Raw genomic sequence first — 115,343 nt, forward strand, 5'->3', positions numbered from 1 at the left:
CCGAACTCAGAAGTGAAACGCCGTAGTGCCGATGGTAGTGTGGGTATTACCCATGTGAGAGTAGGGTGCCGCCAGACTTTTAAATATACGAGCCCAGCAGCGATGCTGGGCTTTTTTGCATTCTAAGAATAGTTAAAAATTCTTCTGAGGGTGAGATGAGTTCATTAATCGCTTTTAATAAACCGTTTAATGTTGTGACGCAATTTTCTGCACATGAGAAATATCAAACATTAAAAGATTATATATCTTTACCTGGTTTTTACCCTGCTGGTCGTTTAGACACCGATAGTGAAGGTTTGTTGCTGCTTACTAATGACGGTAAACTACAAGCAAAAATTAGCTCACCAAAATTTAAATTACCTAAAACTTATTGGGTGCAGGTAGAAGGATTAATTGATCGACAAGCCATAGATAGATTAACTCGTGGTGTGCAATTAAAAGAGTTTCATACCGCTCCGGCAATCGTGGCATCACTTGCAGAGCCAACTAATTTATGGCAACGAATACCCCCTATCAGAGAACGCAAAACTATTCCTACTTCATGGATAAGTATTACCATAACAGAAGGAAAAAATCGGCAGGTTAGAAGAATGTGTGCTGCGGTTGGATTCCCGTGTTTACGCTTAGTTCGTGTTCAGATTGGCAAATATAATTTATTCACTCATCAGTTACCGTTAGGCGAATGGCGTTCGGTTGCTATTGGTGATCTTTATCTCCGCTAACCTCATTTAACAGACAATTCTAAAAGAATTATATTTTTTGAAAGATCAAAAGGATCAATTATATGATTCTCTTTGATCGAATCCTTTGGGCTTTATTGTAAAATAAGATAAAATGATCATTAATATTGATCGTGGGATAGATTATTTATGGTTGAACAAAAGAAAGAAGGTTTTTTTTCTCGTTTAAAGAAAGGGCTTTTTAAAACTAAACAAAATATTGGATCTGGTTTTCTAAGCTTATTTAAAGGCAAAAAGATCGATGATGAGCTATTTGAAGAATTAGAAGAACAGTTGATCATTGCTGATGTCGGTTTCGACACCACGCAAAGATTAATTAGCTCGTTAACGCAACAAGCCTCAAGAAAAGAATTAAAAGATGCGGATGCATTACATGATCTATTAAAAAATGAAATGAAATCTATTTTAGATGGTGCTCAGCAACCACTTAATATAGAAAACCATAAACCTTTTGTTATTTTGATGGTTGGTGTCAATGGTGTTGGGAAAACGACAACCATTGGTAAATTAGCCCGTCAATTTCAACAACAGGGCAAATCAGTAATGCTTGCCGCTGGTGATACCTTTCGTGCTGCCGCGGTTGAACAATTGCAAGTCTGGGGTGAACGTAATAACATCCCTGTCATTGCTCAGCATATTAATGCTGACTCAGCATCGGTAATTTTCGATGCTATTCAGGCTGCAAAAGCAAAAAATATCGATGTTTTAATTGCCGATACTGCTGGCCGTTTGCAAAATAAATCTCATTTAATGGACGAATTGAAAAAAATAGTCAGAGTAATTAAAAAGCAAGATGAAACAGCACCGCATGAAATTATGTTAACTATAGATGCTGGGACAGGACAAAATGCAATTAGCCAAACAAAGTTGTTTAATGAAGCGGTTGGCGTAACAGGGATGACATTAACCAAGTTAGATGGTACCGCAAAAGGTGGCATTATATTTAGCATAGCTGATCAATTTAATATTCCAATCCGCTATATTGGCGTAGGTGAAAAAATTGAAGATTTAAGACCTTTTGTTGCTGATGATTTTATTAATGCCCTATTTGACGAAACGGAAGAATAGAGATAAATCATGATCCAATTTCAACGCGTTAGTAAAGTTTATTCGGGCGGTAAACCAGCTTTACAAAATATAACATTTACTTTAGCGCAAGGAGAAATGGCCTTTTTAACTGGTCACTCTGGCGCGGGTAAAAGTACATTAATGCGTTTAATTTGTGGATTAGAAAAAGCTAATGACGGCAAGGTATTACTGAATGGCGTTGATGTTTCCAGCTTGAAAAAAAATCAAATGCCTTTTCTGCGTCGTACCATTGGTATGATTTTCCAAGATCATCAACTATTACTCGATCATACTGTTTATGATAATGTTGCTTTTCCATTAATTATCTTAGGTAAACCTGTTGAAGAAATTAAAAGACGAGTTTCTGCGGCATTAGATAAAGTTGGTTTGATTGATAAAATGAAATTTTACCCAATACAGCTATCTGGCGGTGAACAGCAACGAGTAGGGATAGCTCGAGCAATCGTCAATCGACCTACGGTTTTACTTGCTGATGAACCAACTGGTAATTTAGATGACAAACTCTCAAAAGATATTTTGAAATTATTTGAAGAGTTTAACCAAGCTGGTGTAACTGTGTTAATGGCGACCCATAACATGGGATTGATACGTCGAAAACATCATCGAATACTAAATTTAAATCAAGGACGTTTAGAGGTTAAAAGTTGATGATAAATGCGAAGGTTAAACCATCTAAACAAAAAAACAAAACCAACAACAATAGCTTTTTGGGCCGCTGGCAAAGGCAGATCAGCTACGCATGGCATAATGTGTTTAATTATTTTTACCAAAATATATTTGCTTCTTTGCTGACAATTTTGGTTATTGCTATATCAATTACTTTGCCGACGATAGGCTATTTATTATTGAAAAATGCCAATCAAGCGGCGGAACAGTGGTATCCGACTCCTAATTTAACAGTTTATATTAATAAAACTTTAGATTCGGAACAAACTAATGATTTAATTGATAAATTTAAGACTATTGCTGAAGTTGAAAATGTGACTTATCTTTCTCGTGAAGATACACGAGAAGAGTTTAAAACTTGGTCTGGATTTGATGATGCTCTTGACCTACTCGATGAAAATCCATTACCAGCTGTTGCTATTGTTTTTCCAATAGAAGAAGCCAAATCTACCGATAAATTACATTATCTGCAAACACAGTTAAAAAAAATAGCGGGTGTTGATGATGTGCAACTTGATGATAGCTGGTTTACTCGATTAACCGCATTAACCAATATGGTAAAATCGATAGTGTGGACAATCTCAATTTTTATGGTTATTGCAGTATCACTGGTTATAGGTAATAGTATTCGGTTAAATATATTTGCCCGTAGGCAAACAATTATTGTTATGCAATTGATTGGTGCGACTGAAGGCTTTATTTTACGACCATTTTTATATAATGGTATTTTTACTGGATTGATTAGTGCGGTTTTGGCGTTGATTCTATCGAAAGTATTTATTCTTCAAATAGATTCAACCATGTTGCATGTATCAGATGTTTTTGGAACAATGATTAATATAAATGGACTTTCATGGGAAGAAAGTTTGTTAATTGTTTTATTTTCGATGATTATTGGCTGGTTTTCAGCATTTATTGCCACTAAAAAGTATTTGAATAAAACGGTAATAGCTTCATAATTGTAGGTTAATTATTTACGATTTTTATCAGATGCTTTAGTGCAAATATAATGATAAAAATGTGAACTAAATCACATTTTGATGGTCTAAGTTTATAGAAAGATTTTAAATTGTTACTGATGTAAAATGTAGCAAAATTAGTTTAATTTAAGGGGGAATTAAATGAGTACTGATTTAAAAATGCAAGCAGGTGCTTTAATCCCACAAGGAAATATTGAATCATATCTTCGTATGATAAATACTTATCCGATGCTAACTGCAGAGGAAGAGAAGTCTTTAGGTGAACGTCTTTATTATCATGATGATGTGGATGCAGCAAGACAATTGATTTTGTCCCATTTGCGTTTTGTTGCGCATATTGCGCGTGGTTATTCTGGTTATGGTCTACCACAAGCCGATTTGATTCAAGAAGGTAATATTGGTTTAATGAAAGCCGTACGTCGTTTCAATCCTGAAATGGGTGTTCGTTTAGTATCATTTGCAGTACATTGGATAAAAGCTGAAATTCATGAATATGTACTAAAAAATTGGCGTATTGTTAAAGTTGCTACAACCAAAGCACAAAGAAAATTATTCTTTAATTTAAGAAAGAATAAACAACGCTTAGGTTGGTTTAATAGCGCTGAAGTCGATATGGTTGCTGATGAACTAGGTGTAAGTCGTAAAGACGTCTTGGAGATGGAATCACGTATGTCAGCGCAAGATATGTCATTTGATATTGATAATGATGACGATGATAATTCAATTGTCGCTCCAGCGCTTTATTTAGAAGATGGTAATTCTGATTTTTCAAAATCGATCGAAAACGATAACTGGGAAAATGACGCAACTGACAAGTTACATGATGCCTTGTCTCAATTAGACGAGCGTAGCCAAGATATTATCAAAGCTCGGTGGTTAGATGCCGATGACAGTAAATCAACATTGCAAGTGTTGGCCGATAAATACAGCGTTTCTGCTGAACGTATTCGTCAACTTGAAAAAAATGCAATGAAAAAATTACGTGTAGCGATTGAAGCGTAATTGCTTTTATTAACATATAAGCCCTACTTTAGTTAAAGTGGGGCTTTTTTATATGCTGAATTTAAGTTAGTTTATAAATAAATTAAGAATTAAAATAACTATTTGAATAAAGTAGTTATATTTAAATTTTTTTATACACTATAGTTTAAGATTAAATAGATAATCACCAAGAAGTTAGTTTTGATACGAGGGATAAAAATGTTAAATAATTTGCAGAGAGTTATTTTACTTAGTCTAATTACTGTTAGTTTAGTTGCTTGTAATGATAATGCTGAAAATACATCTTCTGATGAATCCATTGATACTGGCGTTATTGAATGTGATCGCTATATAAAATTGGTTCACGAATTACAATTATCATCTAAACTCCCAGCTGATCCTGAAGAATCATTAGAAACTACTATAAATCATTTTAAACAATTGATAGAAAAAAATCCCGAATCAACTAGGAGAGAATGTAATTCTGCTTATACTGCTTTGCGATCAATGAATCGCTAACCATGCAGCTTCTTGAGCATGTAATAAGGCTGTATCAAAGAAAGGAATGGCGTAATCTTGTTGGGATATTAATAAACCGATCTCCGTACAACCTAAAATCACCGCTTCTGCACCTTGTTTAACGAGTTTATCAATAATATTGAGATAAGCTTGCTTAGATTCTAGTTTAATTTGCCCAAGGCAAAGTTCGTCATAAATAATATTATTAATGATTATCCTATCTTGTTCATTAGGGATTAAAACATTTAAACCTTTTTCAATTAATTTTGATTTGTAAAAGTCTTGTTCCATGGTGTACTTAGTACCAAGTAAGGCAACCGATTTTATTTTATCTTTGATCAAATGTTTGGCGGTCACGTCGGCGATATGAATGATAGGAATTGTAATTGCTTTTTGAATTTGGTCTGCAACTTTATGCATCGTATTAGTACAAATAATAATAAAATCAGCACCGGCTAATTCTAATTTTTTGGCTGCATCAGTTAAAATAATAGCGCTTTTATCCCATTCATTATTCGCTTGGCAGCTTTCTATTTCTTGAAAATCGACACTATATAACAGAGTTTTAGCTGAATGTAATCCACCAAGCGATTTGCCAATAAATTGATTAATGACTTGATAATAAGTAACGGTACTTTCCCAACTCATACCACCAATTAACCCAATTGTTTTCATTTCTAATACTCCATAATATTTTTACTATTAGTGATTAATTATTAGGTATAATTATTAGTATGTAAAGATAATAAATTAGAATGAAATATCATTAACTATCAAAATATTGTCGTGAATAAGTTATAAAAACCAATTGTAGCCGTTGTTTGATAAATGGATGATTATTATTAATGAAAAAATATAAAAAGTATTTCGCATTGCTCTCATTTGGATTGCTAATGTTATCATTTTCATGTTTGGCTGAACCCAAAGTGATCCATGTGCTGGTTGCGTTATGTGATAACAAATATCAGGCCATCGCTCCAGTACCTGCGGCAATTGGTAATGGTCAAGATCCTAAAAATAATCTTTACTGGGGCGCTGCTTATGGTTTTAAAACGTATTTTGCTAAACAAAAAGAGTGGCAAGTTATTCAAGTTAATAAACCTGATAACGGCAAGATATTAGAGGAGATAATTTATAAACATCAAAGCAAGGATGTCTATCTTATTGCTCAGGCATATGATGGTAAGTATATCAATGATACAGTAGATGATTTTATTAGTTACTCAGCTGGGAAACAGTCAGCGTCATTTTTAATCGATAAAACACAAATTGAGGCTGGAGCTAAAGCCAATTTAGTGGTTTACGTTGGTCATGATGCATTAATGGAGTGGTCATGGCGTAATTATTTACCGGATAGTTGGCGTTGGTATACCTTGTCAAAAGCAGAACAAGAAAAACAAAAATCACGCTATGCAGCCGTATTTGCTTGTAAAAGTCAGAAATATTTTACTCCGCCATTATCTCGATTAGGTATTACGCCACTTATTTTAACTTTGCACCGTATGGCTCCTGAAGCTTATAGTATTCATGCTATGATTAGTAGTTGGTTGGATGGTGAAGCAAAAGATGTAATAATGCTTAAAGTAGCAACAGCTTATAGTCAATATCAAAAATTAAGCAAGCCAGCGTTACATATATTTACGACAGAATATAGCCAATAATCGTGTTTAACTACTGTAAATAATTCAACTTGTTCATAAAAGGCCAATAAATATGTTGCAAATACCTAAAATAGTCATTTTAACCGGCGCAGGTATCTCTGCTGAATCAGGATTATCAACATTCCGTGCTCAAAATGGATTATGGGAAGGTCATAATGTAGATGATGTTGCTACTTACGAAGGTTATTTGCGTGATCCGATTGCCGTACATAGTTTTTATAATATGTTACGTAATAAGTTACAAAATCCTGAGGTGAAACCCAATGCGGCTCATTTTGCTTTAGCGCAATTAGAACAGAAATTAGGCTCGGATAATGTACTAATTGTTACACAAAATGTGGATAACCTTCATGAAAAAGCCGGTTCCAAAAATATCATCCACATGCATGGCGAATTATTAAAAGTGCGTAATGAAAAAACAGGGCAAGTTTTTGCTTGTTATGATGATGTAATTTATCAAGATAACCACTTAATTCGTCCACACATTGTTTGGTTCGGTGAAATGCCCCTACAAATGGATGAAATCTATGATGCGCTATCGAAAGCTGATTATTTTATTTCAATTGGTACTTCAGGAAATGTTTATCCGGCCGCTGGTTTTGTGCAAATGGCTAATCAATTTGGCGTTAAAACGGTAGAACTTAACTTAGAGCCTAGTTTAGGTGAAAACTTATTTAAGACGAAAATTTACGGTCCTGCCAGTCAAGTAGTACCTGAATATATTAAAAACTTTATATAATGAAATATATCAGTTGAGTTGTTTTAGGTAATTTTTGCCACCTAAATTACTCATTTGCCCGCGGATCCATTCGGCCTTTTTTTGTATCTTATCATCAGGATTGGCCGGACTCCATTTTCTTGGATTTGGTAGTGTAGCCGCTAATAAACTAGCTTGATACGGTGTTAATTGGTTAGCACTGACATTAAAATAGTGTCGAGAAGCAGCTTCAATACCAAAAATACCCTCACCCCATTCAACACTATTTAAATAAATTTCAAGCGTACGTTGTTTTGACCAGATAACTTCAATCCAAACAGTAAACCATGATTCAACGCCTTTACGGATCCAACTTCGTGATGACCATAGAAAAATATTTTTTGCTACTTGTTGTGTTATGGTACTGGCACCACGGATTTTTCTATTTTTTTGATTATAAATTAGTGCCCGATTAATGGCTTTAAAATCAAAGCCCCAATGATCCGCAAAATTTTGATCTTCAGCTGCAATAACTGCAATCTTAATATTATCAGAAATCTGATCCCAATCTTTCCAAGTTCGCTGTTGGCTGATATTCCAGTGAGCGATTTTTCTTTCAACCATCAACATCGAACCAAAAGGATTAACCCAGCGCATTAATAAAATAAGAAAAACCGAAACTAGCATAAATCCAATCACGATTTTTTTTATTATGCTTAACGTTTCCCTAAATGTGATTTTCATGTTAGTCCAGATACCACTAATTAAAAATGGTTGAGTAGACAGTATTCTAATACAAAAAGAGTCAAGTGAGATAGGTTATATTAACCGTTAAATAAATAATTATTTATAAACATAACTATTTGTTCTGGCTCATTAATATCTAATACAGGTACGGATGTATTTAATGGCTCATTACTGGCAACGGCGATGGTAAAATCATCAATAAATAGTGGTTTTGCGATTGTGTTACGATGGCATATGATTTTGGGAATTTGCTCATCTTTAAATCCTTCAACTAATATGATATCAACATCGCTAAAATGGTTAATAAGTGTTTTTAAGTCAACGGGTTGATTGGGTGTTTCCTCAATCAATGCATAACGTTTATCACAAGCAATAATCGTTTGCTGCGCCCCAGCTTTGCGTAGCTCATAGCTATCTTTACCTGGAATATCTAACTCAATATCATGATGGGCATGTTTTAATGAACCTACCTTAATATTTTGTGAAACCATTAACTGAATAATCTTTTTTAACAAAGTGGTTTTACCACTCCCACTATACCCCGTGATGCCAATAATTTTTTTACTATTCATCGACTCTTGCCACTAACATGTTATATTTAAAAGTAGATATTACATTATTTTATACAAGATTAAAGGCAATGGTATGTATGATTTTTTAAATGACTATAATCAAACAGTGCACCCTGATTTATTAAAAGAATTTATCGATATTAATAATAAAAAGTTGAGTGGTTATGGTTTAGATGATTGTTGTAATGATGCCATCAATCACATAAGGAAAATATTAAAATCACGGAATGCTGATATACATTTTATGGCAGGTGGAACCATGACCAATTTGACGGTGATTTCGCATATTTTAAAACCTTATCAAGCGGTGATCGCTGCTGAATCTGGGCATATCAATGTGCATGAAACTGGTGCAATTGAGGCCTCTGGGCATAAAGTGGTGACGGTTAAAACCGAAGATGGAAAATTAACGCCAGAATTAATCAAACCAGTGTTAGATTATCATTGTGATGAACATATGGTACAACCAAAACTGGTGTATATTTCTAATACCACCGAATTAGGGACTATATATAGTAAGCAAGAGTTACAAAATCTGTATCAATTTTGTCAACAAAATCATCTTTACCTTTATTTAGATGGTGCGCGTTTAGCAATGGCATTGGCAGCTAAAGATAATGACATTACTTTTCCTGACTTAGCCAAATATACCGATGCATTTTATATTGGTGGGACCAAAGTTGGTGCTTTTGCCGGTGAAGCGTTAGTATTTAATAATCATAGCATTAATCATGACTTCCGCTTTAATATGAAACAGAAAGGAGCAATTTTAGCGAAAAGTTGGATTATAGCCGTACAATTTAAAGCATTAATGCAAAATAACCTCTATCTTTCCTTAGGTAAACATAGTAATAGTATGGCTGAAAATCTCACAACCTTATTTGAAAAAGCTGGATTTACTTTTGCTGCTAAACCACAAACTAACCAATTATTTGTTAAGTTACCTAATCAATTAGCGCAAAAAATTCTTTCTGTTTATGCGGTGGATAATTTAGGGCAAAGTGATCCTGAACATATTTGCTTACGTTTTTGTACTTCATGGTCAACTCAGCAAGCTGAAATAGAAAACTTTGCTAAACAGTTAACTACGCTACTTAAAGAAGAATAGTGCGCTTTTTTATCGGTAAGTTTAGCTTTGTTGTTATCTAAATTGAGAAATAAAAACATCTAAGGAAAGAGGATTAGATGCTGTTAAATAGCTAAAAATCCCTTTTTTGTTATGCTGTGATTTAATATAAATAGATTAAAACTTCAACAGAATTGAAAATGTGTTTAGGTGTGAACTAAGTTTGTGATTAGCAAATCAACTAACTGTATTAAAAATACTAATAAACAATAATATGAAACTAAACAAAATTTTAATTTTGAGGAAAGGGGTTTTTTATAGTTTGAAATTATCAATTGGTTACTTGATATGGCTGTTTGAATGATTTAGTTATTTGCTTTGATCATAAAATTGGCGTTTTCCAGCATATCTAATGTATTAATATTGGTAAAACTGGCTGGATTGTCGCTAAAATCTACGGCAATGGCATTAATTTGCTGTAAAAATAACATCAGTTTGCGATCACCTTCTTCTAAATACTTTTTTAATTGTGGGGCGATGGATTTATTGATTAATAAAATGGTTGGGTGGTCATTTTTGCCATCAAAAGGATAGATAGCTTGGTGGGTTGTAGTGAGTTTTGCTAAACGAGTGATAAGATCATCGGGTAAAAAAGGGGTATCACAACTGACAAATAAATTCCAAGTAGTGGGACTGCGTAATAAGCCACTATAAATTCCGGCAAGAGGCCCTAGAAATCCCTGCAAATCATCACAAAATACTGGATAACCAAGCGAGCGATATTGCTCAACATGTCGGTTACAATTAATCATTAGCAAATCGACTTGTGGCTTAATTCGATCAATAACATATTGGTAAAGCGGTTTACCGGCTAATAACATCAAGCCTTTATCCTTACCATTCATACGGTTACTTTGGCCACCAGCTAAAATAATGCCAGTAATTGGCGGTTTTTCCATAAATTCTTTCTCTTTTACATTGCTAAAAAACAAAATAGCATTACTATATAGCAAAGTTATTTTTTAGTCGCAAATAACGTATATCATCACCAGGTTATGAATCTTTGTAAATGCACTATTTAAATTTAAAGTCGAGTATATAATAGATACTTTTTAATATATAGATAGTAACGAAGAAGATTAACATAAAGGTTTATATCATCGTCTTCAACTTAGTTGAATATTAAATAAGGTATTTATTATGAAATGTCATCGTATCGATGAGTTAATAGAATTATTACAACCAGCTTGGGAAAACGATTCAGATCTTAATTTATTGCAACTTTTAAATAAATTAGGAGAGGAAGCCGGTTTTGATGGTGATCTTAAAGATCTTAGTGATGAAGTTTTAATTTATCATTTAAAAATGCGTAATTCAGATAAAAACGAAGCTATACCTGGATTAAAAAAAGATTATGAAGATGATTTTAAAACAGCACTATTAAAGGCACGCGGAATTATTGAAGAATAAGGAGAATCAATTAAATGAAAAAAACGCTTATTGCAATTGGAGTATTACTAACCTCTGTGACCTGTTTTGCTGATGAAGCGCCAGCAACTAGTACAAATGATACTCAGCCAGCTACAGCAAGTGCTGCTACACAGGCATCACCGATTGAAAGTGGCAAACAATATGGTGTTTTGCCATTTCAGCCATCTCCGGATAAAGAAGTCATTGAATTCTTCTCATTCAATTGCCCTAGCTGTTTTAAATTTGAAAGTGAATATCATGCACCAGAAATGATTGCTAAAGCTTTGCCAGAAGGGATAAAGTTTAGACGTTATCATTTAGAAAACTTTGGCGCTTTAGCTAAAGAGCTTTCTGAGGCATGGGCTATTGCTAATGTTTTAGGGATTGAAGATAAAGCCTCTGATGCGCTTTATAAAGCGGTGCAAACCGATCGTAGAATAAAAACAGCCGATGACATTAAAACCGTTTTTGCTGAGTTAGGCGTTGATGCTGAAAAGTTTGAGAAAACCCAAAAAAGTTTTTTAGTTAAAGCGTTTATAGCCCAACAAGCAGATGCAATTAAACAATTAAGCCCAGATTCCATTCCAATGGTAGTGGTTAATCGCAAGTTTTTTGTCAACTCACGTGGTCTTAATACCAGTAACACTACTGATTTTATCAAAGACTATGCTAGAGTAACTGCTTATTTAGTTGATTTAGATACGAATGTAGACGTAGAAAAAGATAAAGCTGAGAGTCAAGAGCAAGCAAAATAATCATTAATTAATGCTTCTACGGTTTTCTAAAAATATTAAAATCCCTTTGTTGGTTTTTACGACAAAGGGATTTTATTTTATTAAAAAGTCTTTATTCTCTTTCTAATGCATAAATTGGATCAAGTTTTGCAGCTCGTTTTGCCGGAACATAACCAAAAATAATACCAATCATAGTGGAACAACTGAAGGCTGCGATAATCGAAATGATAGAAAAACTCATGGCAAATGAGGTAACAAAATAATTAAAAATAAAGCCGATAATAAATGATAGAACGATACCTAAGGTACCACCAATTAAACACACTAACACAGCTTCAATTAGAAATTGTTGTAAAATATCACTAGAACGAGCACCAACCGCCATACGGACGCCAATTTCCCGAGTTCTTTCCGTTACTGATACCAGCATAATATTCATTACCCCAATACCTCCAACAATCAAAGAAATTAATGCGATAGTTGAGATCAACAAAGTTAACACCCAAGCGGAAGAGTTAACGGTTTCTCTTACACTGTCTGAATTAAAGATAAAGAAATCTTTACTACCATGACGTTGCAACATAATTTTATTAATCGCTTGTTCGGCAATATTTAAATCCACATTATCATTTATTCGAACAGTAATACTTCTTAATGATGTTTGTCCAACCATGCGATTAGTTACCGTGGTGTAAGGTAACCAAATATTAAGGCTTTCGTTATTACCAAATCCTTGTTGCTGTCTAGTTGCAACCCCAATAATTCTAACAGGTAATTGGCCAACCATTAGAATTTTACCTATTGGATCTTGATCACTAAACAATCTTTTAACGGTATTTTCATCAATTACCGCTTCTTGGGCTGAGGTCATTACCGCTGTTTGATCGAAGGCAATACCTTTACTGATTGTATAGCCACGTACAGCAAAAAATTGCTCACCGACACCATTTACAGTCCCTGTAACCGCTAAATTATTAATACGAAAATAGACACTAGTAGAAAGGTTAGGTGTGGTACTATGAACAAAACTTTGTTGCACTAGAAAATCAGCATCGGATGATCTGAGTGTGGTAATTTTATCGGCATTACGATCACCAAAACCACTACCGGCATAAATTTCTAAGGTACTGGTGCCTAATGAATTAATATTGGAAAGTATTTTCTGCTTTGTTCCTTCCCCTAAAGCAACCATAGAGACCACAGAAGCAATACCAATAATAATACCCAACATCGTCAAAAAAGTTCGTAATCGTTGTGACAACATAGATAATATTGCCATTTTAAACGCATCGCGAAAACGGTAATATTTAGCTGAAAAATTATCTTGAGTTTTGGTTATTTCTATTTGCTTAACTTGTCGATTATTAGCTTGTTTAGAGCAATAATTAGGATTAATTGAATCGGAAATAATATTGCCATCACTAATTTCAATAATTCTTTCGGCACTTTGGGCAATATTGGGGTCATGGGTAACGATAATGACAGTATGCCCTTGTTGATGCAACTCTCGTAAAATAGCCATGACTTCTAAACCACTTTTACGATCGAGTGCGCCAGTTGGTTCATCGGCTAATATAATTTGTCCGCCATTGATTAATGCCCGTCCAATACTTACTCGTTGTTGCTGACCGCCGGATAATTGATTGGGTTTATTATTTATTTTATCGGCAAGGCCTAAACGAGATAAAATGTTGGTGGCACGACTTTGCCGTTGTTCATTGGTCACACCAGCATAAATTGCCGGTATTTCCACATTACCTTGTGCAGTTAAGGCATTTAATAAATGATAACGTTGAAAGATAAAGCCAAAATGTTCACGACGTAACTCAGCTAATTCATCCGGCGATAATTGACTCGTAGTTCGGCCACCAATTGAATAAATTCCCTCTGTTGGCTTATCAAGACAACCAAGAATATTCATTAAAGTCGATTTACCAGAACCCGAGGCCCCTATAATGGCAACCATTTCCCCGGCATTAATGGTTAAGTTGATGCCTTTTAGAACTTGTATCGTAGAATCTCCAGCCGGAAATTCACGAATAATATTCTCAAGTTTTATTAATGGAGTATTATTGTTGGTCATCTTAGAATCTTATCCTTGGTCCTTTGTTATTTGGATTAAATGTTGCACCATTTGCACTACTGACAACGACAACTTCTCCTTCTTTAAGACCTGATTTGATTTCAACATTAATATTATTATTAATCCCTAAATTAACTTCCCGCTCTTCGATACTATTTTGATTATTCAGAACATAAACAATCGCTTTATTTTTACCAGTATTTTTTTGGATAGCTTGTGATGGAATGGCAAGGACATCTTTTGCTTCTGCTAGTACAATATAAACTTGAGCTGTCATAGAAATACGTAAAATATGATCAGGATTATCGACATCTAATAAGCCGTTATAATAAATTGCACTTTTGGTGGTCGATGACGTACTTGAATTCGCTGAGCTTTCAGTATTAATTGAGTCAGGGGCTGGTTCAATTGCCCGCAATGTTAGTCCATCAAAACGTTTGTTTGGTTGTCCTAATATAGTGAAATAAACCGGCATTCCTTTTTTAACACCGATAACATCTGCTTCGGAAATTTGTGCTTCGATAGTCATTTTATCCAGTTGGGCAACTTTAACAATTGTTGGTGCACTTTGTACCGAGTTTACGGTTTGCCCTTGGTCAACTGGAATCGCAACAATAACACCATCAATCGGTGAACGTATTTTAGTGTAGCCTAAATTGACTTTTGCAGTATCAACTGCGACTTGAGCACTAACAATATCTGCATCAAGAGCGGCAATATCGGCTTTAATTGCATCAAGATCTGCTTTGGCAGAATCTAAATCAGATTGGACGCCAACCCCTTTTTTAACCAACTTTAATTGACGTTCATAGGTTAATTGATAATTAACTAATTTTGCTTGCTTCGAGGTTCGTTGGGCTTCTAAGCTGTTAAGAGACGCCTCGGATTGTTTAAGATCATTGCTTTGCTTAAGATCATCAATCTCAGCAATCATATCACCTTGTTTAACCTCATCACCGAGCTCAACATACAATTTTTTAATTTGCCCAGAAACTTGCGCACCAACGCTAACTTGTTTGAAAGCACTTATAGTGCCATCAGCAAGTACCGTTTTCTCAATATTCGCTTTAGTGACCGTTGACGTTATATAATTAATATTTGGTTCAGCAGGAAACAAAATTAATTTTGCTATATAAAGCAGAACAAAACCAATAACCGTAATAACGATGGATTTAACGCTTAAGAATTTTGCCAATCTTTTCATCCTTTTATTTCTTTTGTTATTTTTTTGAGCATTGTAACGTATTAATTTAATTTACGATGATAACTAAAGACAATAAATTGTAATTTTTATGAAAATTAATTAGTTTTGGTGCTAAATTCTATTTAAAAACCCCTTTCCTCAAAATTTTTTGCAAAAATTTTAATAATCATGTGATAGCAATGTAGATCCGTATTAGGAATTATTGGCGATTGCGTTATAATGGCGCCAATTTTTTTACTGGTTAAAGATATTATAACAATGGCATTAAAGATAACCGAAAAGTGTATTAATTGTGATATGTGTGAACCCGAGTGCCCAAATGAGGCTATCTCAATGGGGTTTGATACTTATGAAATTGATCCAAATAAATGTACTGAATGTGTTGGTTATTATGATCATTCGACTTGCCAGCGAGTTTGTCCGATTCAAAATGCGATTATTGCCGATCCTGATTATGTCGAAAGCCAAGAGCAGTTATTGGAAAAATTCAAGCAACTAACCCATTCTTCTTAATTAGTTGATTTTACCTCTATGCGTAATTCTTTTGGAATTTCAAAGGTGATATTTTCTGAAATTCCTTCGGTTTCAACCAATGATGTACAACCTAGACTTTTTAGATGATCGATAACTTGCTTAACCAAAATATCTGGCGCTGATGCTCCAGCTGTTACACCGATAGTTCCAGCATTAACTAGCCACTCAAGATTAATATCGGATGCGAAATCAATCAAATAAGCATGTTTACTGTTTCGCCTTGCCAGTTCAGCTAATCGGTTTGAGTTTGACGAGTTTTTCGAACCAACCACTAAAACCACATCGGCTTGAGATGATAGCTGTTTAACCGCTTGTTGCCGATTGGTGGTCGCATAGCAGATATCGTTTTTACGAGGGCTGCGAATATTCGGAAAGCGATTTTTTAAAGCTGAGATTATCTCAGCAGTATCATCAACGGATAACGTTGTTTGGGTTGTAAAACAGAGGTGCTGGTCGTTTTTTACTTGCAAGTTCTGCACATCTTCAATGGATTCAACTAAATAAATACCACCTTCAGGATTGCTATACTGCCCCATAGTACCATCGACCTCAATATGACCCGCGTGACCAATAAGAATAACTTCTTCTCCTCGATAGCTTGCTCTAGCAACTTCCATATGAACTTTGGTAACTAAAGGACATGTTGCATCAAATATCCGTAGTTGACGACGTTTAGCTTCATCTCGAACCACTTTAGATACGCCATGGGCGGAAAAAATAAGGATACTATCATCAGGTACTTCATTAATTTCTTCAATAAATATTGCGCCTAACTCTTTAAGACGATTAACCACGTAGCGGTTATGCACGACTTCATGGCGCACATAAACCGGTGCGCCAAACAGTTCGATTGCTCGTTCAACGATGGTTATTGCTCGATCTACACCTGCACAAAAACCACGTGGATTAGCGAGAATAATCTGCATGTTAATCCATCTTTTTTGGTTTTACATAATTGCTTAGGATAAAGACGCCAATACCTAAACAAATGGCACAGTCAGCAATATTAAAAGTTGGGTAATGCCAATCACCAAAATTAACATCTAGGAAATCAACAACAAAACCATGATAGAGGCGATCGAATAGGTTGCCTAACGCACCTCCTAAAATTAATGCTAATGAGAAGTTTTCTAGTTTTTGTTTATGCTTATTGCGATATAGCATATAAACAATTACTGCACTGACAATAAAGGCAATTGCTGCCAGTATCCAGCGTTGACCTTCAAATATACTGAATGCGGCACCAATATTGCGGACATACGTTATCGAGAAGAAGGGGAGTAGATTTACTGATTCAAAAAGGAAAAAATTCTTTACAATCCAAAATTTACTTGCGATATCTATAACAAAAACCACTACCGCCAATAATAACCAGTAAAGTCCATTATCTTTTTTCATATAGTCTATGCTCATTATTATAATACCGCCGACAATCGTCGGCGGTAAATGTACTTAGTTAATTGCTATAAGATTATTTTTATAGCTCTTTTCTATTCCTATCACTAACTGTTAGTGGTTAAGCAAAATGTCTTACTTCACCATTGCCATGAATATTTTCTTCACAGCGTTTACATAAGTGAGTGGTAGGATTGTTATCAACAGTATAATGCCAGCAGCGAGGGCATTTATCGCCTTGTGCTTTAGCAAGCTCAATTTTAAGACCTTGAATATCACTTTGTACTGCTTGTTGTGATGCGCTGTCTAACGGTTTAACACTTGCTTGTGACGTCAATAATACAAAACGTAATTCATTTTCTAATTTCGCAAGTGCCGTAGCAATTTCGCTATTGGCATAAAGAGTAACAGCAGCTTCAAGCGATCCACCAATAACTTTATCATTACGACCTTGCTCTAACACTTTGTTTACTTCACTACGAATAGTTAAAATTTGTGCCCAGTAAGCGCTGTTTAGTGTTTCACTCTCAGACAGACTAAATAGTGAGGTATACCATTCATCTTCAAACACAAATTCTGATTTTTCTGTTGCAGGTAGATATTGCCAAATTTCATCTGCAGTAAATGATAAAACAGGTGCAATCCAACGAACCATCGCTTGAGCAATATGGTATAACGCTGTTTGACAGCTATGACGGGCAATACTGTCACTTTTCGCCGTATATTGACGATCTTTGATAATATCTAAATAGAATGAGCCCATTTCAATTGAGCAGAATTGCATTATGCGTTGTACCACTCTATGGAAATCGTAGTTTTCATAAGCTTGAATAATTTGTTCCTGTGCTTCTTTAGCCACGCTAACCGCCCAGCGATCGAGTACCACCATATCTTCAGGTTTAACCATATCTTTAACTGGATCGAAACCATTTAAGTTAGCCAATAAGAAACGCGCAGTATTACGGATACGACGATAGCTATCAGCTGCACGTTTGATGATTTCATCTGAATAGCTCATTTCACCTGAATAATCGGTTGAAGCAATCCATAATCGTAGAATATCGGCACCTAATTTATTCATTACCTCTTGTGGTGTAACGATATTACCTAGCGATTTAGACATTTTACGACCTTGTCCATCGACCACAAAGCCATGCGTTAATACTTGTTTATACGGTGCTTTGTTATCAATTGCAGTTGATAACATTAACGAAGACATAAACCAACCACGATGTTGATCTGAACCTTCTAAATACATATCCGCTTCATGTCCTTCAAACTCAGGACGTACGCCAACAACTGAGTAGAATGTTGAACCTGAATCAAACCATACATCTAGCGTGTCTGGTACTTTGCGATAATCATCGGCATCGGGACCTAATAGATCTTTAATATCGGCATCCCACCATGCTTGAATACCATTTTGCTCAACTAATTTAGCGACTTTTTCGACTAATTGTAGTGTGTCTGGATGTAACTCTTCAGTTTCTTTGTGTACAAATAACGTCATTGGTACACCCCATGTACGTTGACGTGAAATACACCAATCAGGACGATTTGCCACCATTGTTTCAATTCGAGCTTGACCCCAATCAGGGATCCAACGAACTTGTTTAATCTCTTTTAGCGATTGAGCACGTAAACCTTGTTTATCCATGCTGATAAACCATTGTGGAGTTGCACGATAAATTACAGGTGTTTTATGTCGCCAACAGCATGGGTAACTATGTTCAATATTTTCAAAGTGTAATAGTGCATTGTGTTCTTTTAATAGCTCAATGACTACTTTATTGGCTTTAAAAACGAATAAACCATCTAAACCAGCACCCGTTCCCGGTAAATAACAACCATTACCTCCAACCGGATTGGCTACTTCAAGGTCATATTTTTGACCAACAATAAAGTCTTCAGCACCATGACCTGGAGCGGTATGAACAGCACCAGTACCTGCATCAACAGTAACGTGTTCACCAAGTACAATTGGCTCATCAAAATCGAGGAATGGATGTTTGAAACGTAATAATTCAAGCGCATCACCTTGGCAAGAACCTAAGATTTTCCAATCAGTGATATCAGCACGTTTCATAACTGATTCAACTAAATCAGCAGCTAAAATTAGGCACTCTTTATCGTTGATTTGGATTAATTGATATTCAACCGTTGCATTAAGCGCAATTCCTCGGCTAGCTGGTAATGTCCATGGTGTGGTGGTCCAGATAACCGCATAAATAGTTAAGTCAGTACTAACTCCGAATTTATTTGCTACTGTTTGATTGTCAGTTGCTTTGAATTTGACATCAATTGCCGGTGATGATTTATCATAATATTCAACTTCGGCTTCCGCTAAGGCTGACATACAGTCGGTACACCAATAAACTGGTTTAGCCCCTTTGACTAAATGACCATTTTCAATCACTCTACCTAAAGCCCGAATAATATTCGCCTCAGTATCATAATTCATTGTACGATATGGATTTTGCCAATCGCCAAGTACACCCATACGAATAAAATCAGCTTTTTGTAGTTCAACTTGTGAAGCCGCATAATCACGACAAATTTGGCGAAATTCAGCTGGTGTCACTTTTACGCCAGGTTTACCAACCTGTTCTTCAACTTTTTGTTCTATCGGTAATCCATGACAATCCCATCCTGGAATATACGGGGAGTCATAACCACTTAAACCTTTAGATTTGATGATAATATCTTTAATTATTTTATTAACGGCATGACCGATATGAAGTTTTCCGTTTGCATAAGGAGGGCCATCATGCAAAATAAAAGATTTTTTGCCTTTTTTTACTTGACGGATTTTGCGATAAAGTTCTTTATCATACCAATTTTGCAACATAGCTGGTTCACGTTTAGCAAGATCGCCTCGCATAGGGAATCCAGTTTCCGGTAAATTCAATGTATTTTTATAGTCTGTCATGCTGATTTATTCCAGTTATTTTTGTTGATACTACTTTTTAATTGGTTAATTTTGCACTGATCTGTTTCGCAGTGCAAACATCTTGTGAAATTTGTTGTTTTAAATCTGCTAAAGAATCAAATTTTTTCTCATCGCGTAATTTACAGACAAAGGTAACGTCTAAATATTGTCCATAAATATCACCTGAAAAGTCAAATAGATTCACCTCTAAAATTGCTTTTTTACCTTCAATGGTTGGTCTAATACCGATATTGGCAATGCCATGATAATATTGATTGCTACAACAGTTTTTGACTTTGACAAAATAGACCCCTTGTAAAGCAGGTTTTTTTCGATTCAAATGAATATTGGCGGTTGGAAATCCTAATTGTCTTGCTAATGCATTACCATGCACCACTCTACCTTGAATGGCGTAATCACGACCTAAAAGGCAACGAGCTAATTCAAAATCACTATTAAACAGTGCTTCACGAACAGCTGTACTGCTGATTCTTAAATTATTCCAAACAAAGGTTTGCATACTTTCAACCGAAAAATGGTTATTTGGAGTATATTGTTGTAACAGATTGATGTCGCCTTTGCGGTCTCGGCCAAATTGGAAATCATCACCAATAACAATATATTTAGCGTTCAATTTATTAATCAACCAGTCTTGAATAAATGCATTGGCTGACATATTGGCAAAAGTTTGGGTAAAGGGTACAGCAATAATATAGTCGATACCGAGTTTTTCAATTAGTCGTACTTTTTCTTTAAATGAAGTTAAGCGAGTTGGTGCTCGTTTACTGAAAAACTCTAATGGTTGTGGCTCAAATAACATAACCGCTGTGGGTAAGTTTAATTTTTTACCTTTTTCTATTAAATGATTTATTAATTGTTGGTGTCCTAAGTGCACACCATCAAAGTTGCCCAATGTAAGTACACACTGAGTAAATTCATTGTTTAAATTATCAATACCGCGGATTATCTTCATTAAAGCGTGTTAGTTAATTATTATGTTTTCACTAAAATAGCTGCCAATTATACCAATCTTTCTTGAAGATGCACGCAATAACAATTGGGCTTTTTATGGCGGTATTGGCAATATTGTGATTGGTTAATATAAAAACGCTTGAGGTAGTATCAAACATATTTATATTTTTCCTGTTGTGAGTATAAATAAACGATAACTGTTTTTTAGTCGATTACTGATAAATAATCCAACATATACTTTATATTGGATTATTTTATTGATTAATAGTGTTTTAACGCTCTTAAAAACTCTTGTCGAGTACTTGGATTAGTTTTAAATCCGCCACCTAACGCGGTAGTGGTGGTTAAACTATTTGAATCTTTAATGCCTCGGGCTTTTACACAAAAGTGTGTTGCATCAATTGATACTGCAACATTGACTGTACCGAGTAGTGTTTGCAATGCAACCAAAATTTGTTGGGTTAATCTTTCTTGTACTTGTGGCCGTTGTGAAAAAAACTGAACAATTCGATTGATTTTTGATAGACCGATCACTTTATCTTTTGGGATATAAGAAACGGTTGCTTTACCATCGATGGTGACAAAATGGTGTTCACAAACACTGGTTAAAGTAATATCACGAACAGTGATCATTTCATCAACCTGCATTTTATTTTCAATAAGAGTTATTTTCGGAAAATTATGATAATTAAGACCGGAAAATATTTCATCAACATACATTTTGGCAACTCGATGCGGTGTTTCGGCGAGGCTATCATCATGCAAATCAAGTTCCATGAGTTTCATGATTTCTCGGAAATGTGCTTCGATTTTAGCTTTCCGTTCGCTATTTTCCATAGCTAAACGACATGATGGGGTTTCAAGATTTTTAGCTGCTAATGCCTCTTTGACTTTTTGCGCAGCAAGACTTAATTCTGTCATTTATTTAGTACTCAGGCGAAAATAGATGTCACATTATATATTACTCATATAGTGATATACAGTAATTTTCATTCATTGGATTGGATAAAAGCTCGTTATTATCTGGATTATTTTTACACTATATTATCGGAGTCAGCAACAATATTACTGTTAATTAGGTTATACTTATAGTTATTAAATCTAATAACATTTGGGTAACTATTGATGCCAAATAATGCGCCAATTATTTTAATTGATGGATCTTCTTATCTTTATCGGGCTTTTTTTGCTTGTCCGCCTTTAACCAATGCCAATGGTGAACCAACTGGGGCTATATTTGGTGTTATTAATATGATTCGTAGCTTGATGAATCAATATAATCCTACCCATATAGCGGTAGTTTTTGATGCTAAAGGTGGATCATTTCGTAATGAAATTTATAGTGAATATAAAGCAACTCGTGAAGAGATGCCGGAAAATTTACGGCCACAAATTGAACCCATTCACACCATTTTAAAAGCGATGGGTTTACCATTACTTTGCATTGAAGGTGTTGAAGCCGATGATGTGATCGGGACTTTAGCCAAACAAGCAGAAAAAGAAAATCTTCAAGTACTCATTAGTACTGGGGATAAAGATATGGCGCAATTAGTAAGCGATAAAGTTACACTGATTAATACCATGAATAATACCGCACTTGATCCGCAAGGTGTTGTGGATAAATTTGGTGTGCCACCAGCAAAAATTATAGATTATTTAGCATTAAGAGGTGACAATTCCGATAATATACCTGGGGTAGCAGGAATTGGCGAAAAAACAGCACAGGCTTTATTAACTGCTTTTGATAGTGTAAAAGATATTTATAACCATTTAGACGATATTGAAAAATTATCGATTCGAGGCGCTAAATCATTAAAGCAAAAATTAATAGACAATCAAAAGGATGCTGAGCTTTCTTATCTATTAGCTACCATTAAAACCGATGTGGCATTAGATTTTACGAATGAACAACTACTTGTTACAGATCTTAATGTAAATAAATTAGTCGAATTATTTGCCTATTATGGCTTTCATCGTTGGCAAAAAGAATTAATAGCGGGTAATTTTTTAAAACAACAAAAACTAACGGTTACTGACATTGATAATCTGTCGTTATTTTCGCAGGAAAGCGATACCGTTAAAGATAAGATTGATACAGATTACCAATGCATATTAACTCATGAGCAATTAGATGATTGGGTCAGTAAATTAGTTAACTGTCAGCAGTTTGCCTTTGATACAGAAACGGATAATGTTGATCATATTCATGCTAAATTGGTTGGAATATCACTAAGTGTGGCACCTTATCAAGCTGCCTATATTCCAATTAATCACCAATATCTCGGTGTACCAGATCAATTACCATTAGATGATGTATTAACTAAATTAAAACCAATATTAGAAAACCCAGCAATTAAGAAAATCGCCCAAAATGCCAAATTTGATTACAGTGTGTTAGCTAATTATGGTATCCATGTGCAAGGTATTGCTTATGATACAATGTTGGAGTCATATGTCTTAAATAGCACTGAACGACACGATATGGATAGTATGGCGAATCGTTATTTGCATCTTAAAACTATTACTTATAATGAATTAACCAAGGTTGATAAAAAACAAGTCACTATCGATGCTATTGAAGTTGAAAAAACTACGCAATATGCCGCTGAAGATGCGGATGTGACTTTGCAACTTCATCAGAAACTATGGCCTGAACTGGAAAAAGATCGCAAGCTCAGTAAGTTATTTACCGATATTGAAATGCCGTTGGCGATTGTGTTGGCCGATATGGAAAGGACTGGGGTGTTAGTTGACGCTAAACAGTTGAATGATTATTCCATTGAATTAAATAAAAAAATGCTAGAAATAGAGGCTGAATTACATTTCCTAGCAGGTGAAAAATTTAATCCTTCTTCACCAAAACAGATTCAAGCTATTTTATTTGATAAACACCAATTACCTGTCTTAAAAAAGACACCAAAAGGTGATCCATCAACTAGTGAAGATGTATTGAGTGAACTTGCTGAGCAGTATGTTTTACCGCGTAAAATATTGTTTTATCGTAGCTTAGCAAAACTGAAAAACACTTATACTGATAAATTACCGTTGATGGTAAGTCCAATAGACCATCGAATTCATACCAATTACAATCAAATTGGTACGGTAACTGGGCGGTTGTCATCAAATGATCCGAATTTACAAAATATCCCTGTACGTAATGAAGAAGGACGTAGAATTCGGCAAGCATTTATTGCACCACAAGGTTATAAGATTATTTCAGCCGATTATTCGCAAATAGAGTTGCGTATTATGGCGCATTTATCACAGGATCAAAGTCTGCTTAGCGCTTTTGCTGATGATAAAGATATTCATAGGGTTACCGCGAGTGAAGTATTAAGTAAACCAGAGGCAGATGTTACAGCCGAAGAGAGACGACGTGCGAAAGCAGTCAATTTTGGTTTGATTTATGGTATGAGTGCATTTGGATTATCGAAACAAATTAATCTTCCCCGTAAAGAAGCACAATTCTATATTGATCGCTATTTTGAACGTTATCCTGGTGTACAAGCTTATATGGAAGAAACACGCCAATTGGCAACGCAACAAGGCTATGTGGAAACTTTATCAGGAAGACGATTATATTTACCAAAAATCATTTCTGGCAATGGTATTGAAAAACGGGGCGCTGAACGTGCGGCAATTAATGCACCAATGCAAGGTACTGCAGCAGATATCATCAAAACCGCTATGATTAAAATGAGTGAGTGGATAAAAAATCAACCGACAGGTAATATCAGAATGGTGATGCAAGTACACGATGAGCTGGTGTTTGAAGTAAAAGAAGAGTTGGTGAGTGAATATAGTGCGTTGATTAAATCAATTATGGAGAATTGTTATCAACTTTCAGTACCGTTAAAAGTTGATGTTGGTATTGGTAATAATTGGGATGAAGCGCATTGATCTTTTTATTAAAATTAACTTATACGTTATAGTTTGATTTTTATACTAAAATATGTAGTTAATTACTCAATACTTTTATAAAATAGTTGTTAATTTTATGCTGTTAGCGATGGCTTGCCGAAACCTTTTGGCGTGTTAGAATAAACAACTAAATTGAATTTATTACAAATTGTTATTATTTTTCTCACTTATGAGAAAAGTTTAAATAAAGAAGAGCGCGAGCAACGAATTGACGTTTGAGTGTTCTTTTTTGTTATTAATAGGATTATTTCATGAAAATTAAAACCCGTTTTGCACCAAGCCCTACCGGTTACTTACATGTGGGTGGTGCTCGTACAGCACTTTATTCTTGGCTATATACTCGCCATGCGCAAGGTGCTTTCGTATTACGTATTGAAGATACCGATCTTGAGCGTTCAACGCCAGAAGCGATTGAAGCGATTATGGAAGGTATGAATTGGTTAAAATTATCATGGGATGAAGGCCCATATTTTCAAACTAAACGCTTTGATCGTTACAATCAAGTGATTGACGAAATGTTAGCTAATGGTACTGCTTATCATTGTTATTGTTCGAAAGAGCGATTAGAAAAATTACGTGAACAGCAAATGGCGAATGGTGAAAAAGCTCGTTATGATGGTCATTGCCGTTGTGATAACGTACAAAAACAGCATAATCATGACGAACCGCATGTTGTTCGCTTTGCTAATCCTACTGATGGAGTAGTTGTTTTCAACGATTTAATTCGAGGACCAATTGAAATTGCCAATAAAGAGCTTGATGATCTCATAATTCGTCGTACTGATGGATCACCAACTTACAATTTTTGTGTCGTGGTAGACGATTGGGATATGGAAATTACTCATGTTATTCGTGGTGAAGATCACATTAATAATACCCCTCGACAAATTAATATTCTTAAAGCGCTTGGTGCACCATTACCTGAATATGGTCATGTATCGATGATTTTAGGTGATGATGGGCAAAAACTCTCGAAACGTCATGGTGCGGTAAGTGTTATGCAATATCGTGATGATGGTTATTTGCCTGAAGCACTATTAAATTATCTAGTTAGGCTTGGTTGGTCTCATGGTGATCAAGAAATATTCTCGGTGCCTGAAATGGTGAGTTACTTTTCTTTAGATGCAGTCAGTAAGTCGGCCAGTGCATTTAATACTGAAAAACTACTTTGGTTAAATCATCATTATATTAATCATTTAGACGCTGATTATGTTGCACAGCATTTAGTTTGGCATATGAATCAACAAGGTTATGATTTAGATCAAGGCCCCGATTTGATTACTATCGTCAAATTATTTGGTGAGCGTTGTAAAACATTGAAAGAAATGGCTGAATCAAGTAGCTATTGCTATCAAGATTTTGCTGAGTTTGATGCTGATGCGGCTAAAAAGCATTTGCGCCCCGTTGCCAAAGAGCCATTAGAAGTGGTTAAGGCTAAAATTGAAGCAATTTCTGACTTTGATTGGCAAATCGATAAAATTCACCATGCCATTGAAGCAACAGCAGCTGAGCTTGAGGTTGGTATGGGTAAAGTTGGTATGCCTCTTCGGGTTGCTGTAACCGGAATTGGGCAATCACCTTCAGTTGATGCCACTGTTTATGCGGTTGGTAAAAAACGCACCTTAGCTAGAATAGATAAAGCATTGGCTTATATTGCTAACAGAGAACAAACTCAAGCGTAATCTCATTTAATCGCCGATAATAACTCGGCGATTCACTTTATCTTGTTGAGAGTTTATTATGGCTCGCTTAAAGAAACGTTATTGGATTCCGTCGCTTATATTATTGATTATAATCATAGCAAGTTTATCTGGATGGCGTTATTGGTTAGCACTTAAGGATGAATATAATCTTTCGATAGACTGGCAAGGCATCAACATCGGCTGGGATGGTTTATCTTTTGCTGAACTAAATATTGCTCAGCAATCACAATTATCAGTAACGGCCAGCGATGTGAAAATATCATGGTCACAGCTGAGCGCTAAAAATATCGATATCTATTGGCAAAAAGCCGATTTTACCAATACACAAGCAGTAACGAAAATTGCAGATGATCAATTACAACAACTTGATCAATCTACTTTTGAACCTTCATTGATTTCGACTATTATTGCCTGGTTACCAACAAATATTAACATTGAACATTTAATATTACACCAGCAAGATAGTGAATTATTTAATCTGAAAGTTGCAGTGGTTAAAAATCAAAATACTTTGCAACTCAACCTAGCCAGTAATTCTCAGGATATGGCAACGCTTGCTGCTGATATCTCATTTAACCAATCAAATTCATCGGTTGAAATTGAAAATGGTGTTTTGACCACATCTTTATCGTATTTTGGTATTGAAAAAGGTAGTTTAACTTTACCATTCAGTGGTGTTTTAACCGATAAGCTATTTACTTTAAAAAGTACCGATAAAGCACTAGTTAATATTGAAAAAGCGAATTTTTCCGATGATTTAATTATTAAACCATTAATCGGAAAATTAACTCTTGATGCAGCATTGCCGATTCCATTTAAAGCTAATCAAGTTAACGTCAAATCATCATTAACAATTAATAAATTTGACGGCATATATAAGGCAAGCGAATTTAAATCCGTTTTGGGGGATATAAATCTTTTATTCAACAATAATCAATTTACTGTTACAACTTCAGCATTAACCATTCAACAAGTGAATATTGGTGTTATTTTTGAAAAAGTAAAATTAGCTGGTAGTTATTCAGCATCTTTAGCTGCACCAAATAAAGGAGTTGTAAAATGGCAATTAGCACAAGCCGCTATTTTTTCTGGTTCTGTTTCTCTTGATAAAGGGCAATTGAATTTAGCAAAATTACCCCAAAAATTTAATTTAAGGTTAAAAAAGGTACAACTTAAAGATATTTTTGCAAAATATCCTGCTGAGGGTTTAGTTGGAGAAGGGATGATTGATGGTGTTTTACCGATTACTTTATTGCCTTCTACTAAAAAAGGCACCGCTTTGACCGAAGTTATTATCAAAAATGGTCAATTAGTAACGGTCAATGAGGGCTTTTTGCGGTTTGAAAATTCAGCATTGCAAAATTATGCACAAGCCAATCCTAATATGAAAATTCTCACTGATATTATTAAAAATTTTCATTATACTAAATTATCAGGTACGGTTAATTATGCTAATGAGATTGCTAAGTTAGGATTAAATATCCAAGGCAGTAACCGAGATGTTGAGAATGGTAAAGCAGTAAATTTAAATATTAATCTTGAAGAAAATATTGCAAAATTGTTGATAAGTTTACAACTTTCCGATCAGATTAACGAACCTATACGAAAACGTATTGAAGCGTATTTGAAAGGGAAATCTTGATAGATAAGAGGCTATATTATGCTAAAAAATATGATTACTATTATCGTGTGTAGCGCAGTATTAATTGGCTGTACACCAACGGTTAAAGTACAAGCGCCAAATGAACCAATTAATATCAATTTAAATGTTAAGATTGATCATGAAATTAATATTAAAGTTGATAAAGCCTTAGATAACATTATCAATAAATCAGGTTTATACTAAATTAATATTATTATCGATCGTTATTTACTAATAATGTCGTGAATCTAAAAATTACTCTTGCGCAACATAAGATGATTTTTTAATAATTTTTACACATATTTAATACAATTTAATATGATGTATTTAATAAGGGGGTTATTATGAATATCTATAAAAAAGCAACGATAGCATTATTATCAATAATATTAGCTTTACCGGTTTTTGCTTTAAATTTAGATCAGGCAATTAATGAATTAGGTCAAGCCAAAGCTAATGGTTTGGTTGGTGAACAAGCTGATGGTTATCTAGGCGTGGTCAAAAATGAAGGTAATGCTAGCGAAATTGCTCAATTAATTAATCAGGCTCGTAAACAGCAATATCAAAAAGTCTCTGCAGAAACTAAAGTACCTTTGTCTGATGTGCAGAGTCGTGCAGGCAGTAAAGCACAAGAAAAAACGCCAGCAGGCCAATATATCAAACAACAAGGGCAGTGGTTAAAAAAATAATGGCAAACTTTATTACAACAATAGAAAAAGTATAATGATATTGTACTTTAATTGTTTACCAATAATGTGTATCCTGTTATTTTTGTGATTTACTTGCAGTGATAATTAAAATAAGTTTTATTTGTAAATAGTATCGCTTTGGCGATTTTAAATGGAGAAAATCAATGTGTTCGATTTTAGGTATTCTTGATATTAAATCAGATCCAGAACAACTACGAACAAAAGCATTAGAGCTATCAAGTCTACAACGTCATCGTGGACCTGACTGGTCTGGTATTTTTGCTTCTGATAAAGCTATTTTAGCTCATGAACGTTTATCAATTGTAGATGTTAATACAGGATCTCAACCGCTTTATAATAAAGATAAAACCCTAGTTTTAGCGGTAAATGGCGAAATTTATAATCATCAAGAACTCCGAAATCAGTACAAAGATCGTTATGAATTTCAGACAGGATCTGACTGTGAAGTTATCCTAGCCTTATATCAAGAAAAAGGTATTAACTGTCTTGATGAACTACAAGGTATGTTTGCTTTTATTCTTTATGACATCAACAAAGGTACCTATTTTATTGGTCGCGATCATATTGGTATTATCCCAATGTATATGGGATATGATGAAAATGGTACATTTTATGTTGCCTCTGAGATGAAAGCTTTAGTACCTGTTTGTAAAACTATTGAAGCATTTCCTCCTGGTTGTTATCTTTCTAGCACAGAGGGTGAAATAAAGACCTACTACAAACGAGATTGGATGGAATATGATAATGTCAAAGATAATAAGACAGATATCAATGAACTTCGTGTCGCATTAGAAGAGTCAGTAAAAAGCCATCTTATGTCTGATGTTCCTTATGGTGTTTTATTATCTGGTGGACTTGATTCTTCAGTTATCTCAGCGATTACTAAAAAGTTTTCTGCGCGTCGAGTTGAGGATCATGAAAAATCAGAAGCATGGTGGCCACAATTACACTCGTTTGCGGTTGGTTTAAAAGGTGCACCTGATCTTAAAGCTGCCCAAGCAGTTGCCGATCATTTAGGTACTGTTCATCACGAAATTAACTTCACAATACAAGAAGGGATTGATGCAATTCGTGATGTAATTTATTACATTGAAACTTATGATGTAACAACGATTCGTGCCTCAACACCGATGTACTTAATGGCAAGAAAAATTAAAGCTATGGGTATTAAAATGGTTCTATCAGGTGAAGGTGCTGATGAAGTATTTGGTGGTTATCTATATTTCCATAAAGCGCCAAATGCTCAAGAATTCCATGAAGAAACTGTGCGTAAATTAGCTGCACTGCATATGTATGACTGTGCGCGTGCTAATAAAGCAATGGCTGCTTGGGGTGTTGAAGCTCGCGTACCATTCTTAGATAAAAAATTCTTAGATGTTGCTATGCGCATTAACCCACAGGATAAAATGTGTGGTAGTAACGGTAAGATGGAAAAACATATTGTTCGTGAAGCATTTGAATCTTATTTACCAGCATCAGTGGTTTGGCGTCAAAAAGAGCAATTTTCTGACGGTGTAGGTTATAGTTGGATCGATACCTTAAAAGAGATTGCCGAAAGCAAAATTACCGATCAACAGTTGGAAAACGCAAAATTCCGTTTCCCATACAATACTCCAGCTTCAAAAGAAGCTTATATGTATCGTGAAATTTTTGATGAATTATTCCCAGTTGAAAGTGCTGCGCATTGTGTACCTGGTGGTCCTACAGTGGCTTGTTCAACAGCTAAAGCAATTGAATGGGATGAGTCATTTAAAAATCTAAATGATCCATCAGGTCGTGCAGCGGTTGGTGTACATAATGATGCTTATAAAAAGTAATATTAACTAATTTAATCTGAAAAAGGGCATTATGCCCTTTTTTTATATCTAAATAATTTGTTAAAAATATTCATGTTTAGATTATATAATTATAAAAATCGATAATATAATCAATAAATTATTTTTCAATTCTACCTTTCTTATTCATTCAATTTGCTACCAAACAATCATAGAAAATAATTTTTTATTAAATATGTGATCTAAATTCACTTTTTTAAAAAGTTTATAAACTATACTAAATGTTACCAGTCACATTGTGGCTGAATGGAAATAAAATAATATTTATATTCCTATAAATAACTTTATATAAGTATATAAATCATGAATTAGGAGCATTGAGTGAAAAATTATAAAATCGCTATAATCAACTCAAGTAGTTTTGGAAAATATTTTCCTAATCATCTAGAAAGATTAGAAAAAATAGGTGAAGTAAAACATTTTACTTTTGAAAATAATATTCCAGGGAAGGAATTAGCTGAAGCATTGCAAGATTTTAATATTGTTATTGCCAGTGTTAGACCTTTTTTTAACAAAGAGTTTTTTGATAATAAAAAACAACCGCTACTATTACTTTCCCGTCATGGCATCGGATTCAATAATGTTGATGTTGTTGCTGCCAAAGAGCATGGCACAATAGTTACTATCGTTCCTCCTTTGGTTGAACGTGATGCTGTTGCTGAAAATGCAGTGACTAATTTACTTGCATTAATTAGACAAACAGTTCAATCACAAGAAGCGGTTAAGTCAGATGAATGGAAGAAAAGAGCCTCTTTTTTAGGTATCAATGTTACGGGTAAAGTAATTGGTATTATTGGCTGTGGCAACATTGGTAGTCGCGTGGCAGAAATTTTCAAACATGGATTTAATGCTCGCCTATTGGTGGTGGATCCAAAAGTTAATGTTGATTGGGCTAACAAAAATAATATTGAAATTGTTGAGTTAGATTATTTACTGCAAAATGCAGATATCATCTCGTTAAATGCCTCATTAAATGAAACTAGCTATCATATTTTAAAAGCACCGCAATTTTCTTTGATGAAAAAAGGCGTTTATATAACTAACACTGCTCGAGCCGAATTAATTGATGAAACTGCACTTATAAATGCGCTCGATAATGGCACTGTAGCTGGTCACGCAACAGATGTCATGTATGTTGAACCTTCATACAGTGATCATCCTTTAGTTAAACATCCTAAAGTTCTTGTTACACCACATACTTCTGCTTATGCAATTGAGTGTCTGCAAGGTATGGGGGAAAAATGTGTACAAGATGTAGAAAATTTTGTTAATAACTTAGAGCTACAATCGGTGGTTTCTTAATCATTTAACTGAAACTAACTAATTAATTATAAAAATAGTAAGGAGTTTATATATGCAAGAAATGCATGTAACGTTTCTTCAAGCAGCTATTATATCAATATGGGTTGCAATGGTCATGTCTCGGGGTCTAGGTGGTGCTACGTTAACGTTACGATTTACACCAATGATGACCGGTTTAATTGTTGGGATTGTATTTAATGACATTCCTAATGCAATGATAACAACAGCTGCTATTCAGTTGATTTATATGGGTGTTTTTTCACCTGGTGGGCAAATGCCATCAGAACCAGCTATAGCAACAGCAGTTGCTGTTCCCGTCGCATTGTTGGGTAAAATGGAACCAACAGCCGCCGTAGCTGTGGCAGTACCGGTAGGTTTATTAGGATCTTACTTGTATCAATTAAGATTTTTCTTTAATACCATGATTATGAAATTAACAGAAAAATATGCCGAAGAAGCTAATAGTAAAGGATTAACCTTTTCTATCATCGTGTTACCAATAATTTGTAGTTTTGCATTGTTCGTACCGTTTATGTTTGTTGCGTTATATTTTGGGGCACCAATTATTGCTGATGTGATTAAATCGAATGCTGGAGGACTAGTTTTCCATATTCTTAATGTAATTGGTGGTGGGCTTGCTGCTGTGGGTATTGCATTAACCATTTATGTTATTGGTAAAAAAAGCTACATCATTTTCTTCTTACTTGCCTATTTTATGGCGGTTATTGCCAAACCACTAAATATTACCATGGTAACTTACGCAATAGTTGGTGCAATAGTTGCCTTTATTTTTGTTCTTGCAAAAAGTGAAGCAGTAAATTCTGCGGTAGATCAACCTAGAAATAATTCAAATAACAATCAAGTTGATGACGATGATTATTAATCATTAGTTATTTGATTAATAAATTAGAAAGAGGAATTTTATAATGACAGAAATAGTACAAGAAAGTATTGATCTAAAGCCAGAAACGATTACTAAAAAAGATATCACATTTGCATGGTTACGTTGGTATTATGCCAATGAAATTCCACACTCATTTGACCGTTATCTTGCGGCATCATTAATGTGGGGATTAATGCCAATTCTTAAAAAGTTATATAAATCAAAAAGTGAATTAGCTGCTGCTTACCAACGACATTTGTTATTTTTTAATACTCAAATCACGTGGGGTGGTGGAACTATTTCAGGAATTATGGCTTCACTAGAAGCTGTACGTGCTGATGAAGTTTATCAAAACAAACCAATTAGTATTGACAATGATGTGCTTTATAACACTAAAGCCGGTTTAATGGGAGCCTTGGCCGGTATCGGGGATGCGATTGACTCGGGTACTATACAATATATTTTTATTGCCATCGCATTACCATGGGCGCAAGAAGGTTTAGCGATAGGTGCGTTATTCCCATTTGTTGCATTTGTTTTATATCAACTATTTGTTGGTTACTATTTTGCCCAATTAGGATTTAAATTAGGTAGAAATGCGGCAACAGAAGTCGTTGGAAATAAGATGCAGATGATCATAGAAGCCTTATCTATTTTAGGTCTATTTATGATGGGTATTCTAGCTGCAAGCTATATTAAAGTTTCCTCTAGTTTAAAATTCACCTTATCTGGTAAAGATTTCATTATACAAGATACACTGGATAAGATTTTACCTGGAGTATTACCGCTTGTTGTTGTAATGGGATTGTATTTTTATTTTTCTAAGAAAGGATTGAAAGTAACAAGAGCTTTAATTGGGCTAACTGTTATTCTTGGTGTTTTAGCCGCAATTGGTATTTTATAAAAATAATTAAATATAAATAATAATAGAGGTTTTAAATTATGGGAAAAGTTGTTTTAGCTCGGGTTGATAGTCGTCTTATTCATGGTCAAGTCGCAACAAATGTTTCAAAAGCAGCCGGCGCTAATGCTTTATTTGTTGCAGATGATTATTCGGCAAATGATGAATTTACCAAAAATATTATTCTTGGCGCAGGCACCAGCACTGGTCATAAAATTAGAGTATTAAAAGAAGATGGTGCGGTTAGGTATTGGAACGATCGTCAATATGATGATTTTAACGTTATTTTAATTACTAAAAATATTGAAGTAATGTATAAAATTATTAAATCTGGCGTACCTGTAACTAATCTTAATATTGGCGGTTTACCACTGGTTCCAGGGGCAACCTCAATCATTAAAGAAGTATCGATTAATAAAGAGCAACTCGATTTATTAATTGATTTACAAAATAGTTTTCCGAATATGGATATTTATTGCCAAGCAACGCCTTCATTAAAGAAAGTACCTTTAAGTGAAGTAATTAAAATGTTTGAATAATATAGGATTAATAACATGATCGGTGTTTTATTAGTTAGCCATGGAAGTATGGCGGCTGGAATAAAAGACAGTGTGAAAATGATTGTTGGAGAACAAAGCCAATTTGAATCATTATCACTTAATCCTGGACAAGATATAAATCAGTTAAAAACTGATTTATTCAATTGTTCAAAATCTTTAGATTCTGGCGATGGTGTTCTTATATTTGTCGACCTTTATGGCGCATCTCCATATAATGCTTCGATGCAATGCGTTCCACAATGGAATGAGCTTGGTATGAATGTTCGAGTCATTACTGGTATGAGTCTGCCTATGGTAATTAATGCAGTATGTAATAGAGATTCTGTGTCATTGAATGATCTTACTGCGGAAAGTATCGAGGCTGGGCATGAAAATATTCAAGATGCCGTTGCTAACATATCTCAATCAAACAACAATGAAAATGATGATGATTATTAATGTAATAACTAATTTAATGTTATTAAGTTAATTTTTATCTTAATCTATTTATAGTTAATATGATTTTTAAAATCATATTAACTATATTGTCTAACTTTATATAAAAATAGTTTATTAATAATGGAAATATTGAAAGATCTGATTTTGCGATATGGCATCATATTTGGTAAAAGGTTTAATCCAAAAGAGAAAATCTCTTTTTTAAGGATAATATCTAAGGAATTAGCGCCATTGGGTTATCAAGTGGATGCGAAACTATCTAAATTAAAATTAGCGACTAGACGTTATCAAAATTATTATAATGCTTATATCGGCGATCTTAATAAAGCAGAGGTCGTTATTTGTACTAATTACGATACTGGGATCAATAATTTTAATTTGCAGAAAACGTATGCTTTTCAATCACAATTTAGTAAGCTGACTTACTTTATTAGTGTTGCTCCGTTTATATTTTTATTCATTGCATCATTAATATTAAATTACCTCGTTTTTTTACCTGATATCCGGATTAATGGCTTTTTTAGTGTTTCTGGCATTTCAGCTATAGTTTCAACAGTGCTGTTGTTTTTCTTAATTGCCAAATTTAAAAGTGGCATTCCAAACACTAAAAATTTCGTTTGTAATTCATCAAGTATTATTACTATTATTAATCTTATTAATAAGTTAGATAAAAAAGTAAAGAAAAAAATTGCTTTTGTTCTTTATGATGGTGGCAATAGTGGTCAATATGGTTTAAAAATGTTAGAAAGCTATGCTAAACAAATCAAAGATAAAAAATTTATTTTCTTGGATAGTATTGCCAATGGTGATAATTTAGTTTTTTTTAAACCACAAGGATGTGATCTAAATATAGCGGATGTTCATTTTCATGATGGGAGTATTGAAACGACATTATCTAATTACATTATGATCACATCAGGTGATATAAATGAAGATAATAAAATCCTTATAAAAAATGCTCACTCGCCTAAAGATAATTATTTATCTGATGAAAGATTAGAAAAACATACACAATCGCTGCTAGATGTATGCCGAGCATTAATGAATGAAAAATGATAATGGATTGTCGCGGAAAAGAACTTGATACCTACCGATAGAATTGGATAGGTATCAGAATTGTGATGAACTAATGTGTAGCGCCTTTTGCTGCACCAATAGGTAGAATTGTACGACCAAATTGTTCATTTAGAACTTCAGCCATTGCAAGATAAATTGCACTCGCACCACAAATTATACCTTCAAAACCAGCAATATGAATAATGTCATGGTTACCAGAAATATTACCAATTGCTAATAGAGCGAATAAAATGGTTAAGCTAGCAAAAACAAATTGTAATGCTCGGTTAGCTTTTAATGTACCAATAAACATAAATGCGGTAAAAATCCCCCACAGTGCTAGAAAAATCCCTAAAAAGGTTGCATCGGTAGGTGCAGTTGCTGGTGAAGTAGGTAAATACCAAATACCAACTAAAGCAATCCAAAAGAAACCGTATGAAGTAAACGCTGTTGTTCCGAAGGTATTTCCTTTACGGAATTCTAAAATTCCTGCGATTACTTGGGCTAATCCACCATAAAAAATACCCATAGAAACGATTGCCGTCATAACTGGAAAAAATCCTGCATTATGAATATTTAATAAAATTGTAGTCATACCAAAACCCATTAGTCCAAGTGGACCTGGATTTGCAAGTTTTATTTGTTCCATAAGGATCCTATAAATTAATTTTCGTAAAAAAAAGAGCGGCAATAATAAGTGTTGAAAAGCTGATAATCAAGATTTTGTAAAAAATAATTTTGTATCACCCCTTGATATTAATAATATTGTTCCCATTTATGTGAAAACAAAAACATTTCTTTATCTAAAATGGGACTTGAAAACGATGTTTTCAGTCTTATATATAAGAAATAAAATACAGGTTTGAGGAGAAAAGATTATGGGTAAAATTATTGGTATCGATTTAGGTACAACAAATTCATGTGTTGCAGTAATGGATAATGGTCAAGCAAAAGTATTAGAAAATGCCGAGGGTGATCGCACAACCCCTTCCATCATTGCTTACACTCAAGATGGTGAAATCTTAGTTGGTCAACCAGCTAAACGCCAAGCCGTAACTAATCCACAAAATACATTATTTGCAATTAAACGTTTAATCGGTCGTCGTTATGAAGATGCTGAAGTACAACGTGATGTTGGTATTATGCCATATAAAATTGTTAAAGCTGATAATGGTGATGCTTGGGTTGATGTTAAAGGTCAAAAAATTGCTCCACCACAAATTTCTGCTGAAGTATTAAAGAAAATGAAGAAAACTGCAGAAGATTATCTTGGTGAGCCTGTTACAGAAGCAGTTATTACTGTTCCTGCTTATTTTAATGATGCACAACGTCAAGCAACCAAAGATGCTGGTCGTATTGCTGGTTTAGATGTAAAACGTATTATCAATGAGCCAACAGCAGCAGCGTTAGCTTATGGTTTAGATAAAGATGTTGGCAACCGAACTATTGCGGTATATGACCTTGGTGGTGGTACTTTTGATATCTCAATTATCGAAATTGATGAAGTTGACGGTGAAAAAACATTTGAAGTATTAGCAACAAATGGTGATACTCACTTAGGTGGTGAAGACTTTGACTCACGTTTAATTAACTATTTAGTTGACGAATTTAAACGTGAACAAGGATTTGATCTTAAAAATGATCCATTAGCAATGCAACGTTTAAAAGAAGCTGCTGAAAAAGCTAAAATTGAATTATCATCAGCGCAACAAACTGATATTAACTTACCGTATATCACTGCTGATGCAAGTGGGCCAAAACACTTAAATATCAAAGTGACTCGCGCTAAACTTGAATCATTAGTTGAAGATTTAGTTAAACGTTCAATGGAACCTGTTAAAACAGCATTAAAAGATGCCGGTCTTAGTGTTTCTGATATTAAAGATGTCATCCTAGTTGGTGGTCAAACACGTATGCCAATGGTTCAAAAAGCTGTTGCAGATTTCTTTGGTAAAGAACCACGTAAAGACGTTAACCCTGATGAAGCAGTAGCTGTTGGTGCGGCAGTACAAGGTGGTGTATTAGGTGGTGATGTTAAAGATGTATTATTACTTGACGTAACACCATTATCATTAGGTATTGAAACAATGGGTGGTGTAATGACTACCTTGATTGAGAAAAACACGACTATCCCAACAAAACATAGTCAAGTATTCTCAACTGCTGAAGATAATCAATCAGCTGTAACTATCCATGTATTACAAGGTGAACGTAAACGTGCAAGTGACAACAAATCATTAGGTCAATTTAACCTTGATGGTATTCAAGCTGCACCACGTGGTATGCCACAAATCGAAGTAACCTTTGATATCGATGCTGATGGTATTTTGCATGTATCAGCAAAAGATAAAAATACTGGTCGTGAGCAAAACATTACCATTAAAGCTTCTTCAGGATTAAGCGAAGAAGAGATCCAAAAAATGGTAAATGATGCTGAAGCAAATGCTGATGCAGACCGTAAATTCGAAGAATTAGCTCAAATTCGTAACCAAGCTGATCATCTTGTTCACTCAACTCGTAAACAAGTGACTGAAGCTGGTGATCAATTATCAGCTGATGATAAAACAGCTATTGAAAGCGCTGTGAGTGATTTAGAAAATGCAGCTCGCGGTGAAGACAAAGCAGAGATCGAAGCTAAAATTAATGCATTAATGGAAGCTTCAAAAAAATTACTTGAGTTAGCTCAACAACAAGCTCAAGCAGATCAATCTGCAGGTCAAGCCAATAGCGGAAGTGCTGCAGGGCAAGATGATGTTGTTGATGCAGACTTCAAAGAAGTTGATGATGAAAAAAAATAAGCATTAACTGATATGTTTTTTAATGAGTTATTGCAACGAGTTTTAAACATGTAAAACATTAAACGGGCGCGAGGTAACTCAAGCCCGTTTAGTTGTTTATATAATGATTAAATTTAAAGGTTAATTATGGCGAAGAAAGATTATTATGAAACATTAGGCGTGAGTAAAAGTGCCAGTGAAACTGAGATAAAAAAAGCCTACAAACGCCTAGCCATGAAATATCATCCGGATAAAAATCAGGATAACAAAGCTGAAGCTGAAGCAAAATTCAAAGAAGTTAAAGAAGCTTATGAAATCTTAACCGATCCACAAAAGAAAGCTGCTTATGATCAGTATGGCCATGCCGCTTTTGAACAAGGGCAAGGTGGCGCTGGTGGTTTCGGCGGATTTGGTGGTTTTGGAGGCGGTTCTGCATTTGATGATATCTTCAGTGATTTCTTCGGTGGTGGCCGAGGGCGAGGTCAAGCCGCATCGCGTGGTAATGACTTACAATATAATATTTCATTAACATTAGAAGAAGCAGCTAGCGGTGTAAGCAAAGAAATTAAAGTACCAACTTGGGTAAATTGTGATGTTTGCCATGGTCAAGGAACTGAAAAAGCTTCAGATGTTGTAACTTGTAATACCTGTCACGGTGCGGGTGTTGTGCAAATGCGGCAAGGCTTTTTTGCTGTGCAGCAAGAGTGTCCGACTTGTCATGGGCGTGGAAAAGTGGTTAAAAATCCATGTAAAAAATGTCATGGAGAAGGACGTGTTCAAAAAACTAAAACACTTTCGGTTACTATTCCTGCTGGGGTTGATACAGGAAACCGTATTCGACTCTCAGGTGAAGGTGAAGCGGGTTTAAATGGTGCTCCAGCTGGTGACTTATATGTACAAGTACAAGTAAAACCGCATGCAATCTTTGAGCGAGATGGCACTAATTTACATTGCGAAATTCCAATTAATATTGTGTTAGCATCACTAGGTGGTGAGGTTGAAGTACCAACCCTGAACGGTAAAGTTAGCCTAACCATACCGGCAGAAACACAAACCGGTAAAATGTTTAGATTACGTGGAAAAGGTATTAAATCATTACGAGGCAGTGCTGTAGGTGATCTCTATTGCCATGTTGCAGTTGAAACACCAGTTAATCTAACTAGCAAACAAAAAGAGTTATTAAAAGAGTTAGGCGAAAGTTTTAAATCGGATAAAAACTCAAAACATAGCCCAAAAGAAAAAAGCTTTCTTGATAAAGTGAAGAAATTTTTTGGATAACATTCTTTATTGATTATACAATCGAGCCAAATAATGGCTCGATTTTTTTATTCTGCTTTTTTAAATAGTATTATTGCTGTTTTCAGATATCGTATATTTTTCTTTATTATTCAATATCCCTTATTGACATTAAACCATATCTTAATTAGCATATTAAATTAGTAAGGTGGCTAACTAATTTTATGGATATAAAGTATGCAGCTTGAAAATCGCTATTTATCTTTTTGCAATATTTTGAAGAAACAAAACACGGTAGATTTAGAAAAGATCCGAACATGCTTTACGTTGTTATCTGTTGCTAATCTAATTGATATAGAGTGTGCCAAACGTCTTCAGAAATATCATCTCTCAGAAAGTCGATTAATTATTTTAGTTTTATTAAAAGAATACCAAGAATTATCTTTGCAAGAAATTGCTAAATTATTAGGGATAACTAAAGCTTCAACAACAACACTTGTTAGTTCTCTAATTAATGATCAGCTAGTATCAAAAAGAAATGATGACAATGACAAAAGAATTTCTATTATTTGTTTAACCCCAGCAGGAATGGATTTATTGACGGAAACGTTAAAAGAGCACAGTTTTTGGATAGAAAAAATAACTAATAATTTATCTGATAATGATGTTGCTATATTCAAAAAGGTATTAAGCCAAATTCATGAAAATGTATCAAGAAAGGAAATCGTTAAATGAAACTAATTGAAGATTTACAAAGGTTAAGACGAGATTTAATTACTCAATTACCCCAAGATGTACAAAATATTTTGGATAACTCATTAGCAGATATGTTAAGTGAAAAACTAGATAGTCATTCTTTACAATGTGGAGATATTGCACCAGACTTTTCACTAATATCAACTGATAATCAAGAAATCAATTTATACAAATTACTTGAAACTCAACCCGTAATTATTAGTTTCTTTCGAGGTAGTTGGTGCCCGTTCTGTGTAAAAGAATTAGAACATTTTCAAAATAATTTAGAGCTGATTCAGCAAGTTAAAAATATGCATTTTATTGCTATTTCACCGCAGAAAGCTTCAATTAGCGCACAGTTAAAACAAGAAAAATCGATGTCGATAACGATACTATCAGATATTAAAAATAACATAGCTAATAAGTTTGGTTTAGTATTCACATTACCTGAAAAAGTTAGAGAGTTATATAATAGTTTAGGTGCTAATTTATTGGATTTTAATGGCGATGATAGCTATACATTGCCAATACCAGCAACTTATTTAATTGGGCAAGATAAAAAGATTTATTTTGCTTATGTTAATGCTAATTATATGGAACGAGCTGATATATCCGAATTAATAAATGTATTAAACTAATAAAGATTTAAATTTATTTAATAATATAAAATGTTACTAATCTGATATAAAAAGGGATAATATAAAATATTATCCCTTTTTATATTAAATTTAATTAAAACTATAAAGTTACATTTTAATCGTGAGAACATACTTAATAATATGACGTTGTTGTTCTGCTGTGAGTGAGTTATAAGGTAACAGCTTGTGAAGATAAAGAAAAAAGATTTTATTGCTCAAGATCTGTTAGGGCGAATTTATCAACAATTAAGTTTTGTTAATCAAAAATTGCCTCCCGAACGAGAGCTTGCGGAAAGTTATGGAGTCTCTCGTCATACTATACGTAAAGCGCTAGAAAAACTGCTGCAAATTGGTATTATTTCGGTTCAAAAAGGTTCGGGTGCTTTTATTAATCAACAAGCTAAAAATAATCCTTTAATTTATAATTCGCTGACTGAAAAACATTATGATCAAATCAACTCTAAACTGATTTTATTTCGTAAACGACGAGTACAGTTGGAAGAAAAACAAACATTTAATCTAACTGATGATGAATATATTTGGGAGTTTCATCGTATTCGTTTTGTTGACGGTCGAGGTACCCAAATTGAGATTTCTAAGTTACCTTGTCGATATTTTCCTGATCTGAAACAAAAAAATATTGAAAACTCTATTCAACAATATGTATTAAGTAAAGGCTATGAGATATCCCATTATCTAACTCAATATCAAGCTGTTGCCATTAATCGTCAGGAATCTGAATTACTCAAATGCAAAAAAGGCATGCCAGCAATGAAAATTATTAATCGGTGTTTTTTAAATAATGGTGCAATTTATGCCATTAGTGAAATTATTGATATTCACTATACTTGTACTTATATTACACCGTTTAATAAACCTAATTTTGAATTAAGATTAGTTGATGATAAAAAGTAAATTTATCAATCAACTTTGGTTATTTAAAAAATATTCATTATCTTGATTTATGGGGTATGTATAACTCCATTGGGCAAGCGGCTTTGTGTCCATTCATGTGGTCGATAAACCACTGGATATTTATCTGCCTGAGCTTTATCTAGTGTAACGCCAATGCCTATTTTCTCTATTGGATATAAATAGCCTTGTTTGGCGGCAATAATACCTGGAAATACTGCCTGTGTATTTGCCGAATAAGGAATATATTCCTGAATTGCTGCATTATGTAAATGAATATTTAAATGAGTATTCACAGCTGCTCCAATTGGTGTCATATCAGGTGGGCAATGCCAAGCAACTCTTATCCCAAATGGTTGGCAAAAAGTAGCTAATTTTAATGCAGGTGTAATTCCGCCAATTTGTGAAACATGGCAACGAATAAAATCAATTCTACGTTGAATGATCAGCTCTTGCCATTCTAATGGATTATTGAATAGTTCACCGGTCGCTAAAGCAACTGAAGTTTGGTTACGAATTTGCTCCAGCCATTGGTTTTGATTAGGCGGTAAAATATCTTCAATAAAATATGGTTGATATTGCTCAACTTGTTTAGCAAAAGCGACTGCTTGATTAGGAAATAATCTTTCATGTACATCATGCAAAAAATGGATTTTATAACCATATTTTTCTCGTAACTTTTTAAACATCTCTAAAGTATTTTGCATATACTGATCTTGATCAAAGTAAGCACCACTACTTGACTGTTGTGGACTATGCAATTCTTCTGGTTTGCCACCGTAAAACCCTAACTGACAACGAATATGGCGATAACCTTGACTAATACATTGGTCAACTTGTTTAAAAAGTTCTGACAATGTTTCACCGGTAGCATGAGTATACACTTCTATCGCATCTTTTGATTTACCACCAAATAATTGATAAAGAGGCATATTCGCTAGTTTGGCTTTAATATCCCATAATGCCATATCAATACCAGCAATAGCATTATTAATGATTGGCCCATTACGCCAATAAGCATTAACCATTAACATCTGCCAAATATCTTCAATATTATTGGCATCTCGGCCAATTAGCAACGGTTTTAAATATTCATCAACAATGGTTTTTACGGCTAATGGGCGCTGTTGAAAAGTTGCACAGCCATAACCAATCACATCTTTATCTGTATAAATAATTACGGTAACAAGATTATGTCTATCAGGTTTAGTAATGATACATTCAATGTCAGTGATAAGGGTTGGTAACATAGGGTTAGAATCCTCTTTAAAATTTTTTCTTTTTATATAATTACCGATATTTTTCACATCTGTAAAGAGCAAAATATTAGTGAAAAATTATTGGTTCAAATTTGAATTAAAATTGTCGATAAAAAGCATACCAATTGAAAAATATAGTAAATTTCAGTGTTAAAACCCCTTTTTTTGTGATCTAGATCAAACTTTTCATTCTTGTATTGATAATTTAAAGTTTCTATTATTTTAATTAAACCAATTCTAGGGACGATTGAGGTTCTAATGAGTAAACAAGAAAGTATTAAAAAAATTATCGCTAATATTGGTGGTAAGGAAAACATTAAAAATGCTTGGCATTGTATGACACGTTTACGATTTGATTTAGTTGATCAAACCATGGTCAATTGGGATGAAATTAAAAAAATTACCGGGGTAATTGGTGCTCAATTTCAAAGTGATCAATGCCAAATTGTAGTAGGTACTCAAGTTAAAGTTTATTTTGACATTCTGGCTGATGAAATAGGATTACAAACGCCAGAAAATGATCAAGCTAAACAACTATCCAAAGAATCTGTCAAAGAACGTAAAGGCATTGTTTCTTTGTTTATGGATACGGTGTCTGGTGTTTTTGGTCCTATCGTACCGGCGATTGCTGGCGCGGGGATGATTAAAGGGTTACTTGCTGGTCTCATTGCGTTAAAAGTCGTTCCTAAAACCAGTGATACAGTTATTATTATCGATTTAATCGCTAGTGGTGTGTTTTACTTTTTACCATTTTTTTTGGCGGTTTCGGCAGCAAAAATATTTAAAACTAATGAGTATTTAGCCGCTGCAATCGCCGCTTGTTTGATGTATCCAACTTTAATTGATGCGGCAAAATTACTAATAACTAATCCTGATGCTGCCAGTTTTTATTATTTTTTGGATATGATACCAATATCGATTTTTAACTATGCTGGTAGTGTTATTCCGATTATCTTCTCTGTACTGGCATTAAGTTATATTTATCGATTCGTTGATAAAATTATGCCTAATGTGCTCAAAACAGTTTTCACACCAACGGTAACTTTATTTATTGCTGGTTTATTGGCTCTTACCTTAATTGGTCCTATAGGTATCTATTTAGGTAAATTGTTAGCACTATTTATCCGTTCGCTATTTGATGTTTCTGCTGTGTTTGCTGGCGCTATTGTTGGCGCAATTCGACCGGTCGCTATTTTGACGGGTATGCATCATGCAATGACCCCTATAGCGTTGCAGAATTTTGCTGAATTAGGCTATGATATGTTGATGCCGATGATGTTTATGGCAAATATGGCCATTGCTGGTGCGACTGCTGCTATGTATTTTAAAGCGAAAAATAAGCAAGAAAAAACGGTTATTGTTTCTGCCGCAGTATCTGCATTATTAGGTATCACCGAGCCAGCTCTATTCGGTGTATTAACCAAGTATAAAAAAGCCTTTATTGCCGCAACTGCCGGTAGTGCGATTGCCTCCGCTTTTATTGCTTTATTTGGTGTAAGGTTATATGGCTATATTCTATCGAGTATCTTTAGTTTACCCGCCTATATTGGTCCATACTTTATCTTTGCAATATTGGGGGTATTAATATCAATTTGCTCATCGTTCATAATGGCTTATATTTTTGTTGGCAAAAAATAGGCCTAATTTTTAAATAACCTCATAACAGCTCGTGATATTACGGGCTTTATCGATCAGGTTATATCAAAAGTATGGCTTAATATTGCCACCTTTTCTAAAGGTGGTTAAAGAATTTTAATATATAGCATATCTCATCTTCAGGAATGATAATTTTATATTTTTCTTCAAAAACAACCAATTCATCTTTAATAATTGAATATTCATTCCTATATTTACGAATATAATTTTGTTTATCAATAAATTTAACTTTGCTCTGCTCGCCATTAATTATCTGTTCAAGCATACAAGCGATATGCATAACCAGTCCAATCAAAGTGTTATTTGATACTCTAATATTAAATTTACGGGTTATATTTTCATTAAAATGCTTAATATCTGTTAGTAAATCGCGCGGTTCAATATTGGATAAAATATTCGAAAGTGTTTTTTCGATTAAAGAGTAAATGGTTTCAATATCAATTAATTGCTGTAATTTCTTAATATTGTCCGGATAAATTAATGATGTTAAATCGAATTGACTTATTGAAGTATTAAAGTTAAATGGGCTCACTATAGCAACAATAGTATGACTTTGCTGAATTTCTTCGATTTCTTTAAATAATTTATCATCTTCGTGAGATAAACTAAGTGCAATAATGTCTAAGATATTTTGTCGGTATGAAAGTACATTATTTAATAAATCTATGGTGATATTGGTACTTTTATTCGGCACATTAATAATTAAAATAGCTAATTTTTTATTAACTAAACTCTCTTCTTGCGGTGCTGATACTGATGGCGCTTGATTAAGCATATGAATTTGTAACACATTCTCATATACTTCTTCTAAGCCATATCCATTCATTGCATTTTGAATTGCCTCAATAACATGTAAAGTACTAACTAGTTGAATTGTTTTGGTTTTAATGTTACATTTTGCCTCTATCTCTTCACCAAAATTTTTCAAAGATCCCATATCAACCAGTAATAGCATGTCTGATTTATTTTTAGTTAATTGAATATGGTTAATAATTTTTTCGAGAATTTTTTGTGGCAATTCATCAAGTGGTACATCAAAAGCAAGTGCATATTCAATGTTAAGTAAGTCATGTGCTGTTTTCGTGATTGACGTTGCGGTTTTATCTCCGTGAGCAATAACGACAATTTGCACATTATTTGAAGGTAAAATAGGATTATTAGTACCATATATAAAAAACATGGCCAGATAAGCTGCTTCATCGATGGGCAGTGTCGTATCCATAATGTGTTCAATCATTGTAAGACAATCAAGTGCAGCATTAAATTGATTTGGATAATTCGTTCGGATTTTATTTAATTGCGGATGACTAATCTTTTGATTGCTATTTATTCGCTTTAGTGTCTGTTCGATATGGTTAGCTAAACTATAATAAATACGATTATTAAAGCTACACTGTAAACTGTTTTCAGCCTGTTCAATTAAGGCTTCAGTCAAACGTAATACTTTAGTTGAAATTATATTTTTCAACTTATTCTTATCATATTTTTTAGTATTATTATAAATATAAGTATAAAAATAATCCTGAATTTCTTGTTCAATTTCTTCTTCGAGTTCGAAATTTTCCCTACCTTGAGTTTTTAATTCAGCGATTTTTCGATTTACGATATCGTAAATATCATTCGATTTATTATTTTCATATAGGATCTTATTATTTTCTCCCTGAAATATAATATTTTTTCGATTAATACCAATGATTTTATTCCACGTTTGACGATGTTGTGTTTCAATCAATAATGCTTCACTGATGTGATTTGGTAATAGAGCACTATTAATATAAATATACTCTGAATTACTGTAGGAAATATGTTTGGCATAGGCGGCTGCACAAATAAAACGAATATCAGCTTCAAGTTGCCCTATATTATTGGGGCAGTTATAGCCTAACAAAGCGCGAAGGGCATTACTTGATACGACAATTTTTTCTTTTAATTGTGCAGATTCGGTATTAAAGAAATTTTGAATTAGATTAAACCTTTCCTCAAAAGTTCTTGCTCTTAAAGGCGGAATTGTTAAATTCATAGGAAAGCGACGAGTAAATGTACGCAATAATGCTGAATTAGGATCTTCTGTCGTTGCGGCAATAATACGAACTTGTGCGGTTCGTTCTACGGTATCACCTAGTCGTCTAAAAAGGCCTTTATCAATAAAAGTAAAAAATATTTCTTGGCCTTCTGGAGGTAAACGGTGAACTTCATCTAAAAATAACAGCCCGGTGTGCGCTTTTTCAACTAAACCTTCACGATCATCGATTGCACCACTATAGGCACCTTTTTTACAGCCGAATAATTGGGTTAAAAGTAGTTGTGGATTTGAGGCGTAATCAGCACAATTAAAATGGATAAATGGCGCATCAGGACTAATTTTATTGACACTTTTAGCATAGTTATAAATCAGTTCGGCAAACAGTGATTTGCCAACCCCAGTCTCACCAGTAATTAAAATATTCATACCATGAGGAGGGTAAAATATGGCTGCTTTAGCTTGTTCAATCAAGGTATGCAAACTGGTGCTAGACTCGATGAAATTTTTGAATTCACCAAATTTGAAATTTGGTTTGTTTTCGGTTTTTATCGAAGATTTAGCAATAGAATATTTGACTGGTTTTCCTTTATCTTTAACCACTTTTCCTTGCTTAATAAGCTGATTTAATTCGTGGCTAACATTTGCGCGAGAATAATTCAGTAATGTGGCAAGTTCAGAAGTAGTAACTCCTTCACTGTTTTTTAGCGTTAATTCCTGTAATTTTTGGAAAATAATCTCAATTCTTAACATTTCACATCCTAATGTGTTTTAGCAAATCCATTCTTCAATGTGTATTAAAACACATAAAAACACATTAGCAACTTAAAAAATTACTTATTGATTATTTTTAATTTATTTTGTTTTGGCACGGTTATTGCTGTTATTTATTACATGAAATATATCAAACTGAGGAAAAATTAATGAATGAGTATGAAGAGATTGTAATGCAACTAATTACTAATAGCGGTGATGCAAGAAGTCGCTGCCTAAGAGCAATTAGAGCTGCTCGTAAAGGTAATTTTGAACAAGCCGATAGTTTAATTGAAGAAGTAAAAAAATTTTTAGCCATTGCGCATAAAACACAGACTGAATTAATTCAAAACGAGATTCAGGGTAATCATATTCCAGTTTCGTTACTGATTATTCATGCTCAAGATCACTTAATGAATGCAATTTCAATGCGAGATTTAGCCATTGAAATTATAGAAATATTAAAAGATAAATAATTAAAGGGGTAATTAATATGACTTATAACATTATGCTAGCTTGTATGGGTGGATTCTCTACCAGTATGTTAGTCAAAAAAATGAAAGAGTCTGCGGAAAAGATGGGTATTGATGTCAATATTAATGCAGTAAGCGAAACTGAATTAGATCAATATGATGATCTGGACATTATTATGTTAGGACCGCAAATAGAGTATATCTATGAAAACTTAAAAAAACAGCATGACATTCCAATAGTTGTTATTGATTCTCTGGACTATGGAACGATGAATGGTGAAAAGGTGTTAAAAACTGCCTTAGAAATTTTAGACAATGGAATCAGCTAATAAGAGAGATTTTATTATGATAAATAATAAAGAAACGCTAATGAGCTTTAGAGCAAAATTGCAAAAAGTTATTGGTTCTATTCAATCAAGTTATTCTGTGCAAGCTGTTTCAAGTGGCATGATGATGCTATTACCTGTCATGATGGTGGGCTCGATTGTTGCGGTTTTAAATAGTTTAAATATTGAATCTTATCAGGCAGTATTAGTGGCAACAGGATTAAAATCCGCTTTTAAAGTTGCTTCAGTAGTCACCATGAACGTGATTTCACTCTATGTCGTGGTAGCTATTGCCTATAAGATGGCAGAATTACATAAAAAAGATGGTATTTTAGCTGCATTAATGGGGCTAATGGCTTTTCTTTTTATCACTCCAATGAAAACCAACGGTATTGCAGCCATTGATCTTTTGTATGTTGGTTCAAGAGGAATGATTGTTGCGATGTTAGTAGGATTATTTGCTACACGTTTTTATATTTTCTTACTTAATCGTAAACTAACGATAAAAATGCCTGAGTCAGTACCTGATTTTGTATCAAAATCTTTTTCGAGTCTCATCCCCGCATTTATTATTGCCGTAGTATTCGCTCTAATTAATGCGTTAGTTGGTCTTACTGAATTTGATAATGTACATAATTTAATTTATTCCATAATTCAAGTACCACTTCAAGGCTTAGGTGCAAGTTTAGCAGCAGCGTTATTAATTGTATTTTTAGCGGAATTTTTATGGTTCTTTGGTATTCACGGTTCAATGGCGACTTCGGCTATCTTATATGCTTTATTCTATCCTTTTGATATAGCCAATTTAGAAGCATTTCAAGCAGGTCAGGCGTTACCATTTATTGTCACTATGACATTTATTAATGCACAAAAAGGACCTCGTTATTTGGCATTATCTATTTTATTAGTACGCTGTAAGAGCCAACAAATGAAAAGTTTAGGTAAGATTGGCTTTATACCAGGTTGCTTTGGTATTAGTGAGCCTTACAAATTTGGTTTACCTATGGTATTAAATCCAATTTTATTTTTACCTTTAATTTTTGCCGGAACCATTAATGTGGGCTTATCTTATTTTGCTACATTGATTGGTATTATTCCTCGTGTTAATGGTATGCCTCTACCAACGGCTGGAACGCCTGAAATTATTAAAGGATTTATGATTGGTGGTTGGCAAATGGCAATATGGCATGTGGTATTATTGGTTGTTGCTATGTTGGTTTACTTTCCATTTGTTCGTTACATGGATAGACAAAAACTCAGTATTGAACAAGCGGCAACGGAGAAATAATAGATGCACAATAATATTATAGTTAATGCAGTTGAAAGATTAACACCAAGCCGTGTGCGTCTAAGTTGGCAATCACCAGCACAATCGCAAGAGGTAAAAATTTATTTGAGTGATAGTGCTGATATAAAAAATGCTGAAAAAACTGTACTTACTCAAACAACACAATCAAGCATTGATTTAGATATTCTTGATGATAAACGTTGCTATTTTATCCTTGATATTAATGGTCAAAATTATGTGACTGCTGAACGTGTTCTACCATTGGAAGGTGCAAATAATTTTCGTGATATTGGCGGCTATAGAACTGGTGATGGTAAAACTGTTAGATGGGGTAATCTTTATCGTTCGGATCATTTACATAATTTGACAGATAAGGATATCGCATATTTAAAAACAGCAAATTTTCATACTATTATTGATTATCGTAATGAAAAAGAATACAGCAAACAACCCAATCGCTTGTGGAATAATCAGCTAAATACATTTCGTTTAATTCCCGATGCATCTTCAGCAGAATTAGCAGCTAAGGCTAGTAATGATCATGAAAAAATACAGGAGCTCATTAGTTTAAGCCAAAGCAAAAATGGCAAAATGATTATTGATGGTTCAGGGCTAATTATGCAAGAACAAAATCGTGATTTTATCCGTAATCCTGAAACAGCCAAAATATATAGAGAACTTATTGATATTATTTTAGATAGCCGAAATTTGGCGATAGTACAACATTGTCGAGGAGGTAAAGATAGAACCGGTTTCGGTATAGCTATTATATTAGCTATTTTAGGCGTTGATGAACAAACTATATTATTAGATTATGCAATGACAAGTGAATTAAGGTATTCTCGTAATATGCGTAGAATGGAGAAATATAAAAAAGAGACCGATAATGCCGAAATTTTAGCTTTTTTGTATTCTATGATGGAAGCGCGTAGTAGTTACCTTGAAGCTGCATTTGATGAAATGCGTACAAGATTCGGGTCAATTGCGGGATATTTAACTAAAGCGTTAAAAATAACAGAAAGCGAGAGAGAAAAAATAAAACAAAATTATCTATATTAAAAAAATTAACCCAGTATTAAACTGGGTTAATCTAATTTATACTATTTCATACTCTGTAAATTACATTTTAGTAGTAAATGTACGAGCAATAACGTCACGTTGTTGTTCAGCAGTTAGTGAGTTAAAACGTACTGCATAACCAGAAACACGAATTGTTAATTGTGGATATTTTTCTGGGTGTTGTACTGCATCTTCTAATGTTTCACGACGAAGTACGTTTACATTTAAATGTTGACCACCTTCAACTTTAATTGTTGGTGCTACATCTAATGGAACTTCACGATATTCGAATTGACCAAGTTCCGCAGTTGGGACGATTTGATCTTCTTTGTAAACTGATTTAGCAGCAACACAACGAGCTTCTTTGGTTGAATCATCTAATAACCAGAAAGAATTAAGTAGTGCTTGATTGTCTGCTTTAGTAATTTGGATACCTGTAATCATTTTTAAATCCTCCTAATGGATCTGGACCTTATTGTCCTAAATTATTTATAAGTAATATAGCACTTTCAAAATTTGATTAAAGTCAAAAAAAGCTATTAATCTGATAAGTTTTACCGTTGATTGTGTGGGTTGACCTGATTTTTGCAAATAACTTTATATTTATTAAAAGGTAATCTTTTATTGTCATTTGCAATTTAAGTAATATTTTGATGATCTTAAACTAAACAAGGTATTTTATTCATCTTTTTATTAGTTGAACACGTATTGACTGTTGAACGAAGAGTACTTTTCTCATCATTGATTATCAGTAGGTTTATTGGTATTTTTAGGTATAATTAATATCATCAATAAATCCAGTGTTGAACTAGATAAAACAATTGTAAAGGTCAAATATGAGTAATCAATTAACATGGAATGATGTTATTGGCTCTGAAAAAGAGAAGCCCTATTTTCAACATATAATGCAGTTTGTGGCAACGCAGCGTGCACAAGGTAAAATTATTTACCCACCTCAGCACGATGTATTTAATGCTTTTCGTTTTACGGCATTTAGTGATATTAAAGTAGTGATATTAGGGCAGGATCCTTATCATGGTCCAAATCAAGCTCATGGCTTATCCTTTTCTGTATTACCCGGAATTAAACCGCCACCCTCGCTTATAAATATCTATAAAGAGTTAGCAACTGATATTGAAGGATTCACGATACCTAATCATGGCTATTTAGGCTATTGGGCTACTCAAGGTGTGTTATTACTCAATAACGTATTAACGGTTGAAGCAGGACAAGCTCACTCGCATGCCAAAATAGGTTGGGAAACCTTCACCGATCATGTTATTGCGGCAATTGATAAATATCTAGAGGGTGTTGTTTTTTTACTTTGGGGCTCACCAGCACAAAAGAAAGGTCAATTTATTGATCGTCAAAAACACCATGTGTTAACGGCGGTACACCCATCGCCATTATCGGCTCATCGTGGATTTTTCGGTTGTAAACACTTCTCAAAAGCCAATAATTTTATTTTACAGCATGGTAAAACACCTATCGATTGGCAACCACGATTACCGGAAAAAAGTAAATGAGTAGTAATAAGAAACGCCGTCCAGGCTTACAGGAAATTGCTAATTTAGTTGGGATCAGCAAAATGACAGTAAGTCGCTTTTTGCGAGATCCTAAGCTTGTATCTGAATCACTTCAATTACAAATATCATCGGCTATTGATAAGCTCGGGTATATTCCTAACAAAGCTCCTGATATGTTATCAAATGCCAAAAGTCATGCTATTGGAGTTGTATTTCCCTCATTAACTAACCAAGTTTTTGCTGATATTTTAAAAGGTATTGAGATGGTTTCCGATGTGCAAGGTTATCAAACCATGATCACTCACACCGGATATAACGCTGATAAAGAAGAGTTACGAGTCCGTTCTTTATTGTCTTATAATATTGATGGATTAATTTTGACGGAAAGGATACATAATCCAGCTACCTTAAAGATGATTGAAATTTCAGGTGTCCCAGTAGTGGAAATTATGGACAGCGTGTCGCCTTGCATTGATATGGCGGTTGGATTTGATAATTTCACAGCTACAAAAAATATGATTCATCGCATGATAAATAAAGGACGACGCCACATAGTTTATTTTAGTGCAAGACAAGATCAACGTAGTATCATTCGGCAACAAGGCTATGAAAAAGCTATGCAAGAGGCAGGATTAACGCCTAAAACATTAGCTACTAAAGAAGCCTCATCTTATGATTTGGGGGCGAGATTTTTACACCAGATATTAAAAGAATATCCATGTGTTGATGGTATTTTTAGTACCAATGATGATTTGGCTTTAGGTGTATTACTTGAATGTCAGCGTATTGGCATTGAAATACCTAAACAAATAGCGATTGTTGGTTTTCATGGTCATAAAATTGGTCAGTATATGAATCCTAAATTAGCTTCCATTCATACGCCAAGAATTGAAATGGGAAAAATTGCTACAGAATTACTCTTGAAACGTATAAATGGTGAAAATATTGCTGAAAAGGTCATCGATTTACCTGTTGAATATCTTGATGGTGAAAGTTTGTAATCAATTTTAAAATATTTTCTAAAATTTATATCATTATCACATTATTGATTAAGTTGGGATGGATTTCAGGTTTTCATGATTTGATATCTATGCTACAATCGCCTCTCAGTGGTTATTTACACCTACTAATTAGATCATCAAAGAATAACACTGAGGCCCCCATGAAAATTGTTGAAGTAAAACACCCTCTAGTTCGCCATAAAATTGGCTTAATGCGTGAACACGATATTAGCACAAAAGATTTCCGAAACCTTGCCAGTGAAGTTGGTAGTTTATTAACTTATGAAGCAACCGCTAACTTACCAACAGAAACCGTAACCATTGAAGGTTGGTGTGGCCCTGTGCAAGTAGAACGTATTAAAGGTAAAAAAATTACTGTTGTTCCTATTCTACGTGCTGGTTTAGGTATGATGGATGGCGTATTAGAACACATACCTAGTGCAAGAATTAGTGTTGTTGGTTTTTATCGTAACGAAGAAACACTTGAACCTGTTCCTTATTTCCAAAAACTCACTTCAGATATCGAAGAACGAATGGCGTTAGTTGTTGATCCAATGCTAGCAACCGGTGGTTCAATGGTAGCAACTATTGATCTACTTAAGAAAGCAGGCTGTAAAAATATTAAAGTGTTAGTTTTAGTTGCTGCGCCAGAAGGTATCAAAGTATTAGAACAAGCTCATCCTGATGTTGAACTTTATACGGCATCAATTGATGAACGTCTAAATGATAAAGGCTATATTTTACCTGGGCTAGGTGATGCCGGAGACAAAATATTTGGCACTAAATAAAATCTCAATTTTTAGACCGGTTTATCCGGTTTTTTTATGTCTGCTATTTAATAATTAATTTGCTATTAGCAAAAAGAAGTTTAAGAAGAGAGGAAAACGTGGTTAAAATCAATAATGATGAAATTGAAAAGGATACTTCACCATTAAAACCAGCCTGGCAAGATATTTTTACTGGTGCTCAAATGCTGTTTGTCGCTTTTGGTGCTTTAGTCTTAGTGCCATTGTTAACTGGTTTAAATCCAAATGTAGCATTATTTACTGCCGGTATTGGTACATTGTTATTTCAACTTGCAACTAAAAATAAAGTACCGGTATTTTTAGCCTCTTCTTTTGCTTTTATTGCTCCAATTTCTTTTGGTGTAGCTCAATGGGGAATACCGGCAACTTTAGGTGGATTGGTTGCCGCTGGTTTGGTATTTATGTTTTTTGCTTTTCTGGTCAAAATTAATGGTAACAATGTTATCGATCGGATTTTACCGCCGGTAGTTACCGGGCCAATTATTATGGTAATTGGTTTATCATTAGCCCCCGTTGCAGTTGGTATGGCTATGGGTAAAGATAGTGGACTTCAAGCCGAAAATTATCAACTTATCATTATTTCCATGGCTTCTTTGTTAACGACTTTAATTGTTGCTATCTGGGCAAAAGGCTTTTTTAGATTGGTTCCAATTATTGCTGGTATAGTGGTTGGATATGCACTTTCATGTGCTTTTGGTATTGTCAATTTTCAACCAGTTATTGATGCACCATGGTTTAAAGTGCCTGATTTCACATTTCCTGAGTTTCAGTGGCAAGCTATTTTATATATGATCCCTATTGTGATTGCCCCAACTATTGAGCATGTGGGTGATATTATGGCAATTGGTGCTGTAACAGGTAAAGATTATACTCGTGAACCAGGTTTACAGAGGACATTGTTGGGTGATGGATTGGCTACTACAACAGCAGGATTTTTTGGTGGGCCTCCATGTATTACTTATGCCGAAGTTATTGGTGCGGTAACCTTAACCCGCAATTTTAAAACTCAGGTAATGACTTGGGCGGCGTTATGGGCAATCTTAATGTCTTTCATTGGTAAAATAGGGGCATTTTTAAGCTCAATTCCAACTGTCGTAATGGGTGGAATCATGGTGCTGTTATTTGGTTCAATTGCTTCGGTTGGTATTAATATTTTAGTCAAACATAAAGTCGATCTTTCTGTATCACGGAATATGTGTATTGTCTCGTTAGTACTAGTATTTGGTATTGGTGGCATGATCTTTGATTTTGGTTCTTATGCATTACAGGGTATTAGTTTATGTGGGATTTTAGCCATTGTGTTAAATTTAATCTTACCGCAACAAACTAAAACAAATAACTAAGATAAACATTCTGGCCGTTAATTATAAAATCGATTAATGGCTAATCATATTTCCTCTTTTTTACTACTCTATAAGATCTCTACGTTTTACTTAATAAATAATTATTTTAGTCAGCAAGCGCTAACTTTTATAAAAAGTATTCATAAATATAATAAGCCAACTCTGATCCAAAGCGTTGGGGATAACTTAATAACTATTATTTCTGCTCAATAAAATAATAAAACATATTTCATTTATAGTATGTTATTTAGAATAAATAAGTGAGTAATAACTTTTAAATAGTAGAGCTATTTTAAAAAAATTGAGGAACGGGGTTTTTGGATATGAAGGTCGATTCTTTTGATGGTAATAATAGTGATTTTTATAATTAATTTTCCATTAAGACTTTACGAAGCTTAACCAATAAAGTGGCTAAAAAAGTTGCGAGAAATTTTTCTATCTTTATACTACTCTACTCTTTTAAGTAAAAAATTCTGACTGAATTTTTGCAAGTTTGCATATAAATTTAAATAAAAAAATATTAATTGGCGAGATCGTCTAGATGTACTGTAATTTCCAAAAGCCAATATGGGCAACATATATTTTAAATTCGTCAAAGTTGAGCTCCCAATATTCATTTTTTACTATATTTTGTTTTTTATCGAAATCAAGCAGAATTCTGCGTTTTTTTTTTACAATCCTTTTGCCGTTCTTTTTTATCTCGGCGGATTTTATTAGGGTTAATAATGGTTGCTTTTATGCAACTATCCTTTTCTAGTCAAGCATTAACATCTGAAACATCAAATCTTATTCATGGTCATGCGCCTCATTTTACCTTTGATGGAGGAGGGACTCGTGTGACTAACACCGATAGCCTGCTCGGGATAACCCTCTCTAATGGAACTAAATACACTCCTACAACAAATAATTCATTTATTAAGCCAATCGAATTACCAAATTTAGGTGAAACGTTCGCTAATATCGACATGTTAGTGCCAACTGATACTTATTCAATAAATTTAAGTTCACTTATCGCAGAACCATATAATTATTTTGGAGATGATGATGGCGATGAGAATGTTACCGCTACTGGTTCTTTAACATTATCTATCGTAGATAAAAATAATCAATTGGTTGCACGTAATGCAATATTAGATATCTGTAAAGCGCCATACAAATTAACATTATCCAATACTGATGGCGCCTTAACTACTCGTTATGGCTTTCCAAATAGTAATACTTTTAACGCGAGTAATACAACTTATTATATCAATCCTAAAATATCGCCAAAAGTGTGTTTTGCTAAACCCAATTTATTATATGGTTCAAAAGTAACAAATATGGGGCATTTTGCAGGTCCTCCATCCATTTGGGATCCTGAAAATGGGTTTATTACCCAGTCGTTTGATTCGACCACTTATGGTTTAAACTTCCCAACGACAGGCGCCGATGGTTTATATTTTGATTTAATTATAGGTGGTGTTGCTCAACCCTTAAAATGGGAAGAGGTTGAACGCGAAGGTATTAAAGCAACGATGACACCAGATCCCTCAGGTACAAGTGTACGAGTTAAACTGACAGGTCCTGTTGCTACTGAGTGGGAATCAGATTCTCCTGATAATATATATAACCCTTCTTTGCCCCAGACTTTCGAGTTAGTTGGTCGAGACAGTAGTGATAATGAAGTGATTAAATACGGTTTCCAGTTAAAACAATGGTTCGTCAATCGAGGGCCTAAAAATTACAGCTATCAACAAATATCGTGGTGTGAAAAGATTGGTTATCGTATTACTGAAGTAAAGGATTTAACTAATGCAATTTGCCCATCAAATAATTATAGATGTCAAGGTTTTGTTGGTGCAACTCCTTCATCATCTGATGGTTATTATGAACGTAACATCGGTGCAGGTTTATTTGCAGAGTGGGGATCTATGGGTGATTACAATGCCAACTTTAATGACTTCCAAACCTCCCTTAGGTGGTACTGGACAGATGAGGTTCTCAACCAGGGCAATGATTATGATAAGAATTATCGGTATATAGTTTCTGCGAGATATGGTCATGTAGATTTAACAGGAAATTGGGGTGGCGGTGGAGTTAATCTTGTCTGTGTCTCTCATTAGCGGTTTAGTGGTATTGTAATGCGTAATCCATACGCCTAAAATCAAACAGATTTATTTTTGATAAATAAAAAACTCACTTATTTCTCAATAAGTGAGTTTGGTTTAATAGTAATCAACAACCATTATTTTATTGGACGCATTGTCGGGAATAAAATGACATCGCGAATAGTATGACTGTTGGTAAATAACATTACAGTTCTGTCAATACCGATCCCTAAGCCAGCAGTTGGTGGTAGGCCATGTTCTAATGCGGTGATGTAATCTTCATCATAGAACATTGCTTCATCGTCACCGGCATCCTTTTGTGATACTTGATCGGCAAAACGTTGCGCCTGATCTTCTGCATCATTAAGTTCTGAGAAACCATTACCAATTTCTCGTCCACCGATGAAAAATTCAAAGCGGTCAGTGACAAATGGGTTTTCATCATTACGACGAGCCAGTGGTGATACTTCAGCTGGATATTCGGTGATAAAAGTTGGTTGTATTAAGTTAGCTTCAGCAACTTCTTCGAAAATTTCAGTTACAACTCGACCTAATCCCCAACCTTTTTCTACTTTGATTCCCACATCTTTGGCAATTGCACATGCTTTATCAAAATCATCTAAATCCGCATTATTCGTTTCTGGACGATAATGACAAATTGCTTCACGCATCGTCATTTTGATAAATGGTTTTCCAAAATCAAAAGTATGTTCGCCATACTGTACAACTGCATCACCAGTTACTGCGATAGCTAAACGGCGGAATAATGCTTCGGTTAATACAATTAGGTCTTTATAATCGGCATAAGCCATATACATTTCCATCATTGTAAATTCTGGATTATGTCGTGGTGATACCCCTTCATTACGGAAGTTACGATTAATTTCAAATACTCGTTCAAATCCACCAACAACTAAACGTTTTAAGTAAAGTTCTGGCGCAATCCGTAAGTACATATCTAAATCTAGCGCATTATGATGAGTAATAAACGGTTTTGCTGAAGCTCCACCAGGAATCACTTGCATCATTGGTGTTTCAACTTCCATAAAGTGGTTTTCAAGCATAAAGTTGCGAATTTCAGTCACCACTTTTGAACGAGCAATAAAGGTATCTCGAGATTGTTGGTTAGTAATTAAATCAAGATAACGTTGACGATAACGCATTTCTTGATCGGCTAAGCCATGGAACTTATCTGGTAATGGGCGTAGTGCTTTTGTTAATAAGCGAATTTCTTGACAATGGATTGAAAGCTCACCAGTTTTGGTTTTGAACAAATAACCTTTAGCACCAACAATATCACCAAGATCCCATTTTTTAAATTGTTCATTATAGTAATTTTCTGGTAGATCATCACGAGTGACATAAAGTTGGATTTGTCCAGTTACATCTTGTAGTGATACAAATGATGCTTTTCCCATAATACGGCGCATCATCATGCGACCAGCAACAGTAACGATAATTTTATTTTCGATTAGCTCTTCGTTAGTTTTATCATCATACAATTTATGAAGATCGCTTGAGATTGCATCACGACGAAAATCGTTTGGGAAAGCAATGCCTTGTTCGCGAATTGCAGCTAGCTTTTCACGACGTATTGTAAGCTCGTTGTTTAACTCTTCAATATGGTTTTGTTGCTCTTGCTGTGTTGACATAATATTACCTTTTATTTATCACCAAACAGGGTTATAAACCTGCTTTTAAGCTTTCTTCAATAAATTGATCTAAATCACCGTCTAAAACGGCTTGAGTATTACGGGTTTCGACGCCGGTACGTAAATCTTTAATTCTCGAGTCGTCAAGTACATATGAACGGATTTGACTACCCCAACCAATATCGGATTTATTTTCTTCCATCTGCTGTTTTTCGGCATTCTTTTTCTGCATTTCCAGCTCATAAAGTTTCGCTTTGAGCTGTTTCATCGCTTGATCTTTATTACTATGCTGAGAGCGATTGTTTTGACATTGAGTCACAATCCCTGTTGGCACATGGGTAATACGAACAGCAGATTCAGTTTTATTAACGTGCTGACCACCTGCACCAGATGCGCGATAAACATCAATACGTAGATCGGCAGGGTTGATATCAATATCAATATTATCATCAATTTCTGGATAGACAAATACCGATGCAAATGATGTATGACGTCGGTTACCTGAATCAAATGGACTTTTACGAACTAAGCGATGAACGCCAGTTTCGGTACGTAACCAACCATAAGCATAATCACTAGATACCTTAATAGTGGCCGATTTAATGCCTGCTACGTCACCATCTGATACTTCCATCACTTCGGTACTAAATCCTTTTGATTCAGCCCAACGGAGATACATTCTAAGTAGCATTTCTGCCCAATCTTGTGCTTCAGTGCCACCTGATCCAGATTGAATATCTAAATAACAATCAGCACTATCATAATCACCTGAGAACATTCGACGGAACTCGAGACCAGCTAGTTTTTTTTCTAATTGCTCTAGTTCTAGATTTGCTTCATCAAAAGTATCTTGATCTTCTGCTTCAACAGCAAGTTCAAGTAAGCCTTCAACATCATCAAGTCCTTGATCTAATGAATTAATGGTATTGATGATCTCTTCAAGCATTACTCGTTCTTTACCTAATGCTTGTGCTTTTTCTGGATCTGCCCAAACTTCCGATTGTTCTAATTCAGCATTGACTTCCTCAAGACGTTCTTTCTTGAGATCGTAGTCAAAGATACCCCCGAATCACATCTGTTCGCTCGGTTAATTCGGCTATTTTCGATTTGATAGGATTAATTTCAAACATATTATGCTGTTTTGTAAATTTTTAAGTTTTTTAATTAATCCTGCATTGTAACGGATTTAAGTATAACTTAGCAATTACCAATTTGCTTACATCATTGATAATAATGTAAATGAATAATAAATAAAAAATGACGCGTATTGCGTCATTTTTATAATGTGATTTTTCTAAATGAGCTTATTTTTTCGCTTCTGCGTATAATTCAGCTACTTTATCCCAGTTAATCACATTCCAAAACGCACCAATATAATCAGCACGACGGTTTTGATATTTTAAATAATAAGCGTGTTCCCAAACGTCAAGCGCTAAAATTGGTGTGCCAGAAACACCTGAGAATTTTTCACCCATAACTGGGGAATCTTGATTAGCAGTTGAAACCACTTCTAGCTTATCATCTTTCAATACTAACCATGCCCAACCAGAACCAAAACGAGTTGCCGCAGCAGCTGAGAATTTTTCTTTAAATGCATCAACTGAACCAAAGTCTTTTTCAATAGCAGCTTTAAGTTCACCTTTAAGTTCAGTTCCAACTTTTAATAATTCCCAGAATAGAGTGTGGTTAACATGACCACCAACATTATTTTTAACACCAGTAATTTTGTCTGCAGGGACTTTGTCTAGATTTTTTAGTAATGTTTCAGGGCAAAAGTCTTTAACTTCAGCAGGTAGAGATTCTAATAATGCATTAGCGTTATTTACATAAGTTTGATGATGTTTGTCATGATGAAGATGCATTGTTTCAGTATCAATATAAGGCTCTAAAGCGTCATAAGCATAAGGTAAAGGGGGTAATGTATAAGCCATGAAATTGCTCCTTTCATTTATTAAGTATTTTTAACTCATTTATACTGTCGAGTATACGGTCTATCAATATATCCCACAAACTATTGTTTAGATAGCTTATGACTATCTAATTTAATATCATTGCTGTATAATTTTTACACTTCGTTTGGTTGTGTTAAATAAGGTGTATACATCATAATTGCATGATTTTCACTAATGAGTTTTTCCTCTATTTGATTATCGAGCAAATGGGTTTTTCGTTGCCATATCTTATTGTGTCTAGTGTATCCGCCCCACCATTGTTGTTCAATAACGTGATCGGTTTCGAATATTTCATAGTGATAAGATAAAGGTGTATTGGCAAGCAGTTCACCATGTAAATATTCATCATCTAACCAAAGATTAAGTCGGTACGTTGTATTGGTTTTATTGAGTAATTGTAAATCGATATAGTTATAAGAAAGTGTTGCACCACAAGCAAATGGAATAGTACGGTTAACATCCGGAAAAACATCAAAACTATGACGCCATCGTTCAATAATGGTTAAATCTGAATGTAATACTATCCAGTAAATCAAATTGCCAAGTTGGCATAAACCACCACCAATATCTTTGCCGATTTGGCCATTATGCAATGAGAGACCTTCTAAAAAGCCACGTTTCTTAGATGGCCGACCAACTTTTTGCCAAATTGAAAATCGTTGATTGGGCTTAATTATCGAACCGTCGAGCTGTTCAATTGCTAAGCGAAGGTTAGTAATTTTGTTATATTGCAAATACATATCAACATCTTTCAGTTGTCTTAACAATACCGATTGATGTTTTTTATGAGAATAGCAGCAAGTATTATTATTCTTATCAATTACGCTATAGGCATGACGGTTGCGCCACCAATCTAGTTTACGTTTGAGAATAAAATACTCCTTACCTAATTTTAACCTTAAATTACTGCGTTTTTTAGGTTTATCTACAATAGTGTTTTGCATACAACAATCATCCTAACTACTAAATTGCTTATTTTTTTATAAGTGATAAATAATTAAGGCTTAATTTATCTAAAAAGCCAAACAGTTTCTGATTCATTTCAGAATAATCATGGGAACGAAGTTGGCTAGGTGTATCAACAAAACGATATTTTGCTGCTTGATTAAGATCACTTTCTGAGTGAGCAATCAGCTGTTCAACAACATCTAAAGTTAACTCCATATGACATTGAAAACCATATACTAAAGGACCATAAGCAATGATTTGTCGTGGGCAGCCTTCACTATAGGCAATAATTTGTGCTTCTTGGGTTAAACCTGGCATGTCATTGTGCCAATGGCCGACAGCTAAACCCTTGCCAAAATCAACAAATAAAGGATTATTTTTACCTATTTCAGTTAAGGTGATAGGGAACTTACCGATTTCCTTTTCCGGACTATGACCATGTGGGGCTCCTAAAGCTTCACCAATTAATTGTGAACCAAGACAGACGCCAAGTACGATTTTTTTTGAATTGATAGCCGATAATATTACTGCTTGTTCCGCTAGCGAGTCAAAATGAGGGCACTCTTGTTTGGTTGTTGCTGGTGATTGTGGGCCACCCATAATAATCAACATATCAATATTATCTACATTGTTGGGAAGAGGTTCACCAAGATAAACACGAGAATAACTAATGGTATAATGATGTTCTTTAGCCCATTGCTCATAAGCTCCAGGAGCTTCGAAATCTTCATGAATAATAAAATGCAAATGCATTGGTAAATCTCCTTTAACCTAACTATTATCGTTCAGAGTACTCAATTGCCATTAGATATGAATATGGAAAATTAAGCGCAATAATTATTATGAATCTTTTATTAAGAAAGACAATAGCAAAGATATTAGTAGGCGATGAACGAATGAGTTATAGAACAGAGAATAATAGGCATAAAAAAATCTGCTTGAGCAGATTTCAACTTTCGGAAAGTTGGCTCCTCCAACAGGACTTGAACCTGTGACATACGGATTAACAGTCCGCCGTTCTACCGACTGAACTATGGAGGAACCGAAATGTAGCGCGCATATTATAGATTTAATGACGCTATGTCAATAGTTAAATTGTTTAAAATGCGTTTTTTGTACCAGATTATCTCGATTATTATGCTTCAAGTATTTGGATTGTCTTGAATAATGTCTTTTGTCTGAGTAGTTGTTGTGGATGTGATCCTAGTTCTCCTTCAGGGATCGTTTGATTTAATGCTTGATAATATTTGATCCAATAAGGCAAAATTTGGCCTGTGGCTAAATCGCTAAAGTTCATAGGATAACGTTGAAAATAATCTTCACCAGATGGGTACTTGAAGGCATAAGTAATTAGTTCACTACAGTAAAACCCTTTATCATCTTCGCGAAAACTATGGTTATAAGGCAATTCTAGACAGGTTTGCACTCGCATTAATGCGTTTTTAATAACGGAATTATCATGAATAGTTGCTACTAGATTATATTGAGCGGTAGCTAAAAAATTGTTAAGGGGCTGTTGGATTACCCCATGTTTTTGAGTGGCTTCAATGACGATATTATTGCCAATATATAAACCAACATGGCTTATCTGATTGATTATCTCATCTGAGCAAAGCTGTGAACCAGAATGCGTAATCGCTTTATTAAATTCGCTTTCTTCATACTGGGATTGAAAAATAATATCGCCAAGTTGCATTTTTATTGATGTTTTTTAGCGTGATGACGCCATAATGAAAACATGACACAAGTTGCGATGATAAATTTAAGTGCATCAACACCAACAAAAGGTAAATAGCCTACTTGTATCGCTTCGCTAAGGGAAATATGTAAATAACCCATTAAATAGATCACACCAAAGACAAATAATAACTGGTGAGCACAAGCAAAGGCAATTAAGCCTAACAGAAAACGACGATCGTAACCTTTTTCTGCTGCATATCCAGCTAAATAAGCACTAAATACATAACCATATAAATAACCGGCAGAAGGAGAAGCAAGTGCCATAATGCCACCACTACCATTAGCGAATAGTGGTAATCCTAATGCACCTAAAAATAGGTATTGAAGAATTGTTAGAGCACCTAATTTACGCCCCAAACAAGCTCCGATCAGAAGCACGCCTAATGATTGTAGACTGAATGGTACCGGATAGGTTGGAATACTGATATTTGCGGCAACGCCTAGCAGCAATGCGGCACAAGTAACTGCGCACAACTTGCGTTGCCAAGAGGATAAGTTGAATAGTGTATTAATATAAGTTGGATAGTACGATGTTAATTGCTGTTTCATTATTTTCTACCATTAAAAGCTAAATAGTAGCGTCATAATAATACAAAAACAAATTATGTAAACTATTTTCTTGTAAAATGGTTTACATTTGTTTGGGGAATTTTGTTTCAAACTAAAAAAGGATTTGTCATTCGTTCATTGCCAAAGCTCGACATCGGACCATGGCCAGAAACAAAGATAAAATCATCACCAAGCGGAAATAGTTTATTTGTGATAGAGGAAATTAAATCGGCATGATTTCCTCGAGGAAAGTCGGTACGGCCAATGCTACTTTTGAATAAGACATCACCGACAAAAGCAATTTTATCTTTGGCATTGATAAATACGATATGGCCAGGAGTATGGCCAGGACAGGACAGAACATCAAGTGTAATGTTACCCACTTTAACTTGTTCCCCTTCAGTTAACCAGCGATCAGGTAAAAAACTATCCGTATAAGGAAAGCCAAATTGCATACATTGTTGCGGTAGTCCAGAGAATAAAAACTCATCTTCTTGACTAGGGCCAATGATCTTAACATTATAGTGATTAGCTAACGCTACGGCAGCGCCAACATGATCTAAATGGCCATGAGTAAGCAAGATTTGCTTGATATTTACGCCTAGTTTTTCCACTGCTTTTCTAAGTAGTTCTGGCTCTCCACCAGGATCAATAAAGGCAGCCTCGTTTGTTTCATCACACCAAATAATGCTACAATTTTCTTGAAAAGCTGTAACTGGAATGATCTGATATTGAAACATATAATTCTCCCTTAATTGCTTAGCGCCGATTCGTTAAATTTTTACCATCTTGTGTGTTTAGTTGCGCAAAAATCATGCTTGATAGCATAGTCACAATACCTAGTATAACAAAGGTTAATTGAAATGCGTGAATAGTAGTTGTTGAATTGCTGAATAATCTTACTAATACCGCACCAAAACCAGTGCCAAAGCTAATGGCTAATTGCTGATTAACCGCCATTAAACTATTACCACTGCTGGTGCTTTCACCTTGTAAATTAGCTAATGTTATACTATTCATTGAGGTAAATTGCATTGAATTGATTCCGCCAATGCAAAATAGCAAAATACTTAATATTACTACTGGTGTCGCTAAGTTTATTAATGACATTAAAAGAATCAAAATTCCAGCTAAGATGGTATTAGCAACCAATACAAAACGGTAACCTAAACGAGCAAGAATTCGCGTAATAAAAAATCTGGTACAAATAGAAGCAATCGCCATGGGGACTAACATCATGCCAGCAAAAATTGCTGAATAACCAAAGCCAACTTGTAGAAATAGTGGAATAAGGAAAGGTACGCCAGAAATGCCCAATCGACAAACTAAATTACCGATAATACCAATTTTAAACGTTCGAATATTAAATAATGATAGTGGAAATAGAGGCCCAGATTTTTTTTGCGCATAGGTTCGATAAATAAATAAAAAAATCAGACTGATGATGGCAAGCGTTATTGGTAAATAATATTGTTGACCTTGATTTAAAGATTCGACACTTAGGGTAGCACTGATAAAAGTAATAACGATAAAGAGAAAACCAAAAAAATCAAAAGGCATATGTTTGCCTTTAATGTTAGGCATATACTTTAAGCTAATAAATACCCCTAAAATCCCTATTGGTAAGTTAATCAAAAATACCCAATGCCAACTTACCATATCGACTAGATAACCGCCTAAAACCGGCCCTAATACTGGTCCGATTAATCCTGGTATTGTTGCGGTATTTAATGCTGCTAAAAACTCGTTACGTTTAAATGCTTTAATCAAAACTAAGCGAGAAACTGGTACCATCATTGAACCACCAATACCTTGAATTACTCTGGATATATCTAAGAAAATTAATGAATTGGATAAAGCACACAGTAATGAACCTATTGTAAAGAGTGATACTGCCAGTACAAAGATATTTCGGGTACCAAATTTATCTGAAAGAAAGCCACTTACAGGAATAAACAGTGCTAATGTTAGTGCATAACAGATTACCGCTGACTGCATGTTCAGGGGGGATTCATTAAGATCTTTGGCCATAGTTGGCAAAGCAGTATTTAGAATTGAGGTATCGAGTGATTGCATAAAAAAAGCAAATGCAGCAATCCAAGGTAATATACGATAGACAAAAGGTGGTAATTGTAGTTCGCTATTCATTTTGTTCAGCCTAAAATTGATTGATATGCTGGAAGCAGAGGAATTTTATTAATCCTAAGATTATACTCTCATACTCATCGGGGATGATTGAGTAAGAGAGCTAATGAATGCTATTTTACAATATTCACTGTTAATTGCTGGATTTTTTCTTATTTTTAACGGGTTTTCCTTGCCAATAACCAGCCAATAGTGAACCAGAAATATTGTGCCAAACAGAAAAGACCGCAGCAGGCAGTGCCGATAATGCTGAAAAGTAGGTTGTACCTAATGTTGCAGCTAACGCAGAGTTTTGCATACCTACTTCTAAAGACATAGTTCGACAAGTGGACTCGTCAAAACCAAATAAACGACCGCCCCAATAACCACCAAGTAAACCAATACCATTATGAATAATGACGGCAAAGATAACGGTTATACCTACTTGAGCAATGAGAGCATGACTACCGGCAACAACAATACAAATAATTAATAAGATACAAAGCATCGACAACAGTGGTAAGAATCGTTCACATTTTTTTACCAAAGAGTTTAAAAAATGGTGGACAATTAAACCTAAAAGAATAGGGACGAGCACAATTTGGACAATATGTACCAACATATCCCAAACCGGAACTTCAACGGTAGTACCCACTAACAATAATGTGAGTAATGGGGTGACTACAACGCCAACCAGTGTTGATACCGATGAAATAGTAACTGATAATGCTACATCACCTTTAGCTAGATAAATCATTACATTAGAGGCGGTACCACTAGCAACACTCCCCACAAGAACCATGCCGACTAATAGCTCAGGTCGCATAGTGAATAGTTTAGATAAGATTAACGCAGTCACTGGCATTACAATATAATGCAGTAAAGTACAAATTATGACTGCTTTCGGTTTGGTGACGACGCGTTTAAAATCATCAATACTTAACGTTACCCCCATGGTAAACATGACAAACATTAATAATTGTGATGTATGTGGTCGCACAGGCAGAAAGGTATCAGGTGAAAAATAGGCAGCTATTGCACAAAGAATTGCCCATAAAGGAAATAATCGAGTTAATGAAATAATGGATTGTACAAAAAGTTGACTATAGCGCTGCGACATAAAATATCACCTTTTTTTGATAAATCATTAATAATTAAATAGTTATCTTTTGATTGGATTTGTAATTTCCATTCTATTAATTCTACAAAATAGCGTCAAGGTATTTGTTAAGATAGTGTTAATTATTTGTGAAGGCTGTTCTGTTCGCAATTGACTAAGAATATTAAAAATATCGACAATGTTTTCGGGGCGATTTATTTGTCCTTGGCGACCGCTTAATGGCATATCTGGAGCATCAGTTTCCAACACTAAACTTTCCAGCGGTAATTTTGCAATGGTTTGGCGAGTTTTGTTGGCTCTGGTATAACTTATTACTCCACCAACACCAATATAATAGCCTAATTTAATAAATTGCAGTGCTTGTTGATAGCTACCTGAAAAGCCATGGATCACCCCACGACATGGCAAATTAGCTTGATGTAATTCATGATAGATAATGTCGTGTGTTTTGCGTGAATGGATTAAAACGGGTAAATCATAGCGCTTGGCTAATACTAATTGAGCTCGAAAAAAATCTAGTTGCTGTTGCCAATCAACAGATTGGTCATAACGGTCTAAGCCAATTTCACCAATGGCAACTAATTTTGTAGGGTGAGTACTAACTATATCTGATAGTTGTTCAAGATCAGCCGGCGAGTGTTGATAGATAGGGTGTAAACCGAGTGCAGCATAAAGTTCACTATATTGCTCGGTGAGTTGTAATATTTGACTAAAATGTGTTGCTGATACAGCAGGAATAATTAAGCTATTAATTTTAGCTTGGCGAATATTATTGATTGAATTCTCGAGATCGGTAACAAAAGCAGGAAAATTGAAATGGCAATGCGTATCGATAAACATAGTGCCTCCTATTCTTCGACTTGATGTAATAATATCGGCAATAAATATCGCTGAGCAAACTGTATTATTTGTTCTATTAGATTATCGGTTAATTCGGGATAAAGCCTTGCGTAATAACTATCACATTCTGCGGTAAGAAATTGGCCACCTTGCCAAGTTGTTAATAATTTGCTTATTGCTTTTTCACTGAGTTCAATTTGTCCAGTTTTTGGATTATATGCAGCAAGCAACCAGCTCCATGCGCTTTGTAATGGCATTAATAGTGGTTGGTTGACACCTTTTATAAAACCTTCAACGAGATCCGTTAATAGGGTTAACGCTTGTGGGGCATCAATGTGTAAAAATCGCCATTGGTTGTCTTCTCGGCCATATAAGCGACTTTGGCTGTCGGTTTTATCCCAATTCAAAATACAATAAATTAAGTGATCAATCCATAATGAAATACCATCACGAATCGAGAGTTTAGCTGGGCGCCAAGTTAAAAGACCATCTGCTTGAATGTGGGTTAGCCAACCTTGTAATTGATAATGTTGTTCATCTATCGAAATAGTTAAATTTACCTCTAAGGTTGATGGATTAGTTCTCTCTTCAATGATTTTATTGGCTAAAGGTTGCAGTGCTTCACACAATTCATCATAAATAATCTCACCAAATGCACCGTCTGGTAACTCACCAGTTAGCTTAAGCCGTTGGTAAAAGTTATCACAGCCTTGCGAGTCCTTAGCAATCATTTCATTTAAAATCTGTAGATTAAGTTGATAGCGTTTTAAGTTATCTAGGCTAAAGTTTTCAGCATCGGGCAAGGTGTTATCTAAATAATTAACATAAAAATTAAAGCGTTTTTGTAAGAAAAACCGGATAGAGTGTTGATAAAAACGTTTTAATTCATCTAGATTGATATTATCTACAATGACTTTGGTAATATCGCTGATAAATGATTGGGTTTCTCCCGCTTTTAACGCGGCAGGTAACCACTCATCAGCATAACTTTTAGGTTCATTTAAGAAATTTTGTGGATTAAATGGTGTGCGAGTATGCAACGTTCTTAAGTTATCAATTAAAGAATTGTTTTTATCTGAATCTTTATCAGTAGCATCATGATAATACTCCACAATATAATCCCAAAGCTCATCGACTAATACTGATGGATAACGTTCGCTATCATCTTTCATATCTCGACCGATATAACTGATATAGAGTTGATCTTGTGCAGATAAAATAGCTTCTAAAAACAGATAGCGGTCATCAATACGTCGACTACGATCTCCTCGACGAGGGTTTTGAGCAATTAAGTCAAAATCTAAAGGTAAAGATGTTCTTGGATAATCACCATCATTCATGCCTAATAAACATACTAATTTAAAAGGAATCGAGCGCATTGGCATCATAGTACAAAAGTTTATCTTACCGACTAAAAAACGATGGGCTAGGTGATTTTGCTCCAATCGTGATTGCATCGCATCATGTAAAATAGTTATTGAAATTTGATCGGTAAAATTAGCATTTAAACCACTGCTAATCAGTTTTTGCCACTCTTCTTGAATCATTAATAAAATTGATTCACGTGAGTCATTACTAACAAAAAAATCATTAATCAGTTCAATACAGCAGCCTTGCCATTCAGTTAATGGCTTGTCTTCACTGAGAATGGTTAACCATTTACGTACGGATTTTATAAATTCTGCTAACTGACCAATTAATTCAGCATCTAAGCCAGTAGCACCATCATAAGCTAGTATCTGTTGCCAACCACCTTGTTCACTATTCATGGTATAACCAAGTAATAACCGTTCAAGGCCAAATAGCCAGCTGTGAGCATTTTCTAGACCAAAACGAATACCTGATTCAATAATCCAAGTATGTAATAAAGTTAGTTGTGACTCACTTATGGCAAACTTTTCGGCAATGGCTGGAATTTCAAGTAGATTAAATAATTCTTCAGCGGTAAAGCGGCTTTCAGTAAAGTTTAAAATAGCAAAAAATCCTTGCACCATTGGATCAATGTTGCGAGCTTTTTGATCGGAAATTGTGAATGGTAAATAGCGTTGTCCTTCAGCGTTACCGAATACTGATCGAATATAGGGTACATATTTATCAATATCTGAAACCATGATAATACAATCACGTAATTCAAGTGTTGGATCGGCATCAAATGCAGATAATAGATAATCATAAAGTACTTCGACCTCACGCTGTTCGCTATGGCAAGCGTGGAAGGTTACTGATCTATCTGTTTTATCTATAGGAGATTTTACATCACTGGTTTGATAAAGTTCTAAAATATCTTGCTGAATTGAATCTAATAAACCTTTTCGCTCATGATCGACAAAAATATCAATATCTTGTTTATTATTGAATTCCTGCAATAAAAATAGGTTATCTCGTCCTAATTTACCCCAAGATGTTAATAATGGGTTAGGAATATTATCAGGTGTATTTTGGATCTCTGATAGCTGTTTTTCTACAATATCGCCCCAATACCATTTGCAAGGATTATTAAACATTAAATGGACATCAATGTGTTGACCAAGTGCTGATAATAATGATAAATAAATTGGTGGTAGTGAGGTAATACCAAAAATATAGACTCGTTTTGGTAACGATTTTAATCTTGTGCGATCGAAATCATTATCTAACAAAATGTCTAACATTTGCTGATAGATATTGGCACGATGATAAGGTTGACTAATTGCAATTAGTTGTCGCCATAATTCAGATTGCCAGATTTCATCAGGATGATGATTTAGTTCAGCTACCGTTTGCTTGCTTTCCCATTTGGCTAACCAGTCAGGGCGATAAACTAAATATTGGTCAAATAATTGTGCGATTCGAGTCGCTAGTTGATACTGTTTTCGTTCTTCTTTATCAATATTAAGATAATGTTTAATGGTATCAAATTCAGGTCGCTCGATAATTTTTGGCAATAGATAATACAAACGCCAAGTCATTGATTCGACATTATAACTATTTTCCTGTGGTGAATTAGGTAACAGAGTTTGGTATAACTGCCAGATAAATTGGCTTGGAAAAAGAAAATCAACATTAGCAACTATCCCTAGATCATTGGCTAATTCAATTTGTAACCATTGTGCCATACCTTGGCTTTGCACCATAACCATATCAGGCATAAAAACCTGTTCTAGCGGATCTCTGCGCATTAATTCGCTAACGAGTGATTTGAGTAAATCGACTTGATTAGAATGATAAATGGTGAACATAGTTACATTAATATTAATAGAATTAATCAGATTATCGCTGATTGCTATTAATAAATCTAGCCATGATTAAATAGTAACTTTTTATAACTAAATAAAATGCCAATAGTTTATAAAAATTTTGAGGAAAGGGGTTTTTCAGAGGTAAAAATTACGCCTTTTAGGTAATGATAATTCAAATAGTCGTTCAGTAAATAATAAAAAAGGCTACAATTTATTAATTTGTAGCCCTTTATTGCCTAGTTTAGCTATCAATATCCTTATTGACCTATACGGCGAGTTAACTCAATAACTCGTATTTTTGCTAAGGCTTTAGAAAGTTCAGCAGATGCTTGAGCAAAAGACATATCATCGCTAGGATGATTAATGTGTTCTTGCGCTTGTCTTACTGCTTCTTGTGCCCTTGCTTCATCCAAGTCTTCACCACGAATGGCGGTGTCAGCTAAGATTGTTACCATAGTTGGTTGTACTTCCAAAATACCGCCAGATAGATAAATAAACTCTTCTTCACCATCGGCTTTAACAATCCCGACCATTCCCGGCTTAATGGTTGTCAGTAACGGAGTGTGACCAGGATAAATTCCAAGTTCACCTTCTCGTCCTGTGACTCTGATTCGCTGAACATCACCTGAAAAAAGGTGAGATTCAGCACTAACAACTTCTAATTGATAGGAAGTTAGTGCCATAATGCTCTCTCCGTTCTATAAATCTCTTAGAGAGATTTTGCTTTCTCAATCGCTTCGTCGATTGAACCAACCATATAAAATGCTTGTTCAGGAATATGATCATAATCACCATTCATAATACCTTTAAAGGCACTAATTGTGTCTTTTAATGGTACATATTTACCTGGTGAACCAGTGAACACTTCCGCAACGAAGAATGGTTGAGATAAGAAACGTTGAATCTTACGTGCACGAGCAACAGTTAATTTATCATCTTCTGATAATTCATCCATACCAAGAATTGCAATGATATCTTTTAATTCTTGATAACGTTGAAGGATTGACTGTACGCCACGAGCACAATCGTAATGCTCTTGACCAACAACAAGAGGATCTAATTGACGACTGGTTGAGTCAAGTGGGTCAACCGCTGGGTAGATACCTAATGATGCGATTTGACGACTTAATACGATTGTTGCATCCAAGTGAGCAAAGGTTGTTGCTGGCGATGGGTCAGTTAAGTCATCGGCAGGTACATATACTGCTTGGATTGAGGTAATTGAACCCGTTTTAGTTGAGGTGATACGTTCTTGTAATAACCCCATTTCTTCTGCTAAGGTCGGTTGGTAACCTACCGCAGATGGCATACGACCTAATAGTGCAGATACTTCGGTACCGGCTAAGGTATAACGGTAAATATTATCGATAAATAATAGTACGTCTTTACCTTCATCACGGAATTTTTCTGCCATTGTTAAACCAGTTAACGCTACGCGTAAACGGTTTCCTGGCGGCTCATTCATCTGACCATAAACCAATGATACTTTATCAAGTACGTTTGATTCTTTCATTTCATGATAGAAGTCGTTACCTTCACGAGTACGTTCACCTACACCAGTAAATACTGAGTAGCCTGAGTGCTCGATAGCGATGTTACGAATTAATTCCATCATGTTTACAGTTTTACCAACACCTGCACCACCAAATAGACCAACTTTACCACCTTTTGCAAATGGACAAATTAAGTCGATAACTTTGATACCAGTTTCAAGTAATTCTGTTGAGTTAGCCAACTCTTCGTATGTTGGTGCTGCACGGTGAATTGCCCAACGCTCTTCTTCACCAATTGGACCTGCTTTATCAACAGGATCACCTAGTACGTTCATTATACGGCCAAGTGTTTTTGTTCCTACAGGAACTTCAATGCCGTGACCTGTATTTACTACTTTAAGTCCACGTCTTAAACCATCAGATGAGCCCATTGCGATACAACATACAACGCCACCACCTAATTGTTGCTGAACTTCCAGAACTAATTTATCAGTGCCAGTTTCCACTTCTAATGCATCATATACCTTTGGTACTGCATCTTCTGGGAATTCGACATCAACCACCGCACCGATGATCTGGACAATCTTTCCAGTAGCCATTTTTAATCCTCTACGTCTTTTTCTTAACTATAAGCCAATATTTAGCACTAACCTGAAACAGCAGCTGCACCAGATACAATATCAATTAATTCATTTGTGATCGCACCTTGACGGGCTTTGTTATACACAATTTGTAATTCATTAATTAAATTTGCACCGTTATCGGTTGCTGCTTTCATGGCCACCATTCTTGCTGCTTGTTCACTCGCTAAATTGTCAACCACCGCTTGATAGACTTGTGATTCAATATAACGACGTAAAATCACATCTAATAATGATTTTGCATCAGGCTCATAAATATAATCCCATGATGAAGCTTTAAGTTCTTTATCTTCTGAAGCCGGTAATGGTAATAATTGCTGTATTGTTGGCTTTTGCGACATAGTATTAATAAACTTATTGGTTACAATATATAGTTTATCAATTTTACCATTGTCATATGCCTCAAGCATTGTTTTTACCGGACCAATTAAATCAGATAAAGTTGGTTCATCACCTAAATTGGTTACTTGGGTTAAAATGTTGGTTTTTACTGAAGAGAAAAACGAAACACCCCGAGAACCAATTAAAGCAACATCTGCTTCAACGCCTTTCTCTTGCCATGCTGACATATCAGCAATAACAGTTTTGAAAAGATTGATATTTAATCCACCACATAAACCACGATCGGTTGAAATGATAAGATAGCCAACTCGCTTAACATCCCTTTCTTCCAGATAAGGATGCTTAGTGCCTATTTGAGCTAACGCTAAATGTCCAATTACTTCACGAATCATTTCAGCGTATGGACGACTAGCCGCCATTCTATCTTGCGTTTTACGCATTTTAGAATTAGCTACCATTTCCATCGCTTTGGTGATTTTTTGCGTACTTTGGATACTGGCAATTTTCGTTCTAATTTCTTTTGCATTAGCCATTTGTTACCTCACCCTTACCAAGTTTGAGTTGATTTAAAGCTTTCAAGCATTGCTTTTAACTTGTTTTCAATCTCATCATTGTAATTGCCTGTTTCGTCGATTTGCTTAACAAAATCGGCATATTGACTATGGGCATAAGCAAGAAGTGCTGTTTCAAATGATAATACTTTAGCAAGTTCAACATCTTCAAGATAACCACGCTCTGCAGCGTAAAGTACAATTGATTGCTCAGCAACAGTCATTGGCGAGTATTGCTTTTGTTTGAGTAATTCAGTTACTTTTTCACCATGGCTTAATTGATTTCTTGTTGCTTCATCTAAGTCAGAGGCAAATTGTGAGAATGCTGCTAATTCACGATATTGTGCAAGTGCAGTACGAATACCTCCAGATAATTTTTTCATTATCTTAGTTTGTGCAGCACCACCAACACGAGAAACCGAAATACCAGGGTTAACCGCTGGGCGGATACCTGAGTTAAATAAACTAGTTTCAAGGAAGATCTGACCATCAGTAATCGAAATTACGTTAGTTGGTACGAACGCTGAAACGTCACCTGCTTGAGTTTCGATAATTGGTAATGCAGTTAATGAACCTGTTTTACCTTTTACTTCGCCTTTAGTGAATTCCTCAACATAAGCTTCGTTAACACGAGCTGCACGTTCAAGTAAACGAGAGTGAAGATAGAATACATCACCAGGGTAAGCTTCACGTCCAGGTGGACGACGAAGTAATAATGAAATTTGACGATAAGCAACCGCTTGTTTTGATAAATCATCATAAACAATTAATGCATCTTGACCACGATCACGGAAGTATTCTCCCATGGCGCAACCAGCGTAAGGTGCTAAGTATTGTAATGCTGCAGATTCAGATGCTGATGCCACCACCACAATTGTGTTTTTAAGTGCACCATGCTCTTCAAGTTTACGCACTACGTTAGCAATAGTTGATTGTTTTTGACCGATTGCAACATAAATACATTTAACTCCAGAATCACGTTGATTGATAATGGCGTCAATTGCTAATGCGGTTTTACCTGTTTGACGGTCACCGATGATAAGTTCACGTTGACCACGACCAATTGGAATCATTGAGTCAACCGCTTTATAACCAGTTTGTAATGCTTGGTCAACTGATTGACGGTCGATAACACCTGGAGCAACCACCTCTACTGGTGAAAATCCATCATGTTGAATAGAACCTTTACCATCAATTGGTTCACCGAGGGTATTAATAACACGGCCTAATAAACCATCACCTACTGGTACCTGTAAAATACGGCCAGTACATTGCACTTTCATCCCTTCAGATAAGTCTTCGTATGGTCCCATGACCACAGCACCAACAGAATCTCTTTCAAGGTTTAATGCCATTGCATAACGGTTGCCTGGTAATGCAATCATTTCACCTTGCATTACATCAGTTAATCCGTGGATTCGAAGAATACCATCACTTACAGATATGATAGTTCCTTCATTGTGAGCATCACTCACAATATTGAACTGAGCTATCCGCTCTTTAATTAGTTCACTTATTTCAGTTGAATTTAGCTGCATTATCAGTCCCCTTAAGACTGTAGAGCGTCATTTAGTCGATTTAGACGCCCTCTGATACTACTATCAATAACCATATCGCCCGTACGAATAATAAAACCAGAAATGAGCGATTTATCAATATGACATTTTAGTTTTACTTTTCGTGATAAACGTTTTTCGACTGCGACAGAAATTTTATTAAGTTGTTCACTGGTAAGCTCATTAGCAGAAATAACCTCAACATCTGCTTGTGCTTCTTTATCTAAACAGTATTGCTCAAACAAACTTAACACTTCAGGAAGAAGAGATAAACGTTTGTTTTCAGCCATAACTTTAATAAAATTAGTGCTAAACTCATCTAATACATCTTTACAGATATTGATGAGTAAGTTAGCCACTGAATCAGTTTTCATGTCAGATGTTAAGATACTTCTTATTTGAGCATCTTTGCTCACTTCAGATGTTAACACCAACATTTTGTGCCATGATTCGATGCTATTTTTTTCAACAGCAAAGTCGAAAGCGGCTTTAGCATAAGGGCGAGCAATCGTAATTAAGTCAGCCATTGCTCTATTCTCCTTATAGTTCAGCTACGAGTTTATCAATGATGTCGCTGTTAGCGGCTTCATTAACAGAACGTTCAATAATTTTTTCTGCACCGGCAATAGCGAGTGTAGCGACTTGTTGTTTAAGCTCTTCTCTAGCGCGTTTGCGCTCAGCTTCAACTTCAGCAAGTCCTTGAGCAACAATCCTTTCTTTTTCACGAGAAGCTTCTTGTTGTGCTTCTTCAAGAATGGCTGCTTTGCGTTTATTCGCTTGCTCAATAATTGCATTAGCCTCAACCTTAGCCTGTTGCATTATGTCAGATGTATTTGCTTTGGCTAATTCCAAATCTTTTTTTGCTGTTTCTGCTGAAGCAAGTCCATCTGCTATCTCTTTTTGGCGTTTTTCAATCGCTCGGATAACGGGTGGCCAAACAAACTTCATACAGAACCAAACAAACAATACAAATGTAATTGCTTGGCCGAGGAGAGTTGCGTTCATATTCATGAGACAATTCCTCTTAAATTATTATTAGCCTGCAACAGCAAAAATGACATATAACGCAATACCTACACAAATCATAGGGATCGCATCAACTAAGCCCATAACGATAAAGAATTGGGTACGTAACATAGGCATTAATTCTGGTTGGCGAGCAGCACCTTCTAAGAATTTACCACCTAATAAACCAATACCAACTGCACCACCGATTGCAGCTAATCCCATCATTAAGCCTGCGGCTACATATAAAATTTCCATTATATACTCCAGTTTATTATCAAAAAAATTTAAAAATTAATGATCTTCTGTTGCCGAAGCCATCGCTAAATAGACAATCGTCAACACCATAAAAATAAATGCTTGTAAGGTAATTATCAAAATATGGAAAATAGCCCATGGTAATGATAATACCCATTGTGACCACCAAGGTAATAGTGCTGCAATTAAGATGAAGATAAGTTCACCTGCATACATGTTACCGAAAAGTCGTAATCCTAATGAGACAGGTTTAGCTAATAAACTAACAAGTTCTAGGACTAAGTTAATTGGTGCAAATGCCCAATGATTAAAAGGATGTAAAGTATATTCTTTAATAAAACCTGTAATCCCTTTATATTTGATTGAATAGAAGATGATAAGTGCAAAGACACCTAAAGACATTGACATGGTAATACTAACGTCAGCTGTCGGTACGACTCTTAAATGTGATAAACCTAAATATTGCCCAGCGTAAGGTAGGAAATCAACGGGGATCAGATCTAGTAAGTTCATTAAAAATACCCAAATAAACACAGTAAGCGCTAAAGGAGCAATAAGTTTATTTTGGCCAGTAAACATGTCTTTGACGGTATTATTGACAAATTCAAAGATCATCTCGACTGCACATTGAAGTTTACCTGGTACGCCACTCGTTGCTTTCCTTGCAACACGATGGAAAATCCATAAAAACAGCACACCAAGTAAAATTGAAAAGAACAATGAATCAAGATTAAAGGTCCAAAAACCAGAACCGACTTGCAAGTTCTCTAGATGGTGTTTTATATAAGCTTGCGGTGAAGCTGGAGAGGAAACTGCCATATAACCCTCTTACCTATTTCTAAAAATAAAAACTACAGCTTGTTATATTTTTTACCTTAAAAGGTATAAACAATTACTGCAATAACCGAAGCTGTTATTTTAAACCTAATTGCCTATATTAAGTCAACAACTGATTAAAAAAATAAAGAATTTAGACACTTTTTACTAATTTTGCGTAAAGAATAACAGCTTTAATAGTCACTTTATTAGAAATAATTTTCACCAATAGCCTAATTAATGAAGAAAAAATAGGCTAATTTGATTGTTTAACCGCATCAGCAATTTTTTCAGCAAGTTGCTGAACTTGTGATTGATTGCTACCTTCAACCATCACTCTAATAAGAGGCTCTGTGCCTGACTTACGTATGAGTACTCGTCCATTATTACCGAGTTGTTGTTCTGCCTGTGCAATGGCTGATTTGACCTCGGGATTCATTAATGGATCATTTTTACCAGAGAAACGAACATTAATTAATATTTGTGGTAGCATTGTCATACCACTACATAAATCAGCTAATGACATATTATTGCGTACCATGGCAGCTAAAACTTGTAAGCCTGCAACAATACCATCACCGGTAGTCGTTTTATCCAGATGTAGAACATGACCTGAATTTTCAGCGCCTAATCGCCAATTTTTTTCAACTAGCATTTCAAGGACATATCTATCGCCGACTTTTGCTCTTACAAATGGAATACCAAGATTTTTAAGGGCGATTTCCAGTCCCATATTACTCATTAGCGTACCGACCACACCACCTTTAAGCTGACCCTGTCTTAATGCTTCTCGAGCGATGATATAAATAATTAAGTCACCATCAATTTTATTACCTTTATGGTCAACCATAATAATACGATCGCCATCACCATCAAGAGCGAAGCCTAAATCGGCTTTTTCATTGATAACTTGCTCAGTTAACGCTTTTACATCAGTGGCACCACAATTTTCATTGATGTTAACTCCATCAGGATCACAGCCAATTTTGATCACTTTGGCGCCAAGCTCACGCAATACTTTCGGGGCAATGTGGTAAGTGGCTCCATTGGCACAATCCACCACAATTTTTAGGCCTGATAAACTTAAATCGTGATCAAAAGTACTTTTACAAAACTCAATATATCGACCTGCAGCATCGGTTATTCGACTGGCTCGACCTAACTGTTTTGATTCGACGCAATCGATCTCTTTCTCTAGTTGTGCTTCGATTTCTAACTCAATTGCATCATCAAGTTTGCGTCCTTCGTTTGAGAAAAATTTAATGCCATTATCATAGAAAGGATTATGTGAGGCAGAAATGACTACACCTGCATCAGCACGAAATGTGCGAGTTAAATAAGCAATCGCTGGTGTTGGCATTGGCCCAGTAAATGCAGCTGCAACACCAGCCGAAGCAAATCCTGCCTCTAATGCTGATTCCAGCATATAGCCTGAAATGCGAGTATCTTTACCGATGATGACTTTTTTTACACCATCTTTAGCCAGTACTCGCCCAGCAGCCCAACCTAATTTGAGAGCAAAATCAGGCGTTATAGGATATTCTCCAACTTTTCCACGAATACCATCTGTCCCAAAATATTTCCGATTAGACATGTTATTTCCTCATACAGAATTTTTATTTAACTCATTGCCAGCGTTGTAATATTAACGTTAGTGCTATTTTATAAAAGTGCTTAGCTAAACTATTCTCGATTATCGTTAGCAAACTTCAATAAAACTTGGCTTTCTTTAATAAAACGCTCGGCATAATTACCAAACCATTTGGTTACTTCATTAAAATTCTCAATGAATTTTGTTTTATCTCTTTGTTCGATTAATTCAACCATTTGCCCAAAACATTGATAGTAGCGTTTAATTAATTCAATGTTGGCATCTGACGCCATGATGATATCGGCATAAAGCACTGGATCTTGAGCAAATAACCGGCCTACCATCATTAACTCAAGTCGATAAATAGGTGATGATAGGGTAACTAATTGCTCTAAATCAGCGTGTTCTCGTTGTAAATTTACACCATATGAGAATGAAGTAAAATGACGCAATGCTTGAATAAATGACATGCATTTATCATGCTCTTTAGCATCAATTGCACATAAATTTGCTCCCCAAATCCGCATTTGTTCAATTAACCATTGGTATTGTTCTGGGTAACGTCCCTGACAATAAACAATAACTTGTTTAGCTAAATTAGGTACATCTGGGCCGAACATAGGATGTAAGCCAACTACAGGGCCGGCATGCTTAGTTAACATCGCTTGTAACGGTTTGACTTTGATTGAAGTAAAATCAGTTAAAATGCAATCTTTAGGTAGTGGTGGTAATTGTTCAATAATTTCACAAGTTTTGTTGATTGGCACGGTCACAATAACTGCAGCTGCATCAGCGACTACTTCTGCAGCTTGATGCATCGTTTTTGAGCCTAGTGTTTTGACTTGGTAACCAGATAAGGTAAATAATCTGGCAAATAGTCGGCCCATTTGGCCATTACCGCCAATAATAACAATTGATCCTTTACCAGAGTAAACTTTTTTAAATCCTTTATCATTTTCACTAATATAAGACTCACGCATTAAACGACGTAAAATATCTTCAATTAGCGCAGGCGATATACCTAAATCTTCGGCTTCTTGTTTCCGTTTAGCTAACATATCCGCTTCACGTTTTGGATCGTAAATTGGAATTCCATGCTCGCTTTTCACCTCACCAACTTCGGCAACTAATGCTAGTCGCTGACTAATTAAAGATAAAATCGATTTATCTACTTCATCAATTTTATTGCGCAATGCAAGTAATTCCTTTGACATATTTGTTGGATCCTTTATCACAAGTTATAGCTTTTACTGTAATTGCTTAACAGTATAACGTATTTTTGGTAGCATGGGTTAATAGCAAAATTAAATCAAATACAATAAATTTATGATTAAAGTTATCTCATTTAACATTAATAGCCTTCGGGCAAGAATTCACCAATTAGCTGCGATTATTGATAAACATCAGCCTGATATCATTGGCTTGCAAGAGACCAAAGTTCATAACGATCAATTTCCAATTGAGGAACTAGCACAGTTCGGTTATCACTTACATTTTCATGGTCAAAAAGGGCATTATGGCGTGGCATTATTGACTAAGCAAAAACCATTATCAGTTCAATGTGGTTTTCCAACTGATGAGAAAGGTGCTCAATGTCGATTAATTATGGCTGAATTACCGACTAGCCAAGGTAATTTAATCGTTATCAATGGCTATTTTCCTCAGGGAGAAAGTTTACACCATGAAATCAAATACCCTGCTAAACGTAAATTTTATCAGGATTTAAATCAGTACATACAAAGCCAGCAACTTAATAGTCAATTATCCTTAATTATGGGGGATATGAATATTTGTCCAACTGATTTAGATATCGGTATTTCTGATGAAAGTCGTAAACGATGGCTGCGTACTGGTAAATGTTCTTTTTTGCCTGAAGAGCGTGAATGGATAAATAATTTAATGTCTCTTGGTTATACTGATACTTATCGTCATGCTAATCCTGAATCGCAACGATATTCATGGTTTGATTATCGCTCTAAAGGGTTTGATAGTGAAACAGGATTAAGAATTGATTTAATATTAGCCAGCGAAAAGTTACAGCAATATTGTCAGCAAACCGGTATCGATTATGATATTCGCGGCATGGAAAAGCCATCTGACCATGCACCGATCTGGGCACAATTTGATTTAGATTAAACTTCAACCATAAGGATAATAGTATGCAAAGCAGTTCGATTTTATCGGTCAAAGATCTTAACCAAATGGTTAAAGATCTGCTTTCTGATGCTATTGGACAAATTTGGTTAGTGGGGGAAATTTCTAATTTTTCTCGCCCTTCTTCTGGCCATTGGTATTTCACACTAAAAGATGAAGTTGCTCAAGTGCGTTGTGCTATGTTTCGTAATAGTAATTTTCGCACCGGATTTACTCCACAAAATGGTCAACAAGTGTTGGTAAATGCTTCGGTAACGCTTTATGAAGCACGTGGCGAATATCAATTGGTCATTAATAAAATGCAACCCGCGGGTGCGGGATTGTTACAACAAAAATTTGAGCAGTTAAAACAAAAACTGTCAGAAGAAGGATTGTTTGATCCTATTTATAAACAAACATTACCCGATAATATTCGTACGGTTGGAATTATTACTTCAGCAACTGGAGCTGCGTTGCATGATATTTGTCAGATATTAAATCGACGCGATCCTAGTTTGCATTTGATTATCTATCCAACTCAGGTTCAAGGTAATGAAGCGGCAATCCAAATAGCAAGGATGATTGAAATTGCTAATGTTCGCCAAGAATGTGATGTACTAATAGTTGGACGAGGTGGTGGCTCACTTGAGGATCTTTGGTCATTTAATGAAGAAGTGGTTGCAAGAGCAATTTTTGCTAGCCGAATACCGATTGTCAGTGCTGTTGGTCATGAAGTCGATTTTACGATTGCCGATTTTGTTGCTGATGTACGTGCAGCAACGCCATCCGCAGCGGCCGAGCTGGTAAGTCGAGACAAACTAGAGCAAATTAAGCGTTTGCAAGTTCAAGAACAATATTTATGCATGGCGATGGATTACTATTTAATGCGCCGACGAGAACGCTTAAATAAATGGCGCCATCAATTACAAACACAGCACCCTCAAGCAAAATTATCGAAACAATTAAATCGTTTATTAACTGGCCGTCATGCCTTGTTTGAAAATATGCAGCAATATTTATTAAGGCAATCTTATCGCCATAACCTACTTGATAAACGTTTAGTTCGTGTTTCACCACAACATAAAATTCTTTATTATGGGCAGAGCCTTGAGCAAAAACAGCAACAAATCATTAATTTGATTCAAAACAAGCTGACAGATGCTAAGCATCAGTTTGTATTACAAACATCTCAGCTGAATAGTGTTAGTCCACTAGCAACCCTAGAACGAGGTTATTCAGTAACAACTAATCAGCAACACAAAGTGATACGCTCAGTTGAACAAGTCGTTATTGGAGAAATTATTGAAACACAGTTAAAAAGTGGCAAAGTAACTAGTCAAATTATTGAGATTAATAAAAAATCTAATTCACAATAGTTTTGTTAAGATTTGAAAAATTAACTTATTATAGCTTAATTGAAAATTAACTTTTTATTTAGCTATTTTGTTTTTATTAATAGTCTATCTTATTTAATAAATTTAATGTGCGAAATTGGATAAAATTGTATCTTAAATAGTATTAAGGATATAATATTCAGCAAATTTATTAAAAAATACTAAGAGAATAAAGTGGTTATGCATCCTCCAATAGGTATTGATTTAGGTACTACCAATAGTTTGATTTGTGTTTGGCAAAATGGTCAATCAACGCTTATTCCCAACGCTATCGGCGAAGTTGTTACGCCATCGGTGGTCAGCATTGATGAAGATAACTCTATTTTAGTTGGTCATGCTGCTTTATCACGTTTAACCACTCATCCTAGCCGTAGTGCTGCGGCATTCAAACGTTTTTTAGGCTCAAGTAAAGTTTTTGAATTAGGTGAGCAAAAATTCACTCCAACTGAACTTTCCGCATTGGTTTTAAAATCATTAAAAGCCGATGCTGAAGCTTTTTTAAAACAAGAGATTCGTGATGTAGTAATATCTGTACCTGCTTATTTTAATGATGAACAGCGTAAACAGACTCGCTTTGCTGCTGAGCTAGCCGGCTTAAATGCTGTGCGTTTAATTAATGAACCTACAGCTGCCGCCATGGCATATGGATTACATGAAGAACAATCTGGAAATACCTTAGTTTTTGATTTAGGGGGTGGTACATTTGATGTTACTGTGTTGGAATATAGTATGCCAATCATTGAGGTTCATGCTTCAGCTGGTGATAATTACTTAGGTGGTGAAGATTTTACTCATGAACTTGTTAAAGCTTGTTTAAGCGAATGGGAAATCAAACAATCTGATATACCTATTGATGACTATGCTCGCTTGCTAGATTTAGCCGAACAACTAAAATGTAAACTAAGTGGAGAACAAATACATAATTTGACTTGGTCTTGGCAAGATAAGTTATGGCAATTTTCATTAAATGAAATAAGAGCTAAATCAATTTGGTTACCTTTACTTAATCGCTTACGAGCACCTGTTGAACAGGCTCTAAGTGATGCTCGCTTAAAACCTAATGAACTTGAGCATATTGTCTTAGTTGGTGGTTCATCGCAGTTAGGTGTAGTGCGAGAGTTAGTAACCAAATTATTTGCCAAATTACCTTACCGTCACATTAATCCAACGACTATTGTTGCACAAGGGGCAGCAGTGCAAGCGGCATGTCGTTTACGTGATGTTGATGTTGAAGAAGTGATTCTTACCGATGTGTGCCCATATACGCTAGGCATTGAAAGTAGCTCTGGTAATATAAATGGTTTATTTACGCCGATTATTGAACGTAATACGATTGTTCCAACGTCAAAAGTAAAAACCTTTTCTACGACACACCCACAACAAAAAAGCATTATGCTTTCGGTTTATCAAGGTGAAAACCCTCGGGTAGAAAATAATGTTCTAATTGATGAATTTGAAGTTCCTTTAAAGCCAATGGAAAAAATACAAGGGATTGATGTTCGTTTTAGTTATGATTTAAATGGTTTGCTCGAAGTTGATGTGGTATTGCTTGAAACTGGCGAATTGCATGGCAAAGTGATTGATCATAGTCCAATAGGGTTAACTGATAAGCAAAAACAAGAGAGCCATGAACGTCTAGCTGCCCTTAAGATTCATCCGCGTGATGAAATGCCAAATCGTACTTTATTAGCGCGACTAGAACGAGCATGGGCACAGTCATTGGGTGATGAACGAATATTAATTGGAGCATATATTGAAGCTTTTATGCAAGTACTTGATCAGCAGAATCCTGAAGAAATCGAGCAAGTACGCAGTGAGATCGAGGTAAATCTTAGCGAGCTTAATCGATAATCATTACCTTTTATAAAATTCCCCCCTTTGCTAATCAGAAAATAGTCTTTCAAAGGGAGGGATATTCAGATGATTTATTTTTGAGGTTATTCTTCTATTGGTGGTCCGTAGCGGTTGGTCTCATTAACAGTTGAAAGCCAACACGGCAATAATAGCAATGGTAATAAAATTGTGGCTGATACAAAATAATAGATACCTCCATTAGAATAACAGTCATTTAAGCGTCGTTTTATTGCCAAAATACTATTGATTGTTGCTAATCCGCATAATACAAGCATAATAGGATGATCTAAATTAGTTTTTTTTGCTGCCTCAATTATTAATAAAAATAAAGGTAAACTAAAAAAGCCTATTTGTTTTAAGAAACCAATTAAATTGGTTCGGCCTCTCCAACGCCAAATTTGCCACCATTCATTTGGTGGAAATGATTTTGATTGAAGCTTTTTCTGGTGATCCATATTTTTGGCTAATAGCAATGCTGAGGATAATTTAATTATGCTATTATTATCATTATTTTGTCCAATTTCTTCTAGTACTTCGATATCCTCTTCTTCGCATAGCGAATCATCTTTGTTTAACTTTTTATTTATAGCATATAATTTATCTATGTTTTGCAATTCATCATTATGTTTTTTAAGGGATGATGGAATAGATAATTTGTCACAAAATGCGTTAGCAAGTTTTTTTAACTGTAGATCATCGCCAGCAAGTTTTTGTAGTATTTGGTGTAGTTTTGTTTTTTGATTTGGTTTATCAAAAACAATCATATACAGTAACATTAAACAACTTACTGATTTGTTGGCTAGTTTATGTGCCCATCTTTGTTCAACTATTTGTTCAATTTCATCCCAATTAACCTCTTCTGGCGAGTCGGTAAACGCCTCAATCGAATTGGGATAATTAACCAACATACTGCCAATCAACTGGTTATCAGTATCGATTAAATTATATAATTCTGTATCATTTTGCCATTCGTTAGACTTAAAGGTATTGATCAGCGGCACTAGCGGATCATTTTCTGGAAGTAAAAATAAGTTATCTTTTTCACGAATAAAGTCCGCGGCTTTAATTGGTGAATTGGCAATAGTAATGGCTAATAAACAGTAACGATACCATTGCCAATAAGCATTTTTATCAGCCTCAATAATTGATTGTTCAGGTGATTTAGGTAAATTATTACCCCCCCTAAATTGATAATATATCGGCCAATCAAACATTTCCATATTTCGATAAGTTACATTGCGGTATAAATGTAATTTGGCGACAAACGGGATATCATCAAATCTATCTAACCATAATCGACCATATAAAAACTGATTGCCTTTTTCGTTATCTGGATCAAATTTAGTCGGGATAGTTGCATTTTCATCACTTTGGTACAACCATTGTTTAAACTCCTGAACGGGTGGCAAATTAGTGAGCCATTCAAGGTGTTGTCTAGCTTGACGCTGTAAATTTTGTAAAATAAATTGTTCAAACTCATCTTCACTTGAGTCAGCTAAGATTTCTTGCAAAAGTGTTTTATTACCGTGTCGTAGCATGATTACATGTCGGTATAAACGATATAACCGATTGTTTCCATCATCGCATAATAAAGTGTGTAGAACTTGACGATAATTCCAATGATTATCCAGAGCCCAGGTTATAACAGCCGCAATTTCATTGCTGTAGTTTTGTTTCCTAAATTTCAGTAGTCGAGAAATTGTTGATGGCGTAAATTGCGGAATACTATACATATAAGTTTCCTGATTTTCTGCCGTTAAACAATAAGATTGGTTTAATGCCAGAATTAATAATGGTAGATAATCAAACCGATTTTTGGAACACCATAACATTAACCAGCTGGTGGCCTTTTCTTGATATTGCGGTAAACGATAAAGTTCTAACCAAAGTGATAAGGCGTTTTGTTCGTCTTCAAGCAGTGAATACTGCATTGCGGCGACAGCTTTCCATTGTTCCTGAATTTGCTGTTCTTGATTAGGATCGGCAATACAAGTTAAGGCATAGTCTAATAATCCTCTATTTGGCGATTTAGCAAAATAATACCAATCGGCTAATTCTTGCATGAACTCTGGATTATCAGGTAGGTAAACTACAGTATGAATAGATAAATATTCTGCTAACTCTACTGCTGGTTTTTCCCAGAAAAGCCATCTAGCACAACGAGCATAGTCGATGGTTACATTTTGTATGGCTTTATTCGTCCTTGGTAAGCTGTCATAATCAAAAAAGTCACCACGATCAATATGATCAAAAAAATTCTCATACATATCAGTGTCGTTGGGCGAATAACTATTTATTTGCTGACGCCAGCGTAGATTATCAGCTAATATTTTCACACATGATAGTGATATCGTCACAGTGTCATAACTGATATCCAACAGTTTCCATTTAGCCATTTCCAGTATAGACATTGGGTAATCATAAAATGAAGCAACAAATTTATGCCACTCATTCACATCATGGCATCGAACAGGATCATCGAGTAATGCTTGATAGTTATCACAGATTTCTTTGACTTGTTGCTCTTCTGCGGTGAGGGGTTTTATGACCTCTTCAGCGAGATTTTCTTGATTTAATTCTTCAGTTATTGATTCTGGTGATTTTGCATACTGCATTGCTAATTCATAGGCTTCGCGTAGCGCTTTAAAACCATCAGGATCTGTTTCAGGATGATATTCAGGTAGTTTTGCCCGATATGCTTGTCGAATCACGGCGATATCGGTAGTTTTCTCAATTGCTAATAATTGCCAAAAATTGTTATTCATGACCAAGCATACTCCATTAATGATTCAGGTTTTTCCAATTCTTCTATCTCAATATGCCAAGGCAGGTGATGATAAGGGGAATCTTCGTCGGTATATAATTTAGTCATGGTCCATGTTTGGGATGAACGGCATAAGTCACAACGTAATCTTTCTAAATCTTCTTTATTAGTCAATGATTCCCAATATTGATAACCGACAAACCAACCAGAAAAATAACTTTGCCATGATGAATAATAATATTGTGCTCGCAGTCCTATTCTATACAAAATCCAAAGGGCTTCTTCTTCAGTAATAAATTTATTGGTGATGCCATTACGTAATATATATCCCATACGTGCGTAATCCCAACTACGGATGCCTCCTGCGCCACATTCGGAATAAGTCTGTTCAACAAATTCGAGCAAAACTTTATCATAATCGCTCTGTTTCTCGGTGTAATTCAACCAATCTAATGCCGATAGGCGAGGATACATAAAATAATGTTTAGATAAGGCTGTTGCATGACCATCATCGACCATATTAAAAACCATTGCTAATAGTGTTTCTCGAGAGTGGATGCCCCAGTCTTTTTGCATATCAATATATTCATAACCAGGGAAAAAAAATGGTGAGGTATAACTTGCACCACTCTCTTTATTTAAGGCAACCATTGGTGCTGATAGACCATATAACCAATCGATATAATCTTGATTCATAGCTTTATTCCATTAATTTTTATACGACCTTTTAATAAAAGATAACAGATTTTATGAAAAAATAAATGCTTGTTATAACAATTAAATTAATTCCTTTTTTGCTATAGATTAGCTAAAAAAATCGAGAGATTTTATTTTTTAGAACAATAAAATTATTTTGCAAAACTATATCTACAAGGCATAATAAAAGCTATTCATCAGTATTTGAATTCTACTGAGTAGTAAATAAAAGGAGTGATAATGAAAAAATTTTTCTTAGTAACAGCATTAGTAACGAGCGCATTAATGCTACAAGGTTGTGTTGCTGCTGTTATTGGCGTCGGTGCTGGAGCTACCGCAAAAGTGGCTACTGATCCACGTACCACCGGAACACAAGTTGATGATACGACCCTGAACACTCGAATGAATAATAAGTTAAGTGAAAATGGGCCTTTCTTTATTGGTTCACGTATCTCTTCAAGTACTTATGATGGCAATATTGTTTTGACAGGCCAAGCCAATGCTGAACAAATTGAAAAAGCTGAACGTTTAGCTTATCAAGTTGAAGGTGTAAAAAAAGTTTATAACCAAATTCGCGCAGGAGAGCCAGTTGGGGCAGGAACTATTACCAATGATATGTGGATAACCACCAAAGTTAAATCTCAACTTGTAATGAATTCTAAAACCAAAGCACGTAATATCAAAGTCGTTACTGAAAATGGCGAGGTATTTTTAATCGGTATTGTCAGCAACGAAGAGGGAAAACAAGCCGCTACCATTGCTAGTAAAGTTGCTGGTGTGAGAAAGGTGGTTACATTATTTACCCTTCGTTAATTACGAATGTAAAAGCTAAAAGGCTTCAAAAAGGGAGAAATTATTCTCCCCTTTTTTAGTTAACAACCTGCTAATTTAATACGTTCAATTATTTTTTCAATCCCTTGTAGCCGAGACAGGCTTAATTCATCAGTAATTTTTAATTGCTTTAATATTGCAAGGAAATCGATGGCTTTGATTTGTTCTGCTGTTTTATGATTGGCAATAATGATTAAAATAGCTAGCAAGCCTTTTACGATTCTACCTTCACTATCACCTTGAAAGGTAAAAGTATTATCTAATTGTTTTTCATTAGTTAACCATACCCGATTTTCACAACCATAAATTTGGTTGGATTCTATTTTTTTTAAATCCGGAAAATCAGGTAATTGTTTTGCTAAGGCAATTAATTGTCTATAACGATCTTGCCAGTTATGTTGTTTAGAAAATAATTCAAATAAAGTTTGTTGTGATAGCATAATTAAAACCGATTAGTAATTGAACAAGTCATTAACGTTTCTTTGATTAACTACATATATAGCTTAAGTGAGTAATTCAATGGCATTTTGTAATGCTGTAATAAAATGATCAATATCGTGCTGATTATTATATGGCATAAGTGAAATACGAATAACACCATGACAACCAAGTTTATCCATAAGTGGTTTAGCACACAATTCACCGGTTCGTATGGCAATATTTTGTTCGCTTAATAAAATCGCGATATCATTATGATGAATGTTTTGTATATTAAAGCTAATGATAGGGCTATTGCTAACGCTATAAAATTGTATATTAGTTAACTGGCTTAATTTTGATTCAGTATAGCTTGCTAATTGTTTTATATAACTTTCTAATTGTGCTTCATTCCACTTTGTTAACCAATCTAAGGTTGCTTTAAAACCAATAATACCAGCTATATTTTGTGTACCAGCTTCAAATTTATAGGGAAGATCTTCAACTGTAAATTCGGTAAATGAAGCCGTTTTCAACATTTTACCACCACCATGCCAAACATCCATTTGCTTGAGTAAATGTTGTTTTCCATATAGTATCCCTAATCCAGTTGGGCCATATAGCTTATGAGCAGAAAAGGCATAAAAATCGATATTTAATTTTTCAACATCAATCGGATGATGTACAACGCCTTGAGCGCCATCCACGACTAATACCGCATTGGTTTGATGAACTAGTTGACTAATTTGGGCTAAATCTGGACAAAAACCAGTAACGTTAGACATTTGAGTTATGGCAACAATTTTGGTTTTCGCTGAGAGTAATCTTGAAAGCTCATCAATATCTGCTGACCACTTAATGATCTTTGCGCCAGTTTGTTTCGCTACAATAAGCCAAGGTAACAAGTTGCTGTGATGTTCTAACTCACTAACAATGATCTCATCACCTATATGTAATTGTGCTCTAGCATAACTTTGAGCAATTAGGTTGATTGATTCGGTTGTGCCACGAGTCCAAATTATTTCACAATGTGACTTAGCATGAAGTAGATCAGCAATATTTTGCCTTGTTTGATCAATCGTTGCGGTGACTTGTAGCGCATCTTGATGCAAACTACGTTGCGCTGTGGCAGTGTTATGCCCGTAATACTCAACGGTTGCATCGATCATGGCTTGCGGTTTCAGCGCGGTAGCGGCTGAATCAAGATACACATTATGGCTAGTTAGGGCAGGGAAATCTGCCCTAAATTTTTCGAGTAGCAGCATATTATTGTGTAAGTTCAAGTCCTGCAATTCCATTCCAATAACCGTTACAGTCTCGTTTATGTTCAATGTGTAAAGGATTTAGTCCTTCTTCATTAGCTCTAAATTGCTTAACTACCTCGAGTGTTTCAATTCCAAGCGGAGAAATTCGCACGATATCAACTAATCCTTTCATCTCTTTTAGATTATTACCTAAGTTATAACAGTAGCCACTTTGTGTTTGAATACCGTTAAGAACAAATACTTTTTGTTGTTCTTGAGAAAATACTTCTCGACCAACGGGATATTTAATACAGCAAGTCTCACATTTATCTTTTGGTTTATCTTCCGATCTAGCAGTAAAACAGCGGGCAGAATAGGCTAATGGTAAATAGCCATAACTAAATACTTCAACTTCAAAATTGCGCTCAATTTTCAATGCATCAAATTGTTTTAAAACATTGCTTAACCAATCGCGAGAAAGTTCAACTGGCATACACCAACGCACCATACCTTGTTTTTGTAATAATTTTAGGGTTAATGCGTTATAACAGTTAATAGCCGGACCAGCGACAAAAGGTAAATTATTGTCATGAGCGACATTAATTGCTGCTAAATCATTAGCTTCAATTAAAAAATCACCATTATTAACTAGTTGTTTTAAATCAATTAGTTCTGATGGCGCTTCAAGCAGTGCTAAGGTAGAAAGTACGACTTGTTTACCGGATTTGGCAATTTCTTTGGCTAAATCTAGCCAATTAGGTACTTTCATTTCCCGACGCTTGGTGCATACCGTTTCGCCCATATAAATAATATCTGCGTCACTATCTTTTGCTGCTTGGTAAAAAGCTTCGATTTCAATTTTAGGCCAATAATAAAGCACGGGGCCTAACGCATATTTCATAGTCTTGCTCACTATATCTGTATTTAATTATTTTAAATAGTCAATGTTTGATAGCTATTTTCTAGCGCTAATATCAAAAGTCATCTAGATTAGTATCATATTTATTTTATTGGTAAATATGAGTAAATATGTTTACGCTTTATTGCCATTTACGATGGTAAGCACCTAATGTTGTTTGTGTGCCTTCTGATACTGATCCTAATGTATCCATCCAGTTCTTTTCTGCTTGGAATGTTTGAGGATTAGCTTTATAACGATCAATAGCTTGTCGCCAAACCTTGGTTACTTGTTCCACATAAGCTGGACTACGCTGCCGACCCTCAATTTTTACTGAGGCAATATTGGCAGCAAATAGTTCAGGTAACAGTTCAATGGTATTTAAACTTGTTGGTTCTTCAATCGGGTGATACAGTTCATCGCCAACAAAATAGCGTCCTTTACATAAGGTTGGGTAACCCGCATTTTCACCTTTCTTATGGCAATCGATTAATACATTATTTAGTCTAGATTCAAGCCCTTTATCGGTCTCTTCCCAACGGACAAATTTTGCTGGTGAACAAGCTCCTACTGTATTGGGGGATTCGCCGGTTAAATATGAAGATAAATAACAGCGACCTTCTGCCATAATACATAAACTACCGAACGCAAATACTTCCAATGGTACTGGAGAGACTTGTGATAACTGTTTTACTTGATGCATGGATAACACTCGCGGTAAAACAATACGATGTACCTGAAAGTTATTATGATAAAACTTAATTGATTCTTCATTGGTTGATGATGCTTGAACCGAGACATGGCGCTCAAGATTAGGATGTTTTTCAGCTGCATAATCAAGCATGGCTAAATCAGCAATGATTAGGGCATCGGCGCCAATATTCGCCGCTGTATCGACTGCATATTGCCAGCGTTCAAAGTTTTCCGGATGAGCGAAGGTATTAATTGCGATGTGTAACTTTTTACCATACTTATGTACATATTCAGATGCTTCAATTAAACGCTTTTCATTAAAATTTAATCCCGCAAAATGGCGAGCATTGGTATCATCTTTCAAACCAATATAAACGGCATCAGCACCGTTATCGATTGCTATTTTTAATGATGGTAACGAGCCGGCAGGGCAAAGAAGTTCCATATTTATACCTTTAGATTCTGCATTTTATTCGCCGTGTATTATGCAATAATTCTGACTGTAATGCGAATAGAAAGCAGGCAAAGTCACTAAAAACATAACAAATGATAGATCAATAGTGTCATATAAAAAGATAATTAATAGTGAAATTGTTTCTGATATCAACTACCTAGGCATAATCTTTGCTATACCTAGGTAAAAGTTAGTGACTTGCGCATGCGACTTAGAAATGTTTATTTTATATTATTCCCCAATAAAATATAGCAACATGATTAATTCACCATTGCTTATTGTTGAATGAATGATATTCAATACTTCATCGTTGTGGTAATAAACGAGGTTATCCACCAATCGGTGAAAAACTGTCATTACCAGTAACAGTTCTAATTGGTGATTATATTTTTTAGATAATGGTTATTTTGATTTGCTTTATTTAGGTTTATTTTGTAAAAATTATTGAGGAGTGTATACCGTCTTATTGATATTAGGATATGAATGAAATGGTAGAGTTTGCGAGAATTATGTGTAAAAGAGCTAACTATGTCTAAAGTATATTCTAAGCTAAAATCAACCACATGCAAAGAATCGACACCGCTACCCACCGAGCGGTTTTATACTATTGGTTACACACCTAACGGCGGATTTAGCAACCCCCAGCCGCAGCTCACTATTAAGGAGCGCTGGCTTGAGCAGATAGGCTTCTTTGCTGGGCACCCGGTCATCATTAAGGTTGAGCAGGATAAGTTAATTATTGAACTTGCTATGCAGATCTAGAAATGGATAAAAATAAGATCCCCACAGCGTGGGGATCTTATTTTTATAGGGTTTATCGGGTCAATCTAAGAGCATTAAATGCCCCGCACTTGTTACATAACATCTGACGCTCAATTTCAGAAGGATTATTTTCATTTGAAATATCCGTTACCTGCAAATAAGTTTTTTGGCACACAGGGCAAAGTACTTTTATTGTTGGATCTGTAGCAATACTTTTTCCTGCTTCAATCCATTTCATAACTGTTTCACTACTCATATTATTTGTTCCCTAAAATATTTGATGCTTTTTCTGCAAAATCAAATGCAGCTTTTGCTTCTTGTGCTGCTAAAGCTCCAGATACGCCACCTGCGGAGGATGATGTATATAAGCGATGTAATTCATGCAATATTGTTTTTTGTAATTCAGCTTGTGACTTAAACGCTGCTTTACCAATTTATACCATTGGCTACGTGCCACAAGGCATAAAACCTAACCCACGACCACAACTGACCATTAAAGGCAGGTGGCTGGAGCAGATAGGCTTTTATGTGGGCAGCCCTGTTATCATTAAGATTGAACAGGGCAAGTTGATTATAGAGATTGATTTACGAGTTTAAAAAACTATAACTTATAAATAATCTTTAATTCTTTTATATAAAAATTCATAAAAATTAGTAGCATAAAACTTACATTCAGCAGATGGGAACATAATGTATATTGGACATTCCCCATTATCAAATTTAGTATAATCAAAATAATACACATCACCAAAATCTGTTTGGCTAACAACAAGTTGTGTGTTTTTTATAATGTTATTTTTCATATCAATGATATGATGATAAACAATATCCCCACCATTAACCGATTCAAAATCTAATCCGTAAATGCTGTATATTTCCTCTCCACATATTTCACCACCACGGTATTCACGTAAAAACCATTTATAAGAAGTAGTTAAAGGAAAACCTAAATATTTTTCAGCTTTTAAAATCCATGATTCATCAACCGCATCTTCCGGAGTACCAAAATTAACTATATTTTCGTTTTTATTGATGAATTCAATTAGTACATTTTTTGTTATTTCATTCATAATTTTTACCTATATGTTTTTGCTCTTTCGATCCAATATTGAGTTTTCCATTTATTGAACTCACCTCTATTAATTCCCGAAGGAATAGTATTAGGATTAACATGAATCACAGTTTTATTTTGTTGATGAAATGTTTGCGTAACTTCAGCAATAGCTCCATTTTTATTTTGTGTCATATGGTGTAAATTAATCGGATTTCCATCATGACCAATAGGTGCTCGACCAGATGCCATTCTTTCTAAATTTGTTCCTTCAATTATTTTCCCTTTATCTGTCCAAGTTGTCATCAAATTCGGATCAAACAAATCATTACGTTGATAAACCTTATTACCATTAAACTCTATAGGATCTTTGCTCCAATATTTTCGCTCTTGCCCAAAATATTTTGCTGCATCAGCCTGTGTTGCACTATTCGTCCCCTTTCCAGCAGTATTACTAGCTTTATTTGCTGAGCCTACGTCAAGAGCGTTTAGTTTATTCTGAGCTTCTTTAACTAACTGACTAGCTTTTTTTGTATCGCCTACTTTTAATGCCGCTTTTGCTTCTTTTAAGAGCTGAACAACTGCATCACCTACACCAGGTATTAATCCAACTGATGCAATAGTATAATCAATAACATCTTCAGCTTCAGCAAATGCTTTTGCATCACCTATTATTGGAGTAAAATCAAGGAGTGTATTTTCTATATTAGCTAAAAGTTCACCGGCCTCTTTATAGGGTTCTACAATTTCTTTCTGAATTTCAGCAGACTGCTCAAGTATAGCGTGTTCACGTGCATTGTCATCTAAATTATTACAAACATCATCTGTATAGCAATTGTATTGAGCTATCATTTTTGATTCTGTGAAAAAGAAATCAAAAACAAGATTCTCTTCATTATTCTCAACCGCATTTTTACTGCTACTAATAGCCGCACTAGCATCACCAATATTACCACCGCCGGCAGCTACCGCAAGGCCGGAGGCTAGTTGAGATAGTGCACTGATGGTTTCTTTTTCCTCTTCGGTTAAATCTTTGACTTCTTTGCCATACAGTTGTTTGCGGATGATATCTGCTGCTATTTCTCCGACCACAGCACCAGCTCCACCGGCAAGTCCTGAGTTACCTTGTAGTTCCGCAACAACTGCGCCGAGTATGGAATGCGCAATTAACCTTGCAGCTTCATTATCGCCTGTATGCAGTTTTATCTGCTCCGCTAACCATGGTGCACTAGCGCCAGCAAGGCCACCAGCAATATCGCCAGTGATAATGCCGGTAATAATTGCCACAGCTGAGTCAACGCCTTTACTAAAGTCATTGCCCATTTTACCATCTTTTGAGTCTTTACCGGCATCTTTATGAATAGTGCGCTCAAGCTCTTTAACCTGTGACGCTAACTCTTGTAAGCTAGTGACAATGTTTTGTTTGGTCTGTTCATCCTCTTTATTAAAGATAGGTTTGAGTTTGCTATGGGCATTTTCGGTATCACGACTAAGTTCATTAATATCTTGTGTTTGCTTATCTTGGTCACGAATGATTAACTCACCGTCACTGATTGCCGCGTGCGTAATATTCGAGGCTTCATCGTTATGGTCATAAACGGTTGGTTGGCCACTGGTCGGTGAAAAACCACCACTACCAGGTCCTTTACTTACCCCAATAGAGCCCGAGGCGCTACTGACATCATATTCGGCTTTGTTTTTAATATCAGTAAAGCCAATAGTGCCGGTATCTAAGCGATTTTTTGACCGGTCAGCTTCAGAGGCTATCACCGCACCATTTAGTTGGGTATGTTCACCCACAGTAATATCATAACCACCACTACCAGCAAATATGCCCGATTGCTCGTTAACCGATTCATAATTACTCTTCATCCGGTCTTGAGCAAAATTAGCACTCGCACTACTTGCACCATAGCAAAATGGCGGTACACAGATGCTGGCACTTGCACCAACACTGGTGTGTTTAGCATCATATTTTTCTTTATCTTGTTCACTACTGATGGTTAAGTGACGACCTATATCGGCAATGACTTGCTCACCAGACAGCTCCGCGCCCGTTAAAATAACATCTCGACCACTCTGGATGTTAAGTGTATTACTGGCGGTGATGGTGCTGTTTTGATTGATATCACTGGTACCGTTTTCTTTACCTTTGGATTGACTGGCGGCTAACTCAATTGAAAAACCATTTTGCCCGCCCACTAATCCAAAGCCGACACCAACACCATAGTGACTGCCAGAATCCGTGCTTTTCAATTTTTCAGTGCTGTTTGCTGAGTCAAATTTGATATCATTACCCGCATTGAGATTGACATCTTTACCTATAATTTCAACGCCTTTGCCTTCAATATTTTCTTTTGCATTGATATTCACATTTTGACCAGCATGAATAACCGTACCGGCTTGAGTATGACTGTTATACTCTGTTTTTTGTTTTGAATTATCAGCGGTTATGCTTGCGTTGACTTTAATCAAAGAAGAGCCACCACCATTAGCATTACTCTCCGCATTTGCTGTTGGTTGATTTACTTCTACCGGTGCATCGGACATATTTAAATCAGCTTGTGCCGCATTTACACCGGCTTGTGCCATATAAATAGCGGCTAAACGTTTATCTTCCTTATTTTCAATCGCTTTTGCTGCTTTTTCAATTGACTGTGCTGCGGTGACCGCATAACCAGAGGCCGAGACTGTTACTCCATATTGTTTATTTTGAGTCTCTACTTTTTGGTAAATATTGTCCTCACTGGTTTCCATAATGACATTTTTACCCGTTAAGTTTACTGATTTACCAGCGGTAATATCGACACCCGCTAGTTTGACGTCATCACCAGCAATAACATTGATATTGCCTTTAGCACTGTTTAGTCCACTACGGATATTGCTTTGTGTTGCTTTATCTTCTAATTCTTTATAACGGGAGTGTTGATAGCCAACTGTACCACTGTAGCCATTGCCATTTAATTCACCTACGACTTTATTGTAACCTTTACTTTCACTATGTGATTGATTCGTACTAGCACCAATATCAATATTGCCTTTTTCCGCACGTAAGTTGATATCATCTTGAGTATTTAATAGGCTACCTTTAATGTCGATGTTGCCTTCATGGCTATTGATGGCAATATTATTCGCCGTTAGTGTGGAGGCGTTTTGACCAATGACTTCACTATTACTTCGATTCCCTGAGCTTTCACTACCAAATGGTAAGATGCTTGCACCATGATTTGGGCTACCATTGATAAATCGTACTGATGAGCCCGCCGTTGGTCCAGCCGTCGTTGCACTCCAGTTTTTACTTTTAGTTTTACTGTATTCCGATTGTTTATCGGTAGCAGTTTCAATAATGACGTGACGATTAGCATCAATAATGATGGCTTCACCGGCGGTTAAGTCACTTCCACTAATGACAACATCGCCATGCGTTAATTGTCCTTGTGAATCCCTTTCCTGACTATTAGTGGCATGAAGTTGTATATTGCCAGCTGCAGTTAATGTGCTACCATTACTATATTCACCGTGTAAACTTGATTCACTTTTTGTTGACGATTTATGGTATGAAATTGGGGATGAGGCTGGGTTACCTATATCCATAGCTAATGCAGCCAGTTCACCGGTAAATTGTTTCGCTTTTTCAACCTTATTACCTGAGGATTTGAAAATATCATGAATATTTTGCACACTCTCAGTTATTGGATTACTAAACGAAATACCAACACCCGAAGATTTTGATTTGAAAGTCTGTTTTCTATCAACAATATCATGGCCAGGGATAATCGAAATATCTTCACCACTGATGTCTATATGACCGGTGGCGCGTTTATCATCACCTTCTGCTCGACCGGCAATAATGTCACTGCCACTAATGGTTACTTGTTTATTGGCCGAGATAATCACATTACCACCGGAGGTACCGACTAAACTGCCTGCTTGAGATTGATTAACTTCATTAGAGGTTGAGGTAGCCTTGGTTGATTGCGAACCAACACTTATTCCTTTTGAACTTGTTGATACTCCAGATGTTTTTGTTTTTTGTTTCTCATAGCGGTAATAAGTTTCTTCTGCCGCTTCAATATTTACATTATTACCCGCATTGAGGTAGACATCTTGGGCCCCTATTACCATGCTGCCCGATATATCTAAATCATGCCCTGCTTTTATTGTTACACTATTGGCACTTAGTTCACTTCCTTTAGAAGTATTATTATCTATTACTGTATGTGAACTACTTTTTGTTTTACTCAAAAAGCCTTTAGATTTACTTTTATGAAATTCATCTAAATCAAAGTGCTCTTTTGAAGCTTCTATACTGATATCATTTCCTGCTTGTAAACCAAGGTGGTTACCGGTAGCAATGTCTACGGTTTTAGCTGTTATATCGTTACCAGCAGTTAACTGAACATTATTAGCCGCTGTAATTTGTGTACCTACAACGCTTTTTTCGTTTGTTCTGCGATAATCTTTTTTACTGGTAATATCAAATTTTTCTTCCAGCTCTGCGGTGGTAAAGCCTATGTTGTGGCCAGCTTGTAACCAAGTGTTACCTTCGTTGCCATTATTGACAATATAACCGGCTTTTGCATTAATATCGTGACCGGCATCAATCACAATATTGCCATTATTCACCAAAATCGTACTGGCCTGATCAATATTGGTCAGCCGATTTCGATCGCGGGTTTGGGTACGCGTGCTTGATAATAAATTAATATCGTTATCGGCTGATAAATAAACTAATTTGTCACCAAATAGGTGACCCAAATTGGTAATATCATTTTCGGCTTCAATTTGAATTCGGTCACCATAGATGGTCCCTTTGTTAGTGACATCATGGCCTTGTAATAACGCATCTTGTTTGGCGGCAATTAAGCCGGTGTTATTGAGTTGTTCACCTTTAACAAAAATATTGTCACCCGCAATTAATGCGCCATCAGTACCTAATTGAGGTCGGTTAACCATATAGACTTGTGGTACAAGTACCTCAGTTGGTTGACCATTTACCATAATGCTTTTTTTCACTAACAAGACGATATCGTTGGTTAATGCCCGCATTTGTTCGCCGGTTAATTCCACCCCAATTGCAATACCAAATTCTTTAGCAAAACTGATACCCGCATCCATTAATGCCTGATATTGTTCCATATCAGATTTATAGCCGTGCAAGTAACGGTGACCGGTTAAGCCAACAATTTGTTGTTGAATAAGTTGTTGTTCATAGTAACCATCTCCTAACCGTTTTAATACTGAATCTGGGTTGCCACTTAGACGATTAATCATATAATCAGAACTTAACCATTTTTTACGGTTAGTAAAACGCGGATCGGTTTCAACAATATAATTTTTGTCAGTCTCTTTATTGACTATCCATAAGCTATTATCTGGTAAGGTTAAGTCCGGCTCATAAACACTAATGGTTTTCGATGGTGTTATGTCATTGCCGGCTTCAGGTAGTGTCGATTCATCAACGGCAGGGGGATTATTTTCCTGATGAGGTAAATCCTCTTCAATCGTTGTTGTCGGTTTTGGCAGAATCGACGTAATGGTGCCTGGTTGATGGTTGGCATCAGTTTTGATATGAGTTCTATCTGATTGATTTGAATTAATGGCAATACTTTGTGCTGAAACCACTTTAGCTTGTTGGGTCAGTGTATCATTGACGGTTTTATCCACCGCAACTTGGTTATGTTTGTTTTCAACATTCACTTCACTGCGTGGTTGCTCAGTCAATGATGTTTTTTCAACAATTTGATGGTCGACAATATTTTTATTTAATGCATTATCAACGAAAATTTCATCGGCTTTATTATATTCACCTTGATAGTAACAGCCATATTTGTCCTGCTTATGCCTTTTATGTAGATAAATACTTCCTGAATACACATATTTAGAGACTGCTTCTTGAGCATGATTATTAAGTTGGGTTGCATTAATATTGACCGTGTTACCCGCAACTATTTTACTGTCTTGATTATTAATGGTTTGTCCGTGAATAATCACATTACCCGCAGCACTGATTTTACTTGGATCTGTCTCTAAAATAACGGTACGGTATTTATGTTTAATGACATTAAATTCCCATGAGTCGGCAACACCATTAATCCCTTTTGATGGAACACTCATTCGTTGTAAACTACCCGAATGCCGTAAATGCTCAGGAATATCATTCCACCAATAAAAACATCGTTTATGGCTTGCACCACTTTGACAAGCTATACCGGGCATACGTTTTCTATGGATACGATATGTCACTTCATTAGGTGAATATTTAGCTTGACCATCCCCGTTTGAAGTTTGGAAGTAGGTTTCGGTTTCAGGTGGCTCATCCGTTGGGCGCATTTCAGTAACAATATGATCATTCATATTATTAAGTTCATTAGTCGCTATATATAAATCACCCTGTGCTTCAATCGTGGCTGAGTGGTTATTAATTTGCTTGGCAGAGCCAGTCACACTCCAGTTTTCATCCAGTTCACCGCCAATCACAAAATTACCTAAACTAAGTAATTGGGCATGGGCATAGTTATTTAACGTACCCACACCTAAATGGAAATTTTGTCGAGCTGCAATGACCGGAGCCATGTTATTGTTTGCCAGATTATTTAATATATTGGCATGAATAGCTAAGTTATCTGCATAAATTCGGCCACCGGCTAAATTATCTAATTGATGGGTTCGCATCACCGCCGTTGTTGCGTCAATTAAGCCATGGTTGGTCACGTTTTGGTGTTTTAATGAGAGATACTCAGCACTAATTTCAGCGTGTTGTTCATTGGTTAACTGCTGGCTTTCTAAGGAAACTTGTTGACCTGCAGTAATTTTATTTTTATTAACAATATCTTTTTGTGTGCGAATCGCTAAATGCCCATTTGCAGACAATTCACTTTCATTAATAAAACTGTCTTGTAAATCCAGTGATAAATTATTTTGGCTTTTCATGGTGCCATCACCACGATATGCTTTAGTTTTTAAATAGATATCATTGGCCAGTAAGTGTCCATGACGGTTATCAAAGTCTTGGGCATTGATTATCAGATTTTGATTGGCGGTTAATTTGGCTTGTTGGTTGTTTAAATCATCAATTTCAAGCACGATATTATTGGCCTGATATTCAGATGCTTGATTATCAAGTGAGTTTGCTTTGATATCTATCAGTCCATTGGTTTTTAATGTCGCCGATTGATTTATCACATTTGCTGATTTTAAAACTATACCCTTATTAGAGAGTAAGTTAGCCTGTGAATTGTCGATATGATGGGTTGATTGAATATCTATCAACCCATTTGCGGTGAACTGCGCATCACGATTATCTAAACTCTCAGTGGCTTTTAGTTTGATATCGTTTTCCGATAATATTGTCGCTTGCTGATTATTTTGCTCAGTTGCGTCAATCGTAATATTGCCTTTAGCCTGTAATTCGGCATGTTGATTGTTTAACTGGTCAGTATGAATATTCAAGGCTTTTTCAGCAATCATTTTAGCATGTTGATTATCCATGCTCTGGGTGTCGATTGTTAAATCCCCTTTAGAATAAAGCTGCGCTTGCTGATTATTCAGGTTTTGGCTGGTGATATTAAGCCCTTTATCACCCGCGAGCAGTAATGCTGACTCATTATTTAGCTGATCGGCTTTTAACACTATTTGTGATTGGGATTGAAGTGCTGCTTTGGTATTATTCAGTGTGTTGGCATGGATCTGAATATCCTTTTCAGCAACAAAAATAGCTTGATTATTATCAATGTTTTGACTGTTAATCGTAATTTCATCCGCTGCTTTAATCACCCCTTCACGGTTAATTAAGTGATTTGCCGCTATGATAACAGATTGGTCACTAAATAATTTTGCTTGGCTGTTATCTAGATCATCAGCATCAATGGCTATAGTTTCTTTTGCACTAAGCACGGCATGCTGATTGTCAATTTGCTTAGCATGGATATTGAGTGATTGATGACTGGCTAATTGAGCAGCTGTATTGGCTAACTGCTGCGCATTAATGCTGATGGCTTTTTTAGCTATCCATTTAGCTTTATTATTGTTAAGTGTTATGGCGCTGACGTTGATATCCCCCTCTGCGCCTATTTCACTCTCAGTTGTATCTATCGTGTCAGCGTGTATGGTGATGTCTTGGTCACTGATGAGTGAGGCTTTATCATTCTTTACGGTTTGTGCGGTAATATCAATATTACCTAAACTGTAAATGTCTGATGCTGAGCTATTAAGTGTGTTGGCATTAAGCTGCATATTTTTTAGTGACGTTAGCTGTGCCTCTTGCATCGACAACGTTTGTTCACCGACAATGTGCATGTTACCTTTACTGGCAATTTTTGCTTTATTAAGCGAGGCATCTTGGCTATTAAGATTGAAATCCCCTTCAGTGAGATAATCCGCTTCATCACTGGCTAATGAATCGGTTTGGATATCAATGCCTTGCTTCGCTTTAATTTCACTCTTTTCATTATTAATAATGTTACTTGTAACGTTTATTTTACCACCAGTAAAAAATGCACTATGTTGATTATCAAGATGCTGAGCATTGATAGCGATAGATTGATTACTGGATAACTGGGCATGAGTATTACTTATCACATTAGCATGAATATCAATGTCATTTTCAGTGATAAGTTTGGTGTTATCATTAAATAATTGATTATTGGCATTAATAGTTATGCCGTCTTTAGTCTGAATCTGCGCTGAGGTATTATCAATATCTGTTGCATTAATAATCAGACGACCATCAGTTAATAATACCGTCTCTTGATTATTAAATTGTGTAGCATCAATATCAATATTTTGTTTGGCTTCAAGGATCGACTTTTGATTATTAAACTGATTTGCAAACAGTGAGATAGTACTTTCACTTAACCAATTTGAATGTTGGTTATTCAGTGTTGTTACGTCTATATGCATACCCGATTTTGCATACATCTTTGATTCTGCAGTATCGGCTTGCTCGGTTTTAATCTTTAATTGTTGATTGGTAACAAGCTGTGCTCGATTAAATGCCACAAAGGCTAATGCATTAATGATTATATCTTTTGCGGACTTAATAATGGCATCATCCGCATGAATATTGGCAGCAGTAATTGCAATTTGGCCATTAGAGAGGAGTTCACTTTCGTTTAATTGTTGATGTTGCCCTTTTAATGTAATATCACCTTTCGAACCGACATAGGCCTGATTTAAATCGATTTTATCACTATTAATTTCAATTTGCTGGTCTGAATATAACGTTGCTGATTGGCCATCAAACTGTTCACTGGCCGTTAATTTAAGGGCTTGCTCAGCTTGTAATACGCTATTTTCACTGGCTAATTGTTTGCTATTAATAGTTAATGACTTGCCTGAAATTAAATCGCCATCATTGTTATTTATTGTTAGCGCCCGTATCGCTAATTCACCTTTTGATACAATGAGGCTTGATTGATTATCAAATAAACCTGTTATATTGATGGTGGTGTTATGACCACTTTGCCATTTTGCGTTGATATTTTGTAATTTATCACCAGTAAAGATTAAATCTTGACCACTGACTAAGACGGTATCGTTGTTATTTAAATGCGTAAATAGATAATTAATTGACCCCGTTGCTTTTAATTGACTTGATTGGTTGTCAATATCCTCGGCTTTAACATTGATATCCTTGTCAGCAATCCAATGTGATTGTTTATTCTGTAGTGTTTTAGCGGCAACATCAAGATAACCTAACGCACTGATTTGTGAATAATTTAACACTAAATGATTCGCCTTTAGTGATAGCGCATCAGTGGTCAGTAATTTAAGATATTGCGCATAAAGGTTATTGGCATTGATATGAATTGACTTCTTCGCTTGTAAATCCGCTTGGTTAGCCGATAAATCTTGTGCCTTAATCTTTAGGTCCTGTTCAGTGATAATTTCAAGCTCATCAGCATTGATGTTGCCAGCGGAAACAGTGATAGCATCTTTAGCACTTAACGCGGCTTTTTGCATATCTATATCATCGGCATCAATGGTCAATTTGCCATACGTTAAGATGTTAGCAGCTTGACTTTGCACATGATTTGCCTTCACTGCAACATCTTCTTCAGCAATGAATGTGCTATTGTTATTGGTTAATGTCTCGGTTGATACGGCAATCCCTTTTTTGGTTTGCAATGTGGCGTTGGAGGTATCAATTGATACGGTATGATTTAAATTGAGTTGTTGCTCAGTTTGTAAATGTGCTGATTTAATCGAAAGTTGGTCACCAATCAGATTTATCTCATTGGCATACGTTTGGCTATCATCAAGATTAATGGCTTGCTTGGCCTTTAATGATAATTTGTCACCGGCTTTATTTTGACCGTTTAAGGCAATGACATTAGCATCGGCGTTAATATTACCTGATTGCGTCAGTTTACCTTGTGTATCAATACCCGCAATGATGGCACTCTTTTGCTGACTATGGATGTTATTGGCACTAAGTTTTATATCTTTTTGTGCAATTAACGTTCCATCATTATTAATGGTTTTACCACTATTGAGTTTAATATTTTGTTTACTGTAAATTTGTTTTTGATTATCAATATTATCTCGGCTACTGATTTGAATATCTTTTGTCGCCTGTATCGCTCCGCGGTTAGTTATTTTACCCTCGGCACTAATGCTAATATTGTTGATGCTGGCACCTAATTCACCTGCATTATGTACACCGACCCCTTTTTCGGTGCCCACCATGCGTATTGAGCCAGCATACATCCCGCCAAATTGCGAGACATCAATAGATACCTCAGGTCTTTCACTTGAATTAGTATCATCTAAAGGCTCAACGGTTTGGCTGTCTTGGCTAACCTTATTTTTCCCTGTTACCACATTAAGCTCATTTGCCCAAATAGCTGAGTTGACTGATACTGTATGGGAAATTAAATCGGTATAGCTTTGCTCTGAACTATCTAATCCTTTTCCGGTGACCGTAATCTTACCTTGCTCAACCTGATAACCGGTTAAGTCACCATTTTGTAGAATAGGTTTACCGGTCGTGAGCGTTGAGCGACTGGCATTAATAAAGCCACAACCATTACAGGTAATGCCTGAGGGGTTGGCAATGATAACTTGCGCCTTTTGACCGGCGACTTCAAGTACACCATTAAGTTGACTTGGGTTACGAGAATTGACCTCATTTAAAATGATTTTAGCCGGTCCACTGTTTTTTAAAAATTCATTACCTTGTACATGACCCGCAATTTGAGTTTGACTGATTTTACTGCTGTTGTTTAATATCGCCCCTTGCTGTGCAACATCAAATTGCTGATATTTATTGTGAGAAACCCCTTTTTTGTTTGGCGTTTGAATATTGACTTGTGTAATACCGTTAGCGGTATTAATCACTTGCGGTTGTTGATGTTTCGCGGCTTGTTTATCGGCAACAATATCGCTGGCACCATAAACAGGTGAACTGAGGGTGACAAAACCTAACGAAAGAGATACGAATAAGGTTATCGGTTTAAGTGTGTAAAAAAGTGATTTGAGTGCCGGTAGTTTTTCATCCGTAGCTGTTTTTTCTTTACCACCTGATGTTTTAGCGATTTCCGCTACCACCATTTGTAAACCACGCTTTTTATTAAAAATAACTCGATATAACTTCTTATTCATCATCTATTCCTTACTTAATACTGCTTATTCTTGTTTTAGATTGACTACGGTACAACGTTAGGACTTGCTTTTGTTTGTATTTATTGCTTCGTATGACTAAATAATAATTTTAATAGTTCCAGTTAACATTAAAGCCCAATGTTAATGGGTTGGTTTTAAAACCTTTGGGTTTGCGGATTGGTTTACCGGCAAAGAAATCATAATAAAAACCATAATTATTTCCACGAATACCAACCACGCCACCGGTTAAGTGTCGACCTAGTAGGTACTCACTTTTAGCACCCGACACTTCACCCGTATCGATACCTAAATATGGTTCATGATTAAATGGCCCTTGCCAGGAAAGTTCATTACGCAAGTACCATCCACGGTCTGCTTTTAATGTTAATTCCCCATCAAAACCACGTACAGACCAACGGCCACCAATTGAAAATTGGTCTGGTGAAGTTAAGTCATCGCCACGGGTATATTGGCCTTGATAGTCTAAACGATAGCGAAACGATTGCTCTTTCACTTTAAATGGCACATTGGCGGAGAAATTAACCAGAAAAATATTTGACAATGCACTGCTGGTATCTTCAGGATTGTCTTCTTCGGGGGCTTTTTTGGCATTAAACCAACGAACCCCTTTTTGATAGCTAACACCCACATCTAAAGTTATATCGTCAATATAATGTCGATGTTGTAACCCTAATTGCCAATGCGTAGTTTTACGTTGTTCGTTCTCTATTTCAGTGTCATTAATATAGTTATGAGATTCACGAAGGGTAATGCCATAACTTAAGGTTGTTTTTTGTGATTCATTACGATGAATTACTCGGCTGATTTGTACATTAGCATTGCGGCTGCGACCACTATACTCAAAATTCTCATTTTGACCGGCTATCGTTTGATGGTATTTATTGCCGGATAATGATGCGCTCAGTAACCAATAGCCATAAGGGATAGAATAAGATAAAAGGAAGTTACGTGAGCCATATTTTCCTTTACCATTAATATCATGACCACCGGAGACATAAAACGCATCGCTTAAGGATAATAGATTGTCTAAATATAAAGTCGCACCAGCTTGGTCTCGGCCAGTCGCTTTTGTTCCCGAATCATCAACCGATAACCCTAATCGCCACATTTTGCTTTGCTCTCGCGTGATAACCACATCACTTTCCCCTGGTTTATCGCCCGGTACCAGTTTCATTTGGCTGGAAACTGTCGGTAACCGCTGTAGGTTTTCCAGACCTTGTTCGATATCACGTAAGTTAAGATGTTGATTTTCTCTTACTGGCATTGCGCTATACAATTGAGCATATTTATCACTATCATCACTGTAGTAGAGTTTTCGTACTTTTCCTTCCACTAATAATAGTTTTAATGTGCCTGACGTTAAATCTTGCTCAGGCGCCACCACGCGAGTGGTGATATATCCATAGCTAATTAAGCGGTCTTGTATTTTGGTCATCAATAAATTGACACCTTCTACACCTAAACAACGGTGCTCGGCTTGACGAGCCAGTTTATTGATAGGAATAAACCAAGGTAATTTATCTCGTTCTAATAATTGCACCTGATGAATATTGAAACAAAATGACTCTGTTGGAAAATGGATGTCACTTGTTTCATGAGTTGGTGGTAATAAATGGATGTCAGGTGCCGAAGGCGTTAATGTATCTTGAAGGGCTCTATCACGCTCTTGTTGGCGGATCAGTTGCTGATCACTCAGTTGTTGCGTTTTTGGCGGTGGTTCAGCTAACGCAACAAACGAGGGTATGATAATAGCACCCCAGGCAAATAAATGTTTTTTAATCGATAAATTTATCATATTAATTACAACATAACATCACATAAAAATAGACATAAAAACCATGCTAACAACAAAATACAGGAAGATCCACGCGTAAAACTGATATATATCAATTTATAATATCTTTTAATGATATATTCAATATCATTCGTATTGTTTATTTCAATTACTTATTCGATTAACCGCTCCTTTTTTTTATAAACATCAGTAATAAATGTTTTGGGGATTTTTCTTAAATCTTTTAAATATATTTATTAGATTAATCAAGTGATTACTCTGATTTTATATTTATATTTAGTACAGCGTGGTTAGATGAGTAACAGTAAAATGACGAGGATATCTTGATGATGAAACTAGGATATTTATCATTTAAAATGATCCTTTTTGCTTTTTTGGAATTAAATAACATTTACCAAAAATATATTGTGACTAGTATTAATATGGCTAATTATTATTGCTAGTCATGTTTTTACTTGTATAAATATTGCTGATTCGACTAATTTTTTTATTTTAAGTTTTCCTCTATTAACAATGGCTGGCAAAGTTAGTATAAAACCTTTATACTATGTGGCAATTTTTAGTAATACTTGCTGTGTTGCTAAATCAACCCGTTCTTTAACATCATCAATTGGAAGAAAATTATGCATCCGATGCTGAATATTGCTATTCGTGCTGCTCGTAAAGCAGGTAATGTGGCCATTAAGGCTTATGAAAATCCAAGTTCAATCGAAATTGACACTAAAGGTGCCAACGATTTTGCTACTAACGCTGATCGTGCTGCTGAAGCCTTAATTATCGAAACGATCAAGAAAGCGTATCCTGATCATACTATTATTGCTGAAGAAAGCGGATTAGCTAAAGGTAATGATGCTGAAACGCAATGGATAATTGACCCAATTGATGGTACTACTAATTTTATTAAAAATATTCCTCATTTTGCTGTTTCGATTGCCGCTCGAGTTAAAGGTAAAACTGAAGTTGCTGTTGTGTATAATCCAATGAGTAATGAACTTTTTACGGCTGCACGAGGTAAAGGCGCACAACTAAATGGTTACCGTATCCGTGTAAGTAATGCTAAAGACTTAGAAGGTAGCGTTTTGGCAATGGCTTTCCCTTTTAAAGCTAAACAACACAGCGATAGTTATTTTGCAGTATTGCAAAAATTATTCACTAAATGTGGTGATTTTCGCCGTACAGGTTCAGCAGCATTAGATTTAGCTTATGTCGCATCAGGGCGTTTAGATGGCTTTTTTGAAATCGGCTTAAAACCATGGGATATTGCTGCTGGTGAGCTGATTTTACGTGAAGCTGGTGGCGTGGTTACTGATTTTGCTGGCGGTAATAATTATATGGTTTCTGGTAACATAGTTGCAGGCAATCCAAGAATCGTTAAAGATCTGCTTGTTTCTACTCAAAATGATTGGCCAGAAAATTTGCGTAATTAATTTTACTTTCTTTATCTAAATGCAGGGCTGTCTTATCCCTGCATTTTGTCTTTATATCTTTTATCAAAAATATAAATTTGCTATTGGTTATTGTGGATCAGTTATTGCTGTCATGGAACAATTAACTTGTAAGCCTTGATTGTTTAAATAGTCACTACCCCAAATATACATCGATTCGAGAACAGGCCTGATACTTTTGCCAAAGTTGGTTAAAGAATATTCTACTTTAGGTGGTACAACGGGATAAACGTGTCGATGAATTAGGCCATTTGCTTCAAGTTCACGTAGCTGTTGGGTTAGCATTTTAGGTGTAGCGGTTGGAATTTCTTTCTGTAATTGTGAAAATCTTAAGGTGGTTTCGGTCATCAGTTTCCATAAAATGAGCGATTTATATTTACCACCAATCATATTAATTGCGGCATCAACTGGACAACAGGTGATAGGTTGATGTTCTTTTCCACAACAAGTGGTATTAATCGGATTATTTTTCACATTATTATCTCAATGGTATCTTTTTAGGTAGTATATATCAAAAAAGTGCATTCTTGTTAAAAGGATAATTAATATTACAATAGCTATATAAATCACATCAAAAACCACGGGAAACATCAAATGAAAACCGTCGAATATAATTTTTTTGTGGAAGAGATGAGTTGCGCATCATGCGTTAGTCGTGTTGAAAAAGCATTAAAAAAGATTGATGGCGTGATTAATGTTAGTGTTAACCTTGCGACAGAAAAGGCAACAGTTGAAGCTAATACTAATGTGCAATTAGAAGCCTTAATGGCAGCAGTCGATAAAGCTGGTTACCACGCCGTAAAGATTACTGAACCAGAAATTCATGCCCAAGATATGAGTAAACAAGCATCAATTTGGCCGATTATTATCTCTGTTATCTTAGCGATTCCTTTTGTGTTGCCGATGTTACTTGAACCGTTTGCTATTCATTGGATGATGCCCGCTTGGTTGCAATTAGTGATTGCTTCGATTGTGCAATTTGGTCTTGGCGCTAAATTTTATCGAAGTGGTTTTAATGCAGCTAAAGCATTATCAGGAAATATGGATTTGCTAGTTGCTATTGGTACCAGTGCTGCTTATGGATTGTCGCTTTATCAACTTATCATCGGTAATGATGATCACCTTTATTTTGAGTCGTCGGTTGTTATTATTACATTAATTTTAATTGGTAAATGGTTAGAGTCAAGAGCCAAACATCAAACGACTCAAGCGATTGAGGCACTTTCTGCACTTCGCCCTGAAGTTGCGTTAGTTCGACAAAACGATCAAGAAGTGAGTTTACCGATAAGTCAAGTTAAGGTTGATGATGTGGTTGTGATTAAACCCGGTGAGCGAGTTCCTGTTGATGGTGTTGTTATTGAAGGCGCATCAAGTTGTGATGAATCTATGTTGACAGGAGAAAGTTTTCCCGTTAATAAAACCCCCAATAGTGTGGTAACTGGTGGCACCATTAATGGTGAAGGATTATTGATAGTAAAAACAACAGCGGTACAAGCTGATTCGACTTTGTCTAAGATTATCGCTATGGTCGAATCTGCTCAAGCGAAAAAAGCGCCCATTCAGCGTATTGTCGATCGAATAAGTGCTATTTTTGTTCCTGTAATTTTAATCATTGCTCTGATTACTCTACTTGCATGGGGCTTTATTTCTCATGATTGGCAGCAAGCTTTACTACATGCGGTCGCGGTGTTAGTCATTGCTTGCCCATGTGCATTAGGATTGGCGACACCCACCGCCATAATGGTTGGTACGGGGGTTGCTGCTCGCCATGGTATTTTGATTAAAGATGCCGAGGCGCTTGAAACCTTACATAACATTAATACGGTAGCATTTGATAAAACTGGCACATTAACCATTGGTAAACCAGAATTAGTTGAACTGGATGTAATGGGCACAGAAACTGCCGATCAAATTCTTGCACTAGCGGCATCAATGCAAGCCGGAAGTGAGCATCCACTCGCTAAAGCAATTTTAGCGAAAGCTAAATCGTATAATTATGCGCAGAATATTACCTCGGTTGCAGGTTCAGGGGTAATGGCAACCATTGATAATCATGAATATTATTTGGGTAGTTTGCGTTGGATGAAATCATTAAATGCCTATTTTGTGGATATGCAGGATAAAATTAATGAACTTACCCAAAAAGGTTATACAATCTCATTTTTAGCCAAACAGCAATCGGAAAATGGTGTTGTGATATTAGCCTTATTTGGTTTTGCTGATGTAATTAAATCGGAAGCAAAAAATGCCATTGATGCATTACATCAATTAAACGTAAATACGGTTATGTTAACCGGTGACAATCAACAAGCGGCTAATTATGTAGCACAGCAATTACATTTAGATAAAGTTATTGCTGAGGTTTTACCACAAGATAAAGCCAATTATATTTATCAATTACAAAAAGAGAGCCAAAACCTTAACAATAGCAATAGTAATCATAAAGTGGCAATGGTGGGTGACGGTATTAATGATGCTCCAGCTCTAGCTGCGGCTGATATTGGTATTGCTATGGGAACGGGGACTGATGTCGCGATGCATGCAGCGAGTATAACGTTGATGCGTGGCAATCTATTTTTAATTGCCGATGCTATTGATATCTCTCGCCGAACCTATAATAAAATTAAGCAAAATTTATTTTGGGCTTTTTTCTATAATTTAATTGGCATTCCTCTTGCTGCCTTCGGCTTCTTAAATCCAATGATAGCCGGCGCTGCTATGGCACTTAGCAGTGTAAGTGTGGTAACTAATGCTTTATTATTAAAACGTTGGCAAGCACGTTCTGAGCCAAAATAGTATGATATTTTATAAAGTTAAAATAAGGAGATGTATTTTCTCCTTATTTTTTAATTTATAGTGTATCGCTTAACTTGAAACCAACTTGTGATCCTTTACCTTGCTCAGTAACAAATACCCCAACGGCAGTAATCAATTGTTCATTATAGTAAATTAATGGAATACGAGTGCGCATCCATGGTGGAATATGGTGTTCTTGCCATAATTTTTTGATTGATCGTGATCCTTGGCGCTGTACAATTTGAAATTGACCTTGCGCATGAAAACGCACCGAAACCGTTTCATCTTTTTGTGGTAAACGGCAGGTTAAATCTGTTTGATAATTAGGCTGTAAATGGCCTAAATTATCAGGCAAAGTGAGTGACGTAGCTAAATCCCACGGCAGGATTTGCTTTTCAATATCTTGATATAAAGGTAATAAATAGAGTTGGTTTTGATAGCGGCGAATCTGTCGATTATGCAAAATAAATTGCGGATTGGCATCTTCTTTCGCTTGAATAACGGTTTGCCAAATTAACGACAGTTGCTTTTGACTTGGCATGCCGATATGTTGCTCTCTAAACCACATTCGCAATATTGCATTACGTTTGTATTGAGAATAATCCCGTAAAGGTTGAATATTGAGTTGCTTAGCATTACCAATAATTTGCTCAAATTCAGCCAATAACAGCTCATGGATTAAAGCTTCTTGCTGTTGACATAATTCAGCACTACGAGCCACCATTTGTGAAAAATGTGGCCAACGTTGATTAAGTATTGGCATTACCTTTAAGCGTAAAAAGTTACGATCATAATGGTCGTCTTGATTACTTTCATCTTCAATCCAACTTAATAGATGTTGATTGGCATATTGTTCAATTTCTTGACGAGAGATCGTTAATAACGGTCTAAGATGTTGGCCATTTTCTAGAGGCATAGCGGATAAGCCTGTTGGGCCACTACCACGTTTTAAGGCTAGGAAGAAAGTTTCGCATTGGTCGTCTAGATGTTGTGCCGTACATAACAACTCATCACTTTTTAAATGTTGATAAATGGCTTGATAACGAGCTTCTCTGGCCTGTTCCTCAATATTGCCAGTACTACGATTAAGTTTTACTTTTTCAATAATCAATGGCACTTGCCACGTTTGGCATTGTCTCTGGCAATGTTCAGCCCAATTATCGGCATTTTTACTTAAACCGTGATGAATATAAATTGCTCTTAGTTGTAAATTTTGTAGCCGTTGCTTTAAGGTGACTAATGTGTGCATTAATACTGTTGAATCAACACCACCACTAAAGGCAACCAATAACGATTGCCGACCGTTTAGATGTTGTAAAATAGTTTGCTCAACAATATTGTCTATTTTGGTTTGGCTTTGATGGCTCATGTGCTATCCATTTATACTAAGCTTTGTAACGCATTAACCTTATTTTTGTGTAGATTGATTCGATCTAGGCCAGCAGCCAGATCGGCGATTAAATCATCAGGATCTTCAAGGCCAATATGTAATCGAATTAATGTACCTGTGAAATCCACTCCTGATACCGGGCGTATTTTCGCAAGATCTTCAGGTTGATTGGCTAAAATCAATGATTCGAATCCACCCCATGAATACGCCATCGAGAAGTGAGTCATATTATCTAAAAAATCAGATAATTGCACTTCGCTCAAATGATCTTTAAGTACAAACGAAAATAGGCCACTAGCGCCGCTAAAATCACGTTTAAAAAATTCATGCCCTTTACAGCTTGCTAATGCAGGATGGTTAACCGTGGCAACTTTGGGGTGATTTGCTAACCAGTTAGCTACTTTTAGTCCACTTTCGTGATGTTGTTTTAACCTGACCGCTAAGGTTCTTAATCCTCGTGCTGCCATATAAGCGGTATCAGCATCACACATTTGTCCCATTAAATAAGAACGTTCACGTAATCGATCCCAACATCGTTGATTAGCAACCGCAGTACCTAACATAGCATCAGAGTGACCGATTAAATACTTAGTACCGGCTTGAATAGAGATATCAACATCATGCTCTAATGCTTTAAATAAAACACCAGCAGCCCAAGTATTATCCATCATAATGACAATTTCCGGATTAATACTGCGAATAGCTTTAACTATCGCTGGCACATCATGCAGTTCCATAGTGATTGAACTTGGTGATTCAAGAAATACTACTTTGGTATTGGGTTTAATATGATTAGTAATATAGCGACCAATCAAGGGTG

At 35.5% G+C, this 115,343-nt stretch carries 97 protein-coding genes, 1 tRNA gene and 1 pseudogene (1 of these 99 running past the window's edge); 47 read left to right on the top strand and 52 right to left on the bottom strand.

Translation table 11 applies throughout. The annotated features are described in order from the left end of the window. The first annotated feature begins 155 nt into the window (after positions 1-155). The 6 genes and pseudogenes from H3S74_RS07080 (at position 156) to H3S74_RS07105 (ending at position 4,975) form a co-directional block, all read left to right on the top strand. On the top strand, positions 156-722 hold the full coding sequence (locus tag H3S74_RS07080; RefSeq protein WP_110446885.1) for a pseudouridine synthase: 567 nt from the start codon (positions 156-158) through the stop codon (positions 720-722). Between the two features lie 162 nt (positions 723-884). Beyond that, positions 885-1,808 (top strand): annotated as a pseudogene (ftsY, locus tag H3S74_RS07085) (signal recognition particle-docking protein FtsY); the annotation flags it as partial. Between the two features lie 9 nt (positions 1,809-1,817). Continuing rightward, positions 1,818-2,477, top strand: coding sequence for a cell division ATP-binding protein FtsE (gene ftsE / locus H3S74_RS07090; protein ID WP_065577961.1), 660 nt, complete (start codon positions 1,818-1,820; stop codon positions 2,475-2,477). Beyond that, positions 2,477-3,454 (top strand): permease-like cell division protein FtsX, encoded by a 978-nt coding sequence (ftsX, locus tag H3S74_RS07095; RefSeq protein ID WP_198247568.1) that lies wholly within the window; start codon positions 2,477-2,479, stop codon positions 3,452-3,454. The genes ftsE and ftsX overlap by 1 nt, the downstream gene beginning before the upstream one ends. Before the next feature lie 162 nt (positions 3,455-3,616). Beyond that, on the top strand, positions 3,617-4,477 hold the full coding sequence (rpoH, locus tag H3S74_RS07100) for an RNA polymerase sigma factor RpoH (protein ID WP_086360144.1): 861 nt from the start codon (positions 3,617-3,619) through the stop codon (positions 4,475-4,477). A gap of 198 nt (positions 4,478-4,675) precedes the next feature. Continuing rightward, on the top strand, positions 4,676-4,975 hold the full coding sequence (locus H3S74_RS07105) for a hypothetical protein (RefSeq protein ID WP_232354872.1): 300 nt from the start codon (positions 4,676-4,678) through the stop codon (positions 4,973-4,975). On the opposite strand, the gene H3S74_RS07110 is transcribed toward H3S74_RS07105, so the two are convergent. Further along, entirely contained in the window at positions 4,961-5,650 is a 690-nt protein-coding gene (locus tag H3S74_RS07110) for an aspartate/glutamate racemase family protein (protein WP_198201840.1), read from the bottom strand. The genes H3S74_RS07105 and H3S74_RS07110 overlap by 15 nt on opposite strands. A gap of 170 nt (positions 5,651-5,820) precedes the next feature. Between H3S74_RS07110 and H3S74_RS07115 the strand changes: the two genes are divergently transcribed. Together H3S74_RS07115 and cobB are read left to right on the top strand one after the other, a co-directional pair. Then, complete coding sequence (locus tag H3S74_RS07115) at positions 5,821-6,636, top strand: hypothetical protein (RefSeq protein ID WP_146208305.1); 816 nt, start codon at positions 5,821-5,823, stop codon at positions 6,634-6,636. 52 nt (positions 6,637-6,688) lie between these two features. Then, entirely contained in the window at positions 6,689-7,375 is a 687-nt protein-coding gene (gene cobB, locus H3S74_RS07120; protein WP_198247570.1) for a Sir2 family NAD+-dependent deacetylase, read from the top strand. A gap of 9 nt (positions 7,376-7,384) precedes the next feature. On the opposite strand, the gene mtgA is transcribed toward cobB, so the two are convergent. Beyond that, the gene (mtgA, locus tag H3S74_RS07125) at positions 7,385-8,077 is read right to left on the bottom strand and encodes a monofunctional biosynthetic peptidoglycan transglycosylase (RefSeq protein ID WP_198247571.1); all 693 of its coding nucleotides are present in this window, start codon (positions 8,075-8,077) and stop codon (positions 7,385-7,387) included. A gap of 80 nt (positions 8,078-8,157) precedes the next feature. After that, entirely contained in the window at positions 8,158-8,652 is a 495-nt protein-coding gene (gene mobB, locus H3S74_RS07130) for a molybdopterin-guanine dinucleotide biosynthesis protein B (RefSeq protein ID WP_198247572.1), read from the bottom strand. Positions 8,653-8,725: 73 nt separating this feature from the next. Here mobB and H3S74_RS07135 point away from each other — a divergent pair, with 73 nt between their 5' ends. After that, the gene (locus H3S74_RS07135) at positions 8,726-9,760 is read left to right on the top strand and encodes a low specificity L-threonine aldolase (RefSeq protein WP_198247573.1); all 1,035 of its coding nucleotides are present in this window, start codon (positions 8,726-8,728) and stop codon (positions 9,758-9,760) included. A 323-nt stretch (positions 9,761-10,083) separates the two neighbouring features. On the opposite strand, the gene mobA is transcribed toward H3S74_RS07135, so the two are convergent. Beyond that, positions 10,084-10,677: a molybdenum cofactor guanylyltransferase MobA gene (gene mobA / locus H3S74_RS07140; protein WP_086359907.1), complete on the bottom strand. Its 594-nt coding sequence runs from the start codon at positions 10,675-10,677 to the stop codon at positions 10,084-10,086. 241 nt (positions 10,678-10,918) lie between these two features. Between mobA and H3S74_RS07145 the strand changes: the two genes are divergently transcribed. Further along, positions 10,919-11,188, top strand: coding sequence for a YihD family protein (locus H3S74_RS07145; RefSeq protein ID WP_198247574.1), 270 nt, complete (start codon positions 10,919-10,921; stop codon positions 11,186-11,188). 14 nt (positions 11,189-11,202) lie between these two features. Further along, positions 11,203-11,943, top strand: coding sequence for a DsbA family protein (locus H3S74_RS07150; RefSeq protein WP_198247575.1), 741 nt, complete (start codon positions 11,203-11,205; stop codon positions 11,941-11,943). A gap of 91 nt (positions 11,944-12,034) precedes the next feature. On the opposite strand, the gene H3S74_RS07155 is transcribed toward H3S74_RS07150, so the two are convergent. Further along, complete coding sequence (locus H3S74_RS07155; RefSeq protein ID WP_198247576.1) at positions 12,035-14,005, bottom strand: MacB family efflux pump subunit; 1,971 nt, start codon at positions 14,003-14,005, stop codon at positions 12,035-12,037. Between the two features lies 1 nt (position 14,006). Then, complete coding sequence (locus tag H3S74_RS07160) at positions 14,007-15,209, bottom strand: efflux RND transporter periplasmic adaptor subunit (protein ID WP_110446898.1); 1,203 nt, start codon at positions 15,207-15,209, stop codon at positions 14,007-14,009. Positions 15,210-15,467: 258 nt separating this feature from the next. On the opposite strand from H3S74_RS07160, the gene H3S74_RS07165 reads away from it, so the two are divergent. After that, entirely contained in the window at positions 15,468-15,722 is a 255-nt protein-coding gene (locus H3S74_RS07165) for a YfhL family 4Fe-4S dicluster ferredoxin (RefSeq protein ID WP_086359926.1), read from the top strand. Here H3S74_RS07165 and ispH read toward each other — a convergent pair. The 5 genes from ispH to folE form a co-directional block, all read right to left on the bottom strand. Further along, a complete protein-coding gene (gene ispH / locus H3S74_RS07170; protein ID WP_198247577.1) occupies positions 15,719-16,669 on the bottom strand; it encodes a 4-hydroxy-3-methylbut-2-enyl diphosphate reductase in 951 nt (316 codons plus the stop codon). The genes H3S74_RS07165 and ispH overlap by 4 nt on opposite strands. 1 nt (position 16,670) lies before the next feature. Beyond that, positions 16,671-17,141, bottom strand: a complete 471-nt coding sequence (gene lspA / locus H3S74_RS07175) for a signal peptidase II (protein WP_086360956.1) — start codon at positions 17,139-17,141, stop codon at positions 16,671-16,673. A gap of 118 nt (positions 17,142-17,259) precedes the next feature. Next, entirely contained in the window at positions 17,260-20,067 is a 2,808-nt protein-coding gene (gene ileS / locus H3S74_RS07180; protein ID WP_110446899.1) for an isoleucine--tRNA ligase, read from the bottom strand. 37 nt (positions 20,068-20,104) lie between these two features. Next, positions 20,105-21,040, bottom strand: coding sequence for a bifunctional riboflavin kinase/FAD synthetase (gene ribF, locus H3S74_RS07185; RefSeq protein WP_198247578.1), 936 nt, complete (start codon positions 21,038-21,040; stop codon positions 20,105-20,107). 260 nt (positions 21,041-21,300) lie between these two features. Then, a complete protein-coding gene (gene folE, locus H3S74_RS07190; protein ID WP_086363232.1) occupies positions 21,301-21,960 on the bottom strand; it encodes a GTP cyclohydrolase I FolE in 660 nt (219 codons plus the stop codon). Positions 21,961-22,164: 204 nt separating this feature from the next. Here folE and polA point away from each other — a divergent pair, with 204 nt between their 5' ends. The 12 genes from polA (at position 22,165) to H3S74_RS07250 (ending at position 35,990) form a co-directional block, all read left to right on the top strand. After that, positions 22,165-24,939, top strand: coding sequence for a DNA polymerase I (gene polA, locus H3S74_RS07195; RefSeq protein ID WP_198247579.1), 2,775 nt, complete (start codon positions 22,165-22,167; stop codon positions 24,937-24,939). A 272-nt stretch (positions 24,940-25,211) separates the two neighbouring features. After that, on the top strand, positions 25,212-26,642 hold the full coding sequence (gene gltX, locus H3S74_RS07200; protein ID WP_198247580.1) for a glutamate--tRNA ligase: 1,431 nt from the start codon (positions 25,212-25,214) through the stop codon (positions 26,640-26,642). A 58-nt stretch (positions 26,643-26,700) separates the two neighbouring features. Further along, positions 26,701-28,305, top strand: a complete 1,605-nt coding sequence (locus tag H3S74_RS07205; RefSeq protein ID WP_198247581.1) for a YdbH domain-containing protein — start codon at positions 26,701-26,703, stop codon at positions 28,303-28,305. Positions 28,306-28,323: 18 nt separating this feature from the next. Further along, entirely contained in the window at positions 28,324-28,509 is a 186-nt protein-coding gene (locus tag H3S74_RS07210) for a YnbE family lipoprotein (protein ID WP_173795303.1), read from the top strand. A gap of 140 nt (positions 28,510-28,649) precedes the next feature. After that, positions 28,650-28,994, top strand: coding sequence for a YdbL family protein (locus H3S74_RS07215; RefSeq protein ID WP_198222401.1), 345 nt, complete (start codon positions 28,650-28,652; stop codon positions 28,992-28,994). Positions 28,995-29,158: 164 nt separating this feature from the next. Continuing rightward, complete coding sequence (gene asnB / locus H3S74_RS07220; RefSeq protein WP_086363227.1) at positions 29,159-30,832, top strand: asparagine synthase B; 1,674 nt, start codon at positions 29,159-29,161, stop codon at positions 30,830-30,832. A 339-nt stretch (positions 30,833-31,171) separates the two neighbouring features. Beyond that, positions 31,172-32,152 carry a D-isomer specific 2-hydroxyacid dehydrogenase family protein gene (locus H3S74_RS07225; protein ID WP_198222403.1) on the top strand — a complete coding sequence of 327 codons (981 nt, stop codon included), beginning with the start codon at positions 31,172-31,174 and terminating at the stop codon, positions 32,150-32,152. 61 nt (positions 32,153-32,213) lie between these two features. Then, entirely contained in the window at positions 32,214-33,035 is an 822-nt protein-coding gene (locus H3S74_RS07230; RefSeq protein ID WP_370547588.1) for a PTS mannose/fructose/sorbose/N-acetylgalactosamine transporter subunit IIC, read from the top strand. 43 nt (positions 33,036-33,078) lie between these two features. After that, positions 33,079-33,939, top strand: coding sequence for a PTS system mannose/fructose/sorbose family transporter subunit IID (locus H3S74_RS07235; protein ID WP_065577935.1), 861 nt, complete (start codon positions 33,079-33,081; stop codon positions 33,937-33,939). 38 nt (positions 33,940-33,977) lie between these two features. Beyond that, complete coding sequence (locus H3S74_RS07240; protein WP_198247583.1) at positions 33,978-34,475, top strand: PTS sugar transporter subunit IIB; 498 nt, start codon at positions 33,978-33,980, stop codon at positions 34,473-34,475. Positions 34,476-34,490: 15 nt separating this feature from the next. After that, positions 34,491-34,934 (top strand): PTS sugar transporter subunit IIA, encoded by a 444-nt coding sequence (locus H3S74_RS07245; RefSeq protein ID WP_198201825.1) that lies wholly within the window; start codon positions 34,491-34,493, stop codon positions 34,932-34,934. A 231-nt stretch (positions 34,935-35,165) separates the two neighbouring features. Continuing rightward, a complete protein-coding gene (locus H3S74_RS07250; protein ID WP_198247584.1) occupies positions 35,166-35,990 on the top strand; it encodes a hypothetical protein in 825 nt (274 codons plus the stop codon). Positions 35,991-36,060: 70 nt separating this feature from the next. Here the strand turns inward: H3S74_RS07250 and satP are convergent, their stop codons facing one another. Continuing rightward, positions 36,061-36,639, bottom strand: coding sequence for an acetate uptake transporter (gene satP, locus H3S74_RS07255; RefSeq protein WP_034903495.1), 579 nt, complete (start codon positions 36,637-36,639; stop codon positions 36,061-36,063). Between the two features lie 229 nt (positions 36,640-36,868). Between satP and dnaK the strand changes: the two genes are divergently transcribed. The 5 genes from dnaK (at position 36,869) to H3S74_RS07280 (ending at position 42,291) form a co-directional block, all read left to right on the top strand. Further along, complete coding sequence (gene dnaK / locus H3S74_RS07260; RefSeq protein WP_034903492.1) at positions 36,869-38,788, top strand: molecular chaperone DnaK; 1,920 nt, start codon at positions 36,869-36,871, stop codon at positions 38,786-38,788. A gap of 126 nt (positions 38,789-38,914) precedes the next feature. After that, positions 38,915-40,045, top strand: coding sequence for a molecular chaperone DnaJ (gene dnaJ, locus H3S74_RS07265; RefSeq protein ID WP_110446910.1), 1,131 nt, complete (start codon positions 38,915-38,917; stop codon positions 40,043-40,045). A 195-nt stretch (positions 40,046-40,240) separates the two neighbouring features. Then, positions 40,241-40,738: a MarR family winged helix-turn-helix transcriptional regulator gene (locus H3S74_RS07270; protein WP_086363220.1), complete on the top strand. Its 498-nt coding sequence runs from the start codon at positions 40,241-40,243 to the stop codon at positions 40,736-40,738. Next, on the top strand, positions 40,735-41,376 hold the full coding sequence (locus H3S74_RS07275) for a peroxiredoxin-like family protein (RefSeq protein ID WP_110446912.1): 642 nt from the start codon (positions 40,735-40,737) through the stop codon (positions 41,374-41,376). Before H3S74_RS07270 ends, H3S74_RS07275 begins: the two co-directional genes overlap by 4 nt. 192 nt (positions 41,377-41,568) lie before the next feature. Continuing rightward, the gene (locus H3S74_RS07280; protein WP_366940014.1) at positions 41,569-42,291 is read left to right on the top strand and encodes a GntR family transcriptional regulator; all 723 of its coding nucleotides are present in this window, start codon (positions 41,569-41,571) and stop codon (positions 42,289-42,291) included. A gap of 47 nt (positions 42,292-42,338) precedes the next feature. On the opposite strand, the gene H3S74_RS07285 is transcribed toward H3S74_RS07280, so the two are convergent. After that, positions 42,339-43,538, bottom strand: coding sequence for an enolase C-terminal domain-like protein (locus tag H3S74_RS07285; RefSeq protein WP_198247585.1), 1,200 nt, complete (start codon positions 43,536-43,538; stop codon positions 42,339-42,341). Positions 43,539-43,805: 267 nt separating this feature from the next. On the opposite strand from H3S74_RS07285, the gene H3S74_RS07290 reads away from it, so the two are divergent. Next, a complete protein-coding gene (locus H3S74_RS07290) occupies positions 43,806-45,185 on the top strand; it encodes a PTS transporter subunit EIIC (protein ID WP_198247586.1) in 1,380 nt (459 codons plus the stop codon). 94 nt (positions 45,186-45,279) lie between these two features. Here H3S74_RS07290 and H3S74_RS07295 read toward each other — a convergent pair whose 3' ends face one another. Then, positions 45,280-47,976: a sigma 54-interacting transcriptional regulator gene (locus tag H3S74_RS07295; protein WP_198247587.1), complete on the bottom strand. Its 2,697-nt coding sequence runs from the start codon at positions 47,974-47,976 to the stop codon at positions 45,280-45,282. A 170-nt stretch (positions 47,977-48,146) separates the two neighbouring features. On the opposite strand from H3S74_RS07295, the gene H3S74_RS07300 reads away from it, so the two are divergent. From H3S74_RS07300 to H3S74_RS07315, 4 genes are read left to right on the top strand one after another with little or no spacing between them, the layout of a single operon-like run. Further along, positions 48,147-48,452 carry a PTS lactose/cellobiose transporter subunit IIA gene (locus H3S74_RS07300; RefSeq protein WP_198247588.1) on the top strand — a complete coding sequence of 102 codons (306 nt, stop codon included), beginning with the start codon at positions 48,147-48,149 and terminating at the stop codon, positions 48,450-48,452. A 17-nt stretch (positions 48,453-48,469) separates the two neighbouring features. Continuing rightward, entirely contained in the window at positions 48,470-48,778 is a 309-nt protein-coding gene (locus H3S74_RS07305; RefSeq protein ID WP_110446916.1) for a PTS sugar transporter subunit IIB, read from the top strand. A gap of 16 nt (positions 48,779-48,794) precedes the next feature. Continuing rightward, complete coding sequence (locus tag H3S74_RS07310) at positions 48,795-50,063, top strand: PTS sugar transporter subunit IIC (RefSeq protein ID WP_086363214.1); 1,269 nt, start codon at positions 48,795-48,797, stop codon at positions 50,061-50,063. 3 nt (positions 50,064-50,066) lie between these two features. After that, the gene (locus H3S74_RS07315) at positions 50,067-51,122 is read left to right on the top strand and encodes a tyrosine-protein phosphatase (RefSeq protein WP_198247589.1); all 1,056 of its coding nucleotides are present in this window, start codon (positions 50,067-50,069) and stop codon (positions 51,120-51,122) included. 60 nt (positions 51,123-51,182) lie between these two features. On the opposite strand, the gene grcA is transcribed toward H3S74_RS07315, so the two are convergent. Continuing rightward, positions 51,183-51,566: an autonomous glycyl radical cofactor GrcA gene (gene grcA / locus H3S74_RS07320; RefSeq protein ID WP_034902904.1), complete on the bottom strand. Its 384-nt coding sequence runs from the start codon at positions 51,564-51,566 to the stop codon at positions 51,183-51,185. A 392-nt stretch (positions 51,567-51,958) separates the two neighbouring features. On the opposite strand from grcA, the gene ung reads away from it, so the two are divergent. The 5 genes from ung to H3S74_RS07345 all read left to right on the top strand — a co-directional run bounded on the left by ung (position 51,959) and on the right by H3S74_RS07345 (position 57,900). Beyond that, positions 51,959-52,648: a uracil-DNA glycosylase gene (gene ung, locus H3S74_RS07325; RefSeq protein WP_198201816.1), complete on the top strand. Its 690-nt coding sequence runs from the start codon at positions 51,959-51,961 to the stop codon at positions 52,646-52,648. Beyond that, positions 52,645-53,649: a gluconate operon transcriptional repressor GntR gene (gene gntR, locus H3S74_RS07330; protein ID WP_086363211.1), complete on the top strand. Its 1,005-nt coding sequence runs from the start codon at positions 52,645-52,647 to the stop codon at positions 53,647-53,649. Before ung ends, gntR begins: the two co-directional genes overlap by 4 nt. A 161-nt stretch (positions 53,650-53,810) precedes the next feature. Beyond that, positions 53,811-54,437 (top strand): uracil phosphoribosyltransferase, encoded by a 627-nt coding sequence (gene upp / locus H3S74_RS07335; protein WP_034902911.1) that lies wholly within the window; start codon positions 53,811-53,813, stop codon positions 54,435-54,437. A gap of 107 nt (positions 54,438-54,544) precedes the next feature. Continuing rightward, positions 54,545-55,798 (top strand): uracil-xanthine permease family protein, encoded by a 1,254-nt coding sequence (locus tag H3S74_RS07340; protein WP_370547589.1) that lies wholly within the window; start codon positions 54,545-54,547, stop codon positions 55,796-55,798. Positions 55,799-56,523: 725 nt separating this feature from the next. Next, on the top strand, positions 56,524-57,900 hold the full coding sequence (locus H3S74_RS07345; RefSeq protein WP_198247591.1) for a hypothetical protein: 1,377 nt from the start codon (positions 56,524-56,526) through the stop codon (positions 57,898-57,900). Positions 57,901-58,022: 122 nt separating this feature from the next. On the opposite strand, the gene lysS is transcribed toward H3S74_RS07345, so the two are convergent. The 23 genes from lysS to tyrA form a co-directional block, all read right to left on the bottom strand. After that, positions 58,023-59,537 carry a lysine--tRNA ligase gene (gene lysS / locus H3S74_RS07350; protein WP_086353725.1) on the bottom strand — a complete coding sequence of 505 codons (1,515 nt, stop codon included), beginning with the start codon at positions 59,535-59,537 and terminating at the stop codon, positions 58,023-58,025. 31 nt (positions 59,538-59,568) lie between these two features. After that, positions 59,569-60,667, bottom strand: a protein-coding gene (prfB, locus tag H3S74_RS07355) for a peptide chain release factor 2 (protein ID WP_198247592.1) whose coding sequence is annotated in 2 segments (ribosomal slippage) — positions 59,569-60,591 and positions 60,593-60,667 — 1,098 coding nt in all. Because the reading frame shifts where the segments join, the coding sequence is not laid out codon by codon here. Positions 60,668-60,841: 174 nt separating this feature from the next. Beyond that, positions 60,842-61,468, bottom strand: a complete 627-nt coding sequence (locus tag H3S74_RS07360) for a Fe-Mn family superoxide dismutase (protein ID WP_198247593.1) — start codon at positions 61,466-61,468, stop codon at positions 60,842-60,844. A 134-nt stretch (positions 61,469-61,602) separates the two neighbouring features. Further along, on the bottom strand, positions 61,603-62,433 hold the full coding sequence (locus tag H3S74_RS07365; protein WP_198247594.1) for a VanW family protein: 831 nt from the start codon (positions 62,431-62,433) through the stop codon (positions 61,603-61,605). 28 nt (positions 62,434-62,461) lie between these two features. Beyond that, positions 62,462-63,190, bottom strand: coding sequence for a type 1 glutamine amidotransferase (locus H3S74_RS07370; RefSeq protein WP_110446923.1), 729 nt, complete (start codon positions 63,188-63,190; stop codon positions 62,462-62,464). A gap of 212 nt (positions 63,191-63,402) precedes the next feature. After that, positions 63,403-63,478 (bottom strand) — tRNA-Asn (locus H3S74_RS07375). Between the two features lie 94 nt (positions 63,479-63,572). Next, positions 63,573-64,133: a YiiX/YebB-like N1pC/P60 family cysteine hydrolase gene (locus H3S74_RS07380; RefSeq protein WP_198247595.1), complete on the bottom strand. Its 561-nt coding sequence runs from the start codon at positions 64,131-64,133 to the stop codon at positions 63,573-63,575. 2 nt (positions 64,134-64,135) lie between these two features. After that, positions 64,136-64,726 (bottom strand): biotin transporter BioY, encoded by a 591-nt coding sequence (locus H3S74_RS07385; protein ID WP_198247596.1) that lies wholly within the window; start codon positions 64,724-64,726, stop codon positions 64,136-64,138. A gap of 107 nt (positions 64,727-64,833) precedes the next feature. Further along, on the bottom strand, positions 64,834-65,466 hold the full coding sequence (locus H3S74_RS07390) for an MBL fold metallo-hydrolase (protein WP_198201808.1): 633 nt from the start codon (positions 65,464-65,466) through the stop codon (positions 64,834-64,836). 19 nt (positions 65,467-65,485) lie between these two features. Next, the gene (locus H3S74_RS07395; protein ID WP_198247597.1) at positions 65,486-66,874 is read right to left on the bottom strand and encodes an MFS transporter; all 1,389 of its coding nucleotides are present in this window, start codon (positions 66,872-66,874) and stop codon (positions 65,486-65,488) included. A gap of 130 nt (positions 66,875-67,004) precedes the next feature. Next, positions 67,005-67,970, bottom strand: coding sequence for a bile acid:sodium symporter family protein (locus tag H3S74_RS07400; RefSeq protein ID WP_198222433.1), 966 nt, complete (start codon positions 67,968-67,970; stop codon positions 67,005-67,007). Between the two features lie 42 nt (positions 67,971-68,012). After that, entirely contained in the window at positions 68,013-68,810 is a 798-nt protein-coding gene (locus H3S74_RS07405) for a TatD family hydrolase (RefSeq protein ID WP_198247598.1), read from the bottom strand. Between the two features lie 8 nt (positions 68,811-68,818). After that, positions 68,819-72,028, bottom strand: coding sequence for an exodeoxyribonuclease V subunit gamma (recC, locus tag H3S74_RS07410; protein WP_198247599.1), 3,210 nt, complete (start codon positions 72,026-72,028; stop codon positions 68,819-68,821). A gap of 257 nt (positions 72,029-72,285) precedes the next feature. Beyond that, on the bottom strand, positions 72,286-72,711 hold the full coding sequence (locus tag H3S74_RS07415; protein WP_110446930.1) for a F0F1 ATP synthase subunit epsilon: 426 nt from the start codon (positions 72,709-72,711) through the stop codon (positions 72,286-72,288). Positions 72,712-72,737: 26 nt separating this feature from the next. Continuing rightward, positions 72,738-74,120, bottom strand: coding sequence for a F0F1 ATP synthase subunit beta (gene atpD / locus H3S74_RS07420; RefSeq protein WP_034901521.1), 1,383 nt, complete (start codon positions 74,118-74,120; stop codon positions 72,738-72,740). A gap of 47 nt (positions 74,121-74,167) precedes the next feature. Then, a complete protein-coding gene (atpG, locus tag H3S74_RS07425; RefSeq protein WP_065614742.1) occupies positions 74,168-75,037 on the bottom strand; it encodes a F0F1 ATP synthase subunit gamma in 870 nt (289 codons plus the stop codon). A 14-nt stretch (positions 75,038-75,051) separates the two neighbouring features. Further along, the gene (gene atpA / locus H3S74_RS07430) at positions 75,052-76,593 is read right to left on the bottom strand and encodes a F0F1 ATP synthase subunit alpha (protein ID WP_034901516.1); all 1,542 of its coding nucleotides are present in this window, start codon (positions 76,591-76,593) and stop codon (positions 75,052-75,054) included. 11 nt (positions 76,594-76,604) lie between these two features. Next, entirely contained in the window at positions 76,605-77,138 is a 534-nt protein-coding gene (gene atpH / locus H3S74_RS07435) for a F0F1 ATP synthase subunit delta (RefSeq protein WP_198222439.1), read from the bottom strand. 13 nt (positions 77,139-77,151) lie between these two features. Then, positions 77,152-77,622 (bottom strand): F0F1 ATP synthase subunit B, encoded by a 471-nt coding sequence (gene atpF / locus H3S74_RS07440; protein ID WP_034901512.1) that lies wholly within the window; start codon positions 77,620-77,622, stop codon positions 77,152-77,154. A 24-nt stretch (positions 77,623-77,646) separates the two neighbouring features. Further along, positions 77,647-77,874 (bottom strand): F0F1 ATP synthase subunit C, encoded by a 228-nt coding sequence (gene atpE, locus H3S74_RS07445; protein ID WP_370527378.1) that lies wholly within the window; start codon positions 77,872-77,874, stop codon positions 77,647-77,649. Positions 77,875-77,910: 36 nt separating this feature from the next. Further along, positions 77,911-78,693 (bottom strand): F0F1 ATP synthase subunit A, encoded by a 783-nt coding sequence (atpB, locus tag H3S74_RS07450; protein WP_110446932.1) that lies wholly within the window; start codon positions 78,691-78,693, stop codon positions 77,911-77,913. A gap of 253 nt (positions 78,694-78,946) precedes the next feature. After that, positions 78,947-80,284, bottom strand: a complete 1,338-nt coding sequence (gene glmM, locus H3S74_RS07455) for a phosphoglucosamine mutase (RefSeq protein WP_198247600.1) — start codon at positions 80,282-80,284, stop codon at positions 78,947-78,949. Between the two features lie 89 nt (positions 80,285-80,373). Continuing rightward, positions 80,374-81,495, bottom strand: coding sequence for a bifunctional chorismate mutase/prephenate dehydrogenase (gene tyrA, locus H3S74_RS07460; protein ID WP_110446934.1), 1,122 nt, complete (start codon positions 81,493-81,495; stop codon positions 80,374-80,376). A gap of 115 nt (positions 81,496-81,610) precedes the next feature. On the opposite strand from tyrA, the gene xthA reads away from it, so the two are divergent. The 3 genes from xthA to H3S74_RS07475 all read left to right on the top strand — a co-directional run bounded on the left by xthA (position 81,611) and on the right by H3S74_RS07475 (position 85,659). Next, positions 81,611-82,417 (top strand): exodeoxyribonuclease III, encoded by an 807-nt coding sequence (gene xthA / locus H3S74_RS07465; protein ID WP_198247656.1) that lies wholly within the window; start codon positions 81,611-81,613, stop codon positions 82,415-82,417. 23 nt (positions 82,418-82,440) lie between these two features. Continuing rightward, complete coding sequence (xseA, locus tag H3S74_RS07470; RefSeq protein WP_198247601.1) at positions 82,441-83,790, top strand: exodeoxyribonuclease VII large subunit; 1,350 nt, start codon at positions 82,441-82,443, stop codon at positions 83,788-83,790. Positions 83,791-83,988: 198 nt separating this feature from the next. Beyond that, on the top strand, positions 83,989-85,659 hold the full coding sequence (locus H3S74_RS07475) for a molecular chaperone HscC (protein ID WP_110446947.1): 1,671 nt from the start codon (positions 83,989-83,991) through the stop codon (positions 85,657-85,659). 86 nt (positions 85,660-85,745) lie between these two features. Here the strand turns inward: H3S74_RS07475 and H3S74_RS07480 are convergent, their stop codons facing one another. Together H3S74_RS07480 and H3S74_RS07485 are read right to left on the bottom strand one after the other, a co-directional pair. After that, the gene (locus H3S74_RS07480) at positions 85,746-88,427 is read right to left on the bottom strand and encodes a J domain-containing protein (protein ID WP_198247603.1); all 2,682 of its coding nucleotides are present in this window, start codon (positions 88,425-88,427) and stop codon (positions 85,746-85,748) included. Continuing rightward, complete coding sequence (locus H3S74_RS07485; protein ID WP_198222449.1) at positions 88,424-89,122, bottom strand: DUF1266 domain-containing protein; 699 nt, start codon at positions 89,120-89,122, stop codon at positions 88,424-88,426. The genes H3S74_RS07480 and H3S74_RS07485 overlap by 4 nt, the downstream gene beginning before the upstream one ends. Before the next feature lie 240 nt (positions 89,123-89,362). Between H3S74_RS07485 and dolP the strand changes: the two genes are divergently transcribed. Beyond that, positions 89,363-89,935 (top strand): division/outer membrane stress-associated lipid-binding lipoprotein, encoded by a 573-nt coding sequence (dolP, locus tag H3S74_RS07490; RefSeq protein WP_110446938.1) that lies wholly within the window; start codon positions 89,363-89,365, stop codon positions 89,933-89,935. Between the two features lie 59 nt (positions 89,936-89,994). On the opposite strand, the gene csdE is transcribed toward dolP, so the two are convergent. From csdE to H3S74_RS07510, 4 genes are all read right to left on the bottom strand, one after another. After that, entirely contained in the window at positions 89,995-90,393 is a 399-nt protein-coding gene (gene csdE, locus H3S74_RS07495) for a cysteine desulfurase sulfur acceptor subunit CsdE (RefSeq protein ID WP_110446939.1), read from the bottom strand. 63 nt (positions 90,394-90,456) lie between these two features. After that, positions 90,457-91,668, bottom strand: coding sequence for a cysteine desulfurase CsdA (gene csdA / locus H3S74_RS07500; RefSeq protein ID WP_198247604.1), 1,212 nt, complete (start codon positions 91,666-91,668; stop codon positions 90,457-90,459). Next, on the bottom strand, positions 91,637-92,515 hold the full coding sequence (locus H3S74_RS07505) for a U32 family peptidase (RefSeq protein ID WP_198247605.1): 879 nt from the start codon (positions 92,513-92,515) through the stop codon (positions 91,637-91,639). The genes csdA and H3S74_RS07505 overlap by 32 nt, the downstream gene beginning before the upstream one ends. Before the next feature lie 139 nt (positions 92,516-92,654). Next, positions 92,655-93,650: a peptidase U32 family protein gene (locus tag H3S74_RS07510; protein WP_198247606.1), complete on the bottom strand. Its 996-nt coding sequence runs from the start codon at positions 93,648-93,650 to the stop codon at positions 92,655-92,657. A 537-nt stretch (positions 93,651-94,187) separates the two neighbouring features. Here H3S74_RS07510 and H3S74_RS07515 point away from each other — a divergent pair. After that, a complete protein-coding gene (locus H3S74_RS07515; protein ID WP_110446941.1) occupies positions 94,188-94,421 on the top strand; it encodes a SymE family type I addiction module toxin in 234 nt (77 codons plus the stop codon). 52 nt (positions 94,422-94,473) lie between these two features. Here H3S74_RS07515 and H3S74_RS07520 read toward each other — a convergent pair whose 3' ends face one another. Continuing rightward, positions 94,474-94,677, bottom strand: a complete 204-nt coding sequence (locus H3S74_RS07520; protein ID WP_110446942.1) for a hypothetical protein — start codon at positions 94,675-94,677, stop codon at positions 94,474-94,476. 1 nt (position 94,678) lies between these two features. Further along, positions 94,679-94,807, bottom strand: coding sequence for a hypothetical protein (locus tag H3S74_RS12575; RefSeq protein WP_255518866.1), 129 nt, complete (start codon positions 94,805-94,807; stop codon positions 94,679-94,681). Positions 94,808-94,862: 55 nt separating this feature from the next. Here H3S74_RS12575 and H3S74_RS12705 point away from each other — a divergent pair, with 55 nt between their 5' ends. Beyond that, positions 94,863-95,018, top strand: a complete 156-nt coding sequence (locus H3S74_RS12705) for a SymE family type I addiction module toxin (protein ID WP_110446948.1) — start codon at positions 94,863-94,865, stop codon at positions 95,016-95,018. A gap of 11 nt (positions 95,019-95,029) precedes the next feature. Here the strand turns inward: H3S74_RS12705 and H3S74_RS07530 are convergent, their stop codons facing one another. The 3 genes from H3S74_RS07530 to H3S74_RS07540 all read right to left on the bottom strand — a co-directional run bounded on the left by H3S74_RS07530 (position 95,030) and on the right by H3S74_RS07540 (position 108,892). Then, positions 95,030-95,491 carry an SMI1/KNR4 family protein gene (locus H3S74_RS07530; protein ID WP_110446943.1) on the bottom strand — a complete coding sequence of 154 codons (462 nt, stop codon included), beginning with the start codon at positions 95,489-95,491 and terminating at the stop codon, positions 95,030-95,032. A 5-nt stretch (positions 95,492-95,496) separates the two neighbouring features. Continuing rightward, complete coding sequence (locus H3S74_RS07535; RefSeq protein ID WP_198247608.1) at positions 95,497-107,076, bottom strand: hemagglutinin repeat-containing protein; 11,580 nt, start codon at positions 107,074-107,076, stop codon at positions 95,497-95,499. A gap of 109 nt (positions 107,077-107,185) precedes the next feature. Then, positions 107,186-108,892 carry a ShlB/FhaC/HecB family hemolysin secretion/activation protein gene (locus tag H3S74_RS07540; RefSeq protein WP_198247609.1) on the bottom strand — a complete coding sequence of 569 codons (1,707 nt, stop codon included), beginning with the start codon at positions 108,890-108,892 and terminating at the stop codon, positions 107,186-107,188. A gap of 623 nt (positions 108,893-109,515) precedes the next feature. Here H3S74_RS07540 and suhB point away from each other — a divergent pair. Further along, complete coding sequence (suhB, locus tag H3S74_RS07545) at positions 109,516-110,319, top strand: inositol-1-monophosphatase (RefSeq protein ID WP_198221261.1); 804 nt, start codon at positions 109,516-109,518, stop codon at positions 110,317-110,319. Between the two features lie 87 nt (positions 110,320-110,406). On the opposite strand, the gene H3S74_RS07550 is transcribed toward suhB, so the two are convergent. Next, the gene (locus H3S74_RS07550; protein WP_110447045.1) at positions 110,407-110,727 is read right to left on the bottom strand and encodes a helix-turn-helix domain-containing protein; all 321 of its coding nucleotides are present in this window, start codon (positions 110,725-110,727) and stop codon (positions 110,407-110,409) included. Between the two features lie 204 nt (positions 110,728-110,931). Between H3S74_RS07550 and H3S74_RS07555 the strand changes: the two genes are divergently transcribed. Beyond that, positions 110,932-113,133 carry a cation-translocating P-type ATPase gene (locus H3S74_RS07555; RefSeq protein WP_198247610.1) on the top strand — a complete coding sequence of 734 codons (2,202 nt, stop codon included), beginning with the start codon at positions 110,932-110,934 and terminating at the stop codon, positions 113,131-113,133. Between the two features lie 55 nt (positions 113,134-113,188). On the opposite strand, the gene tilS is transcribed toward H3S74_RS07555, so the two are convergent. Next, the gene (gene tilS / locus H3S74_RS07560) at positions 113,189-114,502 is read right to left on the bottom strand and encodes a tRNA lysidine(34) synthetase TilS (RefSeq protein ID WP_198247611.1); all 1,314 of its coding nucleotides are present in this window, start codon (positions 114,500-114,502) and stop codon (positions 113,189-113,191) included. Positions 114,503-114,513: 11 nt separating this feature from the next. Continuing rightward, on the bottom strand, positions 114,514-115,343 hold the 3' portion of the coding sequence (gene metC, locus H3S74_RS07565) for a cystathionine beta-lyase (RefSeq protein WP_198247612.1). It continues 388 nt past the right edge of the window; only the last 830 of its 1,218 coding nucleotides appear in the window; its start codon lies beyond the right edge, outside the window; its stop codon occupies positions 114,514-114,516.

Source organism: Gilliamella sp. W8126 (assembly GCF_016102185.1).
Classification (GTDB): domain Bacteria; phylum Pseudomonadota; class Gammaproteobacteria; order Enterobacterales; family Orbaceae; genus Gilliamella; species Gilliamella apis_A.

Bases quoted from the DNA above. Each gene is read 5' to 3' on its own strand.
- H3S74_RS07080 (WP_110446885.1), top strand. From the start codon at position 156: ATGAGTTCATTAATCGCTTTTAATAAACCGTTTAATGTTGTGACGCAA.
- ftsE (WP_065577961.1), top strand. From the start codon at position 1,818: ATGATCCAATTTCAACGCGTTAGTAAAGTTTATTCGGGCGGTAAACCA.
- ftsX (WP_198247568.1), top strand. From the start codon at position 2,477: ATGATAAATGCGAAGGTTAAACCATCTAAACAAAAAAACAAAACCAAC.
- rpoH (WP_086360144.1), top strand. From the start codon at position 3,617: ATGAGTACTGATTTAAAAATGCAAGCAGGTGCTTTAATCCCACAAGGA.
- H3S74_RS07105 (WP_232354872.1), top strand. From the start codon at position 4,676: ATGTTAAATAATTTGCAGAGAGTTATTTTACTTAGTCTAATTACTGTT.
- H3S74_RS07110 (WP_198201840.1), bottom strand. From the start codon at position 5,650: ATGAAAACAATTGGGTTAATTGGTGGTATGAGTTGGGAAAGTACCGTT.
- H3S74_RS07115 (WP_146208305.1), top strand. From the start codon at position 5,821: ATGAAAAAATATAAAAAGTATTTCGCATTGCTCTCATTTGGATTGCTA.
- cobB (WP_198247570.1), top strand. From the start codon at position 6,689: ATGTTGCAAATACCTAAAATAGTCATTTTAACCGGCGCAGGTATCTCT.
- mtgA (WP_198247571.1), bottom strand. From the start codon at position 8,077: ATGAAAATCACATTTAGGGAAACGTTAAGCATAATAAAAAAAATCGTG.
- mobB (WP_198247572.1), bottom strand. From the start codon at position 8,652: ATGAATAGTAAAAAAATTATTGGCATCACGGGGTATAGTGGGAGTGGT.
- H3S74_RS07135 (WP_198247573.1), top strand. From the start codon at position 8,726: ATGTATGATTTTTTAAATGACTATAATCAAACAGTGCACCCTGATTTA.
- mobA (WP_086359907.1), bottom strand. From the start codon at position 10,677: ATGGAAAAACCGCCAATTACTGGCATTATTTTAGCTGGTGGCCAAAGT.
- H3S74_RS07145 (WP_198247574.1), top strand. From the start codon at position 10,919: ATGAAATGTCATCGTATCGATGAGTTAATAGAATTATTACAACCAGCT.
- H3S74_RS07150 (WP_198247575.1), top strand. From the start codon at position 11,203: ATGAAAAAAACGCTTATTGCAATTGGAGTATTACTAACCTCTGTGACC.
- H3S74_RS07155 (WP_198247576.1), bottom strand. From the start codon at position 14,005: ATGACCAACAATAATACTCCATTAATAAAACTTGAGAATATTATTCGT.
- H3S74_RS07160 (WP_110446898.1), bottom strand. From the start codon at position 15,209: ATGAAAAGATTGGCAAAATTCTTAAGCGTTAAATCCATCGTTATTACG.
- H3S74_RS07165 (WP_086359926.1), top strand. From the start codon at position 15,468: ATGGCATTAAAGATAACCGAAAAGTGTATTAATTGTGATATGTGTGAA.
- ispH (WP_198247577.1), bottom strand. From the start codon at position 16,669: ATGCAGATTATTCTCGCTAATCCACGTGGTTTTTGTGCAGGTGTAGAT.
- lspA (WP_086360956.1), bottom strand. From the start codon at position 17,141: ATGAAAAAAGATAATGGACTTTACTGGTTATTATTGGCGGTAGTGGTT.
- ileS (WP_110446899.1), bottom strand. From the start codon at position 20,067: ATGACAGACTATAAAAATACATTGAATTTACCGGAAACTGGATTCCCT.
- ribF (WP_198247578.1), bottom strand. From the start codon at position 21,040: ATGAAGATAATCCGCGGTATTGATAATTTAAACAATGAATTTACTCAG.
- folE (WP_086363232.1), bottom strand. From the start codon at position 21,960: ATGACAGAATTAAGTCTTGCTGCGCAAAAAGTCAAAGAGGCATTAGCA.
- polA (WP_198247579.1), top strand. From the start codon at position 22,165: ATGCCAAATAATGCGCCAATTATTTTAATTGATGGATCTTCTTATCTT.
- gltX (WP_198247580.1), top strand. From the start codon at position 25,212: ATGAAAATTAAAACCCGTTTTGCACCAAGCCCTACCGGTTACTTACAT.
- H3S74_RS07205 (WP_198247581.1), top strand. From the start codon at position 26,701: ATGGCTCGCTTAAAGAAACGTTATTGGATTCCGTCGCTTATATTATTG.
- H3S74_RS07210 (WP_173795303.1), top strand. From the start codon at position 28,324: ATGCTAAAAAATATGATTACTATTATCGTGTGTAGCGCAGTATTAATT.
- H3S74_RS07215 (WP_198222401.1), top strand. From the start codon at position 28,650: ATGAATATCTATAAAAAAGCAACGATAGCATTATTATCAATAATATTA.
- asnB (WP_086363227.1), top strand. From the start codon at position 29,159: ATGTGTTCGATTTTAGGTATTCTTGATATTAAATCAGATCCAGAACAA.
- H3S74_RS07230 (WP_370547588.1), top strand. From the start codon at position 32,214: ATGCATGTAACGTTTCTTCAAGCAGCTATTATATCAATATGGGTTGCA.
- H3S74_RS07235 (WP_065577935.1), top strand. From the start codon at position 33,079: ATGACAGAAATAGTACAAGAAAGTATTGATCTAAAGCCAGAAACGATT.
- H3S74_RS07240 (WP_198247583.1), top strand. From the start codon at position 33,978: ATGGGAAAAGTTGTTTTAGCTCGGGTTGATAGTCGTCTTATTCATGGT.
- H3S74_RS07245 (WP_198201825.1), top strand. From the start codon at position 34,491: ATGATCGGTGTTTTATTAGTTAGCCATGGAAGTATGGCGGCTGGAATA.
- satP (WP_034903495.1), bottom strand. From the start codon at position 36,639: ATGGAACAAATAAAACTTGCAAATCCAGGTCCACTTGGACTAATGGGT.
- dnaK (WP_034903492.1), top strand. From the start codon at position 36,869: ATGGGTAAAATTATTGGTATCGATTTAGGTACAACAAATTCATGTGTT.
- dnaJ (WP_110446910.1), top strand. From the start codon at position 38,915: ATGGCGAAGAAAGATTATTATGAAACATTAGGCGTGAGTAAAAGTGCC.
- H3S74_RS07270 (WP_086363220.1), top strand. From the start codon at position 40,241: ATGCAGCTTGAAAATCGCTATTTATCTTTTTGCAATATTTTGAAGAAA.
- H3S74_RS07275 (WP_110446912.1), top strand. From the start codon at position 40,735: ATGAAACTAATTGAAGATTTACAAAGGTTAAGACGAGATTTAATTACT.
- H3S74_RS07285 (WP_198247585.1), bottom strand. From the start codon at position 43,538: ATGTTACCAACCCTTATCACTGACATTGAATGTATCATTACTAAACCT.
- H3S74_RS07290 (WP_198247586.1), top strand. From the start codon at position 43,806: ATGAGTAAACAAGAAAGTATTAAAAAAATTATCGCTAATATTGGTGGT.
- H3S74_RS07295 (WP_198247587.1), bottom strand. From the start codon at position 47,976: ATGTTAAGAATTGAGATTATTTTCCAAAAATTACAGGAATTAACGCTA.
- H3S74_RS07300 (WP_198247588.1), top strand. From the start codon at position 48,147: ATGAATGAGTATGAAGAGATTGTAATGCAACTAATTACTAATAGCGGT.
- H3S74_RS07305 (WP_110446916.1), top strand. From the start codon at position 48,470: ATGACTTATAACATTATGCTAGCTTGTATGGGTGGATTCTCTACCAGT.
- H3S74_RS07310 (WP_086363214.1), top strand. From the start codon at position 48,795: ATGATAAATAATAAAGAAACGCTAATGAGCTTTAGAGCAAAATTGCAA.
- H3S74_RS07315 (WP_198247589.1), top strand. From the start codon at position 50,067: ATGCACAATAATATTATAGTTAATGCAGTTGAAAGATTAACACCAAGC.
- grcA (WP_034902904.1), bottom strand. From the start codon at position 51,566: ATGATTACAGGTATCCAAATTACTAAAGCAGACAATCAAGCACTACTT.
- ung (WP_198201816.1), top strand. From the start codon at position 51,959: ATGAGTAATCAATTAACATGGAATGATGTTATTGGCTCTGAAAAAGAG.
- gntR (WP_086363211.1), top strand. From the start codon at position 52,645: ATGAGTAGTAATAAGAAACGCCGTCCAGGCTTACAGGAAATTGCTAAT.
- upp (WP_034902911.1), top strand. From the start codon at position 53,811: ATGAAAATTGTTGAAGTAAAACACCCTCTAGTTCGCCATAAAATTGGC.
- H3S74_RS07345 (WP_198247591.1), top strand. From the start codon at position 56,524: ATGGTTGCTTTTATGCAACTATCCTTTTCTAGTCAAGCATTAACATCT.
- lysS (WP_086353725.1), bottom strand. From the start codon at position 59,537: ATGTCAACACAGCAAGAGCAACAAAACCATATTGAAGAGTTAAACAAC.
- H3S74_RS07360 (WP_198247593.1), bottom strand. From the start codon at position 61,468: ATGGCTTATACATTACCCCCTTTACCTTATGCTTATGACGCTTTAGAG.
- H3S74_RS07365 (WP_198247594.1), bottom strand. From the start codon at position 62,433: ATGCAAAACACTATTGTAGATAAACCTAAAAAACGCAGTAATTTAAGG.
- H3S74_RS07370 (WP_110446923.1), bottom strand. From the start codon at position 63,190: ATGCATTTGCATTTTATTATTCATGAAGATTTCGAAGCTCCTGGAGCT.
- H3S74_RS07380 (WP_198247595.1), bottom strand. From the start codon at position 64,133: ATGCAACTTGGCGATATTATTTTTCAATCCCAGTATGAAGAAAGCGAA.
- H3S74_RS07385 (WP_198247596.1), bottom strand. From the start codon at position 64,726: ATGAAACAGCAATTAACATCGTACTATCCAACTTATATTAATACACTA.
- H3S74_RS07390 (WP_198201808.1), bottom strand. From the start codon at position 65,466: ATGTTTCAATATCAGATCATTCCAGTTACAGCTTTTCAAGAAAATTGT.
- H3S74_RS07395 (WP_198247597.1), bottom strand. From the start codon at position 66,874: ATGAATAGCGAACTACAATTACCACCTTTTGTCTATCGTATATTACCT.
- H3S74_RS07400 (WP_198222433.1), bottom strand. From the start codon at position 67,970: ATGTCGCAGCGCTATAGTCAACTTTTTGTACAATCCATTATTTCATTA.
- H3S74_RS07405 (WP_198247598.1), bottom strand. From the start codon at position 68,810: ATGTTTATCGATACGCATTGCCATTTCAATTTTCCTGCTTTTGTTACC.
- recC (WP_198247599.1), bottom strand. From the start codon at position 72,028: ATGTTCACCATTTATCATTCTAATCAAGTCGATTTACTCAAATCACTC.
- H3S74_RS07415 (WP_110446930.1), bottom strand. From the start codon at position 72,711: ATGGCACTAACTTCCTATCAATTAGAAGTTGTTAGTGCTGAATCTCAC.
- atpD (WP_034901521.1), bottom strand. From the start codon at position 74,120: ATGGCTACTGGAAAGATTGTCCAGATCATCGGTGCGGTGGTTGATGTC.
- atpG (WP_065614742.1), bottom strand. From the start codon at position 75,037: ATGGCTAATGCAAAAGAAATTAGAACGAAAATTGCCAGTATCCAAAGT.
- atpA (WP_034901516.1), bottom strand. From the start codon at position 76,593: ATGCAGCTAAATTCAACTGAAATAAGTGAACTAATTAAAGAGCGGATA.
- atpH (WP_198222439.1), bottom strand. From the start codon at position 77,138: ATGGCTGACTTAATTACGATTGCTCGCCCTTATGCTAAAGCCGCTTTC.
- atpF (WP_034901512.1), bottom strand. From the start codon at position 77,622: ATGAATATGAACGCAACTCTCCTCGGCCAAGCAATTACATTTGTATTG.
- atpE (WP_370527378.1), bottom strand. From the start codon at position 77,874: ATGGAAATTTTATATGTAGCCGCAGGCTTAATGATGGGATTAGCTGCA.
- atpB (WP_110446932.1), bottom strand. From the start codon at position 78,693: ATGGCAGTTTCCTCTCCAGCTTCACCGCAAGCTTATATAAAACACCAT.
- glmM (WP_198247600.1), bottom strand. From the start codon at position 80,284: ATGTCTAATCGGAAATATTTTGGGACAGATGGTATTCGTGGAAAAGTT.
- tyrA (WP_110446934.1), bottom strand. From the start codon at position 81,495: ATGTCAAAGGAATTACTTGCATTGCGCAATAAAATTGATGAAGTAGAT.
- xseA (WP_198247601.1), top strand. From the start codon at position 82,441: ATGCAAAGCAGTTCGATTTTATCGGTCAAAGATCTTAACCAAATGGTT.
- H3S74_RS07475 (WP_110446947.1), top strand. From the start codon at position 83,989: ATGCATCCTCCAATAGGTATTGATTTAGGTACTACCAATAGTTTGATT.
- H3S74_RS07480 (WP_198247603.1), bottom strand. From the start codon at position 88,427: ATGAATAACAATTTTTGGCAATTATTAGCAATTGAGAAAACTACCGAT.
- H3S74_RS07485 (WP_198222449.1), bottom strand. From the start codon at position 89,122: ATGAATCAAGATTATATCGATTGGTTATATGGTCTATCAGCACCAATG.
- dolP (WP_110446938.1), top strand. From the start codon at position 89,363: ATGAAAAAATTTTTCTTAGTAACAGCATTAGTAACGAGCGCATTAATG.
- csdE (WP_110446939.1), bottom strand. From the start codon at position 90,393: ATGCTATCACAACAAACTTTATTTGAATTATTTTCTAAACAACATAAC.
- csdA (WP_198247604.1), bottom strand. From the start codon at position 91,668: ATGGAATTGCAGGACTTGAACTTACACAATAATATGCTGCTACTCGAA.
- H3S74_RS07505 (WP_198247605.1), bottom strand. From the start codon at position 92,515: ATGAAATATGCGTTAGGCCCCGTGCTTTATTATTGGCCTAAAATTGAA.
- H3S74_RS07510 (WP_198247606.1), bottom strand. From the start codon at position 93,650: ATGGAACTTCTTTGCCCTGCCGGCTCGTTACCATCATTAAAAATAGCA.
- H3S74_RS07515 (WP_110446941.1), top strand. From the start codon at position 94,188: ATGTCTAAAGTATATTCTAAGCTAAAATCAACCACATGCAAAGAATCG.
- H3S74_RS07520 (WP_110446942.1), bottom strand. From the start codon at position 94,677: ATGAGTAGTGAAACAGTTATGAAATGGATTGAAGCAGGAAAAAGTATT.
- H3S74_RS07530 (WP_110446943.1), bottom strand. From the start codon at position 95,491: ATGAATGAAATAACAAAAAATGTACTAATTGAATTCATCAATAAAAAC.
- H3S74_RS07535 (WP_198247608.1), bottom strand. From the start codon at position 107,076: ATGAATAAGAAGTTATATCGAGTTATTTTTAATAAAAAGCGTGGTTTA.
- H3S74_RS07540 (WP_198247609.1), bottom strand. From the start codon at position 108,892: ATGATAAATTTATCGATTAAAAAACATTTATTTGCCTGGGGTGCTATT.
- suhB (WP_198221261.1), top strand. From the start codon at position 109,516: ATGCATCCGATGCTGAATATTGCTATTCGTGCTGCTCGTAAAGCAGGT.
- H3S74_RS07550 (WP_110447045.1), bottom strand. From the start codon at position 110,727: ATGATTGGTGGTAAATATAAATCGCTCATTTTATGGAAACTGATGACC.
- H3S74_RS07555 (WP_198247610.1), top strand. From the start codon at position 110,932: ATGAAAACCGTCGAATATAATTTTTTTGTGGAAGAGATGAGTTGCGCA.
- tilS (WP_198247611.1), bottom strand. From the start codon at position 114,502: ATGAGCCATCAAAGCCAAACCAAAATAGACAATATTGTTGAGCAAACT.